89 protein-coding genes and 2 pseudogenes are annotated in these 87,047 nt (G+C 67.4%); 46 read left to right on the top strand and 45 right to left on the bottom strand.

The features are described 5' to 3' along the window. On the bottom strand, positions 1 to 1,497 hold a 1,497-nt coding region (locus RM50_RS18050; protein ID WP_240472002.1), incomplete at its 3' end, for an Ig-like domain-containing protein. A gap of 595 nt (positions 1,498 to 2,092) precedes the next feature. After that, positions 2,093 to 3,694, bottom strand: a complete 1,602-nt coding sequence (locus tag RM50_RS18045) for a PucR family transcriptional regulator (protein WP_043455518.1) — start codon at positions 3,692 to 3,694, stop codon at positions 2,093 to 2,095. Positions 3,695 to 3,800: 106 nt separating this feature from the next. On the opposite strand from RM50_RS18045, the gene RM50_RS18040 reads away from it, so the two are divergent. The 3 genes from RM50_RS18040 to RM50_RS18030 all read left to right on the top strand — a co-directional run bounded on the left by RM50_RS18040 (position 3,801) and on the right by RM50_RS18030 (position 7,636). Next, entirely contained in the window at positions 3,801 to 5,348 is a 1,548-nt protein-coding gene (locus RM50_RS18040) for a purine-cytosine permease family protein (RefSeq protein ID WP_043455514.1), read from the top strand. A 61-nt stretch (positions 5,349 to 5,409) separates the two neighbouring features. Beyond that, entirely contained in the window at positions 5,410 to 6,357 is a 948-nt protein-coding gene (locus RM50_RS18035) for a polysaccharide deacetylase family protein (protein ID WP_043455512.1), read from the top strand. Positions 6,358 to 6,400: 43 nt separating this feature from the next. After that, positions 6,401 to 7,636, top strand: coding sequence for an amidohydrolase (locus RM50_RS18030; protein ID WP_043455510.1), 1,236 nt, complete (start codon positions 6,401 to 6,403; stop codon positions 7,634 to 7,636). On the opposite strand, the gene RM50_RS18025 is transcribed toward RM50_RS18030, so the two are convergent. Next, complete coding sequence (locus RM50_RS18025) at positions 7,633 to 8,469, bottom strand: helix-turn-helix transcriptional regulator (RefSeq protein ID WP_043455508.1); 837 nt, start codon at positions 8,467 to 8,469, stop codon at positions 7,633 to 7,635. The genes RM50_RS18030 and RM50_RS18025 overlap by 4 nt on opposite strands. 85 nt (positions 8,470 to 8,554) lie before the next feature. Between RM50_RS18025 and ilvD the strand changes: the two genes are divergently transcribed. The 6 genes from ilvD (at position 8,555) to RM50_RS17995 (ending at position 14,920) form a co-directional block, all read left to right on the top strand. Continuing rightward, on the top strand, positions 8,555 to 10,414 hold the full coding sequence (gene ilvD / locus RM50_RS18020) for a dihydroxy-acid dehydratase (protein WP_043455506.1): 1,860 nt from the start codon (positions 8,555 to 8,557) through the stop codon (positions 10,412 to 10,414). Between the two features lie 103 nt (positions 10,415 to 10,517). After that, complete coding sequence (locus RM50_RS18015; protein ID WP_240472000.1) at positions 10,518 to 11,285, top strand: hypothetical protein; 768 nt, start codon at positions 10,518 to 10,520, stop codon at positions 11,283 to 11,285. A gap of 140 nt (positions 11,286 to 11,425) precedes the next feature. Beyond that, the gene (locus RM50_RS18010; protein ID WP_043455504.1) at positions 11,426 to 12,244 is read left to right on the top strand and encodes an oxygenase MpaB family protein; all 819 of its coding nucleotides are present in this window, start codon (positions 11,426 to 11,428) and stop codon (positions 12,242 to 12,244) included. Further along, positions 12,237 to 13,154, top strand: coding sequence for a DUF817 domain-containing protein (locus RM50_RS18005; RefSeq protein ID WP_043455503.1), 918 nt, complete (start codon positions 12,237 to 12,239; stop codon positions 13,152 to 13,154). Before RM50_RS18010 ends, RM50_RS18005 begins: the two co-directional genes overlap by 8 nt. A 71-nt stretch (positions 13,155 to 13,225) precedes the next feature. Beyond that, complete coding sequence (locus RM50_RS18000; protein ID WP_043455548.1) at positions 13,226 to 14,449, top strand: MFS transporter; 1,224 nt, start codon at positions 13,226 to 13,228, stop codon at positions 14,447 to 14,449. Positions 14,450 to 14,524: 75 nt separating this feature from the next. After that, on the top strand, positions 14,525 to 14,920 hold the full coding sequence (locus RM50_RS17995) for a (R)-mandelonitrile lyase (protein WP_043455501.1): 396 nt from the start codon (positions 14,525 to 14,527) through the stop codon (positions 14,918 to 14,920). Between the two features lie 76 nt (positions 14,921 to 14,996). Here the strand turns inward: RM50_RS17995 and RM50_RS17990 are convergent, their stop codons facing one another. From RM50_RS17990 to RM50_RS17965, 6 genes are all read right to left on the bottom strand, one after another. Beyond that, positions 14,997 to 15,419 (bottom strand): universal stress protein, encoded by a 423-nt coding sequence (locus tag RM50_RS17990; protein ID WP_043455499.1) that lies wholly within the window; start codon positions 15,417 to 15,419, stop codon positions 14,997 to 14,999. 76 nt (positions 15,420 to 15,495) lie between these two features. Next, on the bottom strand, positions 15,496 to 16,863 hold the full coding sequence (locus RM50_RS17985; protein ID WP_043455497.1) for an LLM class flavin-dependent oxidoreductase: 1,368 nt from the start codon (positions 16,861 to 16,863) through the stop codon (positions 15,496 to 15,498). Positions 16,864 to 16,885: 22 nt separating this feature from the next. Next, positions 16,886 to 17,668 carry an ABC transporter ATP-binding protein gene (locus RM50_RS17980; protein ID WP_043455495.1) on the bottom strand — a complete coding sequence of 261 codons (783 nt, stop codon included), beginning with the start codon at positions 17,666 to 17,668 and terminating at the stop codon, positions 16,886 to 16,888. Continuing rightward, entirely contained in the window at positions 17,644 to 18,510 is an 867-nt protein-coding gene (locus RM50_RS17975; protein ID WP_043455493.1) for an ABC transporter permease, read from the bottom strand. The genes RM50_RS17980 and RM50_RS17975 overlap by 25 nt, the downstream gene beginning before the upstream one ends. Beyond that, positions 18,507 to 19,625 carry an ABC transporter substrate-binding protein gene (locus RM50_RS17970; protein WP_043455491.1) on the bottom strand — a complete coding sequence of 373 codons (1,119 nt, stop codon included), beginning with the start codon at positions 19,623 to 19,625 and terminating at the stop codon, positions 18,507 to 18,509. The genes RM50_RS17975 and RM50_RS17970 overlap by 4 nt, the downstream gene beginning before the upstream one ends. A gap of 336 nt (positions 19,626 to 19,961) precedes the next feature. Then, positions 19,962 to 20,849 carry a helix-turn-helix transcriptional regulator gene (locus RM50_RS17965; protein ID WP_043455489.1) on the bottom strand — a complete coding sequence of 296 codons (888 nt, stop codon included), beginning with the start codon at positions 20,847 to 20,849 and terminating at the stop codon, positions 19,962 to 19,964. Between the two features lie 140 nt (positions 20,850 to 20,989). On the opposite strand from RM50_RS17965, the gene RM50_RS17960 reads away from it, so the two are divergent. Together RM50_RS17960 and RM50_RS17955 are read left to right on the top strand one after the other, a co-directional pair. After that, on the top strand, positions 20,990 to 22,006 hold the full coding sequence (locus RM50_RS17960) for a zinc-dependent alcohol dehydrogenase family protein (protein WP_043455546.1): 1,017 nt from the start codon (positions 20,990 to 20,992) through the stop codon (positions 22,004 to 22,006). A gap of 152 nt (positions 22,007 to 22,158) precedes the next feature. Next, positions 22,159 to 23,199 (top strand): NAD(P)-dependent alcohol dehydrogenase, encoded by a 1,041-nt coding sequence (locus RM50_RS17955; RefSeq protein ID WP_043455486.1) that lies wholly within the window; start codon positions 22,159 to 22,161, stop codon positions 23,197 to 23,199. Between the two features lie 107 nt (positions 23,200 to 23,306). Here the strand turns inward: RM50_RS17955 and RM50_RS17950 are convergent, their stop codons facing one another. The 8 genes from RM50_RS17950 to RM50_RS17915 form a co-directional block, all read right to left on the bottom strand. Further along, positions 23,307 to 24,344, bottom strand: coding sequence for a nitronate monooxygenase (locus RM50_RS17950; RefSeq protein ID WP_052260339.1), 1,038 nt, complete (start codon positions 24,342 to 24,344; stop codon positions 23,307 to 23,309). Between the two features lie 113 nt (positions 24,345 to 24,457). Then, positions 24,458 to 24,775 (bottom strand): hypothetical protein, encoded by a 318-nt coding sequence (locus RM50_RS17945; protein WP_043455481.1) that lies wholly within the window; start codon positions 24,773 to 24,775, stop codon positions 24,458 to 24,460. Beyond that, positions 24,772 to 25,353, bottom strand: coding sequence for a zinc ribbon domain-containing protein (locus RM50_RS17940; protein WP_043455478.1), 582 nt, complete (start codon positions 25,351 to 25,353; stop codon positions 24,772 to 24,774). The genes RM50_RS17945 and RM50_RS17940 overlap by 4 nt, the downstream gene beginning before the upstream one ends. Further along, positions 25,350 to 25,931 (bottom strand): RNA polymerase sigma factor, encoded by a 582-nt coding sequence (locus RM50_RS17935; protein ID WP_052260338.1) that lies wholly within the window; start codon positions 25,929 to 25,931, stop codon positions 25,350 to 25,352. The genes RM50_RS17940 and RM50_RS17935 overlap by 4 nt, the downstream gene beginning before the upstream one ends. Before the next feature lie 99 nt (positions 25,932 to 26,030). Beyond that, positions 26,031 to 26,261 (bottom strand): CsbD family protein, encoded by a 231-nt coding sequence (locus tag RM50_RS17930; RefSeq protein WP_043455475.1) that lies wholly within the window; start codon positions 26,259 to 26,261, stop codon positions 26,031 to 26,033. A gap of 33 nt (positions 26,262 to 26,294) precedes the next feature. Further along, entirely contained in the window at positions 26,295 to 26,909 is a 615-nt protein-coding gene (locus tag RM50_RS17925) for a hypothetical protein (protein WP_043455472.1), read from the bottom strand. Next, entirely contained in the window at positions 26,906 to 27,487 is a 582-nt protein-coding gene (locus tag RM50_RS17920) for a hypothetical protein (protein WP_043455469.1), read from the bottom strand. The genes RM50_RS17925 and RM50_RS17920 overlap by 4 nt, the downstream gene beginning before the upstream one ends. Next, a complete protein-coding gene (locus tag RM50_RS17915) occupies positions 27,484 to 27,669 on the bottom strand; it encodes a hypothetical protein (protein ID WP_043455466.1) in 186 nt (61 codons plus the stop codon). Before RM50_RS17915 ends, RM50_RS17920 begins: the two co-directional genes overlap by 4 nt. Positions 27,670 to 27,734: 65 nt before the next feature. Here RM50_RS17915 and RM50_RS20740 point away from each other — a divergent pair, with 65 nt between their 5' ends. After that, positions 27,735 to 27,941, top strand: a complete 207-nt coding sequence (locus RM50_RS20740) for a hypothetical protein (RefSeq protein WP_156133911.1) — start codon at positions 27,735 to 27,737, stop codon at positions 27,939 to 27,941. 5 nt (positions 27,942 to 27,946) lie between these two features. Here the strand turns inward: RM50_RS20740 and RM50_RS17910 are convergent, their stop codons facing one another. The 3 genes from RM50_RS17910 to RM50_RS17900 all read right to left on the bottom strand — a co-directional run bounded on the left by RM50_RS17910 (position 27,947) and on the right by RM50_RS17900 (position 29,005). Continuing rightward, the gene (locus RM50_RS17910) at positions 27,947 to 28,138 is read right to left on the bottom strand and encodes a DUF2273 domain-containing protein (RefSeq protein ID WP_043455463.1); all 192 of its coding nucleotides are present in this window, start codon (positions 28,136 to 28,138) and stop codon (positions 27,947 to 27,949) included. Further along, entirely contained in the window at positions 28,135 to 28,614 is a 480-nt protein-coding gene (locus RM50_RS17905) for an Asp23/Gls24 family envelope stress response protein (protein ID WP_043455460.1), read from the bottom strand. Before RM50_RS17905 ends, RM50_RS17910 begins: the two co-directional genes overlap by 4 nt. 196 nt (positions 28,615 to 28,810) lie before the next feature. Next, positions 28,811 to 29,005 (bottom strand): hypothetical protein, encoded by a 195-nt coding sequence (locus RM50_RS17900; protein WP_043455457.1) that lies wholly within the window; start codon positions 29,003 to 29,005, stop codon positions 28,811 to 28,813. A gap of 395 nt (positions 29,006 to 29,400) precedes the next feature. Here RM50_RS17900 and RM50_RS17895 point away from each other — a divergent pair, with 395 nt between their 5' ends. Beyond that, positions 29,401 to 30,135: a GAF and ANTAR domain-containing protein gene (locus RM50_RS17895; protein WP_043455454.1), complete on the top strand. Its 735-nt coding sequence runs from the start codon at positions 29,401 to 29,403 to the stop codon at positions 30,133 to 30,135. Positions 30,136 to 30,150: 15 nt separating this feature from the next. Here RM50_RS17895 and RM50_RS17890 read toward each other — a convergent pair whose 3' ends face one another. After that, complete coding sequence (locus tag RM50_RS17890; protein WP_043455452.1) at positions 30,151 to 30,879, bottom strand: hypothetical protein; 729 nt, start codon at positions 30,877 to 30,879, stop codon at positions 30,151 to 30,153. 90 nt (positions 30,880 to 30,969) lie between these two features. Between RM50_RS17890 and RM50_RS17885 the strand changes: the two genes are divergently transcribed. From RM50_RS17885 to RM50_RS17875, 3 genes are all read left to right on the top strand, one after another. After that, on the top strand, positions 30,970 to 31,302 hold the full coding sequence (locus RM50_RS17885) for an ArsR/SmtB family transcription factor (protein WP_043455450.1): 333 nt from the start codon (positions 30,970 to 30,972) through the stop codon (positions 31,300 to 31,302). 12 nt (positions 31,303 to 31,314) lie between these two features. Continuing rightward, positions 31,315 to 31,812: an SRPBCC family protein gene (locus RM50_RS17880; RefSeq protein WP_043455447.1), complete on the top strand. Its 498-nt coding sequence runs from the start codon at positions 31,315 to 31,317 to the stop codon at positions 31,810 to 31,812. Positions 31,813 to 31,963: 151 nt separating this feature from the next. Beyond that, on the top strand, positions 31,964 to 32,557 hold the full coding sequence (locus tag RM50_RS17875) for a DUF1992 domain-containing protein (protein WP_043455540.1): 594 nt from the start codon (positions 31,964 to 31,966) through the stop codon (positions 32,555 to 32,557). Positions 32,558 to 32,645: 88 nt separating this feature from the next. Here the strand turns inward: RM50_RS17875 and RM50_RS21185 are convergent, their stop codons facing one another. Next, on the bottom strand, positions 32,646 to 32,747 hold the full coding sequence (locus RM50_RS21185) for a hypothetical protein (protein WP_276202742.1): 102 nt from the start codon (positions 32,745 to 32,747) through the stop codon (positions 32,646 to 32,648). 125 nt (positions 32,748 to 32,872) lie between these two features. On the opposite strand from RM50_RS21185, the pseudogene RM50_RS20490 reads away from it, so the two are divergent. Beyond that, positions 32,873 to 34,217 (top strand): annotated as a pseudogene (locus tag RM50_RS20490) (HNH endonuclease); the annotation flags it as partial. Between the two features lie 151 nt (positions 34,218 to 34,368). Here the strand turns inward: RM50_RS20490 and RM50_RS17860 are convergent. After that, positions 34,369 to 36,540, bottom strand: a complete 2,172-nt coding sequence (locus tag RM50_RS17860; protein ID WP_043455537.1) for a transglycosylase domain-containing protein — start codon at positions 36,538 to 36,540, stop codon at positions 34,369 to 34,371. 179 nt (positions 36,541 to 36,719) lie between these two features. On the opposite strand from RM50_RS17860, the gene RM50_RS17855 reads away from it, so the two are divergent. Then, positions 36,720 to 37,346: a PadR family transcriptional regulator gene (locus tag RM50_RS17855; protein WP_043455440.1), complete on the top strand. Its 627-nt coding sequence runs from the start codon at positions 36,720 to 36,722 to the stop codon at positions 37,344 to 37,346. 61 nt (positions 37,347 to 37,407) lie between these two features. Here the strand turns inward: RM50_RS17855 and RM50_RS17850 are convergent, their stop codons facing one another. The 3 genes from RM50_RS17850 to RM50_RS17840 all read right to left on the bottom strand — a co-directional run bounded on the left by RM50_RS17850 (position 37,408) and on the right by RM50_RS17840 (position 40,200). Beyond that, entirely contained in the window at positions 37,408 to 38,766 is a 1,359-nt protein-coding gene (locus RM50_RS17850; protein WP_052260336.1) for an ammonium transporter, read from the bottom strand. Between the two features lie 302 nt (positions 38,767 to 39,068). Then, a complete protein-coding gene (locus RM50_RS17845; protein ID WP_043455438.1) occupies positions 39,069 to 39,884 on the bottom strand; it encodes a carbon-nitrogen hydrolase family protein in 816 nt (271 codons plus the stop codon). Between the two features lie 79 nt (positions 39,885 to 39,963). Further along, positions 39,964 to 40,200: a DUF2630 family protein gene (locus RM50_RS17840; RefSeq protein WP_043455532.1), complete on the bottom strand. Its 237-nt coding sequence runs from the start codon at positions 40,198 to 40,200 to the stop codon at positions 39,964 to 39,966. Positions 40,201 to 40,285: 85 nt separating this feature from the next. Between RM50_RS17840 and RM50_RS17835 the strand changes: the two genes are divergently transcribed. Next, the gene (locus RM50_RS17835) at positions 40,286 to 40,684 is read left to right on the top strand and encodes a hypothetical protein (RefSeq protein WP_043455436.1); all 399 of its coding nucleotides are present in this window, start codon (positions 40,286 to 40,288) and stop codon (positions 40,682 to 40,684) included. Between the two features lie 19 nt (positions 40,685 to 40,703). On the opposite strand, the gene RM50_RS17830 is transcribed toward RM50_RS17835, so the two are convergent. The 3 genes from RM50_RS17830 to RM50_RS17820 are packed head-to-tail and all read right to left on the bottom strand — an operon-like array spanning position 40,704 to position 41,824. Next, complete coding sequence (locus RM50_RS17830; RefSeq protein ID WP_043455433.1) at positions 40,704 to 41,036, bottom strand: DUF202 domain-containing protein; 333 nt, start codon at positions 41,034 to 41,036, stop codon at positions 40,704 to 40,706. A gap of 4 nt (positions 41,037 to 41,040) precedes the next feature. After that, positions 41,041 to 41,442: a YidH family protein gene (locus RM50_RS17825; RefSeq protein WP_043455431.1), complete on the bottom strand. Its 402-nt coding sequence runs from the start codon at positions 41,440 to 41,442 to the stop codon at positions 41,041 to 41,043. Positions 41,443 to 41,464: 22 nt separating this feature from the next. Next, positions 41,465 to 41,824 (bottom strand): YnfA family protein, encoded by a 360-nt coding sequence (locus RM50_RS17820; RefSeq protein WP_043455429.1) that lies wholly within the window; start codon positions 41,822 to 41,824, stop codon positions 41,465 to 41,467. Between the two features lie 54 nt (positions 41,825 to 41,878). Here RM50_RS17820 and RM50_RS17815 point away from each other — a divergent pair, with 54 nt between their 5' ends. The 3 genes from RM50_RS17815 to RM50_RS17805 all read left to right on the top strand — a co-directional run bounded on the left by RM50_RS17815 (position 41,879) and on the right by RM50_RS17805 (position 45,328). Further along, a complete protein-coding gene (locus RM50_RS17815) occupies positions 41,879 to 42,925 on the top strand; it encodes an LLM class flavin-dependent oxidoreductase (protein WP_043455426.1) in 1,047 nt (348 codons plus the stop codon). A 125-nt stretch (positions 42,926 to 43,050) separates the two neighbouring features. Then, positions 43,051 to 44,145: a ferredoxin reductase gene (locus RM50_RS17810; protein WP_043455424.1), complete on the top strand. Its 1,095-nt coding sequence runs from the start codon at positions 43,051 to 43,053 to the stop codon at positions 44,143 to 44,145. 13 nt (positions 44,146 to 44,158) lie between these two features. Next, positions 44,159 to 45,328 (top strand): fatty acid desaturase family protein, encoded by a 1,170-nt coding sequence (locus tag RM50_RS17805; protein WP_043455422.1) that lies wholly within the window; start codon positions 44,159 to 44,161, stop codon positions 45,326 to 45,328. Positions 45,329 to 45,400: 72 nt separating this feature from the next. On the opposite strand, the gene RM50_RS17800 is transcribed toward RM50_RS17805, so the two are convergent. After that, positions 45,401 to 46,489 carry a cation diffusion facilitator family transporter gene (locus RM50_RS17800; RefSeq protein WP_052260334.1) on the bottom strand — a complete coding sequence of 363 codons (1,089 nt, stop codon included), beginning with the start codon at positions 46,487 to 46,489 and terminating at the stop codon, positions 45,401 to 45,403. Next, on the bottom strand, positions 46,486 to 46,863 hold the full coding sequence (locus RM50_RS17795; protein ID WP_043455526.1) for an ArsR/SmtB family transcription factor: 378 nt from the start codon (positions 46,861 to 46,863) through the stop codon (positions 46,486 to 46,488). The genes RM50_RS17800 and RM50_RS17795 overlap by 4 nt, the downstream gene beginning before the upstream one ends. Before the next feature lie 158 nt (positions 46,864 to 47,021). Between RM50_RS17795 and RM50_RS17790 the strand changes: the two genes are divergently transcribed. Beyond that, positions 47,022 to 47,861, top strand: coding sequence for an alpha/beta fold hydrolase (locus RM50_RS17790; protein ID WP_043455420.1), 840 nt, complete (start codon positions 47,022 to 47,024; stop codon positions 47,859 to 47,861). A gap of 112 nt (positions 47,862 to 47,973) precedes the next feature. Here RM50_RS17790 and RM50_RS17785 read toward each other — a convergent pair whose 3' ends face one another. Further along, a complete protein-coding gene (locus tag RM50_RS17785; protein ID WP_043455418.1) occupies positions 47,974 to 48,414 on the bottom strand; it encodes a response regulator transcription factor in 441 nt (146 codons plus the stop codon). A gap of 65 nt (positions 48,415 to 48,479) precedes the next feature. Next, positions 48,480 to 49,223: a GAF and ANTAR domain-containing protein gene (locus tag RM50_RS17780; RefSeq protein ID WP_043455417.1), complete on the bottom strand. Its 744-nt coding sequence runs from the start codon at positions 49,221 to 49,223 to the stop codon at positions 48,480 to 48,482. Positions 49,224 to 49,478: 255 nt separating this feature from the next. On the opposite strand from RM50_RS17780, the gene RM50_RS17775 reads away from it, so the two are divergent. The 4 genes from RM50_RS17775 (at position 49,479) to RM50_RS17760 (ending at position 53,918) form a co-directional block, all read left to right on the top strand. Further along, positions 49,479 to 50,072 carry an adenylate kinase gene (locus tag RM50_RS17775; RefSeq protein ID WP_043455415.1) on the top strand — a complete coding sequence of 198 codons (594 nt, stop codon included), beginning with the start codon at positions 49,479 to 49,481 and terminating at the stop codon, positions 50,070 to 50,072. A gap of 46 nt (positions 50,073 to 50,118) precedes the next feature. After that, entirely contained in the window at positions 50,119 to 51,009 is an 891-nt protein-coding gene (locus RM50_RS17770) for an NAD-dependent epimerase/dehydratase family protein (RefSeq protein WP_043455412.1), read from the top strand. A gap of 194 nt (positions 51,010 to 51,203) precedes the next feature. Beyond that, positions 51,204 to 53,024: a S8 family serine peptidase gene (locus RM50_RS17765; RefSeq protein ID WP_043455409.1), complete on the top strand. Its 1,821-nt coding sequence runs from the start codon at positions 51,204 to 51,206 to the stop codon at positions 53,022 to 53,024. 96 nt (positions 53,025 to 53,120) lie between these two features. Then, positions 53,121 to 53,918: a phosphatase PAP2 family protein gene (locus RM50_RS17760; protein ID WP_043455407.1), complete on the top strand. Its 798-nt coding sequence runs from the start codon at positions 53,121 to 53,123 to the stop codon at positions 53,916 to 53,918. Between the two features lie 46 nt (positions 53,919 to 53,964). Here the strand turns inward: RM50_RS17760 and RM50_RS17755 are convergent, their stop codons facing one another. Beyond that, positions 53,965 to 54,282, bottom strand: a complete 318-nt coding sequence (locus RM50_RS17755) for a MerR family transcriptional regulator (RefSeq protein WP_043455405.1) — start codon at positions 54,280 to 54,282, stop codon at positions 53,965 to 53,967. A gap of 140 nt (positions 54,283 to 54,422) precedes the next feature. Between RM50_RS17755 and RM50_RS17750 the strand changes: the two genes are divergently transcribed. From RM50_RS17750 to RM50_RS17735, 4 genes are all read left to right on the top strand, one after another. Continuing rightward, entirely contained in the window at positions 54,423 to 54,848 is a 426-nt protein-coding gene (locus tag RM50_RS17750) for an Hsp20/alpha crystallin family protein (protein WP_043455523.1), read from the top strand. A 65-nt stretch (positions 54,849 to 54,913) separates the two neighbouring features. Next, positions 54,914 to 55,270, top strand: a complete 357-nt coding sequence (locus RM50_RS17745) for a J domain-containing protein (RefSeq protein ID WP_043455403.1) — start codon at positions 54,914 to 54,916, stop codon at positions 55,268 to 55,270. A 41-nt stretch (positions 55,271 to 55,311) separates the two neighbouring features. After that, complete coding sequence (locus RM50_RS17740; RefSeq protein WP_043455401.1) at positions 55,312 to 55,689, top strand: hypothetical protein; 378 nt, start codon at positions 55,312 to 55,314, stop codon at positions 55,687 to 55,689. A 97-nt stretch (positions 55,690 to 55,786) separates the two neighbouring features. Continuing rightward, the gene (locus tag RM50_RS17735; RefSeq protein WP_043455521.1) at positions 55,787 to 57,388 is read left to right on the top strand and encodes a glycoside hydrolase family 1 protein; all 1,602 of its coding nucleotides are present in this window, start codon (positions 55,787 to 55,789) and stop codon (positions 57,386 to 57,388) included. A gap of 13 nt (positions 57,389 to 57,401) precedes the next feature. Here RM50_RS17735 and RM50_RS17730 read toward each other — a convergent pair whose 3' ends face one another. Then, entirely contained in the window at positions 57,402 to 58,505 is a 1,104-nt protein-coding gene (locus tag RM50_RS17730) for an App1 family protein (RefSeq protein WP_240471996.1), read from the bottom strand. A 32-nt stretch (positions 58,506 to 58,537) separates the two neighbouring features. Next, positions 58,538 to 59,269 carry a DUF72 domain-containing protein gene (locus RM50_RS17725; protein WP_043455396.1) on the bottom strand — a complete coding sequence of 244 codons (732 nt, stop codon included), beginning with the start codon at positions 59,267 to 59,269 and terminating at the stop codon, positions 58,538 to 58,540. A gap of 64 nt (positions 59,270 to 59,333) precedes the next feature. Here RM50_RS17725 and RM50_RS17720 point away from each other — a divergent pair, with 64 nt between their 5' ends. The 3 genes from RM50_RS17720 (at position 59,334) to RM50_RS17710 (ending at position 62,260) form a co-directional block, all read left to right on the top strand. Beyond that, positions 59,334 to 61,142, top strand: a complete 1,809-nt coding sequence (locus tag RM50_RS17720) for a glycoside hydrolase family 15 protein (protein ID WP_043455393.1) — start codon at positions 59,334 to 59,336, stop codon at positions 61,140 to 61,142. A 114-nt stretch (positions 61,143 to 61,256) separates the two neighbouring features. Then, entirely contained in the window at positions 61,257 to 61,547 is a 291-nt protein-coding gene (locus RM50_RS17715) for a hypothetical protein (protein ID WP_043455390.1), read from the top strand. Next, positions 61,547 to 62,260 carry an HAD family hydrolase gene (locus tag RM50_RS17710; protein ID WP_043455387.1) on the top strand — a complete coding sequence of 238 codons (714 nt, stop codon included), beginning with the start codon at positions 61,547 to 61,549 and terminating at the stop codon, positions 62,258 to 62,260. The genes RM50_RS17715 and RM50_RS17710 overlap by 1 nt, the downstream gene beginning before the upstream one ends. A 20-nt stretch (positions 62,261 to 62,280) precedes the next feature. On the opposite strand, the gene RM50_RS17705 is transcribed toward RM50_RS17710, so the two are convergent. Beyond that, positions 62,281 to 62,529, bottom strand: a complete 249-nt coding sequence (locus RM50_RS17705; RefSeq protein WP_043455384.1) for a hypothetical protein — start codon at positions 62,527 to 62,529, stop codon at positions 62,281 to 62,283. A 191-nt stretch (positions 62,530 to 62,720) separates the two neighbouring features. On the opposite strand from RM50_RS17705, the gene RM50_RS17700 reads away from it, so the two are divergent. Continuing rightward, positions 62,721 to 63,902, top strand: a complete 1,182-nt coding sequence (locus RM50_RS17700) for a zinc-dependent alcohol dehydrogenase (RefSeq protein ID WP_043455380.1) — start codon at positions 62,721 to 62,723, stop codon at positions 63,900 to 63,902. 78 nt (positions 63,903 to 63,980) lie between these two features. Here the strand turns inward: RM50_RS17700 and RM50_RS17695 are convergent, their stop codons facing one another. From RM50_RS17695 to RM50_RS17680, 4 genes are read right to left on the bottom strand one after another with little or no spacing between them, the layout of a single operon-like run. Continuing rightward, positions 63,981 to 64,793, bottom strand: a complete 813-nt coding sequence (locus RM50_RS17695) for a bifunctional allantoicase/(S)-ureidoglycine aminohydrolase (RefSeq protein WP_043455377.1) — start codon at positions 64,791 to 64,793, stop codon at positions 63,981 to 63,983. Positions 64,794 to 64,808: 15 nt separating this feature from the next. Further along, complete coding sequence (locus RM50_RS17690; protein ID WP_043455376.1) at positions 64,809 to 66,083, bottom strand: DUF6986 family protein; 1,275 nt, start codon at positions 66,081 to 66,083, stop codon at positions 64,809 to 64,811. A 1-nt stretch (position 66,084) separates the two neighbouring features. Continuing rightward, positions 66,085 to 67,683: a malate synthase A gene (gene aceB / locus RM50_RS17685; RefSeq protein WP_043455373.1), complete on the bottom strand. Its 1,599-nt coding sequence runs from the start codon at positions 67,681 to 67,683 to the stop codon at positions 66,085 to 66,087. A 34-nt stretch (positions 67,684 to 67,717) separates the two neighbouring features. Continuing rightward, positions 67,718 to 69,169: an NAD-dependent malic enzyme gene (locus RM50_RS17680; protein ID WP_043455371.1), complete on the bottom strand. Its 1,452-nt coding sequence runs from the start codon at positions 69,167 to 69,169 to the stop codon at positions 67,718 to 67,720. 220 nt (positions 69,170 to 69,389) lie between these two features. On the opposite strand from RM50_RS17680, the gene RM50_RS17675 reads away from it, so the two are divergent. After that, on the top strand, positions 69,390 to 70,145 hold the full coding sequence (locus RM50_RS17675) for an IclR family transcriptional regulator (RefSeq protein ID WP_043455368.1): 756 nt from the start codon (positions 69,390 to 69,392) through the stop codon (positions 70,143 to 70,145). Positions 70,146 to 70,220: 75 nt separating this feature from the next. On the opposite strand, the gene RM50_RS17670 is transcribed toward RM50_RS17675, so the two are convergent. Then, complete coding sequence (locus tag RM50_RS17670) at positions 70,221 to 71,723, bottom strand: nucleobase:cation symporter-2 family protein (protein WP_043455365.1); 1,503 nt, start codon at positions 71,721 to 71,723, stop codon at positions 70,221 to 70,223. Between the two features lie 144 nt (positions 71,724 to 71,867). Continuing rightward, positions 71,868 to 72,776 (bottom strand): factor-independent urate hydroxylase, encoded by a 909-nt coding sequence (gene pucL / locus RM50_RS17665; protein ID WP_043455363.1) that lies wholly within the window; start codon positions 72,774 to 72,776, stop codon positions 71,868 to 71,870. A gap of 360 nt (positions 72,777 to 73,136) precedes the next feature. On the opposite strand from pucL, the gene RM50_RS20905 reads away from it, so the two are divergent. Next, positions 73,137 to 73,313: a hypothetical protein gene (locus RM50_RS20905; RefSeq protein WP_167562185.1), complete on the top strand. Its 177-nt coding sequence runs from the start codon at positions 73,137 to 73,139 to the stop codon at positions 73,311 to 73,313. Between the two features lie 20 nt (positions 73,314 to 73,333). Here the strand turns inward: RM50_RS20905 and ligD are convergent, their stop codons facing one another. Next, complete coding sequence (gene ligD / locus RM50_RS17660) at positions 73,334 to 74,572, bottom strand: non-homologous end-joining DNA ligase (RefSeq protein WP_043455360.1); 1,239 nt, start codon at positions 74,570 to 74,572, stop codon at positions 73,334 to 73,336. Between the two features lie 31 nt (positions 74,573 to 74,603). Further along, a complete protein-coding gene (locus tag RM50_RS17655; RefSeq protein ID WP_043455357.1) occupies positions 74,604 to 75,971 on the bottom strand; it encodes an 8-oxoguanine deaminase in 1,368 nt (455 codons plus the stop codon). A 402-nt stretch (positions 75,972 to 76,373) separates the two neighbouring features. Between RM50_RS17655 and RM50_RS17650 the strand changes: the two genes are divergently transcribed. The 9 genes and pseudogenes from RM50_RS17650 to RM50_RS17610 all read left to right on the top strand — a co-directional run. Further along, complete coding sequence (locus tag RM50_RS17650; protein WP_043455355.1) at positions 76,374 to 76,868, top strand: nucleoside deaminase; 495 nt, start codon at positions 76,374 to 76,376, stop codon at positions 76,866 to 76,868. 14 nt (positions 76,869 to 76,882) lie between these two features. Next, a complete protein-coding gene (locus RM50_RS17645) occupies positions 76,883 to 78,403 on the top strand; it encodes an NCS2 family permease (protein WP_043455353.1) in 1,521 nt (506 codons plus the stop codon). A gap of 135 nt (positions 78,404 to 78,538) precedes the next feature. Beyond that, entirely contained in the window at positions 78,539 to 79,768 is a 1,230-nt protein-coding gene (locus RM50_RS17640) for an XdhC family protein (RefSeq protein ID WP_043455352.1), read from the top strand. Then, entirely contained in the window at positions 79,759 to 80,688 is a 930-nt protein-coding gene (locus RM50_RS17635) for an FAD binding domain-containing protein (protein WP_043455349.1), read from the top strand. Before RM50_RS17640 ends, RM50_RS17635 begins: the two co-directional genes overlap by 10 nt. Before the next feature lie 3 nt (positions 80,689 to 80,691). After that, positions 80,692 to 83,520, top strand: a complete 2,829-nt coding sequence (locus RM50_RS17630; RefSeq protein ID WP_043455347.1) for a molybdopterin-dependent oxidoreductase — start codon at positions 80,692 to 80,694, stop codon at positions 83,518 to 83,520. An 87-nt stretch (positions 83,521 to 83,607) separates the two neighbouring features. Then, positions 83,608 to 84,588, top strand: a complete 981-nt coding sequence (locus RM50_RS17625; protein ID WP_043455345.1) for an aldo/keto reductase — start codon at positions 83,608 to 83,610, stop codon at positions 84,586 to 84,588. A gap of 49 nt (positions 84,589 to 84,637) precedes the next feature. Then, positions 84,638 to 85,378 (top strand): HEAT repeat domain-containing protein, encoded by a 741-nt coding sequence (locus RM50_RS17620; protein WP_043455343.1) that lies wholly within the window; start codon positions 84,638 to 84,640, stop codon positions 85,376 to 85,378. Beyond that, positions 85,375 to 86,025 carry a uracil-DNA glycosylase gene (locus tag RM50_RS17615; RefSeq protein ID WP_043455341.1) on the top strand — a complete coding sequence of 217 codons (651 nt, stop codon included), beginning with the start codon at positions 85,375 to 85,377 and terminating at the stop codon, positions 86,023 to 86,025. Before RM50_RS17620 ends, RM50_RS17615 begins: the two co-directional genes overlap by 4 nt. Positions 86,026 to 86,075: 50 nt before the next feature. Next, positions 86,076 to 87,047, top strand: a pseudogene (locus RM50_RS17610) (DUF222 domain-containing protein); the annotation flags it as partial.

Genomic DNA, 87,047 nt, shown 5'->3' with positions numbered 1-87,047 from the left:
CCACAGGCTCCGGATTGCGCCCATTGACACGTGAGCGCCGGAAGCCGGCGAGTAGAGGATGCATCCGCGTTCAAAACACTGGTACCCGCCGTTGTCCCTGAGGCCGTAGACCTCCGGAGTGGTTGCCGCTCCCAGCGCGCCGTTCAGCGACGCCGCCTTCACGGCAATCGGAGTCTGCGCGGGCGCGGTACCGGCAGTGGTGAAGGTCCAGGTCTTGTCCGCGGCCAGGGCGTTACCGGCAACATCCTTCACGCCGCTGCTGCCGCCCTTGAGGGTCGCCGTGTACTTCGTCCCCGCCACCAGGTCTGCAGCAGGGTCCAGAGTTGCAACCTTTCCCGTGGCGCCATATGTCACCGTCCCCGTCACGGCCGCCGGTCCGCCGGTGAGCGTAAACGTGCCCGACGTGATCGTGGAGGGGTCCATGGCCTCCGAGAAGGTTCCCGTCACATTGGCCGTCACGGCAACTCCGGTGGCACCCGAAGCCGGCGAGGTGGCGGTCACCGTCGGGGCAGTGGTGTCAGAGCCTCCACCGCCGCCGGTGGGATCGAAATAGTGCCAGTACTGCTTGGTGGCGTTGACGTCCGCGAGCACGAGCAGGCCGCTGTTCGCCGTGCCGCCCGCGGAACTGTTGACGTTCTGCTTCGTGGAGGTCACATTGTGCACAAACTGGTCGGCATCCACGATGCGCGCCGTCTTGGTGGTGGTGAAGTTGATGTTGTCCAGCGGCGTGGACTTCTCGTAGATTGCGCCGCCGGAGGTGGTGCAGACACCGGCGTCCGTCGTGCCGGATGGCTTCGGATACGTAGCGAAGGTCCGCAGCCTTTGGGTGCTCTCGTCAATCATGACGATCACGCGGTTGGGGCACTCGGCAACAGTCGCTATCGTGTGCGCGGACCAGCTGGTGCCGCTCAGGGCCAGCAGCTGGATCAGCGGCTGGGACGAGGAGGTGTATGAGGTCTTGATGGCTGCAAACACCCGGCCGCCCGAGGAATCCAGCCACTTCAGGTTCATGTGGTCATCGCTGCTTCGCTGTCCGGACACTGCCGCCACGGGGGTGCTCCACGTGGCGGCAGATGCACCATCGACGTGGTAGCTCCAGTACATGCCGTCGGTGGAGTCACCCACCTGCCGGCTCCACATCACACCGATCTTGCCGTCGAAGGCAATCACGGCCGACGTATCGTCCACGGACACATTGGTCATCGATCCCGAAAGCTGGAACGGGGTGCCCCAGGTCTTGCCGTCGGTGGCGGTCACGTTCACGTAGATCCTGTTGTCCTGCTGCCAGCTGGACCAGACCCTGCCCGTGGAGTCCTTGTCGATGGTCAGGACTTCGATCTTGGAGTTATTGATTTGGCTGGAACCCAGCAGCGTGTACTTCTTCGCACTGGAGTCGTAGCTGTAGCGGCGCATTGTGGTGGGGAAGCCGGGCTCGGCAGGCAGTCCGTCGTCAACGAACTTGTAGCTTGCGACATACAGCGTCTTCCCGTCCCACAAAACATCATGATGGGTGTTGGGACGCGGATCTGTTGTGACCCCCGTGTCCGCCCAGGAACTCGTTCCCGCATTGAATTTAAAAATGTGGAAATTGGATGTTGCGGAATTCCACAGATTTCCCCACCAGGACCCGTCGTTAAACCACAAGGAACTTGTGGCCCGCTTGGTACCTGTGGGAGTCTCCGTGCCCGTATGAAAAGGACCTGCAACGCCAACATCGCCGGTGGCAGCCGATGCCGGAATAGGCGCCACGAGTGCAGCCAGGACAACCAGCAGCGCCGTCAGGATTCCGGGAATCCGCAGGTCAGGCCATGGGCGCGGACGGGTGCCGGGCGGGCCTTCAGTGCGCTGTGAGGGTAAAGGCAGGGAAAATCCGGCGCTATTAGTACGCCTGCGCCGGTGGAAAAACGGAATATTGATCAATTTGGCTCCCGGAAGTTAAATGCCACCGCTAAATCCCAGTTCGATCAGTGTTGTTGCTCGAGGCATCTAAAACAATCCCGGGCTGCCCCTAATTGTTGCCCCTATGGCTCGGCATAAATCCACGCGAATTCACCGAATGCCGGCACAGCTGTGTGGCGCAGCCACCCACAGGTCAGGGCAGGCCGGCCATCCGGGCCGCAAGGTGCAGTGCCGCCAGCCGTCCCGTGCCGCGCGGATCACCCCCACAGAGCTCGAAAATCCGCTGCAGCCGGTGGTGCATGGACTGCCGCTCCAAGTGCAGTTCCCGGGCCGACTGCGCTGTGTTGCAACCGGAGTCCAGCCACACCTGAAGGGTCTCCAGCAGCTGGGACTGCCGCTGGGCATCATGCTCCAGGACTGCCCTGAGCTGTCGGTTGACGAACGCCTCCCGCGCCGTGGCATCAAGGCAGGTCAGGGAGAGGCTTTCGACGGCCGCGTCCTCCGCATCCACCACCACCAGGCCGCGCGCCGGGAACCTCCTTCGCGCCGACGCGTTCCGGCGCCGGATCTGGCGCACCTCCAGTGCACGCCGTGCCTCCGCCAGCGACCACGCAGCCTCGGCCACACCGCCGGCAAGGGGGCCCACGGCGATCACGGCATCGTGGTCACCTTCCAGGCTCCGGAGCGATTCCATCAGCTGGCGCCGTTCGCCCAGGGTGTCGTTGCAGGACAGTCCGATCATGACCACCAGCTCGGCATCGTCCAGGTACGCGGCGCAGGGTATGCGCCGTGTGCCCAGGAAGGTTTCGACGGCGCCCCGCAGCTCCTGCGGGGAAGCTGCATGGATTGCCGCCACCACTGCGGGGGAATCAGTGGGAAAGCCGGCCCCCGGTGCCAGTTGCTCAAGGCGCCACTCCGGGGACGAGTTCAGCACCGCGCGCATCAGTTCCGCGCCGGCCAGGGCATGCAGGCCGGGCGGGGTGTGCTGCAGCAGCGCCAGGCCCAGGATGTCCTCAGCGCGTTCTCCTGCCACTTGTGCCAGCGCGACGTCCGCCGCCTGCGGCACCCGCACCTCGAGCCGGCCCATGAGGACCCCGCGTACGGGGATGTCCACGGTGAGCACCGTTCCGCCTGCCACGGGGTAAAAGCCGCCGTGCCCACGTGGCCCATTGCCGTCGTCGTCCGCTGTTCCTTCTCCGGCCTCCGCGTCCACCCCATTGCTCCAGCCCTCCGGCGCCGCGCTGCCCATGGTCACGCCCCACGGGGAGGTGAGCTTTACGGCGGACCTGGTGATGCCGGCCAGCACTCCCAGGATCTTGTCCAGCGAGGCCCCGTGGGCCAGCTCCGCTGCCATGGCGCGGGTGGCCGCGTCCGCCTGCTGCAGGTGGCCCACGGACTCGCTGACCAGCATGGAGTTGATGGCCTGCATGACGCCCACAAATGGAACCACCTTGCGCAGTTCCACGATTGGAAGACCGAATTCCTCAGCGGTGCGAAGCATGTCTTCAGGGATCGCTGGCAGGGCGCCGCCGGTTTCAACGGCCAGCGCAGCTATGCCCTTTTGGGCGAGTTCGCGGACGTAGTCTTTTCGTCGGCCGGGCGTGGCGGTGGCAAGGGTGATGCCGCCGCAGAGCAGCAGTTCACCGCCGCGAAGCAGGGGCGCGATGTCCAGGACCTCGCTGGAGTGCACCCAGCGGACCGGCTGTGCATCCGCCACCACCCCTTGTGGATGGACCAGGGGGTCGGCGGCTGCGAGGGCGGGATGGGCGAGTATTTCGCCGAGAAACACTGACACGACGTTCCGTAACGTTATAGGGGAATCTGTTCGACAGATTGTATCTTGTTGCTTGTGATGGGGGCCACATAGCCTTTTGGTACTTATTCACCTCACGGAGGCCCCCATGCAAGAAAAGCTTTCAACAGCCACGCACGGCCAACCCGGCCAGGCCGCGCAGGACCACAGCGTTGTGGACCATGAAGCCTGGCTGCAGCCCATTCCCGAATCAGCACGAACACGCAAGGTATCCGGCCAGTTCTGGATCTGGGCGGGCGCCAACCTGGCGCCCATCAACTGGGTGCTGGGCGCACTCGGTATCCAGTTGGGACTCGGACTGGCGGACACCATCACCGTCCTGGTGCTGGGCAACCTGATCGGCATGCTGCTATTTGGCTGCTTTGTCCTCTTGGGCCAAAAGACCGGTGCCACCGGCATGGTGCTGGCCCGGGCAGCGTTCGGCCGCCGCGGCAACTACCTGCCGGCCGCCATCCAGGCCCTCCTGGTCATCGGCTGGTGCGCGGTAAACACGTGGATCATCCTGGACCTGGTCATGGCACTCTTCGGAACCCTTGGCTGGGTGGACCCGGAAGCCCCCAACTACGCCTGGAAGATCGGCGTCGCCACCTTCATCATGGCCCTCCAGGTTGCCATCGCCTGGTTCGGCTACAAGGCCATCGCGGCCTTCGAGAAATGGACGGTACCGCCCACCATCCTCATCCTGGCCGTCATGTCCGCCGTCGCCTGGTTCGGCATGGACATCGACTGGGGCTACGCCGGACCCGCCGGCGCCATCCTTGAGGGCTCGGAGCGGATCGCCGCCATGAGCGCTGTGATGACCGCCATCGGCATCGGCTGGGGCATCACCTGGTTCACGTATGCCGCGGACTACTCCCGCTTTGTCAGCACCAGCGTTCCCAAGAAGAAGGTCTACCTCGCTTCGGTGCTGGGCCAGTTCATCCCCGTAGTGTGGCTCGGTGTCCTGGGCGCCAGTCTGGCCACCAACAGCGGCGAGATCGATCCCGGCAAGCTGATCGTCCTCAACTTCGGCGCCATGGCCCTGCCGGTGCTGCTCATGGTGCTCCACGGCCCCATCGCCACCAACATCCTGAACATCTACACCTTCTCCGTGGCCACCCAGGCACTGGACATCTCCATCAGCCGCCGCAAGCTCAACCTGTTCGTCGGCGTCTTCTCGCTGGCCGCCGTCGTCTTCTTCATCTTCCAGGAGGACTTCGCCGCGGTCCTCGACGCCTGGCTGATCGGCCTGGTGGCCTGGGTGGCTGCCTGGGGCGGAATCATGCTGGTCCACTACTTCTGGCTGGACAAGCGCTGGCCGGGAGAGCCAGGGCGCCTGTTCGACGCCGTAGGCACCAAGCGGCTGCCAGGCGTCAACTGGGCCGGCGTCATCTCCCTCGTGGCCGGCATCTTCGCCACCTGGCTGTTCATGTACGGGCTGATCCCCATCATGCAGGGCCCCATCGCCGTGGCCCTGGGCGGCTGGGACCTGTCCTGGCTGGCCGGAGGCCTCACCAGCGCCGCCGTTTACGCCATCCTTGGCCCGCGGCAGCACATCCGCTACCTCGCGCTGAAGCCCGCCGCCGGGCTCCAGGCGGGCACCGCTCCCGGTGACGGGGCCACAACGGACAGCACGCCGGCCCTTCCCGCCCGCTAAGCGGCGCAACCCCTCTTCCCGAGACCAGGCGGGCGCACTGCGCCCGCCGAAAGGACTTCCCGTGAACCAGCCCGCCATCGCGGACCCGCTGCACCCCATCGTCTGGCCCGACTGCGCCAAAGCAGCCGCCTCCTTCACCTTCGACGTGGACGCCGAGTCCTGCACCATCGCCCATGATCCCACCAGCACCCGGCGCATGTCGCTGATGACCCACCAGTCCTACGGCCCCAAAATCGCCGTCCCCAGGCTCCTCGGGATCCTGGCCCGCCAGGACATCCAGGCCACCTTCTTCATCCCCGGCTTCACCGCCGAGTCCTACCCGGACGTCGTCCGGCAGATCGTTGACGGCGGCCACGAGGTGGCACACCACGGCTACCTCCACGAACCCATGCAGGGCATCGACGCCGCCACCGAGGCCAGCTACATCGACCGCGGACTGGAGGCCCTGGCCACGGTTGCCGGCGTCCGGCCGGTGGGGTACCGGGCGCCCTGGTGGGAGCTGAACTGGCACTCGCCGGCCCTGCTGGCGGACCGCGGCTTCCTCTACGATTCCAGCCTGCTCGACGGCGATGCCCCCTACCGCTTCGCCGTCGCCGCGGATGATCCCCGGGACATCGTGGAGATTCCCGTGGACTGGACCCTTGACGACTGGGAGCAGTACGCGTTCTACCCCGGTGTGACCGGCAGCGGCGTGATCGAAAGCCCGGCCAAGGTCCTCGAGATGTGGACGCTGGAGGCCCAGGCCCACCACTCCCAGGGCAGCTGCTTCGTGCTGACCAACCACCCCTTCATCTCCGGCCGGCCATCCAAGGCCGTGGCGCTGGAACAGCTCATCGAGCGGGTGAAGGCGATGGATGGCATGTGGGTCACCACCATGGAACAGATTGCCCGGCACACTAAGGCCACGGTCACCGAGGTCCACACCCACGCGCGGATCGAGGTGCCGGTATTCCCGGGCGCGGGTGCCCGGTTCAAGCCGGCCGTGGTGCGGCAGGGGGTGCTGGCCTAAAGTGACCCCAAGGGCCGGCGCCACCGGCCGGGAGGAGCCTTCGATGGATTTTGCGAACAGCGCTGCGGACGGGATCGAGCAGGAGCTGGCCTGGCAGGTCCCGCTCTACGAACAGCTCCACCGGAACCCGGAGCTGGGCCTGGCCGAACACCAAACCTCCGCGGCTGTTGCGGCGAAGCTGGCGGCCTGGGGTTTCGACGTCCGGCACTTTGGTGGCACCGGCGTGGTGGGCGTCCTGGCCAACGGACCCGGCCCGGGTGTCCTGGCCCGGGCCGACATGGACGCCCTCCCGGTCACCGAGGCAACCGGGGCAAGCTACGCCTCCGCCGTCCCCGGGGTGATGCACGCGTGTGCCCACGACATGCACGTGGTGGCCCTGCTCGGCGCGGCAAAGTACCTGGCAGACCACCGGGATGCCTGGCGGGGAACCTACACCGCCCTGTTCCAGCCGGCAGAGGAGACAGCGGCAGGCTCGCAGGCAATGCTCGACGACGGCCTGGCCGGCGGAATCCCGCAGCCGGACGTCGCACTGGCCCAGCACGTCATGCCCACCGAGGCGGGAACCGTCGGCACCACGCCGGGCCCGGTGCTCTCGGCCGGCGACTCTGTACGGATTACCGTCCACGGCCGCGGCGCCCACGGCTCCATGCCGCACAAGTCCGTGGATCCGGTGGTGCTCGCCGCATCCATCGTCCTCCGCCTGCAGACTGTGGTGTCCCGCGAAACGGTTCCAGGGGAGTTCGCAGTGCTGACTGTTGGCTCGGTGAGCGCCGGAGCCACGGCCAACATCATCCCGGACCGGGCGGAGCTGCTGCTCAACCTCCGCACGTACGACCTTGCCGTCCGGGCCGCCATGGTGGCCGCCATCGAGCGGATCGTGCGGGGCGAGTGCGCAGCCGCCGGCTCGCCGCATGAACCGGAATTCGAGTATTACGACCAGTACCCGCTGACCAGCAACGATGCGGAGGCCAACGCCCGGGTCACTGCAGCCTTTACCAGGACCTTCGGCGCGGACGCTGTCTACCGCACCGCCCCGCAGACGGCGTCAGAGGACTTCAGCCGCATCCCTGACGCGTTCGGCATCCCGTACGTGTACTGGGTGGTTGGCTCCGTGCCCCCGGAAACCTATCGGCGGGCCGTGGCGAACGGCACCGTGGACGCCGACATCCCCGCCAACCACTCGCCGTCGTTCCTGCCCGCCGTCGACCCCACCCTCCGCGTGGCCACCCGGGCCCAGGCAGCCGCCGCGCTCGCCTACCTCGGTGTGGACGAAGCCTAGCCGGCCACGGACAGCAGGGACTCCATCTGCGCTGCGGCGTCGCTGCCCGGGGCCGGGGTGTACACCACGATGTGCAGGTCAGGCCGGTCCGACGGGGACACCTGGTGGTGTTCCAGCTGGAGCACCCCGACCGCCGGATGGTGGAAGAGGCGCTCGCGGGACTCAAAACCCAGGATGTCGTACAGGTCCCAGCCCTGCCGGAACTCCGGGCTTGCTTCCTTCAGCCGTTCCATCTGGTACTGGATGTCCGGATCGCCCAGCCGCTGCCCGGTCTCGGCCCGGAACTCTGCAAGGAACCGCTTGCTGGTGGTCTCCCAGTCCGGCAGCAGGTTCCGGACGTAGGGGTCGGTGAACACGAGCCACAGCAGGTTCCGGTCCGCCGCCGGCACCGTGGCGATGTTGGGGTACAGCGCCGCGTAGGCCCTGTTCCACCCGGCCACGCCCCAGTCCGGAAACAGGGCGAAGGACGGGTTGGGGTCCAGGGCATCCAGCAGGCGCTGGATGTGGGGCGGGGCGGTATCGGCTGCCGGCCCGGCGGGAGCTGCGGAGGCATACCCGCCCAGGGACAGGACGTAGCCCAGGCCGGTGCTCGACAAATGCAACGCACGGCTGATGGCCTCCAGGACCTGCCGGGACGGGCTGATGTCCCGGCCCTGCTCCAGCCAGGTGTACCAGGTGACGCTGACGCCGGAAAGGAATGCCACCTCCTCGCGGCGGAGCCCACGCTCACGGCTGCGGCCGACGGGCGGCAGGCCGTAGTCGGCGCGCAGCGCCTGGTCGCGCCGGGCCCTCAGGAAGAGGCCAAGTTCTTTTCGCCGCCCGGGATCACTCACCGGAAAATACTATTACTCTGGTACTCCCACTACTAGTAGCAGCGCTGTCTTCCGTCCGCGTCGCCCAGGCAAGAAGATGGTAAGCATGCCTGCACTCCGCTCTAAAACAGTCACCCATGGCCGCAACATGGCCGGCGCCCGCGCACTGCTGCGCGCTTCCGGCGTCGCCAACTCGGACATCGGCAAGCCGATCATCGCCGTCGCCAACTCCTTCACCGAATTCGTCCCGGGCCACACCCACCTTGCCCCGGTGGGCCGGATCGTGTCCGACGCGATCCTTGCCGCGGGCGCGGTGCCGCGCGAGTTCAACACCATCGCCGTGGATGACGGCATCGCCATGGGCCACAGCGGCATGCTCTACTCGCTGCCGTCCCGCGACCTGATCGCCGACTCCGTTGAGTACATGGTGAACGCGCACTGTGCCGATGCCCTGGTCTGCATTTCCAACTGCGACAAGATCACCCCCGGCATGCTCATGGCAGCCCTGCGCCTGAACATCCCCGTAGTCTTCGTCTCCGGCGGCCCCATGGAAGCCGGCCGCGTGACCCTGACCGACGGCTCCGTCCGCTCCCTGGACCTGGTCAACGCGATTGCCGACGCCGTGGATGAGTCCATCTCCGATGCGGACATCAACCTCATCGAAGAGAACGCCTGCCCCACCTGCGGTTCCTGCTCCGGCATGTTCACCGCCAACTCCATGAACTGCCTCACCGAGGCCATCGGCCTGTCCCTGCCGGGCAACGGCTCCGTGCTCGCCACTCACACCGCCCGCAAGGCGCTGTACGAAAAGGCCGGCGCCACCGTCGTCGAGCTGGTGAAGCGCTATTACGACGGCGACGACGAGTCGGTGCTGCCGCGCTCCATCGCCACGGCGAAGGCTTTCGACAATGCCATGGCACTGGACATCTCCATGGGCGGCTCCACCAACACCATCCTGCACTTGCTCGCCGCTGCCCAGGAGGCGGGCGTGGACTACGGCCTGGCAGAGATGGACGCCAAGTCCCGCCAGGTGCCCTGCCTGGCCAAGGTGGCCCCGAACGTGGCCAAGGACAAGACCTACTACATGGAGGATGTGCACCGTGCCGGCGGCATCCCCGCCCTGCTGGGCGAGCTGAACCGCGGCGGCCTCCTGCACAAGGATGTCCACTCGGTGCACTCCGCCGACCTGGACGGCTGGCTGGACGACTGGGACATCCGGGGCGGCAAGGCCACTGAGGAAGCACAGGCCCTGTGGCACGCTGCCCCCGGCGGCGTCCGCTCCTCCACCGCGTTCTCCCAGTCGAACGAGTGGACCTCCCTGGACACCGATGCCGCGGAAGGGTGCATCCGGTCCGTAGAGCATGCCTACTCCAAGGACGGCGGCCTGGCCGTGCTCCGCGGCAACATTGCCGTCGACGGCGCGGTCGTGAAGACCGCCGGTGTGGACGAGTCCATCTGGACCTTCTCGGGCCCCGCCGTGGTGTGCGAGTCCCAGGACGAAGCGGTGGAAAAGATCCTGAACAAGCAGGTCAAGGAGGGCGACGTGGTGGTCATCCGCTACGAGGGCCCCAAAGGCGGTCCGGGCATGCAGGAGATGCTCTACCCGACGTCGTTCCTCAAGGGCCGCGGCCTGGGCAAGAAGTGCGCCCTCATCACTGACGGCCGCTTCTCCGGCGGCACCTCCGGCCTGTCCATCGGGCATATCTCCCCGGAGGCTGCCTCCGGCGGTGCCATCGCCCTGGTGGAGGACGGCGACGTCATCAGCATCAACATCAGCCAGCGCTCCATGCAGCTGGAGGTTTCCGACGAGATCCTGGCCGAACGCCGGGAAAAGCTGCTGGTCAACGGCGGGTACAAGCCGAAGGACCGGGACCGCCAGGTGTCCGCCGCGCTGCGTGCCTACGCCGCCATGGCCACGTCCGCGGACAAGGGTGCCGTCCGGGACGTGTCCCTCCTGGAGCGCTGACCCTGCAGTCCCGGCGGGGGAGGGAACAGGTCCATTGGCCCTCCTCCGCCCGGGCCGGGCGGGCCACACTTGAAGGGTCATCGTCGGACCCGGGGAGTGTGTGGTGCGCAGCTTCTTCAAGGCACGTCCTGGTTGGTCCGTTGCAGTAGTGCTGCTGTCCGCGGCCTTCCTGGCCGGGTGCACCCCGCAGCCGGAAACCGGGCAGCCGGCGCCGTCGTCCCCCGGGACCGCCACGGCACCAATGACCCCCACACCCACCCCGCCGCCGTCGCAGGTTCCGTCGCCGGCGCCGGTGACGGAAGCCGGCAATCCCGCGGCGGCATGGACAACCTTTACGACGGCGGACGGCACCATGGCGTTCGATCTTCCGTCCGCCTGGCGCGTCAAAGACCCGGCGGGGGAACTGGCCGAAGGCGGCGGGGCATTCGCAGAGGTCAGGAACCAGGCCGGGAAAGTGATGGCCACGCTGCGGACCAATATGGCCACCGGCTCCACGTGCACCGAGAGGTACCCATACGACATCCTGGACACCGCGGACATTCCGGTGCTGGTCCAGGACGGCGTGGTGCCGCAGTTCGTCTTCGAAACCCGCAAAAACTCCGCTGCGCGGGGCACCTACCGCACCCCGGCGGCCGGGTACGGGATCACATCCGGCCCCGCCGCAAGCGGTCCCGATGCCTGCCCCATCTTCCAGTTCTTCCGGTGGCCGCCGAACGCGGCGATGTTCGGCGCCTCCTACGACCCGGGAAACAATGCGACGCCCGGCGACCCCTCGCTGCCCTACCTTGACCTGGCGAAGAAGTACCGGGACACGGCGGAGTATGCGGACATCCGAAGGATGATCACCTCGCTGCGGCCGGCAAACCGCTAGCAGGGCAGCGGGTCCGTTGCGCCCGACGTCCACGGACCAGCCCCACGTCAACGGGCCAGCCCCATGTCAACGGGCCAGTCCCATGTCAACGGGCCAAAGGTCCGGTCCCCTCGGTCCGGTGGTGACGGTACCCTGTTTCCATGGTGCAGGACATTTCCGATTACCGGGCGGAAGGCATCCTGCTTGCGGGGGCAGGGCGTGCCATTTTGCTGCAGCTTGCCAATCCCGCCATTGGCCGGGGCGTTGCCGACCACAGCACATTCACTGAGCGGCCCGTCAACAGGCTCAAGGGCACCCTGACCTATGTCTACGCGGTCGTCTACGGAAACGAGGCTCAGGTCAATGAGGTCCGCCGCAGGGTCAACCGGGCGCACGTGCCGGTGCACCGCGCGGCAGACAAGGCCTCTGCCGGTTACAGCGCCTTCGACCCGGCACTGCAGCTCTGGGTGGTGGCCACCCTTTACGACACCGCGCTCACGATCATCGAGAAAATCTACGGCCCGCTTGACGACGCCGCCGCGGACGCCATGTACCAGGACTACGCGCGGATCGGCACCTCACTGCAGCTTCCCGCGGGCATGTGGCCGAAGGACCGGGCGGCTTTTGAAGGCTACTGGGCAGAGCACCTCCAGGGGCTCCGCGCGGAGTATGCCGGAGTTCGCGTGGCCCGGGGCCTGCTGTTTCCCAAGCACACGGCGCTGTGGTACCGCGCCATCATCCCGCCGGCGAGGTTCCTGACGGCCGGGCTGCTTCCGGAGCCCTTGCGCCAGGACTTCGGCCTCCCGTGGAGCGACCGGCACGAGCGCCGCTTCAACCGCACGTTCCGCATCCTTGCCGCCACCTATCCCAGGCTGCCGCAGGGCATCAGGTACTGGTTCAAGGATTACTGCCTGCGGGAACTCGACAGGGACCTGAAGCGGAACGGCCAGCCAAGCAAGCGTCAGGGGATCAGTGCGTAATTCGACACCAGTGGAGCAACGGATCGATGAACGCGCCCACCGCTTCCTGGCCACGGCGCCTGTCAACGGGGCCAAGGCAAGGCTCACCGAGTTCGTCGTGTTCGGCCTCAAGCAGGGATGGGCCTGCATTTTCGGGGCAGCCCTGCTGGCCGTGCTGATGGCGGCGAGGCTGTGGTACCCGGACAACTCCGGCCTGGCGCGCAACGACTTCCTGACGGTTGCCGCCGTTGCCATCCAAATCCTGATGGTGGCGTTCAAGCTGGAAACCCTGCGGGAACTGCGCGTCATTGTCCTCTTCCACGCGGTGGGAACCGTGATGGAGCTGTTCAAGACGGACATGGGCTCCTGGTCCTACGAAGCGGAAGGCGTGCTGCGGATCGGTGCCGTGCCGCTCTTCAGCGGGTTCATGTACGCCGCAGTGGGCTCGTACATGGTGCGCGTGTACCGGCTGTTCGACCTGAAGTTCGCCGCGTACCCGCGCCGCTGGATCACCGCTGTCCTTGCCGCGGCGATCTACGCCAACTTCTTCACCCACCACTACATCTGGGACCTGCGCTGGGTGCTGCTGGCCGCCGTCGTGATTCTCTACGGCCGCTGTGTGATGCACTTCCGCGTGTTCCGCCGCCGCTTCCGGATGCCGCTGGTGGCTTCTTTCCTGCTGGTGGCGCTGTTCATCTGGCTCGCCGAGAACATTGCCACCTGGTCCGGTGCCTGGCTCTACCCCAGCCAGATGGCCGGCTGGCACCCGGTGGGCCTGGAGAAACTGGTGGCGTGGTTCTTGCTCATGATCATTTCCGTGGTGCTGGTGGCGTGGGTCTACAAGCCACAGCCGCCGGAAACAGGCGGGACGGAGGTCCCGCACCTCCGCCAGGACCAGCCGCCTGCAGCGCTGAAGCAAGGGACGGCATAAAGGGGGGTCTGGCAAAACCCGTTACATCAGGGCCCTCGCTAGGGCTGGAGGCGGCCGGTTGAATGGAAGCCATGGCCCCCGAAACCTCCGTCATCAAAACCAGCCGGCAACATACAGCCTCCCCCGAACGGCATCCGGCCCACTGGGGCGGCGTGTTCGCGATGTCCCTGTGTGTCTTCGCGCTGATTGCCTCGGAGTTCATGCCGGTCAGCCTGCTCACGCCGATGGCCACCGAACTCCAGGTCTCCGAGGGAATGATCGGGCAGGGCATCGCGGTCTCCGGTGTCTTCGCCGTGCTGACCAGCCTGTCCGTCTCCACCCTGGCCGGCAGCATGAACCGCAGGACACTCCTGTTGGGCCTGACGGCACTGATGGCGGTCTCGGGGGCATTGGTGGCAACCGCCCCCGGATACCTGCTGTTCATGGTGGGCCGTGCCCTTATCGGCGTGGTCATCGGCGGGTTCTGGTCCATGTCGGCAGCCACCGCCATGCGGCTGGTGCCCGCGCACCAGGTGCCGCGCGCCCTGGCGGTCTTCAACGGCGGCAATGCCCTCGCCACAGTCCTGGCTGCACCGCTGGGAAGCTACCTTGGCTCCGTCATCGGCTGGCGGGGCGCATTCTTTTGCCTGGTGCCCATCGCGGTGCTTGCCTTGGCCTGGCAGTGGATCAGCCTCCCGTCGATGACGGTGGAGAAGCGCACGTCCGGCAACGTCCTCGGGATTTTCGCCGGGCTGAGGAGCCGGCCGGTCGCGTTGGGCATGGCCGCCTGCGGCTCCTTCTTCATGGGCCAGTTCGTCCTGTTCACCTACATCCGCCCGTTCCTAGAGACCGTGACCCGCGTGGACGTCGCAACGGTCTCCCTTGTCCTGCTGGTGATCGGCGCGGCGGGATTTATGGGAACGCTGCTGATTGGCCGGTTCCTCGGAAAGGGCCTTTACCGGACGCTGGCCGCGATTCCGGTGCTGATGGCCGTCATCGCCGCGGCCCTCGTTCCCGCCGGCGGCTGGCTTGCCGGCGTCGTGGTTTTGCTCGGCCTGTGGGGCCTGATGTCCACGGCCGCACCCGTTGGCTGGTGGAGCTGGCTGGCGGAGGCAATGCCCCACGACGCCGAAGCCGGCGGCGGGCTGATGGTGGCGGTGGTCCAGACGTCCATCGCCCTCGGGTCAACGCTCGGTGGGGTTCTGTTCGACTCTTCGGGCTACCAGGCCACGTTCCTGGCCGCCGCAGGCATCCTCTGCATCGCCGCTGTCCTGTCAGTCCTGACCTCCCGGGCCACGCCCCGCGCCGGCACCTAGAGCCCGGCCCCTTAGCCCCGCCACTTGGATCCGCACCACCCAGACCCCTACACCAACCCACACCAGGAGGACATGATGAAGTACACCGAGAGCGGCGGCCAGACAGCAGCCGGACCGCAGGAATGGTTCACCGGAGCGGTGCAGATTGACGGCATCCGCAACCCGGACGGGCAGTCAGCCATCGGCTGCGCGCACGTCCGGTTCGCCCCCGGCGCCCGCACCGCCTGGCACCACCATCCCAAGGGCCAGACCCTCTACGTCACCGACGGAATCGGGCTGGTGGCCCGGCGCGGCGGGGCGGTCCAGGAGATCCGCCCCGGCGACGTTGTCTACATTGAGCCCGGTGAGGAGCACTGGCACGGTGCCACCCCGGACCGCTTCATGGCGCACGTGGCCATGCAGGAGGCCGACGCGGACGGCCAGGTGGTCACCTGGCTGGATCACGTCACCGACGAAGAGTACCGGGCCTGACCTGGCCGAAACAGGAAGAGCGGACGACGGCGGGAGTCCCGCCGCCGTCCGCTCCTTGCTTTTGCGGGCAGCCAGGTCAGTCGTCGTAGGTGTTCGCGATGTAGACATCGCACGGCGCGTTGTGCGCCACGCTGTTGGCGACGCTTCCCAACAGCCGGCCGATCCCGCGCATCCTGCGGTTGCCCACCACGATCAGCCGGGCATCCAGGCGGATGGCTTCCTTGATCAGGGAGTCGGCGGGCTTCCCGCGGGCAGCGAAATGCGTGACCTGCACGCCCGGCCGGGACCTGGCCAGGTCCTTCGCCACGATCTCGGAGCTGTCCGCGTTGGAGATCCTGACCTTGTCCGAACCCACGCCGAAGGTTTCAGCCGTTTCGGTTTCGAAAGCGGTCACCACATGGAGCGAGGCTCCCAGCGACTCCGCCAGGCCCAAGGCAACTTCCGCGGCCTTCCGTGCCGACGGGCTGGCGTCCACGCCTACAACTACTACTCCACTCATCCTGTCGCTCCTTCATGTCGTCCTGGCAACAATGTCCATCTGCCAGTCTAGGGAGTACCCGCCCGGAGCCCCGGTATCACACAGCTGCCGCCGGAACCCGTCCTGCCTGCGCCGCGTACCGGTTGGCCGGCCGCGCCAGCCCGTAGTGCTCCCGCAGCGTCCGGCCCGTGTACTCGGTGCGGAACAGGCCGCGCGACTGCAGGATGGGCACTACCTGGTCCACGAAGGCATCGAGGCCTGCCGGGAGCACCGGCGGCATGATGTTGAAGCCGTCCGCGGCGCCGCCGTCGAACCATTCCTGGATGGCGTCCGCCACCTGCACCGGTGTGCCGGTGAAGGTCCGGTGCCCGCGCCCGCCGCCCAGCCGCCCGATGAGCTGCCGCACTGTCAGCTGCTCCCGGCGGGCCAGTTGCACGATCAGCGTGTAACGGCTCTTGGCGCCCTCAATCTCGTCCTCGCTCGGCAGGTTCTCCGGCAGCTGCCGGTCCAGCGGCAGGTCATCGGGGTCCACCCGAAGGGTTTTGGCCAGCTGGATCCGCGCGTACTCGGGCTTGATGAGCCGGTCCAGTTCGCGCTCCAGCTCCAGCGCCTCATCCTCCGTGGAGCCGATGACCGGAACGATGCCCGGCAGGATCCTGATGGCCTCGGGGTCCCGTCCGGCCGCAGCGGTGCGCGCCTTGAGGTCGCGGTAGAAGTCCTGCGCATCGGCCAGGGTCTGGTGGGCGGTGAAGACGGCGTCGGCGTAGCGCGCCGCCAGCTCCTTGCCGTCCTCGGATGAACCCGCCTGGACGATCAGCGGGTGGCCCTGCGGGGACCGGGGCACATTGAGCGGCCCGCGTACCTTGAAGTGCCTGCCCTCGTGGTCGATGGTGCGGATCCTGTCCTCATCGCCCCACACGCCCGCTGCCTTGTGCGCCAGTACGGCGTCGTCCTGCCAGCTGTCCCACAGCTTCTGCGCCACCTCGATGAACTCGGCGGCACGCTCGTACCGGACGGCGTGGGCGGGCTGGTCGTCCACCCCGAAGTTGCGGGCAGCATCCGGGCCGGCCGTGGTCACCACGTTCCAGCCCGCTCGCCCGCCGCTGGCCCAGTCCACGGACGCGAAGCGGCGGGCCAGGTTGAAGGGTTCGTTGTAGGTGGTGGAGGCGGTGGCGATCAGGCCGATGCGTTCGGTGGCACCTGCGATGGCTGTGAGCAGCACGGTGGGCTCCAGCTTGCCGGCGGGCCGGCGGCCCACTTCGCCGAACAGGACGGGTGAGTCGGCGAAGAAGATCGAGTCCAGCTTGCCGCGTTCGGCGGTGCGGGCCAGCTGCTGGTAGTGCTCCACCTTGCTGCCGGCGTGCGGGTCGCTTTCCGGCAGCCGCCAGGACGCTTCATGGTGGCCTGTGCTCATGAGGAAGGCGTTGAGGTGGAGTTGGCGGCGGGACGGGTGCTTCGATGTCATGACGTGCTCCTTGCAGGTTGGGTTAAAGGCCGACGGCGGCCGGTTCGGTAGTGTGGGCGGCCTCGACGCCCAGCGCGGCGAGGAGGTCGCGGCGCAGGGATTCGTGGCCGGCGGCATCGGTGGACGTGCGAATCTCCGGTGCCACCCGGCGGATGGTGGCGATACGGCCGCGGTCCAGGACCACGATCCGGTCCGCCAGGGCGATGGCCTCGTCCACGTCGTGCGTGACCAGCAGGACGGCTGGCCGGTGGGCGGCCACCAGGTCCTGGAGCAGCCCGTGCATCCTGATCCGGGTCAGCGCGTCCAGGGCTCCGAAGGGCTCGTCGGCCAGCAGCAGCTGTGGTTCGCGGACCAGGGAACGGGCCAGGGCCACGCGCTGCTGTTCGCCGCCGGAGAGCTGGTGCGGCCACGCTTTTTCACGCCCGGCGAGGCCCACTTCGGCGAGCGCCCTGCGTGCCCGGGTCCCGGCGTCGTGCTCCCTCAGGCCCAGGCTGACGTTGCCCAGCACGGTGTCCCACGGCAGCAGCCGCGAGTCCTGGAACACCACGGATACGCGCTCCGGGACGCCGACCACCCCGCTGCCGCTGACCTCGTGGTCCAGCCCGGCGAGGGCGCGCAGCAGGGTGCTTTTGCCGCAGCCGCTGGGGCCCAGCAGCGCCACGAACTCGCCGGCAGCAATGTCCAGGTCCACGCCGCTTAGGACGGTCTTGGTGCCGAAGCTGCGCACAAGCTGCCGGACGGACACGGCGGAAGGGGTGGTTGGTGCCGGTGCTGTGGCGGTCAGCCCGCCAGGGTGCGCTGCCATGAGAGGGCCTTTCGTTCGATGAAGCGGACGATTGCGTCGGAGAGCAGGCCGAGGATGCCGTAGACGGCGAGACCCAGGACGATGATGTTGGTCTGGCCGTAGGTGCGGGCGAGCTCCATCATGTAGCCGATGCCGCTGGTGGCGTTGATCTGCTCCACCACCACCAGAGATACCCAGGCGCCGGTAACCGCGAAGCGCAGGCCCAGGAAGAACCCGGGCAGCGCTCCGGGGAGCACCACCTTGCGGATAAAGGCCGCCCGGCCCAGTCCCACGGTCTGGGCCAGCTCCACGAAGCGCAGATCGATGCCGCGCAGGCCCGCGTGGGTTTGCAGGTAGACGGGGACAAAGACGCCCAGGGTGATGGTGAGGACCTTCATGGTTTCGTCGATGCCAAACCAGAGGATCAGCAGCGGGATCAGGGCTAGTCCGGGGATGGCCCGCTTGATCTGCACGGGTCCGTCGATCAGTGCCTCGCCCACCCGGCTCAGCCCGGACAGGAGGGCCAGCACGGCGCCCACCAGCGTTCCGAAGAACAGGCCCAGGCCGGCCCGCTGGGCGGAGATGGCCAGGTTCTCCTGGAGCCGGCCGTCCGCGATCAGCTCACCGGCGGTGGCCACTACGGTCCACGGCTCGGACAGGATCCGCGGGTCCAGGAGCCCTGTTGCGGAAGAGGCTGACCAGAGCAGCAGCAGGGCCGACGGGCCCACCCAGGCGAGCCGCCGCCGTCGTCCGGGCCCCAGCCTTTTCGCCGTGGGGCGCACGTCCTGCCGCACGTCCCGCCGCGGAGGGGCTGCCTGGTCCTGGTGCGGGGCCGGTGCCGTCCGGTCCAGTACGGCGCTCATGCTGCACCTGCCTGTCCTGCGGAAGCGAACGCGGTGCCGGCGATGGCCTCGAACCTGGTGTCGTACAGGTCCGCGGCCTTCAGCTGCGGCTTCTTTTGTTCACGGGCCAGCAGGTCGATCGTTTCCTGGTGCCGGGCGATGGCCTCTGTCCAGGAGATGGGGAGGTCGCGTTTCCCGGTGGCGTCGATCAGGTATTGGCCGTCCTCGCGGGACAGGCCCTGGTCCTTGACGTAGTAGCCCTCCAGCCATTCGGCGGGGTGGTCCTCTATCCAGCGCTGCGCCTTGCCCCAGATTTTGGCGTAGGCGGCCAGTGCGGAGGCCTTCGCGGGATCGGCCAGGACTTTGGCGGGCGAGTAGAGGAGGCTGGGGTCATCGCGCAGCCCGTGGCGGAGGGTGGTGGCGCCGTCGGCTTTGTACTTGGCCAGGTAGCGCTTGATCTGGACGCCACCCAGCGGAGCCGCGTCCACCTGCTTGCCGGCCAGTGCCGTGGCGTAGGCGTCCCCGGTGCTGGGCAGTTCCACGAGCTTAACGTCGTCCTGCGTGAGCCCGGCCTTTTCCAGGATCCGCAGGACCAGTGCGCCCTGCGCCTGGCCCGGGCTGTAGGCCACCTTCCGGCCGCGCAGGCCACCGAGCGTGTTGATGCCCGTTCCGGGGGCGATGCCAAGCTCGTAGATGGGGTGGTTCACCGCGTCCTGCCGGTAGCCGGCGGCAATGATGCGGACGTCGAGTCCGGTCCAGGTGGCGTGGATGGGTGGAATGTCTGCCACGGACCCGACGTCAAGGGCGTTGGCGCGGAAGGCCTCGGTGGTTTGCGGGCCGCCGGAGATATTGGCGAACTCCACGGTGAAGCCCTCCAGTTCCCTGGCGAGGCCGGACAGTTCCAGGGCCACCTTGATGCTCGGATCCCCCACGGTGATGGTGGTTCCGGCGGGGACGGCGGTGGCGAGGGGTTCAAGGGAGGCCTGGCTGATGCGTCCGCCGCCTGCCGTGGCGGTGCCGCCGCAGGCCGAGAGTAAACCGGCGGCCGGGAGTGCGAGGAGGGCGGCCAGGGCGCGGCGGCGGGTGAACGCGGGGAGCCCGCGGCTGGGGGTGGGCGGTGGTGCCGGGAAGGACATGGTGTTCCTTTCAGGAAAAATCCGGGGACGACGACGGCACCCGGGGGAGTGCGCCGGGTGGCGTTGGGGAAGATGGTTGGATCCGCCATGGGCGGCGGGATGCGGAGCTGTTTCGGCTGGTGCGTACGGCCTGGCCGGTGCCGTGGAAACACCTAAACACGCCTTCAGGGGCGTTGGCCAGCACCGCGCAATGCACGCTCAACGCGGGGAAACGGCGCTACATCCGGCGCCACGGACGGGTCAAAACAGGCAACCCGGCGCCATGAACCGCAACCTGGGTTAAGGGGACCGCAACGGGCGTTAATGTGACGGGACGCCCGTCCTGCCGGCGGGATCCTAGGCGCGGACCTGGCCCTGCGCCATGTCCGCGATCTTTTCGGTGGCCGCCCAGGAGGCCAGCAGCTTAAGGCCCTCCTCCGAGGGGCTCCCGGGCGTGGCGGGGTAGACGGTGAGGGTGTGCCCGGGGTCCTCCTCCAGGCCCAGGACCTGGTAGTTCAGTTCGAGCAGGCCCACCACGGGGTGCTGGAAGAACTTGGTCCCGGCGTAGTGGCGGCGGACGTTGTGTGCGGCCCACAGGGTGCGGAATTCGTCGCTGCGCATTGACAGTTCACCGATGAGTTCGGCGATGCCCTTGTCGTGCGGGTTCCGGCCCGCTTCGCGGCGGAGGATGGCGACGTTGGTGTTGGCGGCCCGTTCCCAGTCGGTGTAGAAGTTGTGGGCACGCGGGTCAAGGAAGATGAACCGGGAGTGGTTGGCCGGCCGCGACGGGTTGCGGTACAGGTCCGAGTACAGGGCGTAGCCCAGGGTATTGGCGGCCACGATGTCCATCCGGTTGTTGCCGATGAATGCCGGTGCCTCGGTGATGGCGTCCAGGAGGTACTGCAGCTCCGGCCGCACTCCGGCGGGGGCGGCCGCGGGGGCAGCCCGCTTGCGGCCCGAGGTGTTGGCGGCACGGGCCAGGTCGTAGAGGTGGTCGTGCTCGGCGCGGTCCAGGTCCAGCGCCCCCGCGATCGCGTCCAGGACACTGTCCGAGACGCCACTGAGGTTTCCCCGTTCCAGCCGGGTGTAGTAGTCCACGCTGACGCCGGCCAGGCGGGCAACTTCCTCGCGCCGGAGGCCGGGCACGCGGCGCCGTCCGCCGTACGGTTCGATGCCTGCCTGTTCCGGGGTGATGCGCCCACGGCGTGAGGACAGGAATTGCCGGACCTCGGCTCGGTTATCCATACGGAACACGTTACGGCCATTGGCCTTGCCCTAAGGAGGTTCTGCCGGAACCAGTTACGCCAGGGCCCTCGCTAAGGACGGCAGGGACGGGTTTGATAGGGATGTCCGCTTTCCGCATTTCACCCCAGGGAGGACCCATCATGCGCGCCACCATCCTGCACGCCCCCGGAGACGTCCGCGTCGAGGACCGTGACAAGCCGGCCATCCGGCAGTCCACGGATGCGGTCATCAAGCTCGTTGCCGCCTGCGTTTGCGGTTCGGACCTGTGGCCCTACCGCGGCGCGGACAAAGTCTCCAGGCCTTCGCCGATGGGCCACGAGTACGTGGGGATCGTGGAAGAAGTGGGCGCCGACGTCAAGACGGTCCAGCCGGGCCAGTTCGTGGTGGGGTCCTTCTTCGCCTCGGACAACACCTGTGAGATCTGCCGCTCGGGCTACCAGAGTGGCTGCGTGCACCGGCAGGGCGTGGGCGGCGCCCAGGCCGAGTACATGCGCGTCCCGCTGGCCGACGGCACCCTGGTTGCCACCCCGGAGATGCCCGACGACGGTATGGTTCCGTCGCTGCTGGCAGCCTCCGACGTCCTGGGCACCGGATGGTTCGCCGCCAAGGCGTCCGAGGTGGGACCGGGCAAGACCGTGGCGGTGGTGGGCGACGGCGCCGTGGGGCTGTTGGGGGTCCTGGCAGCACAGCAGATGGGCGCCGATCGGATCATTGCCATGTCCCGGCACGCCGACCGGCAGGCCCTGGCCCGTGAATTCGGTGCCACCGACATTGTTGAAGAGCGCGGCGACGCGGGTGTGAAGAAAATCAAGGAGCTCACGGGCGGCCTCGGCGCACACTCCGTCATCGAAGCCGTCGGCACGCAGGAATCCATGCTGCAGGCCATCCATGCCACCCGAGCCGGAGGCCACGTCGGATTCGTGGGGGTGTCCCACGATGTGGCGCTGCCCGGCCGCGACCTGTTCTACTCGCACGTCCACCTGCATGGCGGTCCTGCTCCGGTCCGCCAGTACCTCCCCGAGTTGATTGGCCTGATCCTGCGCGGAGAGATCAATCCCGGAAAGGTCTTCGACCTCGAGCTTCCCCTGGAGCAGGCCCCTGAGGCATACAAGGCCATGGATGAGCGGCGCGCCATCAAGGTGCTGCTCCGCCCGTAATGCCCGCCGCCGGCGTGGCCACCGCAGCCCGGCAAGGGTAGGACTGCCAAGACCAGGTACAACAGGGCCACGCTGGACCAGCCTTTTCCGGGGTTTGCTCCGAACAACCCCGGTAGCATTTTTGTTATCCCCCAACAGATCAGAGGAGAACCATGACTACCGTCAAGGCTTATGCATCCCCGTCCGCCACGGAGGACCTGGTGTCAACCACCATTGAGCGCCGCGAGGTGGGTCCGCACGATGTCATGATCGAGATCAAGTTCGCCGGCATCTGCCACTCGGACATCCACACGGTCCGCGGCGACTGGGGCCCCCAGCAGTACCCGCTGGTCCCCGGCCACGAAATCGCCGGCATCGTCACCGAGGTTGGCGCCGGGGTGACCAAGCACAAAGTAGGCGACCGCGTCGGCGTTGGCTGCATGGTCAACTCCTGCAAGGAGTGCGACAACTGCCGGAAGGGCGAGGAGCAGTACTGCCTCAAGGGCAATGTGGGAACCTACGGCGCCGTTGACCGCGATGGCACCATCACCCAGGGCGGCTACTCCACCCATGTGGTGGTCACCGAAGACTTCGTGGTGACCATTCCCGAAGGCATCGAGCTCGATGTCGCCGCGCCGCTGCTGTGCGCCGGCATCACCACCTACTCCCCGCTGCGCCACTGGGGCGCGGGCCCCGGCAAGAAGGTTGCCGTGGTGGGCCTGGGCGGACTGGGCCACATGGCCGTCAAGCTGGCGCACGCCATGGGCGCCGAGGTCACGGTCCTGTCGCAGTCGCTGAAGAAGCAGGAAGACGGGCTGAAGCTGGGCGCCGACCACTACTTCGCCACGAGCGACGAGAACACCTTCGCCGAACTGGCAGGCACCTTCGACCTGATCATCAACACGGTCAGCGCGTCCATCGACATCAGCTCCTACCTTGGCCTGCTGAAGCTCGACGGCGCCCTGGTGAACGTTGGTGCCCCGGCGGAGCCGCTTCCCGTCAACGCCTTCGCACTGATCGGCGGACGCCGTTCCTTCGCCGGTTCCATGATCGGCGGCATCCGTGAAACCCAGGAGATGCTGGACTTCTGCGCCGAGCACCACCTGGGCGCCGAGATCGAGGTCATCCCGGCAGAGAAGATCAACGAGGCCTACGAGCGCGTCCTCGCATCGGATGTCCGGTACCGCTTCGTGATCGACACCGCCACCCTCTAAAGCACCACGCACGCGACGGCGGCCCGGCTCCCTCAAGGGGGCCGGGCCGCCGTCGGGCTTTAAGACGCAGGGTGACCTATCAGAAGCGGACGCCGACGGGCCGGGCCTTACGGCCGGAGGCTTGCCACAATTGCCGCGGCCGGGCCTTCCGCCGCGTTTCGGTAGTTGATGCCGGCCCACAGGTTCAGCCAGTCCGGGTCCCCTGCCGCCGCTGCCGCGGCACGCAGGGGAGTGGTGAGGTGGTGGATTTCCGGGTAGCCGTAAGGGGCCTCCCCGTCGTGGCGGCGCATGAATCCGTTGTAGAGGCCGCGGGCATTGCGGCCCGAGAAGGCGCGGGTCACGCCGGTGGTGGGAAAACGTTCCGGCGACGATAAGGCGGCCCGGTGCGCAGGCTTGGTCCCTGCCTCGTCCGCGAGGAGGAAGGCCGTTCCGGCCTGCACGGCCGTGGCACCGACGGCCAGCGCCGCCCGGGTGTGCTCTGCTGTGGCAATTCCGCCCGCTGCGATGAGCGGAACCTCCAGGTCTGAGAGGCTTTCAAGGAGCCCATGCAGGGGGACCTCGGGCGGCGGCGCAGCAGCGGCGAACGTTCCCCGGTGGCCCCCGGCTTCCGGGCCCTGGACGCACAGGGCGTCGGCACCTGCGGCAAGGGCCCGCAGTGCTTCGTCACGCGACGTCACCGTGGCAATGACGTACACACCGCGGTGCTTCAGGGCCTCCACCACACTCGACGGGGGAAAGTCGAAAGTGAACGACACCACCGCCGGCGCCAGGTCCAGCAGAACCTCGAGCTTGGTATCCCAGTCGTCATCGTCATGCCGCGGCTCGCCCAGGCTGACGCCGAACCGCTCCGCGTCGGCGGCCAGCGACCCGGCATACCGCTGCAGGGCGTCGGGCTTGAGAACAGAGGGCTGGGGAACGAAGAGGTTGACGCCGAAGGGCCGGTCCGTGAGCGACGTGAGCTTCTGCATGTCGGTCCGCATCGCCGTGGCCGTCTTGTAGCCGGCGGCCAGGAACCCCAGGCCCCCGGCGGCGCAGACCGCGGCCGCGAGCTCCGGGGTGGAGGGCCCGCCGGCCATCGGGGCCTGGATGACCGGTATTTTCAGGTCGTCCAAGTGAAAACGGGTTGTTTGACGTTCGGTTCCCATGTGCCCTTCCCGGTGGTCCGCACCTGCACCTACCTGACGAATGCTACGCCGGTCGGCGGCGGGCTGGCCGCGGAGGCATGCGGGCGCGCGACCAGGTCAGGACCGGGAGCAGGTCAGGACGCGGGGGCGATGCGGACTGCGGTGACCTTGACCGCCGTATCCGCCGTGCCCAGGTGGTTTCGCACCGCGGCTGCCACCGCCCGCACAACGTCCGGGGTCCGGGCATCGGAGCTGACGCCGATGCGGACCACGGCTTCGAGGCGGCCGCCGTCGGTCCGGAGGTCGACCCCCGGTTCGTCCACCGTTCCGGCACTGTTGCCGTGCAGCAGGGCCGCTGCCTTCCCGGGCAGGCGCTGCAGCAGGTGCCGGGCAGGAAAGACGTCCGTGACGCCGTCGACTGCCAGGATGGCGTTCTTCAGGTCTTCGGTCACTGGTCCTCCCGGGGAGCGTCGATGACATCGGTGATGGTGATGTCGATCGTGGTGATGTTCAACTCGGTATGGCGGGCCAGCGCCTCGGCCAGCTCCTGCCGCAGGGCAGCCGCGCCGGCCATCAGGGGATGGCCGAACAGGACCGCCAGGTCCAGACGGACAGCCACCGGGGCAGCCGGGACGGTGACATCTCCCTCCAGCCGCACTTTGCCGGCCACGGTGCCGGGCAGGCTGTCCGTTACGGAGCGGACCAGGGCGATGACCGAGCCTTCTGTTTCGGTGAGCGTGTCTGCTGGATGGTCCGAATGCAGCGGGATGGTCCGTCCGGGCCGCAGCTCCAGCGCCAGGCTCGCCAGGATGTCCTTCATCCAGTCGTCCGGGCCGCTGCCGGCCTCTGCCACGTCACTGGCATACAGCTCGTTGCCGGCAGCCGTGAGCCGCCGGAGCGAATCGAGGCCGGCACGGCACTCCGGGCAGGACTCAAGGTGGGGTGGATCGGCGAATTCGCCGGTGTCCAGGTAGAGGCTCAGCTCCTCGAGCGTGTGGCCGCACTCAAACGTGTCGTGGGGCATGCTCATCGCCAATCTTCCATTTCGCGGACCAGTGTAATCCGGGCCCGGGCCAGCCGGCCCCGGACACTTGCCGGGCTGATGTTGAGGGTCTGGGCAATGTCGTCATAGCTTTGGCCATTGATCTCCTTCAGGATCCAGCACCGCCGCTGCTCTTCGGGCAGCGCGGCCAGTGCATTCTTCAGGGATTCAATGCCCGCGCCTGCCACCACTGCCGTTTCCGGTCCCGCGCCCGGCGACACCCGGTCGGCCGCCCCATCGTCCGGACCGGCCAGGCTGGTGTGCTTGCGGCGCCGGCACAGCAGGTCGATGCTGCGGCTGCCGGTCAGCCTGAGCAGCCAGCCCTTGATGGCCGCGGGTTCGCGCACGGTGTCCAGCTGTTGCCATGCCTGGACCAACACTTCCTGGACCACGTCGTCGGCGTCCGCGTAGGAGCCGGTCAAGCGCCGGGCGGCTGCCCGCATGTGCGGGCCGTAGCGTCGGGCGAGGGCCTCGAACGCGGCCGTGTCGCCGTCGGACGCCCTGCCAACCAGGATGGCATCAGGGACCAGGTCCAACTGGTCCCTCACCAAGGGTGAACCTGTCACCGGATTCTGCTTTCACTATCGGCGCGAGCGCCTGGCGGACGGCGGGCGGGCCCGCGGACCGCCGGGGAGGCGGTGCGGGCCTGCCGCTGGGGAAACTGCCTACTCTTTGCGGAATCCCCCTGTGACCTTTGCGGCCGCGTCCTTGAGGTTGCTGCCGACGCCCTTGGCCGCGTCCAGGACATTCCCGCCGGCTTCCTGCAGCTTTGCCTGGGCCTGGTCCAGCTGGCCCTCGCGCTCCAGTTCCCGGTTGCCGGTAAGCTTGCCGGCGCCCTCCTTAGCGGCACCGAGGTGGTTGGTGGCTGCGTTGTTGAGCTTGTCTTCGAGTCCCATGATGTTTCCTTTCCATCGGTTGGTGTTTCGTGCCTAACCGGCGCGGCGTGCGCCGGCCAGCCTGGTCCTGGTTCCATCCGCTATTCGGACCAGGACGGTGGTGCGATGGCCCAGCAACGCATCAATGCCGGCCACCAGTTCCTCTGCCAGGTCTGCGAGCTCGCGCGGGGAGGCGCCTTTTCGGGCCTGCAGCGTGAGCCGAAGCGCCCCGGTGATGGAGCTTTTCGTTCGGCGCCAGGCGGTCAGGGAACTTCCGGCGACGGCCCGGTTGCCTTTCACCGCTTCCTGGACTGCCGCGGCCAGGAACGAGACGTCCACGGCCGTGGTGCCTTGCCCGCCGTCGTCCTCCTGTGCGGCCACGCCGGTGCGGCCGCCGCCCTGGCGTGCCAGCCAAAAGATGCTTGCTGCCGCCCCCAAAAGCATCAGCACCGGCACGGCCAGCGCCCACCAGGTGCCCACGGGTTCGGGGGCCGGTGCCGTTGCGGCCAGGGACCGCCACTTCTCCAGCAGTGCATTGGCGGCGCTGCTCCATACCGCGCGGATGTCCGGCACCAGTCCGGCCGCCGCAGCAAGGGTTCCGGTGGCCAGCAGTGCCAGCCCGGAGAGGGCCAGCAGGATGCGGTTCATCGCCCTGTTGGTGTTGTTCATCGGCCCACTGCCCCTTCCGCGTCAACCAGGACCTGGACTGCCACGTTTTTGCGGAGGCGGAGGGAGGCAACTTCTCCCGCAGCCGCCCCGCTGAGGACGTCGCGGTCCAGGGTGATGCCCGACGCCGGCCGGACGCGGACCAGCGCGCGGCTCCGGGTGATGGTGGTGCTCACCTGCTCCGGGGCCAGCCCGGCGGCCAGGCGAACCTGGCGTGAAACGGCGGCCGCTATGGCCTCGTCGTCGACCACCAGGGCGCTGCGGTCGCTGACCATGGGCCGGCGGTTACGCCGGCCGCCGGTGACCGCCGCGAGCAGCAGCCCGGCGCCTGCGAGGGCAAGGGCAGCCCCGCCGGCCGCCATGGCTGCCGGCATGACTGTCTCCGGCGCCCCTGCTGCGCGTGCCGCCAGCGTTCCGGGGGATGCCAGCAGGGCGTCGTCCCCCAGCAGCCGCAGGACACTTTCGGTGCCCAGCCACAGGCAGGCGGCCAGCACTGTCACCGCGGTCACAACCGACAGGCCCGCACGGGATGAGTGCGTTTCCCGGCGGATGATCCGGTTGTTGATCCTTGCCTGGTTCACGCCTTCCTCCTGTCCTGTTCGCCGTCGACGCGGGGTTCACTGGGGGAATGCCCTGCCCCGGCGAGGCGGATGCTGATACGGCCGCATTCCATTCCGGTGATGCGGCCACCCAGCAATGCGATCTGCCGGCGGGCTGTGCGTGCCCGCTCGAACACCGGCTCGAACAGCGCGGGCCGTTCCATGTCCTGTGCGGCCCTCTCCGGTGCGGCCCTGTCTTGTGCGGCCCCGTCCGGTACGCCCATGTCCCGTGAGTCCGTGGGCACTGCGGCCCGCACCAGGAGCGGGGAGCGGGCAGCCGCACCAGGAGGTTGACCCCCAGCTTTCCCGCGTCGTCCTGGAGGGCGGCGGACACGTCGTTGCGGCGGACGCCGAACGCGTCTGCGGCCACCGCTTCCACGGCGTGCCGCAGGGCGGCGGGTGCCATCCGGGTGTGGCCCTGCCTGGCCGGCCCTAACCGGGTCATGCTGACGAGCGGCGGCCGCGCAGGGCGTCCAGGACCGCGGCCAGATCCAGGCGGCCTTCGGCTGCCCTGCCGAGGACGGCGCCGGTTCCCATGAACAGCGCCGTCAGCAGGAAGCCCCAAAAGCCGAACCACAGGGCTGCGAGCGCCAGGACGGCCCCGGCGGCGGTGCCCGCTGTCACGGGGCTCATGCAACTCTCGGTTCGTGGGCGGCATCATCAGCGTCCTCGCCGTCGGAGGGGACATGGATGTCCGTGATGGTGATGTTCACCTCGGTGACCTCCATGCCCACCAGGTCCTCCACGGCCGTGTAAACGGCGTCGCGGGCGTTGTCCGCCACCTGCTGGAGCGGGTGCGGGTACTCCACTACCAGGGTTACGTCCACGGCCACCTGGGTCTGCCCCACCTCAACGCTCCCCCCCTGGGTGAGGTCCTTCTGGCCTACTTTTTCGCGGAGGGTGCCCAGGGCACGGGCTGCGCCGCCGCCCAGGGCGTGGACCCCTTCGATCTCCTGGATGGCGATGCCGGCGATCTTGGCCACGACGCCGTCGGCGACAGTGGTGCGCCCGCGGCCGTCCTGGCCGTCCCTGCCGGAGAGTTCGTGGGCGGGGGCGGCAGCGGCCTTCTTCTGCTGAACCGTTGCGGGGGTTTGCGTCTGCGTCGTCATTCCGTCGCTCCTCTTTCTGTGGGCTTAGGGTTGGGGGGGGCGCTTCGTGCGCCCTCACAGATAAAGACGCAAATACGGGGGAGAACCTCACGCAGGAATTAATGTGATTGCCGTCACTCCTGTATCCGGACAGCAAAAAGGCGCGTACGACGGCGGGTGGGACCCGCCGTCGTACGCGCCCTTGGTGCCTGGTTCCTTAGAGGGCCAGTGCCGGCTCTTCCCCGCGCACGCTCAGGGTGAAGGTGTTGGGTCCGCTGCAGGTGACGGCAACACGGCAGGTGGTGGTGTTGTGGCGGGCGGAAAGATCGGTGATGGCGGAATCAAGGGTCTCGTGGAGGGAGGCCCGGTCCCAGATCTTCAAGCTGACGGAATTGGTGGCATCGAACGTCATTATTCAACTTCCATTTCTTGCGTTGAACGGTCCGGACCCGGCCGGACCGCGCCCTCGGCTCTGAGGGCAAAAGGGTGGGAAAGCGCGTTCCCGTATTTCAATCGTGCATGGCTGCCGGATCAATGGCAACCTTTTGGAGCGGAATGTGAGCAACCGCACGCGGCGCTCCGCATTCATCCTTTCCATGGTGCCCATACCGGCGATGGAGGCTCAACCGGATAGCAGTGATTTGCGCGTGAGACTCATCACGTCCTGCCGGCGGGCCTATTCGTCGAAGTACGTGGAGATGGTTGTTTCGCCCGAGATAGAGGCAATGACTGCGCCGGGAGCCAGCGGGCGGAGGCGCCAAAGGCAACGGCACGCCAGGAGCTGCACCCCGTCAGTAAGATAAACCCATGCCCAGCTCTGCCGATAACGAGTCCGTTCAGCACCTGCAGGAGATCCTCGTAGGGGCCGAAAACGTGGTGGAATTCCTGTCCGGCCTTTCCGGCCTCGCAGCCGCCTCGGTATCAGAGGCGGCCGGTGACGACATCGAATGCGCCGTCACCCTGAAGCTGCGCCGGCGTCCCGCCACGGCGGCCGGCAGCAGTGCCCGCGCGGTCACGCTCGACCAGGTGGAGCAGGCCCTGGGTGACGGTCCCTGCATCCGTGCCCTCCGCGAGATGACCCCGATGGTGATCGACGACGTCTCAACGGATCCGCGGTGGAAGACGTACAACCAGAAGCTCGCCGAGCTCAACGTGCACAGCACCCTGGGCGTGCCGCTGGAAATCGCCCCAGAGGCAAGCGCCGCCCTGAACTTCTTTGCCACCAAGCCCCGCGCCTTCACCCCGGATGTCTATGACAAGGCGGTGGGTTTCGCTGCCGCCGCGCATAACACCCTGCACCTGTCCGTGCGGATCGACACAGCCCAGAATCGTGCCGAAGACCTCGAAGCCGCCCTTGAAAGCCGGACAGCCATCAACCTCGCCTGCGGCGTGATCATGGCCCAGAACCGGTGCTCCCAGGAGGAAGCGATGGAGATCCTGACCCGGGTTTCCAGCAACCGCAACCGCAAACTCCGGGACGTCGCCAGGGAACTGATCGAGCAGTTGTCAGGCAGCCCGGTCAGCACCCATTTCGACTCTTAGGCAGCGGGGGCTGTTTCAGTCCGGCGGCCGCACGGACACCACGGCGCCGCCTCTGGTACGGCGGATGTCCCAGCAGTTGCCGGTGCCGATCACCCCGTAGTCCTTATCGCCGGGCCGACCGAACACCACCGCGGTGTCTTCGTCGATGGCTACGGCCCACTCCACCAAACCTGCCGTTACGGCGCCCACGGCCCGGCTGAGCGTTCCTGCCTGGGCGGCGTGCACATCCACCGCGAACGGCACCAATCCCAACCCGTCGCGGACATCCACGCTGTCCAGGCCTTCGGAACACTCCTCGCCGCACACATCCACACCGTCAATCCGGTATCCGCCGACCAGCGCGCTGTGCGGGGCCAGCATGGCTCCCGCGGAGAACCCCAGATAGGGCGCTCCACCGCCAACCAGTCCGGAAATCGCGGACGCTGCCGGCCGGAGCCCTTCCCAGTAGGCAGGCGTAAGGCCGCCGCCCACCACCACGGCATCCACGCCGTCGAACGCGGCGGGGTCCGCGGGCCTGCCGTCGAGCAACGGGACAACCACAATGCCGCACTTGATCCTGGCATGCAGCGGTTCCGCGTACGCGGGAACGAGGTCCCGCGGGTCGCCGTCGCGCTGGTGGACGGCAACGGCGATGCGGGCCATCCGGTCCGCTCCAGAATGCTTGCGGACGTCCTCGGCGAACCGGTCAAAGACGTGCGGGAAGGCTGCAGGATCCGGGCCTGACCCGGCAAGGAACATGCTCATGCGCTTCAAGATACCGGCCCGTAGCCGGGTATGGGCGAACGACAAAAAATACCTTGACCCCTGCCCACGGCAGGACTAACGTACAACCAAATGGTTGTAGAAAAACTGAGCGAGGCCGAATTGGACCGCCTCTTCCAGGCGTTCGCCGATACCACCAGGCGGGACATCGTCCGCCGGGTAACCGTTGGTGAGTACTCCGTTTCAGGCCTGGCCGCCCTCTACGCCATGAGCTTCGCCGCCGTCCAAAAGCATGTGGCGGTGTTGGAGCGCGCGTCATTGGTCACCAAGGAAAGGCGCGGAAGGGAGCAGATCGTGCGGGGCAATCACGATGGACTGCAAAAGGCCCGGCGGCTGCTCGACGACTATGAGCACATCTGGCGGCAGCGGGCCGCCAGGATGGCAGAAATCCTCGATGAAGGTTAGGAAGGCACCGCCATGGCAGTCATCAGTACGGACAAGAATCCGGAGGCACTGACCCTTACCCTGGTCGCCGAGTTCAACGCCGGCGTCGAACGTGTCTGGCAGCTGTGGGAGGACCCGCGGCAGCTGGAGCGCTGGTGGGGCCCTCCCGGCTGGCCCGCAACGTTCCACAAGGTCGACTTTGTTCCGGGCGGACGGGCGAGTTACTACATGACCGGCCCTGGCGGGGAGAAGGCCCACGGCTGGTGGGAGTTCACGGCAATCGAGCCCCCGCACCGGCTGCAGTTCGATGATGGGTTTGCCGACAGCGACGGCCACCCCACGGGTGACCTGGGCACGGCGCACGCCACCGTCACCCTGGAACCCGCGGGGGAGCGGACACGCATGACCATCCTTTCCGCTTTCGATTCGGAAGAGCAGATGGAGCAGGTGATGGCCATGGGCATGGAGGAGGGCCTGAAGCAGGCAGTCGGGCAGATCGACGGCATCCTCGCCGAGCACGCCAACGCCTGACTGCACGCTGCCGCCACCGACCTTTTCCCTCGCCAGGGTGGGCTGACGACGGCGGGACGTCCCGCCGTCGTCGGCTTTCGAGGCGTTGAACCTCCGGAGCCGCCGCTGAATACTGGTAGGTGGATGATGCCAAGGGAAGGCGGTGGCAGTCGTGAGCGGCGGGGCAGGGGACTTCCGGAAGCGCCTGGAGCGGGCAGCGGAGGTCCGTTCATACCGCGGTGCCGGCATCAGCGCCGAGGAGGAAGCGGCGCTCGACGCCCTCGACGCGCAGGAGCGGGAGAAGCGCAAGAAAGTCAGCGATGCCGCCCGCGCGGAATACCTGGTCCGCGACGCCATGGCGCAGGGAAAGTTCGACAACCTCAAGTACGCGGGCAAGCCAATCCCGGGCCTGGGCGAATCGTACGATCCCGACTGGTGGGTGAAGGGGCTGATCCAGCGGGAGAACATCAGCGGCCTGGGCCCGGCGGCCATCCTGCTCCGCACTGAGGACGCGGAACTCGACGCCAGGCTGGATGCCCAGTACACCGAGCAGCAGGTGCGGGACATCCTGCAGGATTTCAACCGGCGGGTGGTCGACGCCCGCCGCCAACTCCAGGGTGGGCCGCCGGTGATCACCAAGACCCGCGATGTGGAGGACGAGGTGGAACGCTGGCGCATGCGACGCGCCGCCCGGGTTGACGAGGCTCCACCCGAACCGGAGCCGGAGCGGTCCTGGTGGAAGCGGTTGTGGAAGGGGACGGGCTAGGCGGAAGGATCCGCCGCATCGAAGAGCGCCAGTCCGATCCTGCTGCAGACCCGCTGCGAGGCCGTGTTGGCCGGGGTGGTCACCGCCACTACCCTGGGCAGGCGACGTTCAAATGCGTAGTGAGGACGGTTTGGGCTGCCTCGGTGGCGTAGCCGTTTCCCCAGTTGGCGGGGTGGAAGTGCCAGCCAATTTCTGTTTCGCCGGAGGGCTGCAGCGGCAGGACAGGGAAGGGATGACGGTGGTTGGCGTTTCACGTTTTCCACATAGGGGTTTTGGGTGGCTGGGGTTGTCGGTGCCTGGTGGAAGACTTTGGTGATGGAAGCGGTTTTGGGGAGGATTGCAGGGCTGGGGGCGGTGCGGTGTGCCGGGCCCTCCGCGGTTGATGGCGCTCCATTCCCGCCGGCCGCTGTACCTTCCGTTGGTGATGTCGTTGAGCTTTTGGCTCGTGTTCCTGTGGCCGGCGATGATGCCGGGAAGATCGATCAGATCCGGGGGTTGGAGGACCTGAAGTGCGTGGCCGGTGCCCGGCAGGCTGAGGCGAGCGTGGCTTTTGATCTGTCGCAGCGGCGGGAGCAGGCCGAGGCCGGGGTGCCTGTGGAGGAGCAGGGAGCCGGCGTCGCAGCGCAGATCGCGTTGGCGCGGCGGGAGTCTCCGAACCGTGGCTCCCGGCTGCTGGGACTGGCCAGGGCTTTGACGGGGATGCCGCGCACCTTCGCCGCGTTCCGGGCCGGGGCATTGAACGAGTGGCGGGTGACGCTGATCGTGAAGGACACCATCTGCCTGTCGCCCGGGGACCGGGCCGGGGTGGATGAGGAACTCGCCGCCGACACCGGGGCGCTGGACGGCTTGGGAGACAAGGCCATCATCGCCGCGGTCCGTGCCGCCGCGTACCGGCGGGATCCTGCCTCGGTCGCGAAACGGGCCGCACGGGCCGTTACGGAGCGGACCGTGAGCCTGCGTCCGGCCCCGGACACCATGACTTACCTGACCGCGCTGCTCCCCGTTGCGCAGGGTGTCGCCGCCTACGCCGCGTTGTCCCGGGAGGCCGACACGGCCCGGTCGGCCGGGGATGACAGGTCGCGGGGGCAGGTCATCCCCGGCCGACACCCTCGTCGAACGGGCCACGGGCATCCCCGGCGGCGTGACCGGGGTGGAGATCCAGCTCGTCATGACCGACCGCGCCCTCCTGCAGGCCGACGGCGAACCCGCCAGGCTCCCCGGCTACGGCACCATCCCGGCAGCCACCGCCCGGAACCTGGCCCTCAGTCATGCAGCGAGCCACGACCTGAGCCTGTGGGTCCGGGGCCTCTACACCGCCCCCGGCGCCGGGGAGCTGGTGGCGATGGATTCCACAGCCCGGCTCTTCCCGCCCAACCTGAAACGCTTCCTCCAGGTCCGGGACGATACCTGCCGGACCCCGTACTGCGACGCTCGGGTCCGGCACCACGACCACATCACCGCTTGGCACAACGGCGGACCCACCACCGCCGCCAACGGGCAGGGTCTCTGCGAAGCCTGCAACCACGCCAAAGAAGCACCCGGCTGGAACGCCACACCCATCCCCGGCCCGGCCCACACGGTTGCGACCACCACACCAACCGGCCACACCTACCACTCCACCGCACCACCACTGCCGGCAACGGCGGTGCGCATGTCGCCTGGGCGACCTTCCCGGCACGCCGTCCAAGGCGCGGGTGAACCCGGAAATTCGGTAGAGGATGCGCACCCGGCTGCCAAGGCATCGGTTCGCGCTTCAGCGGCCGAGGCTTCGGCGATCACGGCTCCAGCTGTGACCGCGGGTCCAGTCGTGGCTACGGCCTGTAGTTGGGGTTCGGCCCGATCATTGAGGCGGGAGGCGGCGCGAAGGGTCCGGCCGGATAGAGCGGCACCACCTTGAGCATGTAGTTGGCCCACTGCGGACCGGCAATCATGTACCCGTCCAGGCGGGGATAGAACGTGCCGTTGATGGTGACATTTTGTCCTGCCCGTTTTTGGCCTTCGAGTGCGTCGCCAAAGAAGGACGCGGTCACCAGGCCGCTGGTGAAGCCAACCACCCAGGTGGAACCATTCGTGTTTGAGGTACCGGTCTTGGCCGCGGTGGGAGCCACGTCTTGCACCTTTGGCTTGATGTAGACGCCGGAGCCCTTCTTCAGGACATCCTGCAGCACCGAGTTCACGCCGCGGGCAACGTCCGGTTTGACGGCGTCGTGGCAGTCCGGGGCCTGGGCCGGCAGTTTTGCTCCCGTGGCGTCGGTAATGTCGACGACGGCGATGGGTGCGCAGTAGCGGCCGTCCGTGGCGAACGTGGCAAAGGCGTTCGCCAGGGTGAGCGGGGCAACGCCGGTGCCGCCCAGCAGGTTGCCCAGTTGGTGCATGTTGACCGGACTGCCGTCGAGCCCGCTGTGCAGGCCGACCGCATCCACCATCTTCTGGATGCCGCAGAAATCGAGCTGTGATGCTGAGGCGAACGTGGCGGTGTTGATGGAGTTGTACAGGCCGTAGTTGACCGGCATGGGCCGGTAGAAGCCGTCTTCTGCATTCTGCAGGTCATCCGTGACGCCAAGGGCAGGGTTCGCCTGGGCGGTGCTGTAGGCACCGAGCACCTTCCCGCAGCTGTCCTTCCAGGGGAATCCCAACGGGTAGACCCGGCGCGAGGCGTCAACCTCGGCCGTGATCGACTTGCCCTCGTTCAGCCACTCCGCGAACGTGAGGGGCTTCATGGTTGACCCGGGCTGGAAGCCGCCGGCTCCATTCAGGTCATTGCCCTGTGCGTCCTTGGCATCGACATTGAAGTTCAGGTTGGTATCGAACTTCCCGGGCTGTGGCAGGAACACCGTGTTCTGGGCCATCGCCAAAATCTTGCCGGTGCCGGGCTGGATGCTGACCAGCGACGCTCCCCACTTGTCCGGGTTGGCTCCGGCGGTCCCGTCCACCTGTGCCTGGGCCGCCGACTGCAGCCTGCTGTCCAAGGTGGTGACAATCGTGAGACCGCCCCGGTACAGCCGCCGCTCACGTTCGGTCTCCGTCGGCCCGTAGGCCGGATTGTTCAGGATCAGGTGGGAGATGTAATCGCAGAAGTATGGGGCCATGGCCGCGTTGGCGCAACCTTGCTGCTGGGGCGTGATCTTCAACTGGATGGGGGTGGCCACCGCCTCATCGTGCTGGGCCTGGGTGATCCTGCGGAGGCGGAGCATCTCAGCCAGGACCTGGTTCCGGCGGCCGATCGACTTGTCCGGGTTGGTGGCCGGGTTGTACAGGGTGGGGCTGTTGACCACGCCTGCCAGCAGGGCCGCCTGTGGAAGGGTGAGGTCTTTGGCGGTGGTGCTGAAGAAATAGCGTGCCGCAGCTTCGATGCCATAGGCGTTGTTGCTGAAGAACACGATGTTGAGGTAGCCCTCAAGGATCTGGTCTTTGGAGTACTTCTTCTCCAGGCTGATGGCCAGCTTCATTTCCCGGATCTTGTCGCCGATGCTCTTCTGTCCGTTCAGGACCACGGCATCGGGCCTGTCCTGTGAGAGCTGGGCTTCGTTCAGGACGTTCGTCACGTATTGCTGGGTGATCGTGGATGCACCCTGTTCACCGCCCTTGGTCAGGTTGGACACCAGGGCCCGCAGGATCCCCTGGGGATCCACGCCCGCGTGATCGTAGAACCTGCTGTCCTCGATGGCGACGATGGCGTCCTTGATGAACGGCGACATCTGGTCCAAAGGCACCTTCACGCGGTTTTCGGCATAAAAAGCGGCGATCTGTTGCCCATCGGACGTCAGTACCCTCGTGCCCTGCGACGGCGGCTCCACCGTCATCTCGGCGGGCAGGCTGTTGAAGAAATCGATGGAGGTGCTGACTCCCATCCCCGCAGCTGCCACGGCCGGGACCACCAGGCTGGCAGCCAGCACGCCGCACATCGCACTTGCTGCCAGGAACCCCAGGATCCGTCCCAGGGCCGCGCCAAAGCCGCGCCTGCGCTTCCGCTTCCTTGCCATCATCCAGCCCTCGTCCTCGAAGGTGGGATCAGGATACGCCCGCCCTGCAGGGTGAACCAGATGCGCGAAGGTCAGGATTTGGTCACGTCAAACCATTGACCACGCGATAGTTAACGACATATCGTTAACTATCGCTGAATAGGCAGCGACAACAAGAAGCAGGAAAGGACGATGCCACCATGAAAGGCATATTCGATGACAAACATCCCGGCCCGGAATTTGAAAAGGGAAGGTTCGAGCGCGGCAGGGGCCGCCGGGGGCCGCACGGACACCGCGGTCCAGGCTTCGGGCCTGGTTTCGGGCCCGGTTTTGGCCCGGGGTTCGGGCCCGGATTCGGTCCAGGGTTCGGCCCAGGTTTCGGAAGGGGCGGCCGCCGGGCCAGCCGCGGCGACGTCCGCGCGGCCATCCTCTCGCTCCTGGCGGAGGCGCCATCCAATGGTTACGGGCTGATCAAGACCATCGCCACCAAGACCGGCGGCATGTGGCGCCCCAGCCCCGGATCCATCTACCCCACCCTCCAGCAACTGGTGGACGAGGGCCTGATCGAGGCCCTCAGCGAAGGCCGCGGGACCGAGTTTGCCCTGACGGACGCGGGCAGGGCCTACGTGGCGGAGCACGCCGAGGAGATGGAGAACGCGTGGAACGCTGAACCGGACAGCGCGGACAGGGACTTCCACCAGAGCATCGCCAAGCTCGTGGGCGCCATTCACCAGTTCCGCTCAGGCGTCAGTGAAGAGCAGCGGGCGGCCGCTATCGCCAAGATGGACGAAACCCGCCGCGCCCTCTACAAAATCCTGGCGGACTAGCAGACCCCGGCAACCAGATGGAATCGGTTGCCGGGGTCAGGAGGCCTGCGGGGGCCCGGAACTAGGCGAAAGAGTCTTCCTTGGCGTGCTGCCGGGCGGCAGGAGCAGCAGCGGCAGGTGCGGCAGGTGCAGCAGCCGGGGCTGGAGCCGCCGCGTGGTGGGCCAGCATCTGGCCCAGGGTGCTGAAACCGGACCCCATCTCACCGAACGCGTAGGCGGTTTCGGCGTGTTCGGAAAGGTCCACGCCGGCCGTCTCAGCCTCGTGGCTGACCCGGAAGCCCACTGCCTTGTTGATGACCCGGGCGATGACGGCGGTGCCAAGTCCGGACAACAGGAGAGTGATGACGACGGCGGCCGTCTGGGCGATGAGCTGCTGGACGCCGCCGCCGTAGAAGAGGCCGCCGCCCTGGCCGTCGACGGGGAGGGCAATGAGCCCCAGGGACAGGGTGCCGATGAGGCCGGCGCCGAGGTGGACGCCCACCACATCCAGCGAGTCGTCAAGGCCGAAGCGGTACTTGAGGTCCACGAAGACGCAGCAGGCGGCCCCTGCCACCAGGCCAAGGCCGATGGCGGCCACCGGGCTGACGTTGGCGCAGGAAGGGGTGATGGCCACCAGCCCGGCGACCACGCCGGACGCTGCGCCGAGGGAAGTAGGGTGTCCGTGGCGGATCTTCTCGGTGACCAGCCAACTCAGCATGGCCGCGGCGGGCGCCACCAGGGTGTTGATCCAGATCAGGCCGGCCTGTTCGGCGCTGCTTGCGGCACCGCCGTTGAACCCGAACCAGCCGAACCACAGGATGGCCGCGCCCAGCATGATGAAGGGGATGTTGTGCGGCCGGTGGTTGGGGTCCTTCGCGAAGCCATGGCGCTGGCCCACGATGACGGCGAGCACCAGGGCCGCGGTTCCCGAGCTGATTTCCACCACCGCGCCGCCGGCGAAGTCGATGACCTGGCCGAACACGGCGGTGACTGCTCCGCCTGCGCTCATCAGGCCGCCGCCCCAGATCATGTAGGCGAGCGGGCAGTAAATAAGGGTGATCCAGACCGGAACGAACAAGGCCCAGGCGCTGAACTTCGCGCGGTCGGCGATGGCACCGCTGATCAGTGCCACGGTGATGATGGCGAAGGTGGCGCTGTAGCCGGCCTTGATCAGGTCCGGCGAACCCATGAGGTTCTGCAGGCCGAAGCTGGTGAAGGGGTTGCCGAACAGCCCCAGGACTCCGTCTCCGGTGGTCATCGAATAGCCCCAGAGGACCCAGACGACACCCACGATCCCAGCGGAGATGAAGCTCATCATGATCATGTTCAGTGCGGCTTTGGCGCGGGTCATGCCGCCGTAGAAGAGGCCCAGCCCGGGGGTCATGAACAGTACCATGGCGGCCGAAACCATCAGCCAGACGTGTTGGGCAGTGATTTCCACCGGCGGGTCCCTTCGCAACGTGATCGTGGTGCAGGGCCCGTTTGGCCCCGAAGCATTTCCCCCGGGTTCCATTTTTGGTGCGGTGTGTTTCAGCCAATGCCGCTTAAAGTTGCGCCCACGTTACACAAAGAGCTCCTGCGTGAAGTTCACGTGTCACCCATGTTTCAGGAATGTAAACGGCTTCTTCCTGAGACCGGTAAACGGGGCAGATCGTCCCCTCAACTTCCCCGGAATGGCGGGGCCACACGGCCCGCCCTGGGTGAGGTCCGGCGTCGGATGCCTTTTAGCCTTCTGTTTCCTGGCTATGAACGGCGGCTCACCGTGCTGAAGTGGCGGGCGTTGGCCAGCACCGGCAACTTTTCCCTCACGTCAGCAACGGTGGAGGGGTCGATATCGACGACGGCGAGTTCCGGCTTTCCGCCGAGGGCCACCACCGCTTTGCCCAGGGGCGTGACAACGGCACTGTGGCCGATTCCGGTCGGCGCCGTTCCTGCGGGCCCCGCGCCGGTGGATTCGGGGTCACCCTGGCCGCAGGCAATAACGAACGTGGTGCTGTCCAGTGCCCGGGCACGGACCAGGAGGTCCCACTGCTCGGCCTTGCCTTCGCCGGCTCCCCAGGACGCGCAAACGATATTCACCTGTGCACCTGCAGTGGCGTTGGCCGTGAACAGGGCCGGGAAGCGGATGTCGTAGCACGTGGCCAGGCCGAACACGGTGCCTTCCAGCTCGAAGGTTACCGGTGCCTCCCCGGCGTCGACGGTCCGGGACTCGGCGAAACCGAAGGCGTCGAAAAGGTGGACCTTGTCATAGGAAGCCTCAACTCCGGGGCCGGTGACCAGCAGTGTGTTGCGGACGCGTCCGTCCTTTCCCGGGGTGAACATCCCCGCCACGATCGTGATCTCCAGCTCCCTGGCGATCCGGCGGACCTCGCCGGCCCACGGACCGTCCAGCGGTTCTGCAATGTCCTTGAGGGAGTGGCCGAAGGCCCGCATTGTCGCTTCGGGGAAGACCACCAGCCGGGCGCCGGCATTGCTGGCCTGGGCGGCATACTCCCACACCAGCTCAAGGTTGGCTGCGGTGTCGGCACTGCTGATGATCTGGGCTACGGCGATACGCATGGAAAAGACTCAATCTGTGGGTAACGGAAAAAGGGTGCCGGGCTGGTGACCCGGGCACCCAGGACGGTCCAGGCTGCGGCTACTGCCGGTAGCCTTCAACCTCGCTGATGGGCCGGGCCTCGGCGTCGTTCGGGTTTTCCCCCGAGTCCTTCTTGGCGCGCCGCTGGCGAAGCAGGTCCCAGCACTGGTCCAGGCTTTCTTCCACATACTTCAGGCGGGCCTGGTCCGGCGCCTGCCCGTTGCCCGAGCCCTCGCGCAGGGAGTGCTCCTCCTCCACGAGGGCCTGGATGTGCGTCAAAATGTCCTGATCGTTCATGGCTTCCCCTTCCTCCGGTCCGGTCCCCTTCAGCGTACGTATCAGGTGCTGAAGCCACCAGTCCCCGCGCTGTACCATCAGTTTCATGCCCACTGCGCTCGATATGGCAGGTCCCATCCTGGAAGTGCTCACCTGGTTGTGCCTGCCCGCGGGGCTGGGCCTGCTCTTCTACACCGGGTTCCTCCGCCGTTTTGTCCACCCCTGGGACGTGGCCGAGGCCGTGGTGTATTCCGATTCCACCGGTGTGGGCTTCCGCTGGTTCGACCGGAAGCACAACGTGCACAACGCCCCCATGTCCCCCTACGACATCAGGGACATGGCGGTGGGGGACACCCTCCCGATCTACTACCATCCCAACCGCCCCACGCAGTGGCAGACCACCGCGCCGGAGGAGGCGGGGCGCACAGCCTCCGTCCTTGGCCGCTGCCTGACGGCAATCGGCGCGGTGGCACTTTTGGGCGGCTTTGTCCTGCCGATGTTCTAAGGCAGGTACCCCGGTGCGGTCAGCCGGCCAGGACCACAACAATACCCAGCCCGCCGAGCACCACCCCGGCCAGCGCAGTCCACAGCACCGCGGACAGGTCCGCTTCGATGCTCTCGCCGGCCAGGCCGTGGGACCGTGCCCGGTAGCGGCGGCGTTGGGTGAGGTAGATGGCGAGCGCGGTGCCGCCGGAAACCACCGGCAGCACCAGGATGGGCGCCCCGTAGGTGGGAAGCCAGCGCAGGAAGAAAGCGCTCGCGGTCACCAGTGCCAGCATGGTCCGGCCCCACGCAAGCGCCGTCCGTTCAGGCTGCAGGCCCGGATCGCCGTGCGGATTGGGTGCGTGGGGCGGCACAGGGTCAGCGCCAAAGGATGAAGACAAGGACGACGGCGGCCGCGAGCGCCCCTGCCCCGGCCAGCAGGGGAACAAAGAACGGCAGCGGCAGCGGGGCCTTGGTGCGCATGCTTCGTTCCACCCGCAGCCACCGGACGGCGGCGCCGCCGCTGAGCATCATGCCCAGCAGGAGCAGGAGGACCGCCAGCCCCTTGCGGACGGGCTCAATGAAAAGCCCAGAGGTGAACGCCTCGATGGCAATCCCGCCTGCCAGCAGCGCAAGTGACGTGCGGATCCAGGCCAGGAAGGTGCGTTCGTTGGCGAGGGTAAAGCGCGGATCCGGTTCCTCGCCGCCGGGCAGCAGCCGTTCGGCGAGCCTTCCGCGCGACGGCGTGACGGGCCTGGGCGGCTGCTCGCTGTTGTCCACCGGGCCAGTTTAGCCGTGGCTGCTAACTGCCACTCCGCGGGGCAAACATGATCACCGCTACGCCGAGCAGGCAGACCAGGGACCCGGCGATGTCCCACCGGTCCGGCCGGAAGCCATCAAAGGCCATGCCCCACGCCAGGGAACCGGCCACGAACACCCCGCCGTACGCGGCGAGGATCCGGCCGAAGTGCGCGTCCGGCTGGAGGGTGGCCACAAAGCCATACGCACCCAGCGCGACCACGCCCAGCCCGGCCCACCACCAGTCCTTTCCTTCCCGGACGGCCTGCCACACCAGCCAGGCCCCGCCGATTTCCGCTGCAGCGGCCAGCACGAACAACACGACCGTCTTGAGGACGCTGACGGTTTCCCCTGGAATACCCACGCAGCCATCATGCCAGCCGGGAATTCAGCCGCCGCCCCCACGGTTGGGGGAAGTATGGAGCGCATCGGATTCCTTTCATTCGGCCACTGGGGCCCCGGCCAGGGTTCCCGCACCAGGACGGCGGCGGACGCCCTGCTCCAGGGGATCGACCTTGCCGTTGCCGCTGAAGAACTGGGCCTGGACGGCGCCTTCTTCCGGGTCCACCATTTCGCCCGGCAGCAGGCGTCGCCGTTCCCGCTTCTTTCAGCCATCGCCGCCCGCACCAGCCGCATCGAAATCGGTACCGGCGTGATCGACATGCGCTACGAGAATCCTCTGTACATGGCGGAGGAAGCCGCGGCCGCGGACCTGATCAGCGGCGGCAGGCTCCAGCTGGGCATCAGCCGCGGCTCACCCGAGCCTGCACGGGAAGGTGCGGCGACGTTTGGCTACCGGCCGCAGCCGGGGGAGAGCGATGCCGACATGGCCCGCCGGCACACCGCTGTCTTCCGCAAGGCCATCACAGGGGCGGGCATGGCCGAGGCCGATCCCAGGTATGCCGGCGGGGCCACCGGGCTGCTTCCCGTCCAGCCACAGTCCCCGGGCCTGTCGGAACGGATCTGGTGGGGCGCCGGGAGCAGGAAGACTGCCGTGTGGGCCGCCGAACTCGGCATGAACCTGATGAGTTCCACCCTGCTCACCGAGGACACCGGGGTTCCATTCCACGAACTCCAGGCGGAGCAGATCCAGCTGTTCCGGGAGGCATGGGCCGCGGCAGGCCACACCCCCATGCCCCGAGTCTCGGTCAGCCGCAGCGTTCTGCCCATCGTGGACGAAGAGGACAACTACTACTTTGCCGGCAGCGCGCTCCGCGATGGCCGTGACCAGGTGGGTGTCATTGACGGGCTGACGGCCAGGTTCGGCAAGAGCTACGTGGGGCCGCCGGACGTCCTGGCAGAACAGCTCGCTGCCGACTCCGCGGTGCAGGCCGCGGACACGCTCCTCCTGACCGTTCCCAACCAATTGGGCGTGGAGTTCAACGCCAAGCTCCTGGGCAACATCGCAAAGTACGTGGCCCCTGCCCTGGGATGGAGCCGAAAGGACGCCGGGAACCTTTTGTGAGACCGAACCGTTACTCTTAAGAGTGCGGCGTGGGGGCTTCGCGCCCACCAACTAGCGTGTGACTGCGGAACGGTCATATGACGGAGAGAGAGAAATATGGCTCGCACCGCTCTAGGCTTACCCGTATGATCCGGCTACGACAGCTGGCCCAGGCGGCCTCAGTGCTCACTACCCCTTTGGCGCCCGAAGATATCCTGGCGCTGTTCAACCCTGTCTACTCGGCCCGGCAATTGCGCGGCGTGGTCACCCGGGTGGTCCAGGAGACCGCCCAGTCGGCCACCATCTTCTTCCGCCCCGGCCGCGGCTGGAAGGCGCACCTGGCAGGCCAGTGGGCCCGCATCGGCGTCGAACTCGACGGTGTCCGCCACTGGCGCTCCTACTCCCTCAGCGCTCCCGCCGGCAAGGACCCGGCCATCACCGTCACCGATGTCGGCGCCGTGTCCGGCACGCTGGTGCGCACCACGAAGCCCGGGGACGTGCTGTTCCTGGCCCCGCCCCAGGGCGACTTCGTGCTTCCTGAGCACCCGCGCCCCCTGCTCATGGTCACCGCGGGCAGCGGCATCACCCCGGTGATGTCCATGATCCGTACGCTCGTTCCCCGCCGCCCGGATGCCGACGTCGTCCTGGTCCACTCGGCCCGCACCCCGGATGACAGCCTGTTCCGCGAGGAGCTGGCCGAGCTCGCGGACCAGTTCCCCAACTTCCGGCTGGCGCACTGGTACACCGGCGAGCAGGGCCGCATGGACTTTTCCAGCACCAGGGAGCTGGACGCGATCTGCCCCGACTGGAAGGAACGGGCGGCCTACGCCTGCGGTCCGGACAGTTTCCTGGACGACGCAGAGGCGCTCTGGAAGCGGGCACTGACCGCCAAGGCTCCCGGCTCCGACGTCGCCGTGGCCGGCGACCCCGGCAACCTGATGATCGAGCGCTTCAACACCACCTTCAACGCGGGCGTAGGGCACGACGGCGGCCTGGTCACCTTCGAAGCCTCCGACCGCGAGGTGCAGGCCGACGGCGACACCCCCATCCTGGACGTCGGCGAGGACGCCGGGGTGCTGATGCCCAGCGGCTGCCGGATGGGCATCTGCCACAGCTGCCTTACACCGCTGCTTGCCGGGCAGGTCCGGGACCTGCGTACCGGGGAAATCCATGGCGAACCCGGCCAACTGATCCAAACGTGTGTCTCGGCAGCCGCCGGACCCGTAAACCTCGAAATCTGAGGAGCACCACGGAATGTCTGTAATCACACCTACCAAGGTCACCCCCGCGGGAAGCTCGAGAACGCGCCCCGGGAAGCTCGCCGAATCGGGCAGCCCCACCGTCCGGCCGCCGGCCGCCGCGCACCTCAGCGACGAGCAGGTAGCGGAGCTGGGCCGCGAGCTCGACGCCATCCGGGACGAGGTCCTGGCCAAGCGGGGCGCCGAGGATGCCGCCTACATCCGCCGGATGATCAAGATCCAGCGCGGGCTCGAGATCTCCGGCCGGGCCGCCCTCCTGGTCAGCAAGAACAAGGCTGCCTGGGTCACCGGCACCACCTTGCTGAGCCTGGCCAAGATCCTGGAGAACATGGAACTGGGCCACAACATCCTGCACGGCCAGTGGGACTGGATGCGCGATCCCGATATCCACTCCACCACCTGGGAATGGGACTTTGTCACGCCGTCGCGGTCCTGGCAGCACACGCACAACGACCTGCACCACCGCTGGACCAACGTCGTCGGCAAGGACAACGACGTCGGATACAACCTGCTCCGCATGGACGAGAACCAGCCGTGGAAGCCCATCAACCTGGCCAACCCCTTGTTCAACGCTGTCCTGGCCCCCATCTTCGAATGGGGCATTGCCATCTACGACCTTGAGCTGACCGAGTACAAGGAAGGCACCAAGTCCAAGGAGGCCCTCCACAAGGACCTCAAGGCGCTCGGCAAGAAGGTTGTCACCCAGTTCACCAAGGACTATGCAGCAACCCCGGCGGTCGCCATGCTCACCGGGTCCGCGAAGCAGGCCCTCTTCGGCACGATCGCAGCCAACGCCATCCGCAACGTCTGGGCCCACGCGGTGATCTTCTGCGGCCACTTCCCGGAAGGAACCGACACCTTCACCGAGGAAATGGTGGACGGCGAAACCCGCGGTGACTGGTACGTCCGCCAGATGATCGGCTCAGCAAACATCTCGGGCTCGAAGTTCATGCACCTCATGACGGGCAACCTGTCACACCAGATCGAGCACCACCTCTTCCCGGACCTGCCCTCGAACCGGTACGCCGAGGTGGCGCCCCGGGTCCGCGAGATCTGCCAGCGGTACGGCCTGAAGTACACCACCGGGCCGCTGCTGAAGCAGGTCGGCTCCTCCTGGGCAAAGGTCTTCAAGCTTGCGCTGCCTGGAAAGGCCGCCCGCGCCTGACCCCAGGCACTGCAACGCAGGAGTGACCCCGCCGGCGCTGTCCGGCAGGGTCACTCCTGCGTTTAAGGCCTGTCAGCGCCGCGTTGTGGTGGCGGGGGCCAGCAACATGTGGTCCAGCTTGGGCAGTGCGTGCCTGAGCCGGTGGTCGGCGTGGTGGACGACCTCCTCCGCCTGCGACAACCCGGTATCGGCGACGTGGAGCAGGGCCGAGCCCTGCAGCCGGTGCCCGGACCAGCGCAGTTGCAGGTTCTGCACCGCAAGGACGCCGGGCGTTCCGGCCAGTGCGGCCTCGGCGCGTTCCACCAGGTCCGGTTCGATGCCGTCCATGAGGCGCCGGCCGATGCTGCGGACGGTGCCCCAGAGCAGCACGACGATGGCGGCCGAGATGAGCAGGCCCACGATCGGGTCCGCGAGCGGAAAACCGAGCATGACTCCGACGGCGCCGATCACCACGGCCAGCGAGGTGAAGCCGTCAGTGCGGGCGTGCACGCCGTCAGCCACCAGCGCCGCGGAACCGATCCTGCGGCCCACCCGGATGCGGTAGATGGCCACGGCTTCATTGCCGGCGAAGCCGATCAGCCCCGCAGCCATGACCCAGCCCAGGTTCTGCAGCGGCTGCGGATGGACCAGCCGGTCCACCGACTGCCAGCCGGCCACGACGGCGGAAAGTGCCACCACCGCCACGATGAACAGGCCGGCCAGGTCCTCGGCCCTGCCGTAGCCGTACGTATACCGGCGGGTGGCGGCCCTGCGGCCCATAATGAAGGCGATCCACAGCGGCACCGCGGTCAGGGCATCCGAGAAATTGTGGATGGTGTCCGCGAGCAGGGCAACCGAACTGCTGAACAGGACCACGAGGAACTGCAGCACAGTGGTGGCCAGCAGGACAAACATGCTGATCTTCAAGGCCCGGATGCCCTCGGCACTGGCCTCCATGGCGTCGTCGATCGAATCAGCGGCGTCATGCGTATGCGGCACGAACAGCTCGAACAGCCACCCCTTGAAGCCGGAATGATGCTGGTGGCCGTGCCCGTGAGGGTGGTCGTGGCTGTGGTCGTGGTCATGACCGTGCTGGTGGTCGTGGCTGTGGTCGTGCCCGTGGCCGTCGTCGTCATGGGGATGGCTGTGCGGGTGCGTGGACTCCCGGTGCGGCCCGGTCATGAGGCGTTCCCCTGCAACTGGTGGTGCTGTGCGCGGTGGTGGGCCGGCTCTCCGCCAAGGGCGTGCTCGGCCTGGAAGATGGCGTCGGCCACCAACTGGCGGGCATGCTCGTTCTCGAGCCGGTAGAGCACCCGGGTTCCGTCCTGGCGGGTGGAGACCATCCTTGCCAGGCGCATCTTGGCTAGGTGCTGCGACACTGCCGCGGGGGACTTGCCCACCACATCCGCCAGCGCGCCCACCGCCATCTCGCCGTCCCGGAGGGCCAGGATGATCCGCACCCTGGTGGCGTCGGCCAACATGGCAAATACCTCCACGGCCAGTTCCACGTATTGGCTGTCGACCCCGAGGGAGCAACCGTTCGTATCTGCATTCATGCGCATATAGTGTCACAGCTGCACCGGGCGGCGCATCCTGCCCTGCGGCCGCCATGGTTCCCGGCGTCGTCGCATGCCCCGGGCGCCCCTAGAGTAGGAAGTGCACGGGCAGGGCGCCCTGCCTCCCGCTTGGTCAGTCTCGAAAGGAATCACCCCCGATGGCTTTCATCACCGTAGGTACTGAGAACAGCACTGATATCGAGCTCTACTACGAGGACCACGGCTCGGGCCAGCCCGTCGTGCTGATCCACGGCTATCCCTTGGATGGATCATCCTGGGAAAAGCAGACTGCGGCGCTGCTGGCAGCCGGCTACCGGGTCATCACTTATGACCGCCGCGGCTTCGGCAAGTCCAGCAAGCCCGCCGAGGGCTATGACTACGACACTTTCGCGGCGGACCTCAACAGCCTGCTGACCACCCTGGACCTGAATGACGTGGTGCTGGTGGGCTTCTCCATGGGCACCGGCGAGGTGGGCCGCTACCTGGGCACCTACGGCTCCGCCCGCGTGGCCCGGGCAGCGTTCCTTGGTTCCCTGGAGCCCTACCTGCTCAAGACCGATGACAACCCCGACGGCGTCCCGCAGGACGTGTTCGACGGCCTTCTGGAAGCAGTCACGGCGGACCGCTACGCCTTCTTCACCGAATTCTTCAAGAACTTCTACAACTCCGACACGTTCCTGGGCACCCCGCGCCTGAGCCAGGAAGTGATGAACGCCGGCTGGAACCTGGCCACCGGCGCGGGGGCCACTGCCTCCGTGGCCGCCCAGCCCACCTGGCTCACCGACTTCCGCCAGGACATCCCCAAGATCGATGTCCCGGCGCTGATCGTGCACGGCACCGCGGACAACATCCTGCCCATCGACTCCACCGGCCGCCTCTTTGCCAAGGCGCTGCCAGGCGCTGAGTATGTGGAGATTGAAGGCGCCCCGCATGGGCTGCTGTGGACGCACGCCGCGGAAGTCAACGAGGCACTGCTCGGCTTCCTCTCAAAGCAGTAAACCGGAACGTGAACGGCGACGGCGGGATCCCGCCGTCGCCGTTTGTCTTTGCATGATTACCAGCGCGGTCCGCCGCCCGGCCAACGCGCTGTAGCGGGATGTGCCCGCGATGCTACTCCTGTGAGACAGGAAGCGGAGATACCGGCGCCGCGGAAACAGGCGGTGGCGAGGCAGGGGACGCCTCAACAACCGCAGGGCACAGCTGCAGCGCGAGCTCCTTGAGTTCGGTTGGCCGGAACGGTTTGGTGAGGTAGGCGGCCGCACCCGATGCCATGCCGGCCAGGATGTCATCTTCCTCGGACCGGGCCGACAGGAACAGCAGGGGAGCCTCGCTGAGGGCACGGATGGCCCGGGCCACCACATGCCCGTCCATGTCCGGCAGGCCAAGGTCCAGGGTGACCAGGGAAATGGCGGGATCAGCAGCGGCGGCAATGCCCTCCGCGCCCGTGCCCACTGCCCGCACCTCGAAGCCGGCGCGCGAGAGGACCACGGCAATCAGTCCACGGATATCGTCGTTGTCTTCCACGACAAGGCAAACACGCTGCTGTTCCATCAAGCCCCCCGGCGAAAAGTTGGCACCAGTCTACCGGCGCCGGGGAAGCGGCGGGGATTTTCCGCCTAGCCGTCGTAGTGTGTCCGCGCCGGGCCCTGCCCCAAGGCGTTGACCACTGCGGCCGCCACCTCGTGCAGCTTGGTGTTCCGGGTGCTGGAGGCCGTCCGCAGGATCTCGAACGCGTCCTGCTGGCTGCACCGGTTCTGCGCCATGATGATGCCCACTGCCATGTCGATAACGGTCCGGGACTCCAACGTGGCGCGGAGGTTCGCGGCCGTCTCACTGTAGTGCGCAAACCGCACTGCAAGCCTGAGTGCCAGCGATGTCTGCCGCACGAAATCCTCGGCAAACTCCAGCACACGGCCTTCAAAACGATGGGGACGGCGGGAATACAGCAGCAGCGCCGCCTTGGTTTCCCCCTCCAGCCGGAACGGAACCGCTGCGACGGAACGGACCCCGTGGCCGGCCACGGCGGCGGCATAATCCGGCCACCGGTCGTCCTGGGCAAGGTCGGGAGCGTGGACAGTTTCCTGGGAAGTGGATGCCGTCATGCCGGGGGTCTCGGAGAACCGGTGTTCCAGCCGCCCTAGGGACGTCGCTTCCTCGCTGCTGCTGGCGATGGTGGCAGCTTTCCGCTGCCGGAGCAGGGTGATGGCGCAGAGCATCTCATCGCCCGGCTCGGAGAGATTGCGCGCGGACACCCGCGCCAGCTCATTGAGGAAGTCCTCAACATCGGAGCTGTTGAGGACCAGTTCATGCAGGTGTTCACTAACGGATGTATCGGTTTTTGCTGTTGACTCGCTGGCCACGGTTTTCTGGTGCCATTCGCTCAGGTCAAAACGAGCCCGCAACGCACCAACACCCCGCTGCTGGGCAGGGGCCGGTGATGGTCGCTGGATCGACGAACTTTCCAACGGCCTGCTGCTAAACCGATAACCAGAGTATATACAACCGCACAGGCAGGAAGGCGTCACACCGGCCGGCCCGTCCCTGCCGGAGGCTGGTGCCGAAGCGCGGCAGCGGGCAGAATGAAGCGGGACCCGCCGTGGGGGAAGGACATGAACATGACCAGGCTTCTCATCATCGGTCCGCCGGGCTCCGGCAAGGGGACGCAGGCCGAACGCCTGGCCCGCCACTTCGGAGTTCCTGCCGTTTCCACCGGGGATATCTTCCGGAGCAACGTCGCCCGGGAGACGGAGCTTGGCAACAAGGCTGCAGGCTATCTCGACGGCGGACAGTTCGTCCCGGACCACCTCACCAACGCCCTGGTCAAGGACCGACTCCTGGACCATGATGTCCGCCAGGGGTTCCTGCTGGACGGATACCCCCGCACCGCGCCACAGGCGGCAGAACTGGACACCATGCTCGCCTCGCAGGGCTGCAGCCTGGATGTTGTCATTGAGTTGCAGGCGCCCGACGCGGAACTGGAACAGCGCATGCGCCGGCGGGCGCTCGAGCAGGGACGGACTGACGACACCGTGGACGTCTTCCGTCGCCGCCTTGACCTCTACCACCGGGAAACCCATGAAGTAGTCTCGGTGTACGCGCGCCGGGGCATCCTGGTGTCCGTCAACGGCAGCGGCGACCCGGGGGAGATCACGGGTTGGGCGATCGCCGCCGTCGAAAAGTTCCTGGCCTCTCCCCGGCCGCCGGCCTGACCCAAGCACCGCACGTGAAACGCTGACCCAACAGAAGGAACCACTGATGAGAATTGCCGTTACTGGCGGAAGCGGAAAACTTGGACGCCATGTAGTGCGCCGGCTCACCGGGGACGGGCACCAGGTCCTCAACCTGGACCGGGCAGGGGACCGGAATCCGGGCCTGCTGGTGGTCGACCTGCGCAACTACGGCCAGGTTGTGGATGCACTCCTGGGCGTGGATGACCGGCATGAGGGGTTCGACGCCGTCGTCCACCTGGGAGCCATCCCCGCCCCGGGTATCCTGCCGGACGCAGCCACGTTCGAGAACAACATGCTGTCCACCTACAACGTCTTCCAGGCGGCGCGGCGCGCCGGCATCAAGAAGGTCGTCTACGCGTCCAGCGAGACAGTCCTGGGGCTGCCGTTCGACATCGATCCGCCCTACATTCCGGTGGATGAGGAATACCCGCCGCGGCCGGAGAGCACCTACTCACTGGTGAAGCGGCTGGAGGAGCAGATGGCCGTGGAGATGACGCGGTGGGACCCCGAACTCAGCATCACCGGCCTGCGTTTCTCCAACGTCATGGACGAGGCCGATTATGCCCGGTTCCCCTCGTTCGATGCGGACGCGACCCTGCGGAAGTGGAACCTGTGGGGTTACATCGACGGCCGCGACGGCGCCCAGGCCGTGGTGCGGGCCCTGGAGAACGCCAAGCCGGGATTCGAGGCCTTCATCATTGCCAACGCGGATACGGTGATGAGCCGGTCCAGCGCCAGCCTTGCCGCCGAGGTCTTCCCCGCGGTGAAGGTCACCAAGGAACTGGGCGAGCACGAGACCATGCTGTCCATCGACAAGGCGCGGCGCCTCCTCGGCTTCGAGCCCGAGCACAGCTGGCGGAACCACGTGCCGGAAGGAACGGGCACCACCGGCGGCGGTGCCGAAAGCCAGGAATAAGCGGTCAAAAACGCCGGCCCGCAGGAATCGCCAAGGGTTGGCACAGGATCATCCAAGGAGCCGGAAGCAGTGCGCTTCCGGCTCCTATCCTTTTGGTACAGCCAACAGGTTGCCGGTAACCGGGGTGGATTTGCCCGTCCCGGCCGGCCCGCCCCGCTACCTCAAGGACCCCCAAAATTCGTACCCGATCCTTCGTGCCGCCCGTCCTCACGGCCCTGCTCTCCGCAACCGCCCTTTCCGCGGTGTCCCTGCCCGCAGCCGCTGCCCCAGCGGTGCCCGGCGATTCCGGCAGCCCAACCGGCCGCTACATCATCCAGTACGCCGCCACTGCCGACGTGGCCGCAGAGGTGTCCGGACTGCGCGGCCAGGGCCTCGCCGTCGGCCGTACCTTCGAGCATGCGATCCGCGGCGCCGTCGTCACCGCAAACCCTGCCCAGGCAGCAGCCCTTGCCAAATCCGGGAAGGTGCTGTCCGTGGAGCCCGACGCCCCCGTCAAGATCTCGGCCACCGAGCAGCCAGCCCCCTGGGGACTGGACCGGTCAGACCAGCGGGCCCTTCCCCTCTCCGGCTCCTACTCCTGGACCGCCGCCGGCGCGGGAGTCACCGCATATGTGGTGGACACGGGCATCCTGGCCGCGCACACCGACTTCGGCGGCCGGGTGGCTGCCGGCTGGACAGCGGTGGCGGACGGCAATGGCACCACGGACTGCAACGGCCACGGAACCCACGTAGCCGGCACTGTCGCCGGGGCCACCTACGGGATCGCCAAGAGCGCCACCCTGGTGCCGGTGAGGGTTCTCGACTGCAGCGGATCCGGCTACAACTCCGACGTCGTCGCCGGCCTGGACTGGATCGCGGCCAACCACGCCGCCGGAACGCCCGCTGTCGCCAACCTCAGCCTCGGCGGAGCCGCCAGCAGCACCGTGGACAGCGCCATCCAGGCGGTCCTGAACGACGGCGTGACCACGGTTGTCGCGGCCGGCAACTCCGCCGTGGACGCCTGCACCGGTTCGCCCGCCCGCGTCCCCGGCGCCGTCACGGTCGCGGCCAGCGACTCGGGCGACAAACAGGCATCGTTCTCCAATTTCGGATCCTGCGTAGACCTCTACGCGCCCGGCGTCGGCATCACCTCCGACTACTACACCTCCACCACTGCCACGGCATCCATGTCCGGAACCTCCATGGCCGCCCCCCACACCACCGGCGCCGCCGCCGTGCTGCTGTCGCAAAACCCGGCCCTGGCCCCGGCCGACGTTGCCGCGGCTCTGGTCTCCAACGCCACGTCCGGCGTGATCAGCGGCGCCACCACGGGCACCCCGAACCGCCTGCTGTATACCGGAACGGGCGCAACCGCTCCCGGCCCTGCCCCGGTCCCTGCCCCGACGGCCAGCGCTGTATCGCCCGCTGCGAACGCCACGGCAGTGGCCACGGGAAGCAACGTGGCAGCTACGTTCGGCACCGATGTCCAGGGCGTCTCCGGAGGAACCTTCGTCCTCAGGAACGCGGCAGGCAGCACCATCGCGGCTGCCGTCACGTACAACTCCACCACCAGGACGGCCACGCTTGATCCGGCTGCCACCCTGGCCGCCGACGCAACCTATACCGCCACCCTGGTGGGCGGAAGCTCGGCAATCCGGGATGCGGCAGGCACGCCGCTGGTTACAACCAGCTGGTCGTTCACAACAGGCCCGGCACCCACTGTCACCAGCTACTCACCCGGCAGCAATGCCCTCCTGGTCCGCCGAAGCAGCAACGCCAGCGCCACCTTCAGCGAGGCAGTCCAGGGCGTGGGCACCAGCACCTTCACCCTGAAGAACGCCGCCACCGGAAGCATCGTGGCAGCAACCGTCTACCGCAACGGAACCACCAACCAGTGGATCCTGGACCCGCAGGAACCCCTGGCCGCCAAGACCCGCTATACGCTGACGCTGGCCGGGGGAGCAGCCGGCATCCGCGACCTCGCGGGCAACCCCCTCGCAAGCCGCAGCTGGCAGTTCACCACCGGATCGTTCTGACCGCGTGATGGAGTGATTGGTCCGTTCCCGGGATAATCTTCAGCCTAGGCAATCATCACGGCACGCGTTCACCGCGGCATAGGGACGGGCAGCACAGTGGCACAGAAATCAGCAGGGTCCGCAGTCACGGAACAGAATACCGGCAGGTGGCATGCCTTCCACGAGAAGTTCGTGGTTGAGGAACGGTATGTGGACCCTGCAGACCGGCGGCGCCTCTACCGCGCATCCGTCATCCTGGCCGTGGTGGGGCTGGCCCTCTTCATCGCCATCCTGGTCAGCGTGGTGCAGGCTGACGGCATTTCTGTTGTCGATGCCCCGGTGCGCGAAGCGCTGCTGACAACGCGTTCAGGCGCCCTCACAGCCGTCATGATCTTCCTGGCGGTGCTGTTTGGCCCCATCGCACTGCCGATCATCGTCCTGGTGGTGATCCTGGTCTGGGGATTCGCGGCCAAGCACGCGTGGCGGCCCATCCTGCTCGCGTCCGCCATGCTGACCGGGGTCATCGTTTCGCAGATCATCCTGCATATCGTCCAGCGCTCCCGGCCGCCAGTGGACCAGATGCTCTTCGGGGCGGACCAGACCTTCTCATTCCCGTCCGGGCATGTCCTGGGTGCCTGCGACTTCCTGCTGGTGGGGGCCTACCTGATCTTTTCCCGTCGCCGGAACCGGCGGGCGGCGGTGCTTGGATTCGTCGGCGCCGGCATCGGAATCTTCCTGGCCATCGTCAGCCGGCTGTACCTGGGATATCACTGGACCACGGATGCGCTCGCGTCCTTCTCGCTGTCGCTGCTTATCCTCGGCGGGGTCATCGCGCTCGATACCTGGCGGACAGCGAGGATTCCGGGCGAGCCGGTCACCGGAGAACTGTCGAAGGCCGAACTGCCCCGCGAGTAACCGGCAGTTGGGGATAGCTGCGAGGGGCACCGCTGAAGCGGCCGGCTTACTGCTGCCGCGACCTGGCGCGCTTGAGGGCACGGTGCAGTTTCATGTTCGCCGCCTCCAGTTCCAGGACCTTGGCAACGCCTGCCAGGTTCAGTCCCTGTTCGAGGAGTTGGCCGATGCGCATCAGTACGGCGATGTCATCGTCGCTGTACTGGCGTGTTCCGCCGGCCGTCCGTGATGGCGTCAGCAGGCCTTTGGTCTCATACAGCCTGATGTTCTGCTGGCCGGTCCCGGTCAGCTCGGCCGCCACCGAGATGGCATACAGCGCCCGTGACCCTGGCGAACGGGCGGCTTTTCCTCCGTCCGGATCTGCCATATTTCCCTCCCAAAAACGCCTGTCGGCTGCCTTGCTTCAGTTTCCCACGAGTGCTATAAAAAATCTATATCCACCACCATAGATTAGGCGGTGCTGGATAGACGCAGATCAACACTTGGAAGCCGAAGGAGTGGGAAATGATGTTGATGCGTACCGACCCGTTCCGTGAGCTGGACCGGCTCACGCAGCAGGTCTTTGGAACCGCTGCACGCCCGGCGGCCATGCCTATGGACGCCTGGCAGGAAGACGGCGAATTCGTGGTCGCGTTCGACCTTCCCGGCGTGAAGGTGGAGTCCCTGGACCTGAACGTCGAAAAGAACGTCCTGACGGTGCGGGCCGAGCGCAAGGATCCCACGCAGCCCAACGTGGAACTGGTGGCTTCGGAACGCCCCCGCGGCGTCTTCAGCCGGCAGCTCATCCTGGGTGACACCCTGGACACCGAGAAGATCAAGGCCAGTTACGACCAAGGTGTCCTCACCCTGCGGATTCCGGTGGCGGAGCAGGCCAAGCCGCGGAAGATCGAAATTGAGACCCACCAGCACGGGAAGCAGGAGATCGGCACCTAGGGCACGGTTTTCCCGCCGGTACCCCCGCCCACCCGCGGGGGCGCCGGCGGAAACAGGAGGCTGGGATGAGTGAGGTCCCTGATTACTACGCCATCCTCGGCGTGGGCCGGGATGCCACCCGGCAGGAAATCTCCCATGCGTACCGTGCCCTCATGCGCAGCCACCATCCCGATATGGGCAGCGGGCAGGCAACCAGGGGCAAGGAGGCGGTGGGACCCCCCGCGCAGGAGGATGTGCTTCTCCGGATCATGCAGGCATTCTCAGTCCTGCGCGATCCAGGGCGCCGCGCCGAGTACGACCGGAAACTGGCCGCAGCGGAGCCCACCATGATTCCGGTCCGGAAAGTCCGCGGCACCGGCGGACCTTCAGGACACACCATCCGTGTCACCCCGGTGCGATGGGAAAGCGGACCCTGGTCCTGACAGGGCCGCGGGGCCAACCAGCCAAGGAGGCGGAAGACTGCATGAGCGAGTGGCGGCGTTATGACTCACACCTGATCCCTGCATTCCATGAGCGCTTCGAGCAGCGGTGGGGTGCGGGCACCGCGCCTTTCCTGGATCCGGAAGCGCATGAACAGCCGCTGCCGCGGGCGCAGTGGATCAATCCTGCCACCGGCGCAGCGCTGGCGGTGGTCCCGGTGTGGACGGCGGACGAGCGGCAGCAGCGTTCCTTCGGTGTGTTCTACCTCCCGCCGGCGGGGGATATCTGGGTGCTGCGGCCGGGCTATACCGGGTACCTTGAGCCGTCCGACGGCGACACGGAGCACCTGGTGACCCTCCGCAACGACGCCTTCCGCAAGGCAGTGGCGCACGCCAAGGAGTTCCTGTTCGGCTCGCAGTAGCAGCCGGAGCCGGATGCAGGGTGCTGCTCGTCAGCCGCCCCCCGCTGTGACATTCTGGGACGTACCCCTGACCACCGTGACCAAAAGGCTGGACCACATGCACATCTCCGCCAAGGACCTCGCAGCGCTCATCCCCCCGGGGTTCACGCTTGGCGTCGCAACCGCAGCATTCCAGATCGAAGGGGCGCTGGACGAGGACGGCCGCGGACCCGCCGGCTGGGACAGGTTCGCCGCCCGGCCCGGTGCGATCGTGGAAGACCACAGCCCGGTGGTGGCCACGGACCACTACCACCGGATGCCGCAGGACGTGGCACTCCTGAAGCAGCTCGGCGTCGACTCCTACCGGTTCTCCTTCTCCTGGCCGCGGATCCAGCCCGGCGGCACCGGGCCGGCAAACCGTACCGGCCTGGCGTTCTACGACCGGCTCCTGGATGAGCTCCTGGCCAACGGGATATCACCCATGGCCACCATCTACCACTGGGACACTCCGCTGGAGCTGGACGAGGCGGGCGGCTGGATGAACCGCGACACCGCCTACCGCCTGGGCGAGTACGCCGCCCTCGTGGCGGAGGCCTTCGGGGACAGGGTGGCCCGCTGGGTGACCATCAATGAACCGGCCACCGTCAGCGCCAACGGCTACGCATTCGGGCTGCACTCGCCCGGCAAGGAGCTGGCCCTCGGTGCCTTCCCCACGGTCCACCACCAGTTGCTCGGGCATGGGCTCGCCGTCCAGGCCCTGCGCGCCGCCAGGGTGCCGGGGGAAATCGGCATGACCAACGTGTACTCGCCCATGGTGCCGAACTCGATCAACCCGCTGGACAGGATCAGCGCCGGGCTGATGGACCTGGGCCAGAACCGTCTATACGCAGACCCGGTCCTCACGGGCAAGTACCCGGACCTGATCCGGGCAGCCAAGTTCTTCAGCTCCTTCGACCACCCCGAAGAGGACCTGGAGATCATTTCCCAGCCGCTGGATTTCTATGGGCTCAACTACTATATGCCCACCAAAGTGGCGGCGGGCCCCGGCGGCGGTACCGTGCCGTCAAGTATGGCGGAGGCCATGGGCAGCGACCTCAGCGCAACGGGCAGCGGCGCAACGCCGTTCCACGTCGAAACCTGGCCGGAAGCGGACATCACGGCCTACGGCTGGCCCGTTAAGCCGGAGTACATGGCGGTGGCACTGAAGGAGATGGCAGACCGGTACCCCAACCTGCCGCCCGTGATCATTACCGAGGGCGGAGCGAGCTTCGAGGACATCATCGTCCGGGACAAGTCCACCAACACCCGGTTCATCCCGGACGAGCGCCGGCTCAAGTACATCTCCGACCACCTCGAAACCGCCCTTCGCGCCACCGCTCCGGGTGGTGTCGCCGAGTCCATTGACCTGCGCGGCTATTACGTGTGGTCGTTCCTGGACAACTTTGAGTGGTCCGCCGGCTACAACCAGCCTTTCGGCCTCCTGCACGTGGACTTCGAGACGCTCGAGCGGACGCCCAAGGCGTCGTATTTCTGGTTCCAGGAGCTCATCGAGGAACGCGACCTGGCCGCGGCGGCAGGGGCAGCCATCGCCCAGGCGCTGGTTCCGGACCTGGTGGACACTGACCAGGAAGCCGGCAGCGACGACCTGCCGGGCGGCAAGGGCCTGGTGGGCAGTGAAGCGCCCGACGACGGTGCGCCCCTGGGTGCCGGGGCCCAGTAACGGAAGGGCTGGGTCAGCCCCGGAGCAGGTCCAGCATGGCCAGTTGCTTTGCGATGCCGGCGCCGTCGGGGGAGTAGATCCACGGTACCCGGGACGTTGTGTGGTCGCCGTCCTCGGAGTGGCCGCCGGCAAAGACCGACTCGCTGACGGACAGCTGCCGGATGGCGATCGCGGCCACCTTGTCCGGGTGGTCTGCGGCGAAGGCGGAGTAGATGGCCTCGTCATGCTGGCCGTTGTCGCCGATCAGAAGCCAGCGCATGTCCGGGAATTCCTGGGCCAGCCGCTCCAGGTTGCGGCGCTTGTGGTCCTGCCCGCTCCGGAACCAGCGGTCCTGGGTCAGGCCCCAGTCGGTCAACAGCAGCGCGCCCTTGGGGTACATGTTGCGGTTCAGGAAGCGGCCCAGCGTAGGGGCGGCGTTCCACGGACCGGTGGAGAGGTAGATGACAGGGGCCTCAGGATGCTCGATGGTCAGCCGGTCCAGCAGTACCGCCATGCCCGGTGTGGCCATGCGCGCCCGCTCGCTGAGCACGAAGGTGTTCCACAACGCCAGGAAGGGCCTGGGCAGGGCGGTCACCATGACGGTGTCGTCGATGTCGGACACGATGCCGAACTGCACGCCGGGGGCGGTTACCTGGATCAGTGCCTCCGCCGGTTCGGTTCCCTCGGCACGCAGGACTGCGGTGTGCCAGCCGGGGGAGAGCTGCACGTCCACCTCGGTGTCGATCAGCCCGCCCCGGTCCGCCGTGACGTGGGTGACGACGTCGCCGATGGCGATTTCGACGTCGGTGAACTGCAGCGGCACCCCCGTGAACGCCCGCCAGCCGCGGATGTTCTGGTTGCCGTTCTTCGCTTCGTGTTCGGCCTTGCTCCCGGGCAGGGGCTTCTGCGTCAGCAACACGCGGCCCAGTACGCGCACCCGGGTGGTTGATCCGTAGCCCTGGTACGCAATGGTCTGGGGCACGAATTTCCAGCGCCTGGCCAGCTGGATCCGGACGTCGTTGACCGCGTCGGACAGCCTGTGTGCCAGCCGGAAGAACTGGCCTCCGGACAATGCGTCGTGGCCCTTGCTGTTGTGCCGGGCCGTGTCCTGGGCGGGGTTCTGCGGAGCCGTGTCCATGCCACCACTCTGCCACAGGGCGGCCCGCGGCATCAGCCGCGGCCGAGGATCGCGCGCAGTGTCCGGGCGTTACGCACCGCGTTCCCGCCGCCGTCGTTGTTGAAGTAGGCGTAGACGTCCACGCCCGCACCCTCCCACTCGCGGATCCGGTCGGCCCACCAGTGGAGGTCGGCGTCCTGGTAGGAGCCCCCGTACAGGTGCTGCTGGTCCGGCCCGTGCAGCCTGATGTAGGTGAAGGGCGCCGTAGTGCGCAGGATGCAGGGCAGGTTGGCGCCGCTCATGATGCAGTACGCCGCATTGTGCCGCTCCAGCAGCCCGAACACCTCGGGACTGTCCCAACTGGGGTGCCTGAACTCCACGGCAACCCTGATCCAGGGCGGCAGCGCGGCAAGGAAATAATCCAGCCTCGCGTCGTCGCGCTCCAGCTGCGGCGGAAGCTGGACCAGGAGCACGGCCCGTTTGTCCCCCAATTCGTGCCAGCACCGCACGATGCGCTCCACCCACACCTCGGGAGAATACAGCTTCCGGGCGTGCGTCAGTCCCCGCGGAGCCTTGACGGACATGCTGAAGCCGGGCGGCAGGCGCCGGTTCCAGCCGGCGAAGGTGGTGTCACGCGGCCACCGGTAGAAACTCGCGTTCAACTCGACAGTGCCGAACTCGGCCACATAGCACTGGAGCCGGTCACGGGCAGGCAGCCCTGGCGGGTACAGGACGTTTTCCCAGTGGTCGTAGCTCCAGCCGGAGGTGCCGATGTGGATTGCCATCGGCCTCAGGCTACACCTGCACGATTCCCACCCCCTGGGGCCCGCGGTGTGGCAGGGTAATGTCATGGCGCGAATCGAGGATTATGCGGTAGTCGGGGACCTCCAGACCGGAGCCCTGGTCAGCAAGGAAGGCTCGATCGATTGGCTGTGCCTTCCCCGGTTCGATTCCCCGGCGTGCTTCAACGCGCTGCTGGACACCCCGGATGCGGGACGCTGGCTGCTGGCGCCCGAGGGGGCAGGCGCCTGCACGCGCCGCGGCTACCGTGACGGCACCCTGGTCCTCGATACCGAATGGGAAACGCCGGATGGAACGGTGCGGGTGACGGATTTCATGCCGCCCCGTGACTCTGTCGCGGACATTGTGCGGATCGTGGAGGGCATCAGCGGCAGCGTCCGCATGCACGGGGAGCTGATCCTGAGGTTTGACTACGGGCACATCGTTCCCTGGGTGCGCAAGGACAAGCGCGGGCTCCACGCCATCGCCGGCCCGGACGCCGTCTACCTGGTGACGCCGGCACCCCTGCATGGCGAAAACATGCACACGGTCAGCGACTTCACCGTCCATGCCGGTGAGAAGGTGCCGTTCGTGCTGACATGGGCGCCCAGCCATGTGGGCCGCCCGGTCAGCGTGGACGCGGAAGAAGTCCTTGAAAGCACGTGTGCGTTCTGGCGCGGCTGGTCCTCCCAGTGCACGGTCAAGGGCAAATACCAGGACGCCGTGGTCCGCTCGCTCATTACGCTCAAGGCGCTGACTTACGCGCCAACCGGCGGCATCGTCGCTGCCGTCACAACATCCCTTCCGGAGCAGCCCGGAGGCCAGCGCAATTGGGACTACCGCTACTGCTGGCTGCGCGATGCCGCCATGACGCTGCAGGCCCTGCTGGCCGCGGGCTACACCGCGGAAGCCGCGGCATGGCGGGACTGGCTGCTGCGGGCGGTGGCCGGGGATCCCGCCGACCTGCAGATCATGTACGGCATCCATGGCGAGCGGCGGCTGCCGGAGCTGGAGTTGCCGTGGCTGAAGGGGTACGAGAATTCGGTGCCGGTACGGATCGGGAATGCGGCCGCAGAACAGTTCCAGCTGGATGTGTGGGGCGAAGTGCTTGACTGCCTTGCCCTGACCCGCAATTCCCTGCTGAAGCACACGGACGAGGCCTGGGACGTCCAGATCGCCCTGATGGAGCACCTCGAAACCATCTGGGACCAGCCGGACAACGGGCTGTGGGAGATGCGCGGTCCACGCCGGCACTTCACGCACTCGAAAGTCATGGCGTGGGTGGCCGCGGACCGGATGGTGAAGGGTGTTCGGGAATCCGGCATGCCCGGGCCGGTGGAGCGCTGGGAGGCGCTGCGGGACCGGATCCGCGCTGACATCATGGCCAACGGCTTCGACGCCGCCCGCAACACCTTCGTCCAGTCCTACGGCGGCACGGAGCTGGATGCCAGCCTTCTGCTGATCCCCCGGGTGGGATTCCTGCCCCCTGACGACCCCAAGGTGGTGGGGACCATCGAGGCGATCCAGCGGGAGCTGACCGAGGACGGGTTCGTCCTGCGGTACCGGCCCGAAAAGAGCGACGACGGCCTGCCGGGCGACGAGGGCGTCTTCCTGGCCTGTTCGTTCTGGCTGGTGGAAGCGCTCCTGGGTGCGGGCCGCCCCGAGGAATCGCGTGAGCTCTTCGAGCGGCTGCTGGAACTGCGCAACGACGTGGGGCTGTTGAGTGAGGAATGGGCCGTGAAAGCCGGGCGCCAGCTTGGGAACACGCCGCAGGCCTTCAGCCATTTCGCCCTTGTGACTAGCGCCTTGGAGCTTCATCAGGATACGGTTCGGCGCAGTGACACTCCCATTCCGCCGCCAGGGGCGGATTCGCGCTGAGGCGGCGCGGACCGGGACCGTAACTTCTCCTTCGCAGGATAGATAAGTATACTTACTAACACCTCATGGAGTGCTCCCAAGCACAATGCCGTGATTGATGGAGGAGTGATAGTTATGGCCGGATTTTTTGAGCTCGTGGACGCCCCTGACGGTGGTTACCGCATCAGGATGATGGACGGGAGCGGAAACCTGATGGCCATCTCCGTAACCTTCCCCACCAAGAGGGCTGCCGTGGCAGGCGTCGCGATGGCCCGCGAGATTGCCGGCACGGGCCTGATCCGGGACAAGAGCCTGGACGGCGCGGGGACGATCATCCGCGACCGTGTGCGTCCCGTCAGCTCCGCCAAGGAAGAAGCTGCCCGGCACAAGAAGGCACCGGAAGTCCGACGGGCAGCGGTGGGCTGATGCCGGACTTCCCAGCACCCTCTGGCGGCGCCCGCCGGGGGGTCCTCTTTGACGTTGACGGAACCCTGATCGACTCGTCCTACATCCACACCATCGCCTGGTGGGGTGCGTTCCGCCAGTACGGCCACGACGTGTCCATGGCTGCCATCCACCAGCTCGTGGGCATGGGCGGGGCGCGGCTGGTGGACAACCTCCTTCCGCAGGACCGGGACCGCAGCGAGGACCAGGACATCATGGCCAGCCACGGTGCACTCTACGCCTCGCACTGGCCATCCCTCCGCGCCCTCGACGGTGCCAAGGACCTGCTGGGCCAATGCCGCGAAGCCGGCCTTGCCGTGGCCCTTGCCTCATCGGCGCGGGAGCGGGACCTGCAGGTCATGCGGTCGGTCCTGGATGCCGATGCCTTCATCGACGCCGCCACCAGCGCCAACGACGCCGAGGAGAGCAAGCCTGCCCCGGACATCCTTGAGGCTGCACTGGAAGCGCTTGGCATCGAGGCCGCGGATGCCGTCTACGTCGGGGATGCCGTGTGGGACATGAAGGCGGCGGCGGCGCTGGGCATCCCGGCCATCGGGGTTACCTGCGGCGGGATCCACGCGGCCCAGCTGCGGGACGCTGGTGCCGTGGAGGTCTATGAGGGCCCCCGCCACCTGCTGGAGAACCTGGGGGCCAGCGCCATTGGCCGGCTGCTTGCCCTGGAAACCAAATCCTAGCCCTGCAGTAAGCTTCCCGGTCAGAGTGGCTGGCCGCCGGGCACTGAGTCCTCGTCCCCGGCGATGGCGGGCTTGGTCCAGGACACAACGACCTTCACTGAGCCGTCGTCGTTGCGCTGGATGTCCGTGGCCACTTCGGCCTCTGGGGCGCCCATCTCCGCCACCCGTGCCTGGTAGGTGCCGACCAGTTCCGCAAGGCTCTCCTCCGTCCATTCGCCCGGACGCACGCGGGTGGAGATCTCGACGGGTTCCGGCTGGTACAGCGACATGGCGATCCTCTTTCGCGTCGGCTTCTGCTGTGCCCTTCCTACGCTAGAAGCAGTCGACGGCGGCCACAAGCTTTTCATCAGCATGCTTACTTTTTTCCGCCAAAACCGATAGCGTCGGGGAAAGGACGCCCTCGGGTGTCCTGGTCCGGCCCGCGGAGGCCCCGGGGCAAGGCAAAAGCGAAAGGAAGACTGTGAAAGCACTGACGTGGCAAGGAAAGCGTTCGGTAAGCGTGGAAGAAGTGCCGGATCCCGTCATCCAGGAATCCACGGATGCGATCATCCGGATCACCTCCACCGCCATTTGCGGCTCCGACCTCCACCTCTACGAGGTCCTGGGGCCCTACATGCACAAGGGGGACGTCATTGGCCACGAGCCGATGGGCATCGTGGAAGAAGTGGGCAGCGGCGTTACCAACCTCCGCAAGGGCGACCGCGTGGTGGTCCCGTTCAACATCGCGTGCGGCTCCTGCTACATGTGCAGGCAGGGCCTGCAGTCCCAATGCGAAACCACCCAGGTCAAGGAAAAGGGATCCGGCGCCGCCCTCTTCGGCTACTCGGAACTGTACGGGTCCGTTCCCGGCGGCCAGGCCGAATACCTGCGCGTGCCGCACGCCGACTACGGTCCCGTGAAGGTGGGCAACGACCTTCCGGACGAAAGATACCTGTTCCTCTCCGACATCCTGCCCACCGCCTGGCAGGCCGTGGAATACGCTGACGTCCCCGCCGGCGGCACCCTCGCCGTGTTCGGCCTTGGCCCCGTGGGCCAGTTCGCCGGCCGCATCGGCGTGCACCGCGGCTTCCGCGTGATCGGTATCGATCCCGTTCCGGAACGCCGGGAAATGGCAGCGCGGCACGGCGTGGAAACGCTCGATTACGGCAAGGCCGTCGGGGACGAACTCCGGGAGATGACCGATGGCCGCGGGCCGGACGCCGTCGTGGACGCCGTCGGCATGGAAGCCCACGGCTCCCCGGTGGCGGGCTTCGCCCACCAGGCGCTGGGCCTCCTGCCGGACAAACTGGCACAGAAGGCCATGGAGCACGGCGGCGTGGACCGGCTCGCTGCGCTGCATGCCTCCATCGATGCCGTCCGCCGCGGTGGAACGCTCTCGCTCAGCGGCGTCTACGGTGGCACGGCCAGCCCGATGCCCATGCTCACCATGTTCGACAAGCAGCTCCAGGTGCGCATGGGCCAGTGCAACGTACGCCGCTGGACGGACGCCATCCTTCCGCTGGTGGAGGACGACGCCGACCCGCTGGGTGTGATGGACCTGGTGACCCACCGCTCCGGCCTGGACGGGGCGCCGGCGCTGTACGAGAAGTTCCAGAAGAAGGAGGACGGCTGCATCAAGGTGGTCCTTAACCCGGGCGCCTGAGCCTTCCCAGCCGCATCAGAACAGAGGCCGTTATGGAATTCCATAACGGCCTCTGGCGCTGCCTCGCGGCGGAACGGGCTAGGTGAGCTTCACCTGGCGGTTCATGTCCTTGTAGAGCAGGTAGCGGAACTCGCCGGGTCCGCCGGCGTAGCAGGCCTGGGGGCAGAAGGCGCGCAGCCACATGAAGTCGCCGGCCTCCACCTCCACCCAGTCGTTGTTCAGCAGGTACATGGCCTTGCCCTCCAGGACGTACAGGCCGTGCTCCATGACGTGGGTTTCGGGGAACGGGATCACTCCGCCGGGCTGGAACGTGACGATGTTGACCTGCATGTCATGCGCCAGGTCGCTGGAGTCCGTGAAGCGGGTGGTCTTCCAGACGTCGTTGGTATCGGGCATGGACGTGGGCTGAACGTCCTTTTCGTTGGTGACGAAGGACTTGGCTTCGTACCCTTCCAGCCGCTCGTAGGCCTTGCGGATCCAGTGGTAGGACACGATGTCGTCGGAGACGTTCTCCACGCCCCACTCCGAACCGGCCGCCAGGTAGGCGTAGCCGCCTTCCTCAAGCTGGTGCAGTTCGCCGTCGAGGGTCAGGTTGAGCTTGCCCTTGGTGACAAAAACGACGCCTTCGACGCCGGCCTCGAATTCGGCCTTCGGGGCGCCCCCGCCCGGACCGATCTCCACGATCAGCTGGGAGAAGGTGGTGGCGAAGCCGGAGATGGGCCGGGCGATGATCCACGAGCGGGTGTTGCTGAACCCCGGCAGGTTGGACGTGACGATGTCGGTCAGCACGCCCTTCGGGATCACCGTGTAGGCCTCGGTGACGATGGCGCGCTCGGTGGTGAGGTGGGTCTGCGGCGGCAGGCCGCCTTGCGGGTAGTAGTAGTTGCCCATCGCGGGATCCTTTGCTTAGGAGTTGGAAGTGGTGGCCAGCCGGGGGTGCGCCAGTGCGGTGAGCTGCGGAAGTCCGACGCCGGCAAGCGCCTGGACTTCCCCGGTACCGACGGCGCCGCACTGGACGCCCCGGAGGACGAACGCGGCCAGCGCGCGGGCGGTGGCGGGCTCATCCATCACGCCGCCTTCGGTCCGCTCCACGTAGTTGCGCAGCCGGGCCGCGGCGGCCGGGAGCCCCTCACGGTAAAAGGCGTAGGTGGCGGCGAACCGGCTGGGCAGCTGGGCCGGGTGCAGGTCCCAGCCCTGGTAGTAGCCGCGCTCCAGCGACCGCCGGACCAGGCGTCCGTGCAGTTGCCAGGCGTTTTCCACGTTGTCGCCCACCGGGAGGATGTTGGTGGACCCGTCGGAGAGCCGGATGCCCGTGCCGGCCACGGCCAGCTGCATGACTTCCTTGGCGAAGTCCGCTACCGGGTGCTCCATGGACTGGTACTCGGCGGAGATCTGCAGCGACGCGGAGTAGTCATAGGTGCCGTAGTGCAGGCCGCTGATCCGGCCCGGGACGGCGTGCGGCAGCTGTGCCACCGACGAGGTGCCCTCCGGGCCGAGGATGAGCTGCGGTGTTTCCACCTGCACCTCAAAGCCCAGCCGGCCGGTGGGCAGGCCGTGCACGTCCTCGAGCCGGGACACGGCGTAGTCCATGGCCTGGACCTGGGCCACAGCGGTGACCTTGGGCAGGGTCAGGACCAGCCCGTCCGGCAGCTCGCCTGCGGCCGCCAGCCCAGAGACGAACAGGTCGAGCGTCCGCAGGCCGCGGGCACGGGTTGCCGCCTCGAAGCACTTGAACCGGATGCCGATGAACGGGGGAGCGGACCCGGCCGCGACTGCGGCGGCCACCGCGGAAGCCGCCGTGACGGCGGCAGCGTCCTCGGCGTCGTCGCCCCTGTCCCCGAAGCCGTCCTCGAAGTCCAGGCGGAGGTCCTCGATGGGCTCGGTCTGGAGCTTGGCCTGGACGCGGCCCGCCACGGCTTCGGCGAGCCCGGCGTCCTGGCCCAGCAGCCGGCCCAGCTTCCCGAAGCCGCCGTGGGCTTCCGCCGTCGCGGTTGCCTGGGCGCCCCAGTCGGCAGCGAACGACGGCGTGAAACGGTCCGCGGGAACGTACACCGTGTGTACGGGCTGGCGGGAGCCGTCGTCACCGGGGTAGTTCTGCTCCAGCAGCCGGTCCGTGGCAGCAAGCTGCCCGTCAATGTGCGCAAGGTCCCCCGCGGAAAGCGAGGACTTGGGTGCCGCCATCTCAGCCCACCAGCTCGTAGGCGGGCGTGGTGAGGAAGTCGGTGTAGTCGTCCGAGAGGCAGATGTCCGCGATCAGTTCGCTGGCCGGCTGGTAGTAGCGGCGGAAGGCCTCGTCACCGAATTCGGTGCGCAGCCGTTCGGTTTCCTCGCCGAGGATCCGCTCCACCAGTTCCCGGGTCACGGTGTTGCCGGTGTCCGCCAGGACGGACTTGTTGCGGATCTGCTGCCACACCTGGGAGCGGGAGATCTCGGCCGTGGCGGCGTCCTCCATCAGGTTGTGGATGGCCACCGCGCCGTTCCCGGACAGCCACACGGCGGTGTAGGCGACGGCGACGTAGAGGTTCAGCCGCAGGCCGGCCTCGGTGACCTGGCCGCCGGCGGACTGGACGTCCAGCAGCTGCTCAGCGGTGACCGAAACCTCCGGACGCTGCTTGTCCACCTGGTTGGGCTTGTCGCCGAGTACGGAGTCGAAGACTTCACGGCAGGTGGGCACCAGGTCCGGGTGCGCCACCCAGGAACCGTCGAAGCCGTCGTTTGCCTCACGGGTCTTGTCGGCCCGCACCTTCTCGAAGGCGGCTGCCGTGACTTCGGGGTGGCGGCGGTTCGGGATGACGGCTGCCATGCCGCCCATGGCGAAGGCGCCGCGCCGGTGGCAGGTCTTGACCAGGAGCTCGGTGTAGGCCCGCATGAAGGGTGCGGTCATCACCACGGAGGCGCGGTCCGGGAGGACGAACTCCTCGCCGGCATCACGGAAGTACTTGATGATGCTGAACAGGTAGTCCCAGCGGCCGGCGTTCAAGCCGGAGGCGTGGTCCCGCAGTTCGTACAGGATCTCATCCATCTCGAACGCGGCCGGAATGGTCTCGATCAGCACGGTCGCGCGGATGGTGCCCTGGTTCAGCCCCAGGAAGTCCTGCGCGAACACGAACACGTCGTTCCACAGCCGTGCCTCAAGGTGGCTTTCCATCTTGGGCAGGTAATAGTAAGGGCCCTGCCCGTTCAGGACCAGCTGCTTGGCGATGTGGAAGAAGTGGAGCCCGAAATCCACCAGTGCCCCCACCGCGGGTTCGCCGTTGAGCAGCAGGTGCTTCTCCTCCATGTGCCAGCCGCGGGGGCGGGCCACGACGACGGCGAGCGGGGCGTCGGTGCGGAGCCGGTACTCCTTGCCTTCCTCCGAGGTGTAGCTGAGGGTTCCCTGGGCGGCGTCACGGAGGTTCAGGATGGCGTCGATGACGTTGGCCCAGGTGGGTGTGCTGGCGTCCTCAAGGTCCGCCAGCCACACCTTGGCGCCGGAGTTCAGGGCATTGATGGCCATCTTTGCCGGCGAAGCGGGCCCGGTCATTTCCACCCGGCGGTCCTGCAGGGCTGCCGGTGCGGGCGCAACCTTCCAGTCGCCGTCGCGCACGTCCTTGGTCTCCGGCAGGAAGTCCAGCTTGCCGGTTTCTGCAACCCGCTGCCGCTTGACGGCGCGGGCCGCCAGGAGTTCGTTGCGGGTGCCGGCGAACCGGTTGTGGAGCTCTTCCACGAAGGCCAGTGCCTTGGGCGTGAGGATCTCCTCCGCACGCGCGATCGGCCGGGGATCTGTGACGGTGATGGCCATTTCTGGTCCTTTCCTTTGGCTGGAAGTCTGGCGGTCAGGCGGAGGCGAGTGCCGGCGCTGGTTCCTTGGCAGAGTCGGCCGGTTCGGCAGCTGTTGCCACGTTTGCGGCGTGTGCTGCGGCAGCGACGGCTGCAGCGACGTCGGCCGTCACGTGCGGATCGAAGATGCTGGGGATGATGTAGCTCGCATTGAGCTCATTATCATTCACCCGGTTGGCGATTGCCTCTGCGGCGGCCACCAGCATGTCCGGCGTGATGTCGCTGGCGCCGGCGTCCAGGAGCCCGCGGAAGAGGCCCGGGAAAGCCAGCACGTTGTTGATCTGGTTGGGGAAGTCGCTGCGGCCCGTGGCCACGACGGCGGCGTGCCGGGAGGCAATGGCAGGGTCCACCTCGGGCGTCGGGTTGGCCATGGCGAACACGATGGCGTCCGCTGCCATGGAGGCGACGTGCTCCTCGGCGAGGATGTTGGGGGCGGAGACGCCGATGAAGACATCGGCGCCCACCAGGGCCTGGTGCAGGTCGCCGGAGAAGCCTTCCTGGTTGGTGTTTTCCGCGATCCAGGTGCGGTGTGGATCGTTGTAGGTCTCGCCCTTGTGGATGGCGCCGGACCGGCCGGCGGCCACGATGTGCCGGGCACCCTGGGCCTTGAGCAGCTGGATGATGGCGGAGCCGGCGGCGCCGACACCGGAGACCACGATCCTGACGTCCTCGATCTTCTTGTCCACCACGCGCAGGGCGTTGACCAGGGCCGCGAGGGTCACGATGGCCGTGCCGTGCTGGTCATCGTGGAAGACCGGGATGTCGAGTTCCTCACGCAGGCGCGCCTCGATCTCGAAGCAGCGGGGAGCGGCGATGTCCTCCAGGTTCACGCCGCCGAAGACGGGGGCCAGGAGCTTGACGGTGCGGATGATTTCCTCGGTGTCCTGGGTATCCAGGCAAACGGGCCACGCGTCCACATTGGCGAACTGCTTGAAGAGGGCGGCCTTGCCCTCCATGACCGGCAGGGCGGCGGCGGGGCCGATGTTGCCCAGGCCCAGGACGGCGGAACCATCGGTGACCACGGCAACGGTATTGCGCTTGACGGTCAGGTTGCGGGCGGCGGCGGGGTCTTCGGCGATGGCCAGGCAGACGCGGGCGACGCCGGGGGTGTAGGCCCGCGAGAGGTCGTCGCGGTTGCGCAGCGGGACCTTGGGGACCACTTCGAGCTTGCCGCCGAGGTGCATCAGGAAGGTGCGGTCCGAGACGTGCTGGACGGTGACGCCGTCGAGGGCGTTCAGGGCGTCCTTGACGCGGGCCGCGTGGGCGTCGTCGGTGGTGTTGCAGGTGACGTCGACAACCAGGGTCTCATGGTGGGACTCGGTGACGTCCAGTGCGGTGATCGCTGCGCCGGCTGCTCCGACGGCTGCGGCAAGTTCGCTGGTGGCGCTGAAGCTCGACGGTGCTTCCACGCGCAGGGTGATCGAATTTCCGGGGCTGGGGTTCGCCATTGAATGTCCTCCTGTTGGGCCTTGTCCGGCTGCTGCTCTGATTCGAATGTTTTCGTATTATGGATATTATTATCTACTTTATGGAAACACAAGCCCTTGCAATGTGACCGGCCAGCTGCCATCGCCGCCGGGGTCACGGTGCTGTATGTTGGGTGTTCTAAGCACTCTTTTCACGATGCGGATAAGAGTTGTCGGATTCCGAGCCATAGGAGACAACGGAATGGCAGAAAAAGCCTCGGGCGGGGTGCAGTCGGTGGAGCGCGTCTTCGAACTGCTGGAGCTCATTACTGATGCCGGCGGCGACGTCACGCTCAGCGAGCTCTCCTCGTCCACGGACCTCCCGCTGCCCACCATCCACCGCCTGCTCCGCACGCTGGTGTCGCTCGGCTACATCCGGCAGCTGCCCAACCGGCGCTATGCCCTGGGTCCGCGGCTCATCCGCCTGGGGGAAGGGGCGAACAAGCAGCTCGGCGCCCTGGCGCGGCCGCAGCTCAAGACCCTCGTGGACCGGCTGGGGGAGACTTCCAACATGGCCGTCCTGGACTCGGACATGGTCATCTACGTGGCGCAGGTGCCCTCGCTGCACTCCATGCGCATGTTCACCGAGGTGGGCCGGCGCGCCCACACCCATGCCACCGGCGTCGGAAAAGCAATCCTCGCCCAGCTTGATGACGACACTGTCCGCGGCATCGTGGCGCGCGCCGGGATGCCCACGCCGACGCCCAAGAGCATCGGCGACGTCGAAGAGCTCCTGGCGGACCTCAAGCTCATCCGCGAGCGGGGCTACTCCATTGACGAGGAGGAGCAGGAACTGGGCGTGCGCTGCTTTGCGATGGCGGTGCCCAACGCCCCCACGCCCACGGCCATCTCCGTGTCCGGCCCGGTGTCCCGGGTGGACGAAGACTTCGCCGACAAGGCCGTCCCGGTCCTGCGCGAAGCGGCCGAGGCCATCTCCCGAGAACTGAACCGCACCTGATCTACACACTCAAACCACGCACTTCGGCGGCCCCTTCCCTTTCGGGAGGGGCCGCCGTCGTTCGCGGTGTCCTTGCTAATGTTCTGATGCCTTCTCGGCTGACTGGATGGGCACTTCCTTGCCGTCGCAGTCGATCAGCTTGCCGTTTTCGAAGCGGTCGCCTTCGGCCAGGCAGCGGAGGTCCTCCGCGCGGACCAGCCGCTCGGTACCGGCCACGAACACTGACTGGTTGTCCGAATTGCCCGCCCGCAGGTGGTTGAACAGCAGGTTCAGCAGGATGGCCATCACCGCGGCGGAGCTGATGCCCGAGTGGAAGATGGTGCCGAACCAGGACGGGAACTGGTCGTAGAAGGCCGGTGCGGCGATGGGGATCATCCCGAAGCCGATGGAGGCGGCAACCACGATCAGGTTCATGTTGTTCTTGTAGTCCACCTTTGACAGGGTGCGGATGCCGCTGGCTGCCACCGTGCCGAAGAGGACCACGCCGGCGCCGCCCAGGACGGGCGTGGGCACCGCTGCGACGACGCGGCCCAGGACGGGCAGCAGGCCGAGGACCACCAGGATCACGCCGCCGGCGCTGACCACGAACCGGCTCTTTACTCCGGTGATCGCCACCAGGCCCACGTTCTGGGCGAAGGCGCTCTGTGTGAACGAGTTGAACAGCGGCGAGATGGCGCTGGAGAGCATGTCCGCCCGCAGGCCGTTGCCGATGCGCTTGGAGTCCACCTTGGTGCCGACGATCTCGCCCACCGCGATGATGTCCGCCGACGTCTCGGTCAGGGTGACCAGGATGACGATCAGCATGGAGATGATGGCTGCGGCCTCGAACGTCGGCGGGCCAAAGGCGAAGGGGGTGGGGAATGCGACGATCTCGCCCTGGCCCACCTTGGAGAAGTCGGCCATGCCGAAGGCCACGGCAATCAGCGTGCCCAGCACCATCGCCAGGAGGATCGAAAGCCTCGAAATGGCTGCGCTGCCCACCTTGCTCAGGAGCAGGACGATGCCCATGGTGGCCGCGGCCAGCCCGATGTTGGCCACGCTCCCGTAGTTGGGTGCCTTGTTGTTGCCGCCCATGGCCCAGTTGGCCGCCACCGGCATCAGGGTCAGGCCGATCGTGGTGATCACCGTTCCCGTGACTACCGGCGGGAAGAACCGGATGATCTTGGAGAACAGCGGGGTTATGAGCAGGCCGATCAGGGAGGCCGCAATGACTGATCCGAACACCGCCTGGATTCCGCCGCCGCCGTGCACGATGGCCACCATGGTGGAAACCCCGGCGAACGAGACGCCCTGGACCAGCGGCAGCTGCGAGCCGAAGAAGGGAATGCCGACGGTCTGCAGGATCGTGGCGAGGCCGCCGACGAAAAGGCAGGCGGCGATGAGCAGGCCGATGTCCTGGGAGTTCATCCCGGCGGCGGCGCCGATGATCAGGGGCGGGGCGATGATGCCGCCGTACATGGTGAGGACGTGCTGGAAGCCGTAGGCGAAGGTGCTTCCGATCGGGAGCCGTTGGTCCTCCGGGCGGCCCTTGGCCCCTTTACCGGCGGCCGCGGCGGCCAGTTTCTTCTTGGTGTTCATGGCAGACTTTCTTGGTTCATGGCAGACGTCATCGTCTGGCTAACTGGTGTCTGGCTAACAGGTAAGGCTGTGGGTGGTGCCGGGTTGTCCCGACGGGCCGCCACCGCGTGGTGGTCCGGCCCGCCGGGACTCCGTGGTGGTTCTTTAGCAGAAGCCGGCGATGCCGGACCAGGCGGCGGGCGCCGCTGCGGCGTCGTCGCGCTGCACGGTGGCCTCAATCAGGCCGTACGGGCGGTCAGCCGCGTAGAAGACCTCATTCGGGTTGTCCAGGCCGAACGGGGAGAGGTCAACGAGGAAGTGGTGCTTGTTGGGCATGGAGAACTTGATCTCGTCGATCTCGCTGTGGGCCTCGAGGACCTTGGCGCCCATGTCGAACAGGGTCTGCTGCAGGGCGTGGGAGTACTTCTCCGTGAAGCCTTCGAGCAGGAGGCCCTTGACGTCGTCGTAGCTCTTGTTGAAGTCCAGGCTGCTGAAGTCGGTTCCGGTCTTGTAGCGCCAGCGGGCCGAAACGTCCGTGGCCAGGATCCGGTCGGTAGTCTCGGGCAGCGTGGTGTAGCGGTCCCGGGGGTAGCCGACGAAGCCGGACTGGGTGGACTTCAGGACGGTCAGGTCCTTCAGCCCCGAGATCAGGTGGCTGGTGGCACCGTCACGGACCAGGACGGCGGTCCGGACTTCCTGCCCGTTGCGGACGAACGAGTGGTCGTGCTCGCTGCCGTGCGCCTGGATCCGGTTCCATGCGTAGGACTCGGCTTCCCAGCGGCCGCCGGTAACCCAGTCGAAGCTCGAGGTGAAGTGCTCGCCGAGGCGCAGCAGGAAGGCTTCCGGCGAACCGATGCCGTCGCGGGCAAAGGCGTAAATGGTGTTCTTCTGGGTGTCGGTGGCCACCACGTGGGCGTTGTCGCCCTCCAGGTGGGCCGCGGCAAAGTCGCCCCGCAGCTGCGAGGTGACGTTCAGGTCCTCGATCTCGTGGCGGTTGGTGTCCCTGGTGATCTTGACGACGCGGACTTCTGCCTTGCCGTACTGGTTTTCGCCGAGGATGATCTTGCTGCTCATGGTCTGTTCCCAATCTCCGGTAAGTGGAACCAAGGTTCCATCACTGAAATTAAGCGCGCGTTTCGAGCGCGTTTCCGGTGGAGCCGACCCAACAAAAAAGAGCCGGCATCCATTGATGCCAGCTCATTACGACCCTGCCTGCTGCTCCCAGGTTACGTGACCTGCGCCACGAGTTGCCTACCAGCGTACCCCTGCTTGCCGGTGGTGTACATCACAAGCCGAAAATTCATTTTGTGACTGGCGGCCTCCCGCCCGGGGCGCGGAAGGTCATTGACGCCCGGGTGACTCGGCCCTATTCTTTTCACATAGCAATAAAGTGTTTCCGAAATACGGAAAAGGTTGCGCTAGAAGGAGGAGCAGATGAACCCCCAGGAGCAGAACAATGTCGCGGAATTCCCGGCACCGGGCCAGGAGTTGTACCTGCCCCTCGGAGGCACGGATCCGGACTTCTACATCCCCGCCGAGCACGAGCGGCGCAACACCGGGTTCTCCCGCTGGCTGCGCGCACTTCCCGTCTTTGGCCGCCAGCGCCCCTGACGCTTCCTGCCTGGCCGGGGCTAGGCCCGGCCCGGCCACTCCTTGCCGGCCCAGGGGTCGTAGTCCGCAACAAGCTCCTCCTGGGCCGGACGCTCTGCCTCGGCCACGTGCTGCAGGTTCACCCGCACCCGGTACCACAGCGAACTCGATCCACGCATCCCGTCAATAAGGACGTCGGCAGGGCTGAGGGACGGCACGATGTTGGCATGGCGGGACTTCCACTCCTCAAGGGCCGCCAGCGCTTCTGGCTTGGTCCTGGTCCGGGCTACTTCGATCAGCGGCATCAGCGACTGGCGGCGGCCCGACCCGTTGGCTCCCCGAGGTGCCTTTTCGGCCGGACCCAACTCCTTCGCAAGGGCCAGCAGGCCATCAAGGGAGCCCACGGCGTCGTCAATTCCCCGATGCGGGTCGCCGATCTCCGCGAAACGCTCCAGCACGGTGGGAACCGTGAACCGCTCCGGCCGGGCGGTCCGGACTTCATCCCATGTCAGGGGTGCCGAGACGCGGGCGTCGGGCAGGGCCCGCACCGAGTAGGCTGACGCCACCGTCCGGTCCTTGGCGTTCTGGTTGAAGTCCACGAACACGCTTTCGCCGCGCTCTTCCTTCCACCACCGTGCCGTGGCAAGACCGGGCGCCCGGTTCTCCACCTCCCGGGCGAGGGTTTCCGCGGCGAGCCGGACATCCTTGTAGGACCAGTCCGGGGCGATCCGCACCAGGATGTGCAGCCCCCGCGAACCGCTGGTCTTCGGCCATCCCACCAGCCCGGTATCGGCCAGGACCTCCTGCGCCACGTAGGCCACATCAACAATCTGCGACCAGTCCACGCCGGGCATGGGATCAAGGTCCACCCGCAGCTCGTCCGGGTGTTCGAGGTCCTCGGCGCGGACCGGATGCGGGTTCAGGTCCAGGCAGCCCAGGTTGATGACCCAGGCGAGGCCCGCGGCATCCCTGATCACTGCCTCCTCCGCGGAGGTCCCCGACGCATAGTGCAGCGTGGTCGTGTCGATATACGGTGGGTGGTTCTCCGGAACCCGTTTCTGGAAGAACGGCTCCGCGTCGATGCCCTTGGGGAAGCGCTTCAGCACCATCGGCCGGCCGCCGGCACCCCGCAGGGCCCCGTCCGCCACCGCAAGGTAGTACCGCACCAGGTCGAGCTTGGTCAGCCCCGGCTCCGGGAACACCATCTTGTCCGGGCTTGAGATGCTGACCTCTGCACCATTGACATCAAGGACTTCGGGCGGCGTCTTGGACGGTGTCATGCGGTCACGCTAGCAGCGGGCGCGGCATGTGTCAGCCGTTTACCAGGCGCTTCGCCGCAGCGGAGTGCTCCGCGATGAGCCCGGCGATGTCCAGTCCCGGGATCTGCCCGCCCACCACCCGCCACTGGCCGCCCACCATCACCCGGTCCGCCCGGTCCGCCGCGCACAGCAGCAGGGCTGCTAGGGGATCATGGCTGCCGGAGAACCGCAGGTCATCGAGCGTGAACAGGGCCAGGTCCGCCTGCATGCCCGGGGCCAGCTGGCCCAGTCCGGTCCGGCCCAGGACTGCGGCCGAGCCGCGGGTGGCCCAGCCGAGTGCCCGCTCCACGGGAACATCGGCGCCGTACCGCAGCCGCTGGAGGTACAGCGCCTGCCGCGCTTCCAGGATCATGTTCGAGGCATCATTTGACGCCGACCCGTCCACGCCCAGCCCCACCGGGACTCCGGCTTCCTCGAGTTCCAGGACGCGGGCCGTGCCCGAGGCCAGCCGCATGTTGGAGGTGGGGCAGTGCGCGACGGCGGTCCCCGCGGCGCCGAGGCGGGTGATCTCGGCGTCGCTGAAGTGGATGCCGTGCCCCAGCCAGGTGCGGTCCGTCAGCCAGCCCACGCTGTCCAGGTAGTCCACCGTCCGCAGGCCGAACATTTCCCGGCAGAAGTCCTCCTCGTCCAGCGTTTCCGCGAGGTGGGTGTGCAGCCGGACGTCCAGCCGGTCCGCGAGCGCCGCGCTCTCGGCCATGATCTCCTTGGTCACCGAGAACGGCGAGCAGGGGGCCAGCGCAATCTGGATCACCGCATCGTCCCCGCGCTCGTGGTACCGGCCCACCAGGCGCTCGCTGTCCGCCAGTACCACCTCGGGACGCTGGACCGTGGACTGCGGCGGCAGGCCGCCGTCGTCCGTTCCCAGGGTCATGGAGCCGCGGGTGAGGGTGGCGCGCATGCCGAACCGGCGGACCGCCGCCACCTCGATGTCGATCGCATCCTCAAGCCCCGCGGGGAAGAGGTAGTGGTGGTCGGCGGCGGTGGTGCAGCCGGAGAGCAGTAACTCCGCGAGGGCCACCGTGGCAGCCAACTCAAGGTCCCGGGGGGTCAGCCGGGCCCAGACGGGATACAGGTTCTGCAGCCAGGGGAACAGTGGGGCATTGGCCACCGGCCCCCAGGCGCGCGTGAGGGTCTGGTAGAAGTGGTGGTGCGTGTTGATCAGGCCAGGCAGCAGGACATGCCGGCCTGCATCGAAGGTTTCGCTGACGGGCGCCGACGGCTGCTGGCCGGCTGCCAGGACTTCTTCGATCACGCCGCCGTTGACCACCACCCCGCCCGAGGCGTCGAGGCTGTTGGCGCTGAAGGCGGCCAGGGGGTTCCTGATCCAGAGCCGGTTGTGCGGTGCTGCGAAATGGTTCACGGGCGGTCCTTGTCTGAGCGAAGTTGCGGTGAAGCCAGCTCAGTGAAGCCCTGTCTGCTGATCCAGGGCCCGCCGTCCCGGGGGAGTGCGGGTGGGATCAGGCTAGGTAACGGGCGCGGGGTGCGTCAATGCCGCCTATTGTGACCGGCGCCGCCATCCGGCGGCAGTGAAGCGGAAGAAACATGGATTTCACATCGCGAAATTAAATTTCCAGAAAACTATGGCGTGGCCCACAAACCGGTGCTAATCTCGATTCTGCCAAAGGCGGGCACCCGAACTCCGGGAAGCTATCTACCAGGCGCAACTTAACCTTCACAGCACATGCTGAAGCCTGGTAACCGTCGCACCTGGTTCTACTGGTCCTGCACGGCAACAGGCTTCCCGGCAAAAGGAAGTCGCATCATGAGTACCACCGTCACGGCCGAACAGTATTTGGCCAGATCAATCCGGCTGGCAACGGCCAACGTCCTCAACAGCGGCGGGCCCTTCGGCGCCATGATCGTCACCGCGGACGGCTCCACCTTCGACGGCGTCAACCGCGTCACCGCGGACAACGACCCCACCGCCCACGCAGAAGTCACCGCCATCCGCACCGCCTGCCGCGAGCTGGGCACCTTCGACCTCAGCGGCGCCACCCTCTACACCAGCTGCGAGCCCTGCCCCATGTGCCTGGCGTCCGCGCTCTGGGCCCGGATCGACCGGGTGGTGTTCGCGGCGGACCGGCATGACGCAGCCTCGGTCGGCTTTGACGACGCCGTCTTCTACGAGTACTTCGACAACCAGGACAGGGATTCCCTGATGCCGGTCTCCAAGCTGGAACTGGGCGATCCCCAGGCACCGGCCCCGCTGGAGCCGTTCAATACCTGGAACACCCTCGAATCCAGGATCGACTACTAGGCCCGGCGGCTCAGATGACCATCCTGGACCATTCCCACGAGGAGCATGCGGCTCCAAGTACCCCCTCCACCCGGCAGGCCCCGCGCGCTTCGAAACTGCCGGCGTCGAACTCCTTCCTTGACCGCTTCTTCCAGATCAGCCGGCGGGGTTCAACCCCCGGGCGCGAATTCCGCGGCGGACTGGTCACCTTCTTCACCATGGCGTACATCGTCATCCTGAACCCCCTCATCCTTGGCGGGTTCAGCGCTGACAACGCCCCCACCGACGTCGCCGGCGGCTGGCTCTCCGCAGCCCAGGTGGGTGCCGTCACCGGCCTCACCGCCGGCGTCATGACCATCCTCTTCGGCCTGATCGCCAACCTGCCGTTCGGCCTGGCCGCCGGGCTGGGCATCAACTCCTTCCTGGCCGTCTCGGTGATCCAGGAAGTTACCTGGGCCGAGGCGATGGGCCTGGTGGTGATCAACGGCATCCTGATCGTCCTGTTCGGCGTCACGGGGGCCCGGACCGCCATCTTCCGGGCCGTGCCCAAGGAACTGAAGGCAGCCATCACCGTCGGCATCGGCCTGTTCATCGCCTTCATCGGCTTCGTGGACTCCGGATTTGTCCGGCCCACCGCGGGCGGGCCTCCCGTCCAGCTGGGCGACGGCGGCTCCATCACCTCCGTGCCCACGCTCGTGTTCGTCGTCGGGCTCCTGGCCATGGGCATCCTGGTGGCCCGCAAGGTCCAGGGCGGACTCCTCATCGGCATCGTCGGCACCACCGTGCTGGCTGCCGTCGTGGAAGCCATCATGAAACTCGGCCCTGCCAGCGCCACCAACCCCGGCGGCTGGCACCTGAACACCCCCGTCCTGTCCGGCCAGCTGGTTTCGGCACCGGACCTGGGCCTCGTGGGCCACTTCGACCTCTTCGGCTCGTTCGCCAGGATCGGCGGACTCGCGGCCACCATGCTGGTCTTCACGCTCGTGTTCACCAACTTCTTCGACGCCATGGGCACCATGACCGGACTGGCCAAAAGCGCCGGCGTCGCCCACAAAGACGGCACGTTCCCGCGGCTGAAGGCGGCCTTCATCGTCGAAGGCTTCGGCGCCGTGGCGGGCGGGGCCACCTCCGGCTCCTCCAACACCGTGTACATCGACTCCGCGGCAGGAATCGGCGAGGGCGCCAGGACCGGCCTGGCCTCGGTGGTGACGGGCCTGCTGTTCCTCGGCTCGATGTTCCTCACCCCGCTCACCAGCGTGGTGCCGCTCGAGGTCGCCGCCGCCGCCCTGGTGGTGGTGGGCGCCATGATGATGGCGCAGATCCGCGAGATCAAGTTCACCAAGTTCACGGTGGCGCTGCCCGCGTTCCTCACCATCGTCACCATGCCGCTGAGCTACTCGATCGCCAACGGCATCGGCGTCGGCTTCGTGAGCTGGGCCGTCATTGGAGCTGCGTCCGGCAAGGCGAAGAAGATCCATCCACTGATGTGGGTGGTGAGCGCCGGGTTCCTGGTGTACTTCGCCCGCGGGCCCATCAACGCCCTGCTCGGCGGCTGAGAACCACCAACCGGGAAGCCCCGGGGACATCCGCACCGGCACGAGTGGTGCGGATGTCCCCGCCGGGATGCTTTTACATCGACTTGACAGGACCGACAATGGACACCACCGCCGCGCGGAAGAAGGAGTGCCGCCATGCTTGACCTGATCCCTTCGCTTGGCGCCTGGCTGCCCACACTCAAGGGCCGGCAGTTCGCCGTCGCCACCATTGCGGCGGCCAGTGGTTCCGTGCCGCGCCCGGTGGGAACCTCCATGATCATCACCACCTCCGGTTCCGTGCTGGGCAGCCTCTCCGGCGGCTGCGTGGAAGGCGCCGTGGTGGCGCTCGCCCAGGAAGCAATGGACGACGGCGGCGCACGCCGGAAGGCCTTCGGCTTCAGTGCAGCTGACGCCTTCGCCGCCGGGCTCACCTGCGGGGGAGAGCTGGACATCCATATCCAGCCGGTGCCCGGCGACACCGCATACCCGCTGCGGACGGCCCTGCTGCAGCTCGCCGGACTTGACCCGGACCAACCCGTGGCACTGGTACGGACCCTCGGCACCGGGGGAGGAAGCGCCCGGGGAGGAGGGGCAGTGGTGGTGCCCGCTCCGGGTACGTTCCGGGCGGCAGGCTCGCCGGAGCTGTCAGCTGTGCTTCACGGAGAGGCGCTGATGCAGGTGGAATCCCTGGTGCGCAGCGGTGGTGCCGGTGTGGTCCGGCTGTCCGGGCCGGGTGGCTGCCCGCCCGACCGCGACGGCCGCAACGGGCGCCTGGAGGAGCGTGCAGTCCTGGTGGAGTCCAGGCTTGCCCCGCCCCGGATGCTGGTGTTCGGCGCCAATGATTTTGGCGCCGCACTGGTGCCCGCTGCGAGGCTGCTTGGGTACCACGTGACCCTGGTCGATGCCCGCCCGGCTTTTGCCGGCCAGCCCCGCTTCGCCGCCGCCCATCAGGTGGTCACTGACTGGCCGCACCGGTACCTGGCCGCGGAAGCAGCGGCGGGCCGCCTGGACAGCCGCACCGTCGCCGCCGTCCTGACCCATGACCCAAAGTTCGATCTTCCGCTGCTGGAGGCCGCGCTGGTCCTGGACCTCGCCTACGTGGGGGCCATGGGCTCCCGCCGCAGCCACCTCCAGCGGGTGGGGGACCTGCTCGGAGCGGGCGTCCCGCCGGAGCGGATCTCCCGGCTGCACTCGCCCATCGGCCTGGACCTTGGGGCCGTCACCCCCGCGGAGGTGGCCGTGTCCATCACCGCAGAGATCCTGGCGGCCCGAACCCGCGCCGCCAGCTGCATGCCGCTGCGCGACACCTCAGGCTCCATCCACCAGTACGCTGCGCCCGCACCGGCGCCCACAGACTTCAACCACCAGGAGATCGCATGGACATGAACACCATCGAGGCGGTGGTCCGCACCACCGACCCCGCGGAATGGCGCGACGGCGATGCCTGGCTGGCCGGCGGCACCGTCCTTTTCTCCTACGGCAGCTACGCGTTCGGTCCGCAGCCCCTCACCCGGCTCCTGGACCTCGGCTCAGCCGGCTGGACACCCATCACCGTCACCGGCGACGGCATTGACATCGCCGCCACCTGCACCGTTGCCGGGCTCTACAACCTGCCCGACCTGCCGGAAGTATCCGGCCGCGGCTGGCCCGGCCTGGACCTGGTGAGGGCTTGCTGCGATTCGTTCGTGGCCTCCTTCAAGGTGTGGAACATGTCCACGGTGGGCGGCAACATCTGCACTTCACTGCCCGCCGGGCCCATGACCTCGCTCTGCGCCGGACTGGACGGCACCGCCACCATCCTTTCCACGGGCGGCACCAGCCGCAGCGTCCCGGTGGCGGACTTCGTCACCGGCGACGCCACGAACTGCCTGGCACCGGGCGAGCTGCTCCGCAGTGTCCACCTCCCGGCGTCGGCCCTTTCCGCCCGAGTGGCGTTCCGGCGCCTGTCGCTGAGCAACCTGGGCCGGTCCGGTGCGCTGCTGATTGGAAGGCTCGACGGCGGCACGTCCCTGGTCCTGACCGTCACGGCCGCGACCAAACGGCCGGTCCAGCTGCGCTTTGACGCATTGCCGGATGCCGACCGGCTGGCCGCGGCCCTCGATGAGGCGATCCCCGCGAACCTTTACCACGACGACATCCACGGGCTGCCGGCCTGGCGCCGCGACATGACCTACCGGCTGGCCGAGGAGATCCGCGCCGAACTCCCAGCGCCCGAAGGGATGCCGGGACTGGCTGTCTCGGGCGACTTCTGGCCACCGCGGACAGGCCCGGCTTCCGGTTCCACACACCTTTCGAAAGGGGCTTGAGCAATGCCCATCGACATCAACGGCACCACCACCGAAAGCCAGCCCCGCCCCGGGCAATGCCTGCGGACCTTCCTGCGGGAACAGGGGAACCTGGGCGTGAAGAAGGGCTGCGACGGCGGCGACTGCGGCGCCTGCACCGTCCACGTCGACGGCGTCCCGGTGCACAGCTGCATCTACCCCGCGGTCCGCGCCGAAGGGCACTCCGTCACCACCATTGAGGGGTTGGCCGCCACCGGCGGCGGCACCGGCCTGCATCCGGTGCAGCAGCAGTTCCTGGAACGCCAGGGCTTCCAGTGCGGGTTCTGCACCGCCGGCATGGTGATGACCGCCGCCACGTTCGACGACGGACAGAAGGAGAACCTGCCCCGGAACCTCAAGGGCAACCTCTGCCGCTGCACGGGGTACCGCGCCATCGCCGACGCCATCTGCGGGGATGCGGGCCACCCCGATCCTGCCGGCCAGGGTTCGGGCATCGCCGGGCCCGGGCAGCCGGACCCCGCGCCCGGCCAGCTGGGCGATGACGTCCCGGCCCCGGCCAGCCGTGCCGTGGTCACCGGTGCCGCGCGCTACACCCTGGACATCCCCGCGGACCAGGCACAGGGACTGCTGCACCTGAAGATCGTGCGCTCGCCCCATGCCCACGCCCGGGTTGTCGCCATCGACAAGGAGGCGGCGCTGCAAGTTCCCGGCGTAGTGGCCGTCATGACCTCCGAAGATGCCCCCGCCCAGCTGTTTTCCACCGCCCAGCACGAACTGTTCACGGATGATCCGGATGACACGCGGGTGCTCGATGACGTGGTGCGCTTCATCGGGCAGCGGGTGGCCGCCGTCGTGGCCGAGACCGTGGGCGCCGCCGAAGCGGGCGTGCGCGCCCTGCGGGTGGAGTACCAGGAACTGCCCGCCGTCTTTTCGCCCCAGGAGGCGCTGCTGCCCAACGCGCCGCTGGTGCATGGCGACAAGGAGGCCGTAACGTCCCGGATCGCCGCGCCGGAGCGGAATGTGGTGGCGGAGCTCCACTCCGAGCTGGGGAGCGTGGCCGACGGGTTCGCGGCCGCGGACTTCATCCACGAGCAGACCTACCAGACCCAGCGGGTGCAGCACGTGGCCCTGGAAACGCACGCCGCCATCGCCTCGGTGGATGACCAGGGCCGGCTCCAGGTCCGCACCTCCAGCCAGGTGCCCTTCCTGGTCCGCCGCACCCTCTGCCGGGTTTTCGGGCTGGACGAGGACAAGGTCCACGTGGTGGCCGGACGCGTGGGCGGCGGCTTCGGCGGCAAGCAGGAAGTCCTCACCGAGGACCTCGTGGCGCTCGCAGCCCTGAAACTGCAGCGGCCGGTGCAGCTGGAACTGACCCGCACCGAGCAGTTCACCGCCACCACCACCCGGCACCCGTTCACCATCAAGCTGAAGGCCGGCGCCGGCAAGGACGGCCGGCTGACCGCCCTCGAACTGGACGTGGTCACCAACACCGGCGCCTACGGCAACCACGGACCAGGCGTCATGTTCCACGGCTGCGGCGAATCGCTGGCGGTCTACAACTGCGCCAACAAGAAGGTGGACGCCCGGTCTGTCTACACCAACACCGTGCCGTCCGGGGCGTTCCGCGGCTACGGGCTGAGCCAGATGATCTTCGCCATCGAGTCCGCCATGGATGAGCTGGCCGCCGGGATCGGGATGGACCCGCTGGAGTTCCGCCGCCGGAACATGGTCCGGGAGGGGGACCACATGCTGTCCACCCAGCCGGACCCGGAGGAGGACGTCCACTACGGCAGCTATGGCCTGGACCAGTGCCTGGACCTGGTCCGGGACGCACTGGACCGCGGCAAGGAGCGGTACCGGCAGGCAGGGCTTGGGGGCCTGGGGCCGGACTGGATGGTGGGTGAAGGCGCCGCCCTGTCCATGATCGATACCGTGCCGCCGCGCGGCCACTTTGCCCACTCCCACGTCCGGCTCCTGCCGGACGGGACGTACCAGGCCGACGTCGGGACCGCCGAGTTCGGCAACGGCACCACCACGGTGCACGCCCAGCTCGCTGCTACGGCACTGTCCACCGAGGCGTCCAAAGTGGTGGTCCGGCAGTCCGACACGGACCTGGTGGAGCACGATACCGGTGCGTTCGGGTCCGCCGGCACGGTGGTGGCAGGCAAGGCGACCCTGGCCGCCGCGGAAGAGCTGGCCGTCCGGATCCGGGCATTCGCCGCGGGCATTCGGCAGACCCAGGCCTCTGCCTGCATCCTTGACGCGGACGCGGTGGTGGTCGACGGAACCCCCGTGGCACTGGCGGAACTGGCGCAGGCCGCCGCGGATGCCGGCGTCGAACTTGCTGCCGAGGGGCGCTGGGGCGGCACGCCGCGCTCGGTCGCATTCAACGTGCACGGGTTCCGGGTGGCCGTGAACCGCGGCACCGGCGAGCTGAAGATCCTGCAAAGCGTCCAGGCGGCCGACGCCGGCGTGGTGGTCAACCCCCGGCAGTGCCGCGGCCAGATCGAAGGCGGGATTGCCCAGGCCCTTGGTGCCACGCTGTACGAGGAAGTGGTGGTCAACGACGCCGGGAAGGTCACCACGGACATCCTCCGCCAGTACCACATCCCCACCTTCGCGGACGTCCCGCGCAGCGAGGTGTACTTCGCGGACACCAACGACAAGATGGGGCCGCTGGGAGCCAAGTCCATGAGCGAAAGCCCATTCAACCCGGTGGCGCCGGCGCTCGCCAACGCCATCCGGAACGCCACCGGAATCCGGTTCGCGTCCCTGCCCATCGCGAGGGACAGGATCTACCTGGGGCTCAAGGAGGCCGGGCTGGTGCCCAGGCTGGAGCGGGTCCGTTCCTAGGGAAACCGATGGCCATACCTCCGCTTGTGCGGGCCCAGCCCGGGGCCGGATCTGACCCCGGGCTGCATCGTTGCATATAGTCGGGGGATGGAACAGCGGATTTTAGGCAAGACCGGACGGAATGTGTCCATCGTGGGGCTGGGTACGTGGCAGCTCGGCGCGGACTGGGGCAACGTGGACCCGGCGCAGGCGCAGGCAATCCTGGCGGCTTCCGCGGAAGCGGGGGTCACCTTCTTTGACACCGCCGACGTCTACGGTGACGGACGCAGTGAGCAGGCCATCGGCAAGTTCCTTGCGGACAACCCGGGCCTCGGCATCACCGTGGCCACGAAGATGGGCCGCCGGATGGAGCAGCGGCCGGAGAACTACAACCTGGCCAACTTCCGCCAGTGGGTTGACCGGTCCCGGAAGAACCTGGGCACCGACACCCTGGACCTGGTCCAGCTGCACTGCCCGCCCACTCCCGTCTACAGCAACAACGAGGTGTACGACGCCCTGGACACCCTGGTGTCCGAAGGGGCCATCAAGAACTACGGGGTCAGCGTCGAACGGACGGACGAGGCCCTCGAAGCCATCCGCCACGACGGAACTGCCTCGGTCCAGATCATCCTGAACGCCTTCCGGCTCAAGCCCCTGGATGAGGTCCTTCCGGCTGCCAAGGCTGCGGGCGTGGGCATCATTGCGCGTGTGCCGCTGGCCTCCGGCCTGCTGTCCGGCAAGTACTCCAAGGACACCACCTTCGCTGAGAACGACCACCGGAACTACAACCGCAAGGGCGAAGCCTTCGACGTCGGCGAAACCTTCTCCGGCGTGGATTACGAGCTTGGCCTGAAGGCCGTGGCCGAGTTTGAGCAGCTGGTGCCGGAAGGGGCAACCACCGCCCAGGCTGCCATCGCCTGGATCGCGGCCCAGGACGGCGTCAGCACCGTGATTCCCGGCGCCCGCAACGTGGAGCAGGCCCGTTCCAACGCAGCCGCGGCTGCCGTCAACACTGGTAAAGAGTTCGACGACGGCGTCCGTTGGATCTATGACCACTACTTCCGCGAGGCCGTCCACCCTCGCTGGTAGCAAGCTTTAGGGCAGCCCTGCGGGCGCCTGCGGGGCAAGGAGTTGATCGGTGACCAAGAGGTCGGATTACAGGGCAGCCCTGGAATCGCTTCCGCCCGGACAGTGGTTGGCCTACCTTGACGCTGAGTCCGGCCTGCCCGGCCCGCGCGGCAACATTGAGTTGGCGGAGGCTTTTGCCGATGTGGCGGACCCCGGGCTGATAGAGGCCTGTGTGGAGAGTCCGGACGAATACCAGGCCATGTGCGGTGCCGTGGGCCTTGGCCGATTGCTTGTTGAGGGCCGGCAGGGTGCCGCCGAGACATTACGGGGCCTTGCTGCGGACAATCGCTGGCGGGTCCGCGAAGGTGTTGCCATGGCACTGCAGAGGCTCGGTGATGCGGACATGCCGGCATTGTGGACCCTGGCGGCGGAATGGCTCGGCGATGGTCCCTTGGTCCAGCGGGCCGTGGCTGCCGGTATCTGTGAACCCCGGCTGCTGCGCACCCCCGAGGATGCAGGAAGGGCGGTGGACGTCCTGGACAAGATCACCGCCGCCATTGCAGGAGCCGATCCCGGCTTGCGGCGAACTGAGGAATTCCGCGTGCTGCGGCAGGGCCTCGGATACTGCTGGAGCGTCGCAGTCGCCGCCGCCCCGGACAAGGGATTCGGGTACCTGGAGAAATGGGCCGTGAGCCCCGACAAGGACGTGCGCTGGATCCTGCGCGAGAACCTTAAGAAGGCGCGCCTCGCGAGAGCTGACCAGGCTGCGTGTGAACGCCTGGCCGCACGCTTGGAAGAACCGGGCGAATGAGTGCTCCTGCCATCGCGGCATTCGTTGAGCAGCTTGCAGTCGTTGACACGGGTGCTGCGGCCAATAATTTCTTCAACCACGCAGTTCCGGAGAATGCGCTCCGCCGCCGTAACCTGGAGATCTACCTGCAGGAGATGCTGGACCGCCGGCCCAAGGTACTGCTGGTGGGCGAGGCACCAGGCTTTAGGGGCATGCGTATCACCGGAGTGCCCTTCACCAATAGAGTCATCCTCGGAGGCCCCGCCAACAGCTTCGGGCTCTTCGGCCCCGGAAAGGGCTACGTGCTGCCGCCCGAAGCCGCGGGGGTTGCCGCGGAGCCCACGGCCACGGTGCTCTGGCAGGTCCTCGAAGAGGTGGATGTCCTCCCACTCCTGTGGAGCGCCTTTCCCTGGCATCCGCACCAGCCCGGCAGGCCCCTGTCCAACCGCACGCCCAGGCCCTCCGAGACGAAACTCGGAACCCCTTTCTGGCAGGAGCTTTCGGAACTGTTCGGCATCAGTACCATCCTGGCGGTGGGCAATGTGGCCCAGCACAGTCTGCAACGCAGCGGCCTTGACGTACCGAAGATCCGGCATCCCGCCCATGGGGGCAGGTCCGGGTTCAAACGGGGGCTGGAACAGTTGCTGGAAAGTGGGACGCAGGTTTGAGCTGAACGCTTCATCGCCAGAATGTCGTACCCCCTTGTCATGATGGGTTTATGGGGTCAGCGGCGGTGGTGAAGGCGTTCGGGGAGATCCGGGCTGCCCTTGCCGTGCTGAATGCTGAGGTGGATGGGGCCGGTGCGGTGCCGTTTTCTGCGGCTGATCCGTTGGCGGGGTTGGCGGATGGGTGCCTGGATATTTTGGCCGGTGCCCGGGAGGTGGAGGCCGGGTTCGCGGGGTTGAAGGCAAGGGCTGCGGTGAAGTATTCGGAGGCTGCTTGTGCTGTGGCGGGTCCGGATGTGCCGGTGGTGGCGCAGGAGATGGCGGTCACGGCCGAGATCGGGTGTGTGTTGGCGCTGGGGCCGCGGGCCGCGGGGTCGTTCCTGGCCACCTCGCACGCCGTCACGGCGACGTTGCCGCTGACCTTGGCGGCTTTGCAGGCCGGGACGATTTCATGGCAGCACGCGGTGGTGATGGCCGATGAAACCGCCGGCCTGGATGCTGCCGGGGCGGCGGCGTTGGAAGCCCATTTCCTGGACCCGGACGCCCCAGACCCGGCGCGGGGGTGCCCGGCCGGGGAGTTGCCGGCGCACCGGTTCCGGGTCAAGGCCCGGACATGGAGGGAATGCCACCACGCCGAGAGCATCGAGAAGCGGCACGCCCAGGGGGTGGCGGAGCGGCGGGTGGAGTTCCGGCCGGACCGGGACGGGATGGCCTGGCTGTCCGCGTACCTGCCCGCGGACCAGGCGCTTGCCGGGTGGAACCGGCTCACCGCCGTCGCCCGGTCCCTGCAGGGCCCAGACGAACGCCGGACCCTGACCCAGCTCCGCGCGGACCTGTTCACGTCCGCGGTTCTGGGCAGCACGACTCCTGCCAGCCCGGACGTCCACGGGACGTCCGCCAGCAGGGAGGCCAGGACGACTTCCGCCGGCATGCAAGCTCGGGAGAGCGCAGCCGGAAGTGTTGAAGAAACAGATGTCCCGCCGACATCAATAAGGGCGCAGGTGCTGGTCACGGTTCCCGTGTTC

The sequence above is a fragment of the Pseudarthrobacter phenanthrenivorans genome (assembly GCF_000813845.1).
In the GTDB taxonomy this organism is placed as follows: domain Bacteria; phylum Actinomycetota; class Actinomycetes; order Actinomycetales; family Micrococcaceae; genus Arthrobacter; species Arthrobacter phenanthrenivorans_B.
Note: the sequence above shows the minus strand (reverse complement) of the source record. Positions and strands in the feature narration are given on the sequence as shown.

Coding starts and splice junctions, on each gene's coding strand:
- RM50_RS17670 (WP_043455365.1), bottom strand. CDS start 71,723: ATGAACACCAAGAAGAAACTGGCCGCCGCGGCCGCCGGTAAAGGGGCC.
- RM50_RS17710 (WP_043455387.1), top strand. CDS start 61,547: ATGCCGGACTTCCCAGCACCCTCTGGCGGCGCCCGCCGGGGGGTCCTC.
- RM50_RS17845 (WP_043455438.1), bottom strand. CDS start 39,884: ATGCGTATCGCCGTAGCCCAGATCATCAGCAGTGCCGACACCGCAGCC.
- RM50_RS17640 (WP_043455352.1), top strand. CDS start 78,539: ATGCTTGACCTGATCCCTTCGCTTGGCGCCTGGCTGCCCACACTCAAG.
- RM50_RS17625 (WP_043455345.1), top strand. CDS start 83,608: ATGGAACAGCGGATTTTAGGCAAGACCGGACGGAATGTGTCCATCGTG.
- aceB (WP_043455373.1), bottom strand. CDS start 67,683: ATGGCCATCACCGTCACAGATCCCCGGCCGATCGCGCGTGCGGAGGAG.
- RM50_RS17925 (WP_043455472.1), bottom strand. CDS start 26,909: ATGAACAACACCAACAGGGCGATGAACCGCATCCTGCTGGCCCTCTCC.
- RM50_RS17675 (WP_043455368.1), top strand. CDS start 69,390: ATGGCAGAAAAAGCCTCGGGCGGGGTGCAGTCGGTGGAGCGCGTCTTC.
- RM50_RS17975 (WP_043455493.1), bottom strand. CDS start 18,510: ATGAGCGCCGTACTGGACCGGACGGCACCGGCCCCGCACCAGGACCAG.
- RM50_RS17695 (WP_043455377.1), bottom strand. CDS start 64,793: ATGGGCAACTACTACTACCCGCAAGGCGGCCTGCCGCCGCAGACCCAC.
- RM50_RS17970 (WP_043455491.1), bottom strand. CDS start 19,625: ATGTCCTTCCCGGCACCACCGCCCACCCCCAGCCGCGGGCTCCCCGCG.
- RM50_RS17680 (WP_043455371.1), bottom strand. CDS start 69,169: ATGGCGAACCCCAGCCCCGGAAATTCGATCACCCTGCGCGTGGAAGCA.
- RM50_RS17980 (WP_043455495.1), bottom strand. CDS start 17,668: ATGGCAGCGCACCCTGGCGGGCTGACCGCCACAGCACCGGCACCAACC.
- RM50_RS17740 (WP_043455401.1), top strand. CDS start 55,312: ATGAGCGAGTGGCGGCGTTATGACTCACACCTGATCCCTGCATTCCAT.
- RM50_RS17910 (WP_043455463.1), bottom strand. CDS start 28,138: ATGAGCCCCGTGACAGCGGGCACCGCCGCCGGGGCCGTCCTGGCGCTC.
- RM50_RS20905 (WP_167562185.1), top strand. CDS start 73,137: ATGAACCCCCAGGAGCAGAACAATGTCGCGGAATTCCCGGCACCGGGC.
- RM50_RS17905 (WP_043455460.1), bottom strand. CDS start 28,614: ATGACGACGCAGACGCAAACCCCCGCAACGGTTCAGCAGAAGAAGGCC.
- RM50_RS17990 (WP_043455499.1), bottom strand. CDS start 15,419: ATGAGTGGAGTAGTAGTTGTAGGCGTGGACGCCAGCCCGTCGGCACGG.
- RM50_RS17775 (WP_043455415.1), top strand. CDS start 49,479: ATGACCAGGCTTCTCATCATCGGTCCGCCGGGCTCCGGCAAGGGGACG.
- RM50_RS17995 (WP_043455501.1), top strand. CDS start 14,525: ATGAAGTACACCGAGAGCGGCGGCCAGACAGCAGCCGGACCGCAGGAA.
- RM50_RS17800 (WP_052260334.1), bottom strand. CDS start 46,489: ATGACCGGGCCGCACCGGGAGTCCACGCACCCGCACAGCCATCCCCAT.
- RM50_RS18000 (WP_043455548.1), top strand. CDS start 13,226: ATGGCCCCCGAAACCTCCGTCATCAAAACCAGCCGGCAACATACAGCC.
- RM50_RS17615 (WP_043455341.1), top strand. CDS start 85,375: ATGAGTGCTCCTGCCATCGCGGCATTCGTTGAGCAGCTTGCAGTCGTT.
- RM50_RS17915 (WP_043455466.1), bottom strand. CDS start 27,669: ATGGAACGGCCCGCGCTGTTCGAGCCGGTGTTCGAGCGGGCACGCACA.
- RM50_RS17855 (WP_043455440.1), top strand. CDS start 36,720: ATGAAAGGCATATTCGATGACAAACATCCCGGCCCGGAATTTGAAAAG.
- RM50_RS17965 (WP_043455489.1), bottom strand. CDS start 20,849: ATGGATAACCGAGCCGAGGTCCGGCAATTCCTGTCCTCACGCCGTGGG.
- RM50_RS17895 (WP_043455454.1), top strand. CDS start 29,401: ATGCCCAGCTCTGCCGATAACGAGTCCGTTCAGCACCTGCAGGAGATC.
- RM50_RS17790 (WP_043455420.1), top strand. CDS start 47,022: ATGGCTTTCATCACCGTAGGTACTGAGAACAGCACTGATATCGAGCTC.
- ilvD (WP_043455506.1), top strand. CDS start 8,555: ATGCCTGCACTCCGCTCTAAAACAGTCACCCATGGCCGCAACATGGCC.
- RM50_RS17885 (WP_043455450.1), top strand. CDS start 30,970: ATGGTTGTAGAAAAACTGAGCGAGGCCGAATTGGACCGCCTCTTCCAG.
- RM50_RS17940 (WP_043455478.1), bottom strand. CDS start 25,353: ATGAGCATGCCCCACGACACGTTTGAGTGCGGCCACACGCTCGAGGAG.
- ligD (WP_043455360.1), bottom strand. CDS start 74,572: ATGACACCGTCCAAGACGCCGCCCGAAGTCCTTGATGTCAATGGTGCA.
- RM50_RS17745 (WP_043455403.1), top strand. CDS start 54,914: ATGAGTGAGGTCCCTGATTACTACGCCATCCTCGGCGTGGGCCGGGAT.
- RM50_RS17770 (WP_043455412.1), top strand. CDS start 50,119: ATGAGAATTGCCGTTACTGGCGGAAGCGGAAAACTTGGACGCCATGTA.
- RM50_RS18010 (WP_043455504.1), top strand. CDS start 11,426: ATGGTGCAGGACATTTCCGATTACCGGGCGGAAGGCATCCTGCTTGCG.
- RM50_RS17645 (WP_043455353.1), top strand. CDS start 76,883: ATGACCATCCTGGACCATTCCCACGAGGAGCATGCGGCTCCAAGTACC.
- RM50_RS17930 (WP_043455475.1), bottom strand. CDS start 26,261: ATGGGACTCGAAGACAAGCTCAACAACGCAGCCACCAACCACCTCGGT.
- pucL (WP_043455363.1), bottom strand. CDS start 72,776: ATGAGCAGCAAGATCATCCTCGGCGAAAACCAGTACGGCAAGGCAGAA.
- RM50_RS17890 (WP_043455452.1), bottom strand. CDS start 30,879: ATGAGCATGTTCCTTGCCGGGTCAGGCCCGGATCCTGCAGCCTTCCCG.
- RM50_RS17960 (WP_043455546.1), top strand. CDS start 20,990: ATGCGCGCCACCATCCTGCACGCCCCCGGAGACGTCCGCGTCGAGGAC.
- RM50_RS17755 (WP_043455405.1), bottom strand. CDS start 54,282: ATGGCAGATCCGGACGGAGGAAAAGCCGCCCGTTCGCCAGGGTCACGG.
- RM50_RS17720 (WP_043455393.1), top strand. CDS start 59,334: ATGGCGCGAATCGAGGATTATGCGGTAGTCGGGGACCTCCAGACCGGA.
- RM50_RS17900 (WP_043455457.1), bottom strand. CDS start 29,005: ATGACGTTCGATGCCACCAATTCCGTCAGCTTGAAGATCTGGGACCGG.
- RM50_RS17955 (WP_043455486.1), top strand. CDS start 22,159: ATGACTACCGTCAAGGCTTATGCATCCCCGTCCGCCACGGAGGACCTG.
- RM50_RS17985 (WP_043455497.1), bottom strand. CDS start 16,863: ATGACATCGAAGCACCCGTCCCGCCGCCAACTCCACCTCAACGCCTTC.
- RM50_RS17860 (WP_043455537.1), bottom strand. CDS start 36,540: ATGGCAAGGAAGCGGAAGCGCAGGCGCGGCTTTGGCGCGGCCCTGGGA.
- RM50_RS17795 (WP_043455526.1), bottom strand. CDS start 46,863: ATGAATGCAGATACGAACGGTTGCTCCCTCGGGGTCGACAGCCAATAC.
- RM50_RS18040 (WP_043455514.1), top strand. CDS start 3,801: ATGCAAGAAAAGCTTTCAACAGCCACGCACGGCCAACCCGGCCAGGCC.
- RM50_RS17785 (WP_043455418.1), bottom strand. CDS start 48,414: ATGGAACAGCAGCGTGTTTGCCTTGTCGTGGAAGACAACGACGATATC.
- RM50_RS17750 (WP_043455523.1), top strand. CDS start 54,423: ATGTTGATGCGTACCGACCCGTTCCGTGAGCTGGACCGGCTCACGCAG.
- RM50_RS17725 (WP_043455396.1), bottom strand. CDS start 59,269: ATGGCAATCCACATCGGCACCTCCGGCTGGAGCTACGACCACTGGGAA.
- RM50_RS17735 (WP_043455521.1), top strand. CDS start 55,787: ATGCACATCTCCGCCAAGGACCTCGCAGCGCTCATCCCCCCGGGGTTC.
- RM50_RS17880 (WP_043455447.1), top strand. CDS start 31,315: ATGGCAGTCATCAGTACGGACAAGAATCCGGAGGCACTGACCCTTACC.
- RM50_RS17950 (WP_052260339.1), bottom strand. CDS start 24,344: ATGGGAACCGAACGTCAAACAACCCGTTTTCACTTGGACGACCTGAAA.
- RM50_RS17815 (WP_043455426.1), top strand. CDS start 41,879: ATGGAGCGCATCGGATTCCTTTCATTCGGCCACTGGGGCCCCGGCCAG.
- RM50_RS17630 (WP_043455347.1), top strand. CDS start 80,692: ATGCCCATCGACATCAACGGCACCACCACCGAAAGCCAGCCCCGCCCC.
- RM50_RS17810 (WP_043455424.1), top strand. CDS start 43,051: ATGATCCGGCTACGACAGCTGGCCCAGGCGGCCTCAGTGCTCACTACC.
- RM50_RS17635 (WP_043455349.1), top strand. CDS start 79,759: ATGGACATGAACACCATCGAGGCGGTGGTCCGCACCACCGACCCCGCG.
- RM50_RS18030 (WP_043455510.1), top strand. CDS start 6,401: ATGGATTTTGCGAACAGCGCTGCGGACGGGATCGAGCAGGAGCTGGCC.
- RM50_RS17730 (WP_240471996.1), bottom strand. CDS start 58,505: ATGGACACGGCTCCGCAGAACCCCGCCCAGGACACGGCCCGGCACAAC.
- RM50_RS17835 (WP_043455436.1), top strand. CDS start 40,286: ATGCCCACTGCGCTCGATATGGCAGGTCCCATCCTGGAAGTGCTCACC.
- RM50_RS17840 (WP_043455532.1), bottom strand. CDS start 40,200: ATGAACGATCAGGACATTTTGACGCACATCCAGGCCCTCGTGGAGGAG.
- RM50_RS17690 (WP_043455376.1), bottom strand. CDS start 66,083: ATGGCGGCACCCAAGTCCTCGCTTTCCGCGGGGGACCTTGCGCACATT.
- RM50_RS17805 (WP_043455422.1), top strand. CDS start 44,159: ATGTCTGTAATCACACCTACCAAGGTCACCCCCGCGGGAAGCTCGAGA.
- RM50_RS17650 (WP_043455355.1), top strand. CDS start 76,374: ATGAGTACCACCGTCACGGCCGAACAGTATTTGGCCAGATCAATCCGG.
- RM50_RS17705 (WP_043455384.1), bottom strand. CDS start 62,529: ATGTCGCTGTACCAGCCGGAACCCGTCGAGATCTCCACCCGCGTGCGT.
- RM50_RS17715 (WP_043455390.1), top strand. CDS start 61,257: ATGGCCGGATTTTTTGAGCTCGTGGACGCCCCTGACGGTGGTTACCGC.